The sequence below is a fragment of the Stenotrophomonas maltophilia genome (genome assembly GCF_013464485.1).
Lineage (GTDB): Bacteria > Pseudomonadota > Gammaproteobacteria > Xanthomonadales > Xanthomonadaceae > Stenotrophomonas > Stenotrophomonas maltophilia_AW.
The window spans coordinates 1-114,261 of the sequence record NZ_RAUX01000028.1 but is presented as its reverse complement, the minus strand read 5'-3'; the positions used below and the strand labels follow the sequence as shown (position 1 = coordinate 114,261).

The window sequence follows — 114,261 nt, the reverse complement described above, 5'->3', positions numbered from 1 at the left end:
TGGGTTGGCGCGCAAGCAGTTGCGCGTGTTCCCCGACCTCGCCGCGCCGATCCGCGCGCGGATGATGACCAACCAGCTCAGCGAACGCTGTGCACGGCTGCTGGTCGAGCGCGGCGTGGAGCCGGTCGAGGGCGGCTACCGCTGGTGCAGCGATCCGCGTCTGATGCTGCCCACGGCGATCCGCCTCAGCGAAGGCCAGATCGACAACCTGCTGCAGGCCATCGCCTGCCCGACGCAGGTGATCTATGCCACGCCGGCACAGTCGTATTATCCCGAGCCGATGCGCAGCGATCGCCTGCAGCACCTGCACGATGGCCGTCTGGCGGTGTTTCCCGGCAACCATCACCTTCACATGGAAGATCCGGCGCAGATCGCCGAAGTGATCCTGCGCTTCTTCAGCAGCGACAACGGCGGCTGAGTCGGGGCGTCCGCGCACTTCACTCTGCGCAGTTGCGGCCGATACATCAGTTGCGGGCCACTGCGCCCGCAGCACGCAGGTCCGGTCGGGCCTGCGGCGTGTGTCTGGTTCTGCAAGGAAGTCCGCATGCCCGCTCTGCTGCACCGTCACCCACAGGATGTGGCCACGGTGTCCCGTCTCCGCGTCGCTGATCGCGTCGCATTCCCCGTATTCCCGGCCCGCGCCCTGGTCACGCACTCCTGCGTGCGCCGCGGCGTGGCCGTTGTCGTTTGCTGATCCAGGAGTCGCCGATGTCCGTTGCATCCTCCCGCCCCCCCGATAATGTCCGCCTGCCGCATCTGCAGCAGATTGCCCGCTGCGCCGATCGTCGCCTGCTGATCGGCAGTGCGGCATTGGCCGTCGCCGGCATGGTGCTGGCCCTGCGTGGTCCGCAGGTACAGACCGCCGTGCTGGCTGCCGCTGCAGTGCTGCCTGCCGCGTGGCTGGGTGGATCCCAGGCTGGCCGTGGTATCGCCCGCAATGGCCTGGCGTTGCTGCTGTCGCTGCAACTGGCCTTGCTGTGCGCGATCGTCGGCCTGTCACCTGCACTGCCGGTTGCCCTGTTGCTGGGCGTGCTGCTGGGGCACCGCGATCGCCTGCCGGTGTGGCTGGCCGGTGGGGTCGGCACGCTCGCACTGCTGGCCCCGTTGCTGAGCGGTGCCACAGTGTGGCCGACGCTGCTGCAGGCCGGCATGTTCGCGGGCCTGACCTTGTTCCTCGGCCAGATCGCACTGCGCCTTCGGCAGCAGACCGAAGCCCTTGGGCACGGCCCGCGTCGGCTTGCCGCGCTGGCACGCGATATCGCCACCGGTGCCGATCTTGGCGCGCATGCCGATACACGCGCCTATGCGCCGGGCTCACTTGCCCACGCCCTGGCCGACACTGCGCGCCACGTGCAGGCCCAGCGTGGGCGCGAGGCCGCGTCGCATGCCGAGAACGCGCAGATCCGCCAGGCACTGGATGCCTCGCGCACCGCGATGATGATCGCCGACAACGACCATGTGATCCGCTATGTAAACCGCTCGGTGGTGGCGCTGCTGCGCAATCAGCAGGCGACGTTGCGACAGGCCTTCCCCGATTTCGACGCCGAGCGCCTGGTGGGCAGCAGCATCCATCGCTTCCATGCCAACCCGGACCGCATCCGCGCGATACTCAATGGTCTGCAGGTCACGCACAACGGCAAAGTGCAGATCGGCCCGGTGCACTTCGCCCAGGTGGTCACGCCGGTATTCGATTCGCAGGGTGCCCGCCTGGGCTTTGCCGTCGAATGGCATGACCGCACCCATGAGCTCGCGCTGGAGAACGCCGTGGCAGGCATCGTCGCAGCGGCAGCGGCCGGTGACCTGGACCAGCGCCTGCAGGCCACTGAAGGCGCCAGCTTCCTTGATGGCCTGACCGGTGGCATCAATCAGCTGCTCGATACGCTCGGCAGCACCGTCAACGATGTGCGGCAGATGCTTTCGGCACTGGCCAACGGCGATCTGGATCAGCGCATGCGCGGCGAGTATCACGGCGCTTTCGCTGCCATCCAGCGCGACGCCAATGCCACGGCGGGCCAGCTGGCGCGCATGGTGGGCCGCATCCAGCAGTGTGCATCTTCGATCAGTACCGCGGCCAACGAAATTGCTGCCGGCAACGGCGCCCTGTCCGAACGCAGCGAGCGCCAGGCCGCGCACCTCCAGGAAACCGCGGCATCAATGGAGGAGCTGACCGCCACCGTGCGCCAGAACGCCGCACATGCGCGCGAGGCCAGCGAGCTGGCCGCTTCCACGCAGAGCGCCGCCAGTGATGGCAACACGGCCATGCAGCGGGTAGTGGATACCATGCAGGCCATCGAAGGTGCCTCGAAGCGGATCGGCGACATCACCGGCGTCATCGACGGCATTGCCTTCCAGACCAATATCCTGGCGTTGAATGCAGCAGTGGAAGCGGCGCGCGCCGGCGAGCAGGGCCGCGGCTTCGCCGTGGTGGCCAGTGAAGTGCGGGGGCTGGCACAGCGTTCGGCGGCGGCGGCCCAGGAGATCAAGAAGCTGATCGACGAAGCCGGCCGCCAGGTGGGCGAAGGTGCCCAACTGGTGGCGGATGCTGGCCAACGCATGCAGGGGATCGTGGGGGGTGTTGAGAATGTCAGCCACCTCATGCGTGAGATCTCTGCCGCGTCGCAGGAACAGTCGATCGGCATCGAGCAGATCAACCAGACCGTGGTGCAGATGGACCAGGCCACGCAGCAGAATGCTGCGCTGGTGGAGGAAGCGACTGCCGCAGCACGTGAGCTGCAGTCGCAGGCGGGAACGCTTGACGATGCAGTTTCGGTGTTCCGTCGCCAGGAATCACACGGCGTGGCGCTGGTCGCCTGATCCCGGTTCTCAGGTGACCCAGATGAAGACGGCGCCCGCWGGGCGCCGCTTTTCTGCATGTTGTGCGTGATGGGTCACGCCGGTAGCGGCCCATCGTGGTGCGCGCCGTGGTTCCGCGCAGGGGCATCCACGCATGGCGTGGATCTACTGGTAGTGCCGGCCGCTGGCCGGCAAACGATTGCGGTGTGGGCCTACTGTCGGTAGTCGCCAACCTTGGTTGGCGCCCTGCTTCCTCGCAGCGAAGCACACCCACGTATCGCGTGAATTTACCGGGGTTGCCGGCCAGCGGCCGGCACTACCGTGCACGACGCCCCCAACCATCGGCCGTTGCCCCATCCGCCCCCAGCGGCTATGGTCCCGGGCTGTTCTGTCGTACCGGATTGCCTCATGTCACCACGCAAAGCCCTTCCCACTGCCCTGGCCCTGGGCCTGACCCTCGCCGCCGGCGCCCACGCCGATGAAGGCATGTGGATGCCGACCCAGCTGCCGGAGCTGGCCAAGCCGCTGCAGGCCGCAGGCTTCAAGGGCAATCCGGCCGACCTGGCCAATGTCACCGCACCGCCGCTGAGCGCGGTGGTGCGTGCCGGTGGCGGCACCGGCTCGTTCGTATCGTCGGACGGCCTGCTGCTGACCAACCACCACGTGGCGATGGGCGTGATCCAGTACAACAGCTCGCCCGAGCACGACCTGATCAATGGTGGCTTCATCGCCAGGGACCGCGCCGACGAGCGCCCGGCCAACCCGGACTTCCGCGTGCTGGTCACCGTCGGCTTCGACAAGGTGACCGACCAGGTGCTGGCGCAGGCGCGTGGCAAGACCGGCCGTGCCTACTTCGATGCGGTGGATGCGGCCAGCAAGCAGATCGTGGCCGAGTGCGAGAAGGACGGCAGCGTGCGCTGCTCGGTGGCCAACATGTACTACGGCACCGATTTCTACCGCATTGCCCAGCTGGAGCTGAGCGACGTGCGATTGGTCTACGCGCCGCCGCGTGCGATCGGCAACTACGGCGATGAGATCGATAACTTCATGTGGCCGCGCCACACCGGCGACTTCACCCTGCTGCGCGCCTATGTCGGCAAGGACGGCAAGCCGGCCGCGTACAGCAAGGACAACGTGCCCTACCAGGCGCCGGCGCACCTGCAGATGTCGGTGGAAGGTCCGAAGGAAGGTGACTACGCGATGCTGGCCGGTTACCCGGGCATCACCTATCGCCACCGTACCGCGGCCGAATTCGCTGGCCAGATCGATACTGTGCTGCCGCGCCGCGTATCGGTGTTCCAGCAGATGATCGACACCATCGAGGCCGCCAGCGCCAAGGACGCGCAGGCGCGCACCCGCTACGCCTCACAGCTGCAGTCGCTGAAGAACAACCGCAAGCGCGCCGCCGGTGAGCTGGAAGGCCTGTTGCGCAGCGACGCCAAGGCCCAGCGTGCCGCCGACGAGACGGCGATGCTGGCTGCCACCGATCGCAAGTATCAGGGCGACATCAACGCGCTGCTGACCAACCTGTCGCAGGGCGCGGCGGTGGGCGAGCGTGACCTGCTGCTGGACCAGATGGCCGCGCAGAGCCAGCTGCTGCGCTCGGCACTGCTGCTGGAGCGTCTGCGTATCGAATCGGCGAAGCCGGACGCGCAGCGCGAGAGCGGCTACCAGCAGCGCGACCAGGCGATGATCGAAGGCGTGCTCAAGCAGGTCCAGCGTCGTTACGCGCCGGAGGTCGAGAAGGCGCTGCTGACCACCCTGCTGACCCGTTACCAGCAGCTGCCGGACGCGCAGCGCGTGGCCGAGTTCGATGCGGCCTTCGGCCGGACCCCGCAGCAGCTGGCCAAGGCGCTGGACACGCTGTACGCCGGCACCCAGCTGGGTGACGAGGCGCAGCGCCTGTCGCGCTTCGCTGCTGCGCGCGGAGGCAAGGCGCTGGCCGCCGATCCGATGATCGCCGTGGCCGGCCCACTGGTGGCCGCGCAGCTGCGCATCGAGAACGAGAGCAAGACCCGCGAAGGCGAGCAGCTGCGCCTGCGCCCGGCCTACATGCAGGCGCTGTTCGCCTGGCGCGCCAAGCAGGGCCGCGCGGTGTACCCGGATGCCAACCGCACGCTGCGCATCAGCTACGGCAAGGTCGAAGCCCTGCACCCGCGCGATGGCGTGACCTACTCGCCGGTGACCACGGTGGCCGGCATCGTCGAGAAGAACACCAACGCCTATCCGTTCGACGCACCCAAGCCGCTGCTGGCGGCGATCGCCAAGGGTGACTTCGGCAGCACCGCCGATCCGGCACTGAAGACCCAGACGGTCAACTTCTTGACCAACCTGGATACCACCGGCGGCAACTCCGGCTCGCCGGTACTCAACGCCAAGGGCGAACTGATCGGCCTGAACTTCGACAGCAACTGGGAATCGGTCAGCGCCAGCTGGTGGTTCGACCCGCGCTACAAGCGTGCGGTGCACGTGGACATGCGCTACCTGCGCTGGCTGCTGGCCAAGGTCTACCCGGCACCGGAGCTGCTGAAGGAAATGGGCGTGCCGGCCCAGTAAGAAGCCGGCCACGACCAACGGTCGTGGCCCGCACCGCGTAGACCCCCACCCGGGTGGGGGTGGTTGCCCCCAACGAGCCCGTACACCCGGCCACGCCTGGCCTACACTGCGGGTTCCTCCGACGGAAACGCACGCGTGGTCTCCAGCTGGATCCTGCTGCTGGTCTCGGTTGCCTATGCCGCGCTGCTGTTCGGCGTGGCGTGGTGGGGTGACCGTCGGCCGATGTATCCCGACCGGCCGTGGCTGCGGCCGGTGGTCTACAGCCTGGCGCTGGCTGTGTATTGCTCGTCGTGGACCTTCTACGGCGCGGTCGGCACCGCCGTGCGCAATGGCGTGGGCTATCTGCCGATCTACATCGGCCCGTTGCTGCTGCTGCTGTTCGGCTGGCGCATCATCGAGCGCCTGGCGCTGATCGCGCGCAGCCAGAACGTGGTTTCCATCGCCGATTTCATCTCCTCGCGCTTCGGTCGTTCGCGACGGTTGGCGGCACTGGTGGCGATCATCGCGCTGATCGGCATCATTCCGTACCTCGCCCTGCAGTACAAAGCGGTGGCGATGAGCCTGCAGGTGCTGACCGGCAACACCGGCCCTACCGGTTTCTTCACCGACCCGGCCCTGTACGTGGCGCTGCTGATGGCGTTGTTCGCCACCCTGTTCGGCACCCGCCAGGTCGATGCCACCGAGCACCACCACGGCATGATGCTGGCGATCGCTTTCGAATCGGTGATCAAGCTGCTGGCGATGGTGGCGGTGGGCGTGTTTGCCTATCTGTGGCTGAGCAACCGCACCGACGCGGTGGTCGAGTCGGTGCATACGCTGTTCACCGGGCTGCCGCCGGTAGGCTTCATCTCGCAGACCCTGCTCAGTTTCCTCGCCATCGTCTGCCTGCCGCGCCAGTTCCACGTGGCCGTGGTCGAGTGCGGTGACGTGCGCGATGTGCGCCGCGCGCGCTGGATGTTCGGCGGCTATCTGGTGCTGATCTCGGGCATGGTGCTGCCGATCGCCACCGCGGGCGTGACCCTGTTCGGTACTGGCGGCAGCGTCGCCGACGATTCGATGGTGCTGGCCCTGCCGCTGGCCGAAGGCCGCAACGCGCTGGCGCTGATCGCCTATGTGGGCGGTTTCTCTGCCGCCACCGGCATGGTCATCGTCTCGTCCATCGCGCTGGCCACCATGGTCAGCAACGACCTGGTGATGCCAGTGCTGCTGCGCCGCAGTGGCGACCACCAGGAGGCGGCCGATGTCGCCTCGCGCGTGCTCTGGATCCGCCGCCTGGCGATCCTGCTGCTGGCGCTGATGGCCTACAGCTACTACCGCACCAGCAGCAACGACAGCACGCTGGCCTCGTACGGCCTGATGGCGTTCGCGGCGGTGGCGCAGTTCGCGCCGGGCCTGATCGGCGGCCTGTACTGGCGCGGTGCCAGCCGTCGCGGCGTCGAGACCGGCATGCTGCTCGGCTTCGCCACTTGGTTGTACACGCTGCTGCTGCCGGCGATGACCATGGCCGGCTGGGTCGATGCGGCCTGGGTGCAGCACGGCCCGTTCGGCATCGAGTGGCTGCGCCCGCAGCAGCTGTTCGGCATGACCGGCTGGGATCCGCTGACCCACGGCACCTTCTGGTCGCTGCTGGTGAATGCGGCAACGATGATGCTGGTGTCCGCGCGCTGGCGCCCCGGCGTTGACGAGCGCTTGCGTGCCGCGCCGTTCCTCGACCCCTATGCCGAGCGCCCGTCGGTGGCCGGTGGCTGGCCCGGGCATGTGCATGTGGGCGATCTGCTGGCACTGGCCTCGCGCGTGGTCGGCGAGCGCCATGCGCGGCGTTCGTTCTTCGAGCAGGCGCAGTCACTGGGCCGTGAACTGCAATCCTCGGCGCCTGCCGACCGCCCGTGGGTGCAGTTCACCGAGCGCCTGCTGGCCGCGTCGATTGGCGCGGCCTCGGCGCGCCTGCTGCTGACCAGCCTGCTGCGTGGCTCGGGCATGGACCTGGGCGAAGTGGTGGCGGTGCTGGATGAAGCCGGGCAGGAACTGCGCTTCAACCGCGAGATCCTGTCGACCACACTGGAGAACATCAGCGCCGGCGTCAGCGTGGTTGATCCGGACATGCGCCTGACCGCCTGGAACCGCCGCTACCAGGACATGTTCGGTTACCCCGACGGCATGCTCTACGTGGGCCGCCCCGTGGCCGACCTGATCCGCTACAACGCCGAGCGCGGCGAGCTGGGCGAAGGCGATATCGAGGTGCAGATCAACCGCCGCATCGGCTACATGCGTGCCGGTTCACCGCACGTGTTCGAGCGCACCCGCAGCGACGGCAAGGTGATCGAGATGCGCGGCCAGGCGCTACCTGGTGGCGGCTATGTGACCAGCTACAACGACATCACCGACTACAAGCATGCGGAAAAGGCGCTGCTGGAAGCCAACGAGACGCTGGAGCAGCGCGTGGCGGAGCGATCGCATGAGGCCGAGGTGGCGCAGCAGTCGAAGACGCGTTTCCTGGCGGCGATCAGCCACGACGTGCTGCAGCCGTTGAACGCGGCGCGCTTGTTTGCTTCCGCGCTGCGCGACAGTGATCACGTGAGCGACGAGCAGAAGCACCTGGCCGAACGCGTGGATGCTTCATTGCGTGCAGCCGAGGAACTGCTTGATGGCCTGCTCGACGTGTCGCGGCTGGATGCCGGTGGCCTGCACCCGGTGATCGGCGAGTTCGACGTGAGTGCGTTGATGCGCGAACTGGCAGCGCAGTACACGCCGGTGGCCGCAGGTCGCGGCCTGCGCCTGGACCTGTTCGCGCGCCCGGCCTGGGTACGCAGCGATCGCCGCCTGTTGCGTCGCGTGCTGCAGAACTTCCTGGCCAACGCGCTGCGCTACACACGGCAGGGGCGCATCGTGCTGGCGGTACGCCATCGCGGTGATGAAGTAGAACTGCAGGTGTGGGATACCGGTCCCGGCATTCCCGAGCACCACATGCGGCAGATCTTCGACGAGTTCCATCGCTACCAGCAGCCGTTCGACTGGGGTGAACAGGGATTGGGCCTGGGCCTGTCGATCTGCCAGCGTATCTCGCGCCTGCTCGAGCATCGCCTCAATGCACGCAGCCGGGTGGGCAGTGGCTCGATGTTCTCCATCATCCTGCCGCGGGTGGCGCCGCTGCCTGGCTACACCGAGCTGGCCACGCCGGCGTTGGCCGTGGCCGCCCCGGTGCGCAGCGATTCGCTGGCCGGCCTGCGCGTGCTGTGCGTGGACAACGACGAGGAGATCCTCGACGGCATGCGTGCATTGCTTGGCCGTTGGCAGGTGCAGGTGATCACTGCCGCCACCGTCGACCAGGCGCTGGAGAAGATCGCCGAGCGCCCGCAGGTGATGCTGGTGGACTACCACCTGCACGATCGCATGGACGGCCTGGATGCGCTGGTGGCACTGCGCGAGGCGGCCGGTTACCCGCTGCCGGGCGCACTGCTGACCGCTGATGGTCGCGATGAGCTGAAGCGGATGGCACGCGAACGCGGCTACCGCGTGCTGACCAAGCCGATCAAGCCGGCCTCGCTGCGCGCCTTCCTGGGCGCGCTGCGCGATGCGCAGTAGTGCCTGCCGCCCGGCGGTAGATCCACGCCATGCGTGGATGTGATGCACTGGTAGTGCCGGCCGCTGGCCGGCAACCACGTAATCGTGGGTGCGTTACCCCAGGCCGTGCAGGTGTTCGTACAGGATCGTCGCGCCGATGATCACCAGGATCACGCCGCCGATGATCTCGGCACGCTTGCCGACCATGCTGCCCAGCACGCGGCCGAGCATGATGCCGACAGTGACCATGGTCAGCGTGCACAGGCCGATGACCACTGCCATCACGCCGATATGCACGTCCATGAAAGCCAGGCCGATACCCACCGCCATCGCGTCGATGCTGGTGGCGAAACCGGTCAGCGCCAGCTTCCAGAAGCCGTGGTGCTGCGAGGGGTCTTCGTCCTCGTCGGCACTGTCCGGGCGCAGGCCGTTGTAGATCATGTGGATGCCCAGTGCGCCGAGCAGGCCGAAGGCGATCCAGTGGTCGAAGGCTTCGACGTACTGCAGGGCGGCGCGGCCGAGCAGCCAACCGATGATGGGCGTGATCGCCTCGATGACGCCGAAGATGATGCCGGCACGCAATGCGTCGCGGAACACCGGCTTGCGCATGGCCGCACCCTTGCCGATCGCCGCGGCGAAGGCATCGGTGGACATGGCAAAGCCGATCAGGAGGATCGAAATGGGGGACATGGGCGGCGGCTGAGGTCGGGCTAGGACGGACGCACGGCCTGCGCTCGCGCCCAACCTGACGTTGCGCGCGCGGGCCGCTGGTCTCGCCAACCATCATGGTTGTCCACGCCACGGCGCACTGGCCGAGTATGTTGACGTGGACGATTCCTGCGTAGGAATCCGGCTACTCCCCAAGGGGACGCGCAGCTTAGCATCGCGATTCACGCGCGGCGCATTTCCAGCGAAACGCGCAGGCAGGGCTGGTTTGTATAGCGATGGCTATATCGAGAGCGCAGCCGTGCCTGGTAGTGCCGGCCGCTGGCCGGCAGGTGCACCATCAAAAGCGTGCCAAGCAAGCTTGGCACCTACCGGAGCAGTGCCTGATGGTGCTGTGCCATGCCTGGAGGCCTGGGACCATCCGGACAGCCTTCGCGAACGAAAGCGATCAACGTGCGGATACTTTCGATTCTGTTGAGGGCAGGGTGAGAGGTTGCTCATCGGCTGGGCGGGTCATTGAACTGATCTGGAACTGACACCAGTCACGCATGATCTGCAGATTCGAGACCCGCTGCGGATCGTCCTCCCCGCTGGGCCCCACTGCACGAATGCGCAATGCAGCGATGCTTCTCTCGAGATCGTCGACATGGGTGAACAACTGCTCATTGGCTGCATATTCAAGATCGGCGAAGAGCCGCTGGTACCTTGGATAGCCGAGATCAGGCATGAACCTGCCACTCACGCGCCAGGATTCATATCGGAAGCACTGGACTACACCAATCTTCAAGCCGTCGGTATCGATCAGTGTCCAGGTGTCCATCGTTCCGGGCGGGAAGTTGGAACTTCCAGCTTGAGACCGAATCCATCATCCCGCCAGAGCTGATTGCGTCATCGGCGGGGCTGGGCAAAAGTGCCAAGCAAGCTTGGCACCTACCGAAGCAATTTCAGGCGGCTTCAGGCCAATGCCGGCCAGCGGCCGGCACTACCTTCAGTCTTCTTCTGGCGGCAGCACGATGGCGTCGTCGTCGATCGCCAGCTTGCCGGCCATCAGCACGGCCTGGGTGCGGTTGGTGACGCCCAGCTTGCGCAGGATGGCGGTGACGTGGGCCTTGATCGTCGCTTCGGAGACGTTGAGGTCGTAGGCGATCTGCTTGTTCAAGCGACCGGCGCCCAGCATCTGCAGCACGCGGAACTGCTGCGGGGTCAGCTCGCGCAGGCGCTGGCCGACTTCGCGTTCCTCGCGCTCGGTCGGCGGCACGTTGTGCGCTTCCGGCGGCGCCCAGGTCTCGCCATCGAGGATGGTGCCCAGCGCGTGGCCGATGGTGTCCGAGTCGGCTGACTTCGGAATGAAGCCCAACGCGCCATGATCGAGTGCACGCCGCATCACCGTGGCTTCCTCGCGCGCGGACACCACCACCACCGGCAGGTGCGGGTGCAGCGAGCGCATGTGCACCAGTGCGTTGAAACCCTGCGCACCGGGCATGTTGAGGTCCATCAGGACCAGGTCGGCGTCGTTGTGCTGGTCGGCCAGTGCATACAGCGCTTCCACGCTGTCGGCCTCGAACAGCTGCACGCCGGGGATGACCCGCTGCACGGCGCCGCGCAGGGCTTCGCGGAACAGCGGGTGGTCATCGGCAATCAGGAGGGTGGTCATGGGTCGAGCTTATCGATCAGGAAAAAGAGCGACGTGATGGCAGGTGCAGGACGGGTCGGACATGGCCGGGTCCCTCCTCCCGGCCAGGTCCCTGGCGCGTCCTGCGCCTGCAGTCACGCCATCAGCGCACCTTGCGCTCGTCCACCAGCGACGCCACCACCGACGGGTCGGCCAGGGTCGAGGTGTCGCCAAGCTGGTCCGGCGCGTTCTCGGCGATCTTGCGCAGGATGCGGCGCATGATCTTGCCCGAGCGGGTCTTCGGCAGGCCCGGCGCCCACTGCAGGTGGTCCGGCGTGGCGATCGGGCCGATTTCCTTGCGCACCCAGGCGACCAGCTCCTTCTGCAGCTCGTCGCTCGGGGCCTCTTCGGCCACCAGGGTGACGTAGGCGTAGATGCCCTGGCCCTTCACGTCGTGCGGGAAACCGACCACGGCCGCTTCGGCCACCTTCGGGTGCGAGACCAGCGCGCTTTCCACTTCGGCGGTGCCGATGCGGTGGCCGGACACATTGATCACGTCGTCGACGCGGCCGGTGATCCAGTAATAGCCGTCCTCGTCGCGGCGGCAACCATCGCCGGTGAAGTAGCTGCCCGGGTAGGTGCGGAAATAGGTGTCGATGAAGCGCTGATGGTCGCCGTACACCGTGCGCATCTGGCCCGGCCAGGAATCACGGATGATCAGGTTGCCCTCGGTCGGGCCGTCCTGGATCTCGCCATCAGCATTGACCAGCGCCGGCTGCACGCCGAAGAAGGGCAGGGTAGCCGAACCTGGCTTCAGATCCATCGCGCCGGCCAGCGGCGAGATCAGGATGCCGCCGGTTTCGGTCTGCCACCAGGTATCCACGATCGGGCAACGGCTGTCGCCGACCACCTCGTAGTACCAGCGCCAGGCTTCCGGATTGATCGGCTCGCCGACGCTGCCGAGCAGGCGCAGCGAGGCGCGTGAGGTCTTCTTCACCGGCTCCTCGCCCTCGCGCATCAGCGCACGGATGGCGGTGGGCGCGGTGTAGAAGATGCTGACCTTGTGCTTGTCGATGACGTTCCAGAAGCGCGAGGTGTCCGGGTAGTTCGGCACGCCCTCGAACATCAGCGAGGTCGCGCCATTGGCCAGCGGGCCGTACACGATATAGCTGTGGCCGGTGACCCAGCCGACGTCGGCGGTGCACCAGTAGATGTCGTCCTCGCGCAGGTCGAACACCGCTTCATGGGTGTACGCCGCGTACAGCAGGTAACCGCCGGTGGTGTGCAGCACGCCCTTCGGCTTGCCGGTGGAACCGGAGGTATAGAGGATGAACAGCGGGTCTTCGGCGTTCATCCGCTCCGGTTCGCAGCTGGCCGGCTGGCTGTCCACCACATCATGGAACCAGCGGTCGCGCGGCGCCTGCATGTCCACCGCGCCGCCGGTGTGGCGCACCACCAGCACGGTTTCAACCGTATTGGTGCCGGGCAGCTTCAGCGCGGCATCGACGTTGGCCTTCAGCGGAATCCTGCGGCCACCGCGCAGGCCTTCGTCGGCGGTGATGATCAACTTGCTCTGGCAGTCGCTGACGCGGTCGGCGATCGAGTTCGGTGCGAAGCCACCGAACACCACCGAGTGGATCGCACCGATGCGCGCGCAGGCCAGCATGGCCACCGCAGCATCGACGATCATCGGCAGGTAGATGGTGACCCGGTCGCCCTTCTTGACCCCGAGGTTGCGCAGCGCGTTGCCGAGGCGGCAGGTGCGCTCGTACAGCTCGCGATAGGTCACGTGCTGGGCCGGCGCATCCGGGCCGTCCGGTTCGAACAGCAGCGCTGTCTTGTCGCCGCGCTTCTCGAGCTGGCGATCCAGGCAGTTCACGCTGGCGTTGAGCTCGCCATCTTCGAACCACTTGATGTGGAAGTCGGACAGGTCGTAGCTGACGTTCCTGATCTTGGTCGGCTTGCGCATCCATTCCAGTCGTTCGGCGGCCTTGCCCCAGAAACCATCCGGATCGGTCAGCGAAGCCTGGTACTGCTGTTGGTAGGACGTCTTGTCGATGCGTGCCTTGGCGGCGAACTGCGGATCGACGGGGTAGATATCAGCCATGGCACCCTCACTTGCACGTTGACTTTGTGTGTGCGGTCGCAGCATTGCGGCGACCGATCCCCCTCAGTTTGCCCCATCCACCCCCGGTCGCGTCACCACCCTGGTTAGACCATGGTCGAAAGTGAGCGCCCAGCAGGGCCGGGTTCGACCAATGGCGAATAGCCGCTATACATAATCGCCCCGCAGTCTCGGCTCGACCGTGCCCCACGCGCGGCATCACCTTGCCACTTGGGAGAGAGGGCAACATGAGCCACCGTACGTTGAAAGCCGTGCGCACACCTTTGGCGGCCTGCCTGTTGGTCGCCCTGGTCGCACCGGGCATGGCGTTCGCAGAGACCGCCAAAGAGAAGGCGCTGGAAGCACGCGTTGCCGAACTGGAACGCCAGGTCCAGCTGCTGCTGTCTTCGCAGCAACAACAACAGACCCAGATCAGCCAGACCCAGCAGGCCGTAACCGAAGTCCGCACGGTACAGGCCGAGCAGAAGCCGGTCGCACAGGTGCCGGCCGGCAAGCAGCCGATCCAGGTCACCACCATCACCCCGGGCGCGGCGCCGGGCACCACGGTCAAGATCGGCGGCTTCATCAAGGCCGACTTTCTGGCCACCCAGACCAGCGATGGCCAGCTGGCCGACGACGCCACCGGCCGCTCGCTGTACCTGCCGGGCCAGACCCCGGTGGAAGGCGCCGGCGGCAGCGGCAAGCGTTCCGGCACCGACTTCAACGCCCACGCCAAGTTCTCGCGCTTCAACCTGGGCATCGACAACGTGAGCGAATCGGGCAACAAGGCCGGTGCGTTCTTCGAGATGGATTTCTTCGGCAATTCGCTGGGCAACCAGACCGCCACCAATACCTACGGTGTGACCCTGCGCCACGCCTACATGTACTGGAACAACTGGATGGCCGGCCAGACCTGGTCCAACTTCATGGACGCGGCCGCACTGCCGGAAGCGGTCGACTTCGTCGGCCCCACCGATGGCGTGATCTTCGTGCGCCAGGCCCAGGTGCGTTACACCCAGGGCGGCTTCAGCGTCGCGCTGGAAAACCCGGAAACCACCACCCTCACCGGTACCCGCAACCCGGTCACCGGGGCCTGGACCAACGCCAGCGCCAACTCCGATCGCGGCAGCCTGCCCGACCTGACGATGCGTTATGGCTGGAAGGGCGACTGGGGCACCTTCGGCGTCGGCGGCATCGTCCGCCAGCTGAAGGTCGACAACCAGGCCACCGGCGCCAAGGCCGACAAGGTGGCCGGCGGCCTGACCCTGGGCGGCAAATGGGTGATGGGTGACAGCGACTCGCTGCACTACCAGCTGACCGGCGGCGAAGGCATCGCCCGCTACATCGGCCTGGGCATCACCGCCGACAGCGCCTACGACGTGGCCCGCGACGAGCTCAACCCGACCGGCGTGCTTGCCGGCTACGTGGGCTGGCGGCATGCGTTCTCGCCGAAGCTGCGCACCAACCTGATCTACGCGCGCAGCGACTACGACAACGACAGCATCCTCGGCCCGCTGGTGACCAAGAGCGTGCAGAGCATCCGCGGCAACATCTTCTATTCGCCGCTGCCCAAGGTCGATATCGGTGCGGAGCTGATGTACGGCCGTCGCGAAGTGGAGAACGGCAACAAGGGTGACATCACCCGGTTGCAGTTCACCACGAAGTACAGCTTCTGATCGAGTGCCGACCAACGGTCGGCACCTACTGAATTGAGTGCCGACCAAGGTCGGCACCCACCTAGATTGAATGCCGGCCAAGGCCGGCATCTACAGAGGGAAAACGTCCCATGTCCAGCACTGCATCAAGCCCGCACAATCCAGCGGGCACCCTGACCAAGGGCCACAAGAAGGTCATCTTCGCCTCGAGCCTCGGTACGGTCTTCGAGTGGTATGACTTCTTCCTGTACGGCTCGCTCGCCGCCATCATCGCCAAGCAGTTCTTCAGTGGTGTCAATGAAACCACGGGCATGATCTTCGCCCTGCTGGCGTTCGCTGCCGGCTTCTTCGTGCGTCCGTTCGGCGCAGCCTTCTTCGGCAGCCTCGGCGACCGCATCGGCCGCAAGTACACCTTCCTGGTCACCATCCTGATCATGGGCATCTCGACCTTCCTGGTCGGTGTGTTGCCCAACTACGCCTCGATCGGTTTCGCCGCACCGGTGATCCTGATCATCCTGCGCCTGGCCCAGGGCCTGGCGATGGGCGGCGAGTACGGCGGTGCCGCCACCTACGTGGCCGAGCACGCGCCGGACGACAAGCGTGGCCTGTACACCAGTTTCATCCAGTGCACCGCCACGCTCGGCCTGTTCATGTCGCTGCTGATCATCCTGGCCTGCCGCTACTTCCTGGGCAATGAAGCCTTTGAAGCCTGGGGCTGGCGCATCCCGTTCCTGGTCTCGATCCTGCTGCTGGGCATCTCGGTGTGGATCCGCCTGCAGCTGAGCGAATCGCCGCTGTTCCAGCAGATGAAGTCCGAGGGCAAGGGTTCCAAGACGCCGTTCCGTGACAGCCTGAAGGGCGGCAACCTGAAGCTGATGCTGCTGGTCCTGCTCGGCGCTGCGGCCGGTCAGGCCGTGGTCTGGTACGGCGGCCAGTTCTACGCGCTGTTCTTCCTCAGCAGCATGCTGAAGGTCGATGCCACCACCTCCTACCTGCTGATCGCCGCCGCGCTGGCGCTGGGCGTGCCGTTCTTCATCTTCTTCGGCTGGCTGTCCGACCGTATCGGCCGCAAGAAGATCATCCTGGCCGGCTGCCTGCTGGCGGCTGTTACCTACATCCCGATCTTCAAGGGCCTGACCCACTTCGCCAACCCGGCCATCGAAGAGGCCCGCAGCAGCTCCCCGGCCCTGGTCGTGGCCGATCCGAACACCTGCTCGTTCCAGTTCGATCCGGTCGGCCTGCGCAAGTTCACCAGCTCCTGCGACGTGGCCACCGCCGCGCTGACCAAGGCCGGTGTGCCGTATGACGTGCAGCCCGCCGCCGCCGGTTCGCTGGCGATGGTGAACGTGGGCAGCGCCAGCGTCACCTCGTATGAAGCCGCTGGCCTGACCAAGGAAGAAGGCAAGGCCAAGGCCGACGCGTTCGGTGCGGAACTGAAGACCGCGCTGACCACCGCCGGCTACCCGGCCAAGGCCGATGGCGCACGCATCAACATCGCCGGCACCATCTTCATGCTGTGGCTGCTGGTGCTGTACGTGACCATGGTCTACGGCCCGATCGCCGCCTACCTGGTCGAACTGTTCCCGACCCGCATCCGCTACACCTCGATGTCGCTGCCGTACCACATCGGCAACGGCTGGTTCGGTGGCTTCCTGCCGGCGATCTCGTTCGCGCTGGTGGCCGGTACCGGCAACCTGTACTACGGCCTGTGGTACCCGATCATCATCGCGTTGATGTCCGTGGTGATCGGCGGCCTGTTCCTGCGCGAGACCAAGGACGTGGATATCACCAAGTAAGCATGATGTTCATCGGATGAAGGAGAGGCCGTGGTGCAGACCACGGCCWTTCTGCTTGTGGAAATRGGGGAATTGAGGCGGGGTAGAGTCGACTGTTAGTCGACTATCGCGCGCAGCGCGGGGTTTCCAGATGTCCCGCCAAGGGCAGTCGACTAACAGTCGACTCTACCGTTACATGGCGCGGCACGCCGTATAGTCGGCCCATGACCACCACCGCCCCAGCCGACCTCCCCGCCATCCTGCACACCCTGCGCAGCGCCTGGCAGTCGCAGCGCCCGTCGCTGGACCAGCGCGAGAATGACCTGCGCCGCCTGCGCGAGGCGTTGAAGCCGCGTCTGGACGAAATGGCTGCGGCCATCGCCGAAGACTTCGGCCACCGCGCCCACACCGAATCGAAGCTGGCCGACGGCATGAGCGTGCTGTCGGCCATCGACCACCTGCGTCGCCACCTGCGGCGCTGGTCGAAACCGCAGCGGGTGGGCGCCGGTTGGCGGCTGTGGCCGGCGCGTGCGCAGCTGCGGCCGACACCGCTGGGCGTGGTCGGGGTGATCTCACCGTGGAACTACCCGGTCACGCTGGCGCTGGTGCCACTGGCCACCGCGATTGCCGCTGGTAACCATGTTTTGCTGAAGCCGTCCGAACACACGCCGCGCACCAGTGCGTTCCTGGCCGATCTGCTGGCCAGTGTGTTCCCGCCCGATCGTGTGGCGGTGGTGCAGGGCGGGGCGGACGTGGCTGCAGCGGTGTCGTCGCTGCCGCTGGACCATCTGCTGTTCACCGGCTCCACCGCGGTGGGTCGCAAGGTGATGGCCGCCGCCGCCGAGCATCTGGTGCCGGTCACGCTGGAACTGGGCGGCAAGTCGCCGGCGATCGTCTGCCGCGATTTCCCGCTGGAGAAGGCCGCCGCGCGGCTGGCCACCGGCAAATGGTTCAACGCCGGCCAGACCTGCATCGCGCCGGATTACGTGCTGATCGACACCGCGCGCCAGCGCGAGTTCGTGCAGGCGCTGCAGCAGCAGGTGCGCGAACGCTACGGCGATTTCAGCGATGCCGGCGACTACACCCGCATCATCAACGACGGCCAGTACCGGCGCCTGCAGGGCTATCTGGCGCAGGCGCGCGAACGCGGCGTGCCGGTCATTCCGCTGGCGCAGGTGGATGAGGCACGTGCCGACCGCGAGCGCCTGCTGGTGCCGACCGTGGTGCTGGACCCGCCGGACGACCTGGAGCTGATGCGCGAGGAGATCTTCGGCCCGATCCTGCCGGTGCGCGCCTATCCGGACCTGGAGGCGGCGCTGGCCGACGTGCTGTCCCGCGACCGGCCGCTGGCGCTGTATCCCTTCAGCCATGACACGGCGACGGTGGAGCGCATCCTCGGCCAGGTGGTGGCGGGTGGGGTGACGGTGAATGACACGCTGCTGCACTTCGCCGCCGATGGCCTGCCGTTTGGCGGGGTGGGGGCCAGCGGCATGGGTGCCTACCACGGCCGCGCCGGGTTCGATGCGATGAGCAAGCGGCTGCCGGTGCTGTGGCAGTCGCGCTGGGCGGCCAGCGACCGGCTGCGGCCGCCGTATTCGAAGATTGCGGGGTTGTTGCGGTTCCTGCTGCGGTAACGCCGGCGGGGATCATCGGGTTGCCGGCCWGCGGCCGGCACTACCGGTAGGTGCCAACCTTGGTTGGCACGCGGGGCATCCATGCGCCAACCAAGGTTGGCGTCTACCAAAGCAGGGCCGGGTAGAATGCCCCCATGAAGATCGCCTCGTGGAACGTCAATTCGCTCAATGTCCGCCTGCCGCACCTGGAGCAGTGGCTCAAGGAGTTCGGCCCGGACATCGTCGGTATCCAGGAAACCAAGCTGGAGGACCACAAGTTCCCCGATGCGGCGCTGATCGCCGCGGGTTACCGCAGCGTGTTCGCCGGCCAGAAGACCTACAACGGCGTGGCGCTGCTGTCGCGTGAGCCGGCGCAGGACGTGCAGATCGGCATCCCCGGCTTCGAGGACGAGCAGAAGCGCGTCATCGCCGGTACCTTCGGCGACCTGCGGGTGATCAACCTGTACGTGGTCAACGGCCAGGACATCGGCACCGACAAGTACGACTACAAGCTGCGCTGGCTGGAAGCGGTGCATGCCTGGATCGCCGAAGAACTGCAGCGGCACCCGAAGCTGATCGTGATGGGCGACTTCAACATCGCCCCGGACGCGCGCGACGTGCACGACCCGGAGGTGTGGAACGAAAACCACATCCTGACCTCCACCGCCGAGCGCGGCGCACTCAACAAGCTGCTGCAGCTGGGCCTGCACGATGGCTTCCGCCTGCACAACGACGAAGCCGGGGTGTTCAGCTGGTGGGATTACCGCGCGGCCGGCTTCCGCCGCAACCTGGGCCTGCGCATCGATCTGACCCTGGTCTCCGATGCGCTGAAGGGCAGTGCGGTGGCTGCGGGCATCGATCGCGAGCCGCGCACCTGGGAACGCCCGAGCGACCATGCGCCGGCGTGGGTGCAATTGGAATGAACGAACGGGGCCCGACGATTGCCGGGCCCGTTCTGGAACGCCTGCCGGGCATGGCCCGGCGCGACCCTCAGATCACCGTATGCTCTTTCGGGTGAACAGGTTGACGATCGCCAGAAGGATCACCGCACCGATCAGCGAGAACAGGAAGGTGCGGATGGTGATCGCTTCGTTGATGCCGCCGCCGAACAGCCAGCCGGAAATCAGCGCGCCGACGATGCCGACCACGATGTTGAGGATGATGCCCTGCTGGGCATCGCGCTTCATGATGATGCTGGCCAGCCAGCCTACGATGCCGCCGACGATCAGCCAGATGATGATGCCCATGATCGAACCTCCGGTGGGGAACTGTGACCAGTTGACGCGCAGGGCTGTGAACCCGTCGTGCAATCGTGTGATGGGCGCGTGCGGATGAGCCTGCCAGCCACCCTCGACGGCCCGTGGCGCTTTGGTCCGGTGACGGTCTGGCGGCGCCCGCACGTGCCGGGCCATCGCGGCGAACCGCAGGCACGGCAGGTACTGGCACAGGCACTGGACACCGATCCGGAGACGCTGCCGCTGGTCCGCGACGACAAGGGCCGGCCGGAACTGAGCGGCGCGCTGGCCCACTACGGTACCGGCTGGAGCCACAGCGGCGAGGTGCTGCTGGTGGCGCTGGGCGAGGGCGTGCGGCTGGGCGTCGACCTGGAGCTGCTGCGGCCGCGGGCGCGCCTGCTGGAGATCGTGCAGCGCTTCTTCCACCCCGAGGAAGTGGCCTGGCTGGAAAGCCTGGACGAGGCCGGACGCGAGCACTGGTTCTTCCGCGTGTGGTGTGCAAAGGAAGCGATGCTGAAGGCGCATGGGCAGGGCATCTCGTTCGGCCTGCACCGCCTGCAGCTGGCACCAGGGGCCGATGGCGCCCTGCACCTGCGCTGGTGCGACCCGGAACTGGGCGAGGCCGCGCGCTGGCACCTGCACGAATGGCAGGCCACCGGGCAATTCCGCGCCGCATTGGCCTGGTATCCACACTGAAGCGGGGAATCAGCGTGCAAAACCGGCGATAATGCCGGCATGAGCGAACACCCACTTCCCGCCAGCGTGGCCGCCACGCTGGAACAGGGCCTGGCCAGCATGGGCCTGGACGCCGCGCTGGCGCCGCCGCTTCTGCGCTACCTGGCCCTGCTGCACCGTTGGAACGGCACCTACAACCTCACTGCCATCCGCGATCCGCAGGAGATGGTTACCCGCCACCTGCTCGATTCGCTGGCGATGCAGCCGTTCGTGGCCGATGGCAGCCTGGCCGACCTCGGCACCGGCCCCGGCCTGCCCGGCATCCCGCTGGCGATCGCCTGCCCGGGCCTGCAGGTCACCCTGGTGGAGAGCAACGGCAAGAAAGCGCGCTTCATGCGCGAGGCCGTGCGCCAGCTGGGCCTGGACAACGCCCGCGTGGCCGAATCGCGCGCCGAAGCCCTGGACGAGGCAGGTCGCTACGACCAGCTGACCGCGCGCGCGATGGACACCCTGGCCGGCATCGTCCGCGTCGGCGGCCACCTGCTGCGCCCCGGTGGCGTACTGCTGGCCATGAAGGGCGTCTATCCCCATGAGGAGATCGCGGAGCTGCCGGTTGGCTGGCAGGTGCGCGAGGTGACCCCGCTGGACGTACCCGGCCTGGCCGGCGAACGCCACCTGGTCACCGTTACAGGTCCCTGATTGCCATCGCCAGCCCCTTGTGGAACAAGAGGTTGGCGATTCACGATTTCCGCCCGGGGCCGGTTGTACGCATAATGACCGGTCCCAACCATCCGTCGACGAGGCACACCTGCATGGCCCGCATCATCGCCATCGCCAACCAGAAGGGTGGCGTCGGCAAGACCACGACCGCCGTCAACCTGGCCGCTTCCCTGGCCAACGCCCCCAAGCGCGTGCTGCTGGTCGACCTGGACTCGCAGGGCAACGCGACCATGGGCAGCGGGGTGGACAAGCGCGAGCTGGCCGCCTCCACCTGTGACCTGCTGCTGGGCGAGAACAGCGCCGCCGATGTGCGCGTGCAGACTGCCGAGGGCTACGACCTGCTGCCCGGCAACATCGACCTGACCGCCGCCGAGATCCAGCTGATGGGCCAGAGCGAGCGCGAGCAGCGCCTGAAGCGCGCATTGGCGCCGATCCGCGACGAGTACGACTACATCCTGATCGATTGCCCGCCGGCGTTGTCGCTGCTGACGCTCAACGCGCTGGCCGCCGCCGATTCGGTGATCGTGCCGATGCAGTGCGAGTACTACGCACTGGAAGGCCTCAGCGCGCTTGTGGAAACCATCGAAGCGCTGCGCACCAGCCTGAACCCGGCGCTGGAGATCGAAGGCGTGCTGCGCACCATGTTCGATGTGCGCAACAACCTGGCCAACGCGGTGTCGGCCGAGCTCACCGAGCACTTCGGCGACCGCGTGTTCCGCACCATCGTGCCGCGCAACGTGCGTCTGGCCGAGGCGCCCAGCCATGGCCAGAGCATCGTCGGCTACGACCGCGCCTCGCGCGGTGGCGTGGCCTACCTGGGCCTGGCCGGCGAGATCATCCGCCGCAACAACGAACGCAACAAGGCCGCCAAGGCCGTGGAGACCGTCTGATGACCAGCAGCAAGCCGGCAGCCAAGAAGCGGGGCCTCGGCCGTGGCCTGGATGCGCTGCTGGGCCCGAAAGGCGCGGTCAGCCAGGTGCAGGCCACCACCGCGGTGATCGAGCCGCTGCCGGGTGAAGTGCTGCGCAAGCTGGCCGTGGGACAGCTGCAGCCGGGCAAGTACCAGCCGCGCCGCGAGATGGACGAGGGCAAGCTCTCCGAGCTGGCCGACTCGATCAAGTCGCAGGGCGTGATCCAGCCGATCCTGGTGCGTCAGCTGCCGGCGGGCAACTACGAAATCGTCGCCGGTGAACGCCGCTGGCGCGCTTCGCAGCTGGCCGGCCTGGACGAAGTGCCGGTGGTGGTGCGCGAGCTGGAAGACCGCACCGTCATCGCGATGGCGCTGATCGAGAACATCCAGCGCGAAGACCTCAACCCGCTGGAAGAAGCCGAGGCGCTGCAGCGCCTGATCAGCGAGTTCACCCTGACCCATGCCGAGGCTGCCGAGGCCGTCGGCCGCTCGCGTGCGGCGGTGTCCAACCTGCTGCGCCTGCTGGAGCTGCCGGTGGCAATCCGCCTGCTGCTGGAAACCCGCCGCCTGGAAATGGGCCATGCCCGCGCGCTGCTGACCCTGGCCCCCGAGCTGGCCGGCAAGCTGGCGCAGGAAGCGGCCGATGAAGGCTGGTCGGTGCGCGAGGTCGAGCGCCGTGCGCAGGCCTTCGCCGCCGGCAAGGTGCCCAGCAATCGCCCGGTGGCCGCGCCGAAGGTGCAGCAGGCCGACATCGCCTCGCTGGAAACCGAGCTGTCCGAATCGCTGGGGGCCAAGGTGGCGATCAGCCATGGCCGCGGTGGCAAGGGCAAGCTGATCATCCATTACACCGACCTGGATACCCTGGACGGTGTGCTGGAAAAGCTGCGTACGCGCCAGGGCTGAGCCCGGCGCAAAGACAGGGGGGGCGGCCTGTTCCTGCCGCGTCCTGTAATTGACAGGGAACGCACCGCCGCGCGCGCCGGGGGATGCACTGCTCTCCGGCCCGTGGCCCATCCAGGGAGCAGGACATGAGCAACGAATACGAGTACGAGGACGTCAGCCCGGACGGTACCCAGATACTGAGGCACCGGCGCGAAAAGGACTTTGTGCTCGCCATCGGCGAAGAGCAGCACATCGAAGCGATCAGCGGCCATATCGAGCGCCATCTCGGACCGATCGCCACGGTCCTGCACGAACTCATTTCCGACCTGGTGCACATTGACGTGCACGTGGTGCCGGCCAATGACCACTGCCCGTACCTGCGCCTGGTCACCTCCGGCATGAGCGACCTGCCGATGACCGTGCCCGCCGACGTGGACGCGGATGTGCCGCGCTACATGGAGCTGATGGTGACCCTGCCGGCCGACTGGCCGATGTCCCAGGACGCCTTCGAGGACGAGCGCAATTACTGGCCGGTGCGCCTGCTGAAGGGCATGGCGCGGCTGCCGCACGAGTACGACACGTGGCTGGGCTTCGGCCACACCATTCCCAACGGCCATCCCAGCGAGCCTTATGCGCCCGGAGCAGGCTTCGACGGTGCCATCGTGCTGATGCCGGTGACTGCTCCGGAGGACTTCGCCACGCTGGAGCTGGAGGATGGCAGGACCATCAGCTTCATGAGCCTGGTTCCGCTGTATCCGGAAGAGATGGACCTGAAGCTGAAGAAGGGCGCCGACGCCCTGCTCGACCGCTTCGATGCGAAGCAGATCAACGATGTGATCGAGCCGGGCCGGGTCAACGTCGCCAGGAAGCGTTTCGGTTTGTTCTGAGACCGGTAACATCAGGGGCCTGAATTTCTGCTTCCGGGCCCCTGCCATGACCATCCTGCTTACCGGCGCTGCCGGCTTCATCGGTGCCTACACCGCCCGCGCGCTGCTGGAGGCGGGCCAGCCGGTGGTCGGCCTGGACAACTTCAACGACTACTACGACCCGCAGATCAAGCGCGACCGCGTGGCCTCGCTGTGCCCGACGCTGGACCTGCGCACCCTGGACCTGACCGACCAGCAGGGCCTGGCTGCGCTGTTCGACGAGGTGAAGCCGACCGCGGTGATCCATCTGGCTGCACAGGCGGGCGTGCGCTATTCGCTGGAAAACCCGCAGGCCTACGTCGACAGCAATCTGGTCGGCTTCGTCAACATGCTCGAGCTGTGCCGCCACCGTGGCGTGCAGCATCTGGTGTATGCGTCGAGCAGCTCGGTTTACGGTGATTCGGCCACGCCGCCGTTCTCCGAGGACCAGCGCGTGGACCAGCCGCGCTCGCTGTATGCGGCCACCAAGGCGGCCAACGAGCTGATGGCCTACACCTACGCGCAGCTGTACGGCCTGCATGCCACCGGCCTGCGCTTCTTCACCGTGTATGGCCCGTGGGGCCGGCCGGACATGGCACCGTTGCTGTTCTCGCGCGCGGTGCTGGCCGGGCGGCCGATCGACGTGTTCAACGAAGGCCGCATGCAGCGCGACTTCACACATGTCTCCGACATCGTGTCCGGTATTCTCGGCGCGCTCGCGCATCCGGCCGATGGTCCGGTACCGCACCGGGTGTTCAACCTCGGCAACCATACGCCGGTCGAGCTGGAGCGCTTCATCAGCGTGATCGAGCAGGCCGCCGGTCGCCCCGCGCAGAAGGTCTACAAGCCGATGCAGCCGGGCGACATGGTGCGCACGATGGCCAATACCCGGCGCGCCCATGACGCATTCGGCTTCGACGCGGTGACCCCGATCGAAGCAGGGTTGCCCCCCGTCGTGCAGTGGTGCCGCGAGTATTTTGGCGACCGCGCCTGAGGAGGGATCCTCACACAGCCGGATTCATCTTCGGATAACCTCGGCTTCGGAGAATGCGCGGTCTTTGTCCCCCTTTGGCCGAGTGCCTTATGAGTCAACCCGAGCTTTCCGTTGTCGTCCCGGTGTTCAACGAACGCGACAATGTCGCCCCGCTGGTTGCCGAAATCACCGCCGCACTGCGTGGACGGCTTCCGTTCGAGATCGTCTACATCGACGACCACTCGCGCGATGACACCCTGGCGGTGCTGCAGGGCCTGAAGGCGACCACCCCGGAACTGCGGGTGCTGCACCATGTGAACCAGAGCGGGCAGAGCACCGCCGTGCGCACCGGCGTCAAGCACGCACGTGCGCCGTGGATCGCGACCCTGGATGGTGACGGGCAGAACGATCCGGCCGACATTCCCAAGCTGCTGGCGGCGCGCGATGCGGCCGAGGCGCAGGTGAAGCTGTTTGCCGGCTGGCGGGTCAACCGCCAGGACAGCGGCAGCAAGCGCTGGGCCAGCAAGTGGGCCAATGCCATCCGTGCACGCATGCTGCGCGACGATACGCCCGATACCGGCTGCGGCATCAAGCTGTTCGAGCGCAGCGCGTTCCTCGACCTGCCGTATTTCGACCACATGCACCGCTACCTGCCGGCGCTGATGCAGCGCGCCGGCTGGAAGACCACCAGCGTGCCGGTCAACCACCGCCACCGTACCGCCGGTGTCTCCAAGTACAACAACCTCGGCCGCGCCCTGGTTGGCATCCGTGACCTGCGTGGCGTGGCCTGGCTGATCACCCGCAGCAAGCGCACCGCGGTGGAGGAGCGTTGATGGATCTGGAGCTGCACTGGCTCGACCAGCCGCTGACCTGGTTGTACTGGACCGGCCTGCATGTGACCGGCTGGAAGCTGATCGGCTATACCGGCGCGCTGATGTTCGGGGGCCGCTGGCTGGTCCAGTTCATCGCCTCCAAGCGTGCGGGCAAGCCGGTGATCCCACGTCTGTTCTGGTACATGAGCGTGGTCGGCAGCCTGATGACACTGAGCTATTTCCTTTTTTCGGCCAAGCAGGACTCGGTGGGCGTGCTGCAGAACCTGTTCCCGGCGTTCACCGCGCTGTACAGCCTGCACCTGGATATCAAGCACCGCGGCTGGAAGCGCGACAGGGCCAGCCACTGAGCGCTGGCGGGGGCTCGGTCTGCTGAGGGTAGAGTCGACTGTCAGTCGACTTTCGCGCGAGGCGCGGGCTTTGCCACATTGGGCTGGAGAGCAGCCGACTAACAGTCGGCTCCACCACGACCACGACCACGTGCCTGTGGCCTATGCCCGGTCCTGCCTGCCGTGGGTAGAGTCGACTGTCAGTCGACTTTCGCGCGAAGCGCGGGCTTTGCCACATTGGGCCGGAGAGCAGCCGACTAACAGTCGGCTCCACCACGACCACGACCACGTGCCTGTGGCCTATGCCCGGTCCTGCCTGCCGTGGGTAGAGTCGGCTGTCAGTCGACTTTCGCGCGAAGCGCGGGCTTTGCCACATTGGGCCGGAGAGCAGCCGACTAACAGTCGGCTCTACCCCGTCGGCTCTACCACGCGCCTGCGGCGTTGGGGCCTGTGGCCGGTTACCGGTCCTGCCTGCGACGCAGGCAGGACCTTCGTCCCATGCCACGGGCGGTGAGCGGTGCCATGATCGGGGTCTGCCTTCCCGGGAACCTGTGCTCGTGAAAACCCGTCTTGCCGTTGCCCTGCTGATCGCCCTGTCCGCCCCTGCCGTAGCCCTGGCCGCGCCGCCCGCCGCCGCCGCACCGGCCAGCGTGGCCACCGAATCGCCCGCCGATGCCGCCTTCCGCGCGCTGTACGAGAAGGAATGGAAGTGGCGCCAGGAGGGCGGCGGCGAGGCCAGCGAGGACGAGGACGCGCCAGCCAACGCCACCCGCATGCCCGACGTCGGCCCGGCCGCGCAGCAGGCGCGCCTGAAGGTGTGGGACGAGACCCTGGCTGCACTGAAGAAGATCGACCCGAAGACGCTCTCGCCCGACAACCAGGTCAACTACGCGATCTACCGCGATCAGGTGTTCAACCTGGCCGAAGAAGTGCGCCTGCGTGGCTACGAGATGCCGTTCAACGCCGACTCCTCGTTCTGGTCCAACCTGTCCTTCATGGCCCGGCGCGAGATGAAGACCGTGCAGGACTACCAGAACTACATCGCACGCCTGAACGATGTACCGCGTTACTTCGGCCAGCAGACCGAAAACATGCGCGCCGGCCTGAAGCGAGGTTTCAGCGTGCCGCGCGCGGTGCTCGATGGCCGCGAAGTGTCCATCGCCACCGTCGCCGAGCTGATGGATCCCACCGAGTCGCCGCTGTACGCGCCGTTCAAGAAGCTGCCCAACAGCATCCCGGCCGCAGAGCAGGCCAGGCTGCAGGCGCAGGCGCGCGAAGCAATCAGTGGCAAGGTGGTGCCGGCGTTCCAGCAGCTGCGCACCTTCTTCGTCAGCGAGTACGTGCCGCAGGCGCGTACCACGCTGGCCGCCGAAGCGATGCCGGACGGCAAGGCGTACTACAAGCAGCAGATCCACGAATACACTACGCTGGACCTGTCGCCGGACGAGATCCATCGCATCGGTCTGGATGAAGTCGCACGCATCCAGAAGGAAATGAACGACATCATCAAGCAGGTGAAGTTCAAGGGCAGCTTCGCCGAGTTCCTGACCTTCCTGCGCACCGATCCGCAGTTCTATGCGAAGACGCCGGAAGAGCTGCTGTCGCGCGCCGCATGGATCTCCAAGCGGGCCGACGGTCAGCTCGGCAAGTACATGACGTTGCCGCGCGCGCGCTTCACCATCGTGCCGGTGCCGCCGGACATTGCACCGTTCTGGACCGCCGGCCGCGGTGGCATGGGCACCTACTGGCTCAACACCTACAACCTGCCGTCGCGCCCGCTGTACAACCTGCCGGCGCTGACCCTGCATGAATCCGATCCGGGCCACGCGCTGCAGGGTGCCATCGCCGCCGAGCAGAAGAACCTGCCCGAGTTCCGCCGCAACGCCTACATCTCCGCCTACGGCGAAGGCTGGGCGCTGTACTGCGAGAAGCTGGGCGTGGAGATGGGTATCTACGAAACCCCGTACGAGGATTTCGGCCGCTTGACCTACGAAATGTGGCGCGCCACGCGTCTGGTGATCGATACCGGCGTGCACAGCAAGGGCTGGACTCGCGAGCAGGCCTTGGCCTACCTGCGTGACCACACCGCGCTGAGCGAGCATGAAGTGACCACCGAAGTGGACCGCTACATTTCCTGGCCGGGCCAGGCGCTGAGCTACAAGCTGGGCGAGATCGCCATCGTGCGCCTGCGCGCGCAGGCCGAGAAGGAGCTGGGCGACAAGTTCGACATCAAGGGCTTCCACGACACCCTGCTCAAGCAGGGCTCGGTGCCCCTGCCGGTGCTGGAACAGCAGATCCAAGCCTACATCGCCGAACGCAAGAAGGCCTGATTGTCCCTTTACTGAAAAATGGATAAAAAATGGACAAGCAACTTCTCGTTCCGGTCTATCTCAATCAAAGACTGGTTTTCGATTTACTTGCAATGCTACAAGGTGGGCTTAGCACTGTGAGGGCCGTTTCTCAAACAAGCAGCAAATCTCATGATGTTAAAAGAGAGATCGGTGCGTCATTTGCACTGAGCGAAGCACTTGCCAGCCTTCTCAAGGTGGATCTCTCCGGGAAAAGGAGTAGTTCGGGGTCGCGAGCGGTGGAAGAAGAAATATCGGAAGAAAGGGTGCACACTCCCGCCTCGCTTCTTTACCAGCTAAGAAACAGCCTGAATGAAAGAGGTGCCATCTCAAGTCTGGAGGATGGTTGCGAACCGAGGTCAGGAGAATTCATTGAGTTTGAGGCCTCTCTTCTGAAGAATCCCGTTCTCGAGGCTATTGATGGGATGTCTAGGATCATGGACATTGCAGTCCTATTTGATGACTCCCCTAAGCAGAGTCCGAAAGGAAAGGGCGGTAGTTCGATCAATGAGAACAAGAGGTTAAAAGTTCAAATTGATGGTTTTTCGGAGAGCCTGAAGTCAGGAAATACAATTGACTTGATCACTAGCAAATCCAGCGCTGGAGTCACGGCTGTCGTCACACTTGAAAAGTCATCGCTGAATGATCCGATGATGTCCGACTTGGTCGATGGCAGATTTAAGGTCCTTGGCAAGGTAATACGCAGTGTTTCAGATCCAAGTGATTCAATAAGTCTCATCAGAAACAATGTGCTATCAAACCTTCCTCGGCACCTCCGTGAAAGCCTCAGCGACATGTTTAGAGGGCTCGGAAGCGAACATGGGTTCTCGATGCCGGAAGTGCGCTGGCAGATTGAAGGCCCTGCGATACAGGTGCTGCCAATCGCGATCTATGCTTGACGGCCAAGCTGCCGGCTTTACTGTCGAGAGTCCGTAAGTAGGTATGCGGCAAGCGCACGTCTTACCGCATACCAATTCCGGTACCAAACCTAGTGGCGCTAGGCCCGCGGCTTGGCCACGCGTGCTGCAAAGGTCGGCAGCACCAGCAGGGTCAGCACGGTGGCGGTGATCAGGCCACCGATCACCACCGTCGCCAGCGGCTTCTGCACCTCCGCACCGGAACCGCTGGCGATCGCCATCGGAATGAAGCCGACGATCGCCACCAGTGCCGTGGTCAGCACCGCACGGATACGGCTCGATGCACCGTTGATCGCCGCCTGCAGCGGCAGGTCACCGGCATCCAGGCGCTCGCGGATCGCCTGCATCAGCACCAGGCCGTTCAAGGTGGCCACGCCGGACACGGCGATGAAACCAACCGCCGCCGACACCGAAAACGGCATGCCACGCAGCAACAGCGCGAGAATGCCGCCGACCAGCGCCAACGGCACGCAGCTGAACACCAGAATGGCTTCCTTGCCGCTGCGCAGCGCCATGAACAGCAGGCTGCCGATCAGCAGGAATACCACCGGTACCACCGTCGCCAGCCGCTTTTCCGCGCGCTGCAGGTTCTCGAACTGGCCACCCCAGGTCAGGTAGGCACCCGGCGGCAGTGCCACGTCGGCCACCGCTGCCTGCGCTTCGCCGACGAAGCCGCCCAGGTCGCGGCCGCGCACGTTTGCCTGCACCACCACGCGGCGGCTGCCGTTGTTGCGGCTGATCTGGTTTGGCCCTTCGCTGACCGTGATGCGCGCGACCGACGACAGCGGAATCACCAGCCCCGATGGCGTAGCAATCGGCAACGACGCCAACTGGTCCGGATCGTTGCGCGAGGCATCGTCCAGGCGCACCACCACGTTGAAGCGGCGATCACCTTCGAAGATCTTGCCGGCCGCCGTGCCACCAATGCCGGTGGACAGCGCATCACTCACGTCCGCGGCAGTCAGGCCGTACTGCGCCGCCGCCACGTGGTCGATGGCCACATTGAGCGTGGGCAGGCCGGAGATCTGTTCCACCCGCACGTCGGCCGCACCGTTCACCGCACGCAGCTTCAACGCCACCTGGTCGGCCACTTTCTGCAGCTGGCTGAAGTCATCGCCGAAGATCATCACCGCCAGGTCGGTACGCACGCCGGAAATCAGCTCGTTGAAGCGCAGCTCGATCGGCTGGCTGAACTCGAAACTGTTGCCCAGCTGCTGCCCGGCCAGCTTCTCGAAGCGTGCCACCAGTGCATCCTTGCCCAGCTTCGGATCCGGCCAGTCCTTGCGTGGCTTGAGCACGATCACGCTGTCGGAGATGTTGGTCGGCATCGGGTCGATCGCCGCCTCGGCGGTACCGGTGCGCGAGAACACGGTTTCCACTTCCGGCTGTTTGGCAATCGCCTTTTCCAGTGCCAGCTGCATTGCCAGCGACTGCTCCAGTGAGGTCGACGGCACGCGCAGGGCCTGCATCGCCACGTTGCCTTCGTCCAGCGTCGGCATGAACTCGCGGCCCAGCAGCGAGAACGCGCCGATGCCCACCACCACCATCATCACCGCACCGGCCAGCACCGTGCGCGGATGCGCCACGGCTTTGCGCACCACTGGTTCGATGCGCGCACGCAGCACGCGGATCAGCTTGGTCTCGTGCTCGCCATCGTCAGCATGTGCATCGCCGTCCTTCAACTTGGGCTCGCGCACCAGCAGTGCGGTCATCGCCGGCACGAAGGTGAAGGAGAAGATGAAGGCACCGACCAGGGCCAGCATGAACGTGGCCGCCATCGGGTGGAACGTCTTGCCCTCCACGCCTTCCAGGGTAAGGATCGGCGCGAACACCAGCAGGATGATCAGCTGGCCAAAGGCCGCCGGGCGCGCCATCTTCATGGCCGAATCGGCGGCCACGCGCAGGCGTTCCATCGCGGTCAACGCACGGCCCAGTTCGGCACGACGCTGGCCCAGCATCAGCAGCGTCGACTCGACCACGATCACCGCACCGTCCACCAGGATGCCGAAGTCCAGCGCACCCAGGCTCATCAGGTTGCCGCTGATGCCGAAGCGGTTCATGCCGATGACTGCGAACAGGAACGACAGCGGAATGACCAGCGCGGTGATCGTTGCCGCACGCAGGTTGCCCAGCAGCAGGAACAGCACCACCACCACCAGCAGTGCGCCCTCGGTGAGGTTCCTGGCCACGGTCTTGATGGTGGAATTGACCAGCACGCTGCGGTCCAGCACCGGTGCCGCCACGATGTCGGCCGGCAGCGATTTGTTCACCTGTTCCAGGCGCGCCGCAGCTGCCTGCGCCACGGTGCGGCTGTTGCCGCCGGCGATCATCAGCGCGGTGCCGAGCACAGCTTCGTGGCCGTTGCGGCTGGCCGCACCCAGGCGTGGCGCGCGGCTCAGCTCGACCTCGGCCACATCGGCCACGCGCACCACCACGCCATTGCGGGTGGCCACCGGGGCCTGTGCCAGGTCGTCGGTGGTCAGCGCCAGGCCGTCAGCACGTACCACCAGGCCCTCGCCGGCACGCTGCACGAAACCGGCACCGGCCTGCACGTTGGAACGCTGCAGGGCAGTGACCAGGTCGGCCAGGCCGAGGCCGTGCGCGGCCAGCTTGGCACTGTCCGGATGCACGCCGTATTCCTTGACGTAGCCGCCGACCGTATCGACGCCGGCCAGCCCCGGGCTGGAACGCATCTGCGGCGCGATGATCCAGTCCTGCACGGTGCGCAGGTAGGTGGCACGTTCTTCCGGCGTGCGAAGCAGGTTGCCTTCCGGCGTGCGGTAGACCTCGCCGGCCTGCCAACCCGCTTCACCGGGCTTGGCCAGCCTGGCCGGATCGAACGCCGTGAAGTCCACCGTCCACATCAGCACTTCGCCGAGGCCTGTGGTGACCGGCGACAGCATCGGCGACGCGCCATCGGGCAGGTCTTCCGATGCCTCGCGCATGCGTTCGGCCACCTGCTGACGCGCGAAGTAGATGTCGGTCGCATCGGTGAAGATCGCGGTGACCTGCGAGAAGCCATTGCGCGACAGCGAACGCGTGGTGGTCAGGCCGGGAATGCCGGCCAGCGCGGTTTCCAGCGGATAGGTCACCTGCCGCTCGATCTGTTCCGGGGTCAGTGCAGGTGCCACCGTGTTGATCTGCACCTGGCGGTTGGTGATGTCCGGCACCGCGTCGATCGGCAGCTTGCCCAGCTGGAACAGGCCCACGGCAGCGATCAGCGCCGCCATGAACACCACCAGCCAGCGGTGGCGCACCGCTGTTTCAATGATCAGCTTGAACATGGTCGCCTCCTCAGTGGCCGTGCTCGGCTTCGCCCTTGGCCAGTTCGGCCTTGAGCAGGAAGGCGTTGGCACCGACGATGCGCTCGTTGCCGGTCAGCCCACCGAGGATCTCGATGCGGTCGCCGGCACGGCGCCCGGCCAGCACCGACTGCGCCTTGAAGCCGCCGTCGACGGCAACGAACACCGCGCTGCCGCCATCGACGTTCTGCACCGCATCGGCGGGCACGCTGAGCGAACCGTCCTGGCCTTCGGTGACCACCACCGCCGATACCGGCGAACCGGCCGGCGGCAGCGAAGCGTCCACCGGCGTGGCGCGGATCACCGCGACGCCGCCCTGCTGGCGCACATCAGCGGCCGAACCGGTAACGGTGGCGGTGAAGCTGCCACCCGGCACGCTCACTTCCAGCTTCATGCCGGGCGTGACCTGTGCGGCCAGCGCGGGCGGCGCGGTGAACACCAGTTCGTTCATCGCCGGATCGGCGACATCGGCCACCGCGCTGCCGGCAGCGACCACGCCGCCCGGGGTGACCTGCACGTTGCCGACGATGCCGGCTACCGGGCTGGTGATGCGCACGCGACCGCTGCTGTCCGGCGAACCGTTGGCGGCGGCTTGGGCCTGCGCGGCGGCGGCCTGGGCCTGTGCCGCCAGCGAACGTGCGCGCGAGGTTTCCATTTCCTGGCGAGCGACCACGCCCTGGTCGACCAGCGCCTTGTCGCGGCCATAGGCCAGGCGCGCAGCCTCGGCTTCGGCGGATGCGGCCAGCGCATTGGCGCGGAATACCGCCGCCTCGCCACTGACCACGATAGCCAGTGCCTGGTTCTGCTTCACCGCCGTGCCCGGCGCGACCAGCACGCGCTCGACGCGGCCGGTCACGGTGGAGGCCACCGATGCACGCGCACCGACCGAGGGCTCGACCCGGCCGGCGAGGCGGGTTGAACCGCCGCCGCCACGACCGACGGCGACCACTTCGATACCAGACGCCTTGATCTGTTCCGGGGTCAGCGGCACCACGCCTTCATCGGCGTCCGCCGGCGCCTTCGCGGTTTCTGCCTTGGCTTCCTTGCTATCCGCGGCATGGCCATGGCCGTCGTCGGTGCCGGCCTTGGCCGCAGCCGGGTCTTCATTGGCAGGCGTCTGTGCGTTGCCTGCGCAGCCGGCCAGGAGCACGGTCAGCAGGAGGCCGCCGATCAGGGGGAAGGAACGGGAGAGAGTCATGGGGCCTCCACAAAAGGTGCGCGCCCTTCCAGGCGGGCAAGATCGATTTCCGCGCCGACGCGCGACAGGCGCGCATCCACGGCGGTGCCGCGGGCGGCGATGAGGGCGCTGCGCGTGCTGCGCAGTTCCAGCTGCGAGATGCGTCCGGCGTCGAAGCCGATGCGTGCAAGGCGATACGCCTCTTCGGCGGCGACCACGCTTTCATCGGCGGCGCGGGTACGGCTGCCAGCGGCCTTCAGCCCGGCCACGGCGGACAGGCGCTCGGCTTCGCTGTCGCGGCGCTGCTGGTCCAGGCGCGCTTCTGCCGCGCGCTGGTCGGCGTTGGCGGCGCGGATGCCACCGCGGTTGCGGTCGAACAGCGGGATGCTGAGGCTGAGCCCGAGGTTGTAGGCGCGCTCGCCGCCTTCGCGGAAGCGGGTCTGCGCGGCGGTGACGCTGAGGTCGGGCAGGGCGCGTTTGCGCTCCACGTCCACCAGCTTGCCCGCCGCATCGGCTTCGGCTTCGGCGATGCGCACTGCCAGTGCGGTATCGGTGGCACCGCGCGGCAGCGGCGGTGCGCGGTCGAGCAGGCTGTTGTCGATCGACTGCACCGGCGCATCCAGCAGGGCGGTGCCGGCCAAGCGGGCCAGCGCGGCATCGCGGAACGCCTGAGCCTCATCCAGCGACGCCGCGGCATTGGCCACTTCGCTCTGAGCCTGCACGGCGCGCAGCTGCGGTTCGCGGCCCTGCTTGACCATCGCATTGACGGCAGCCGCGTCGTCGCGGGTCAGGGTCAGCGCTTCGCCGGCGAGAGCGTAACGACGCAATGCGCTTTCCGCCTGTGCGTAGACCGCCGCCAGTTGGCTGGCGACATCACTGCGGCTCTGCGAACCACGCAGGGCAGCGGCTTGTGCCTCGGCCCGGGCGGCACGAACGCGCGCGCCACGCTGGCCCCAGACCTCCAACGGCTGGGACAGGGTGAGTACGGTGTCGGCCTTGCCCATGCCACGGTAGGTGCCGGATCCCCAGGCGTTTTCGGCCGAGTAAGAAAGGGAGGGATTGGGCAGCGCACGGGCCTGGTCGGCACGCGCATCGGCGGCCTCGGCCAGTGCCGTACCCACACGGGTACCGGGCAGCTGGTCCAGGCGTTCAAGCAGGGTGTCGTAGGAGGGGGCGGCTTGCGCCATCACCGATGCCGCCGGGGCCAGGCCCAGCAACACGGCGACGACCAGCCCGGCCGCGCGCGGCGACCGAGGTGTCAGGATCGACATAGGGGGATTCCGGTTGTGAGTGAAACGGGAGCCCGCGATTGCGGGACGCGCTCAACTCACGCCCGGGGGGGACGCGTCAATTCATCCTGGGCGACCGCATAGGTCGCAACGTCGCCGACATTCATCCAGCGCGCCGGCAGCGTCGTACCGAAGGCGGCGAAATCGTTCGCCGGCAGGCTCAGCGTGGAGTGGTGGCAGTGGTTATGCGTGCAGGCACCCGTGTGCTTGCTGTCGCTGTCACCGCCTGCATCGTCCGCGAGGGATTCGACATGGGCGCTGCTGGCATGCGGTTCCACCGCACACACCAGTGCGTCGGCCACCGGCACGACCACGAATGCCGCCATCAGCAGCATCATCAGGTACGTACGCAGTTGGCGGGTGATCCGGCGCATGGAGGGGAGGCTAGCAAGCGGTTTTCGCCGGATACAATATCAATGGCCACCTCGGGAATTCGTCGGAACCTCCCGTTCAGGTGGGCCGGGCACGCCAGCTCTGGCAGGTGCCGACCTCCTGCCCTGGTGGGTGTCGACCTTGGTCGACACGCTTTTCGGCCCCCGACACGTTGCCGGCCAGCGGCCGGCACTACCCGTATCACGGCAGCTCCGCTATCACCCTGATCTCGAACTGGAACCCGTACAGCCAGGTCACGCCGACTGCCCTGGTAGGTGTCGACCTTGGTCGACACGCTTTTCGACCTCCGACACWTTGCCGGCCWGCGGCCGGCACTACCCGTATCACGGCAGCTTCGCGACCACCTTGATCTCGAACTGGAACCCATACAGCCAGGTCACGCCGATACCGGTCAGGGTTGGGTGCGGTGCTTCGCCCCAGTACTCGGGCACGATCGCCCACGCCTTCTCGAAGTTCTTCTCGGGGTCGACCAGGAACACGGTCACGTCGACCACGTCATCGAAGCTGCAGCCGGCGGCAGCCAGTACCGCATTGAGATTTTCGAAGGCGCGGCGCACCTGCGCTTCGAAGTCCGGCTCAGGCGAACCATCCTCGCGGCTGCCGACCTGGCCGGAAACGAACAGGAAGCCGTTGGATCGGATCGCTGGCGAGTAGCGGTTGCGCTCGTACAGGGTCTGGCGGCTGGCGGGGAAAACGACATCACGCTGTGACATGGGAAGATCCCGTGGGAGAGAACGCCCATCCTCCGCGCCAGCGCTGTCTGGATAAATCGCGATGATCGGCCTAGATTGATTGCCAATTCCAAACAATCATGGCCAGCCATGGACCGTTTCGAGGCGATGCGGGCCTTTGCCCGGGTAGTGGAGACCGGCAGCTTTACCCGCGCTGCGCACACCCTGCAGGTCAGCCGCACCACGGTCACCCAGCTGGTGCAGCAGCTGGAGGCGCACCTGCGGCTGCGGTTGCTCAACCGCACCACGCGCCGGGTCAGCGTCACCGCCGATGGCGCGGCCTATTACCCGCGCATCGCCCGCCTGCTGGCCGAGCTGGAAGAGGTGGAGGGCGGGCTGGGCGACGCGGCCACCCAACCGCGCGGACGCCTGCGCGTGGATGTGCCCGGGCCGTACGCGCGCTTGCGGCTGGTACCAGCGCTGCCGGATTTCCAGGCGCGCTACCCGGAGATCCAGCTGGACATCGGCGTGAGTGACCGCGAGGTGGACGTCATCGCCGACAACGTCGATTGCGTGATCCGTGGTGGCACTCCAGCCGACCCGGCGCTGGTGGCGCGGCCGCTTGCTGCGCTGCCGATCGGCTTCCACGCCAGCCCGGGCTATGTGCAGCGCTTCGGCGTGCCGACCGACCCGCGCGCGCTGGAAGGGCCCGATCACCACATGGTCGGTTTCCTCAGCCCGCGCAGTGGCCGCGCCCGCGTGTTCACTGCACAGCGTGGCGATGAGCGCGTCGAGGTGCAGGGCCGCTATACGGTGGGCTTCGATGACGGCAATGCGTATCTGGCGGCTGCGTTGGCGGGGCTCGGCGTGGTCGCGTTACCCAGCTACATGACCGATCCGCACGTGGCGCGTGGCGAGCTGCTGCCGGTGCTGCAGGAATGGCAGCTGCCGCCAATGCCGATGCACGTGATGTTCCCGCCCAACCGGCACATGAGCCAGCGGCTGCGGGTGTTCATTGATTGGGTGGTGGAAGCGTTGGGGTGAGTGCATCGGTCGCGTGCGAAAATCCGGCTGCACGTACTGGAGAACGCATACCCTGATGAGCCGCATCGTCGCACTGGATACCGAAACCACCGGCATCTCCCACCGCCTGGGGCACCGGGTGATCGAAATCGGTGCCGTCGAACTGATCGATGGCCAGCTCACCGGCCGCCAGTTCCATACCTACCTGCAGCCGCAGCGCAAGGTGGACTGGGGCGCGCAGCGCGTGCACGGCATCAGCGACGCGATGCTGGTGGGCAAGCCACTGTTCTCCAGCAAGGCCGCCGAGCTGCTCGACTTCCTGCGCGGCAGCGAGATGGTCGCGCACAACGCCACCTTCGACGTGGGTTTCCTGGACAACGAGCTGCGCCTGGCTGGCATCCCCGGCACGCTGGCCCAGCATTGCCGCATCACCTGCAGCCTGAAGCTGGCGCGCGGGCGCTGGCCAGGCCAGGGCAATAAACTGGACGATGTGTTGCAGCGCCTGCGCATTCCCAGCCAGCGCGGCCTGCACGGCGCGTTGAAGGATGCCCATCTACTGGCCCAGGTGATTCCGCATCTGCGCTGAGGCCTGGTCGCCGTTACATCGGCCGCAACCAGCGCTCGATCATTGCCACGCCACATGCCACCCCGTCCTCACTGCTCATCGCCACGCCCAAGGCCGCCGCGCGTGCGCGTGTTGCTTCGGTTGCAGCGAAGGTGATGGCCGCTGCCAGCGTCGCTGCATCCAGTCGCTTCGCTGACAGCGGCGCCGGTGCCACCCGCAACCGATACAGGCGATCGGCCCAGAAGAACTGATCTGCGGCGAACGGCATCACCAGCGAGGGAATGCCGGCGCGGCAGGCCGAATGCGTGGTGCCGCTGCCACCGTGATGGATGGCGAATGCGCAACGCGGGAACAGCGCTTCGTGTGGAGTCGGCCCCAGTACGAAGACCGAATCGGGCAAGCGCATCGCAGGCAGTCCCACCCAGCCAGGAAACAGCAGCACCCGGCGTGGCGCCAGCGCCTGCAGCAGGGCCGGCAACACGCGCTCGCGATCAAAGCCGGTCATGCTGCCGAAGCCCAGATACACCGGCGCCGGGCCGGCATCGAGGAAGGCCTGCAGATCGGCCGGGGGTATCCAGGGCGCATCAGGAAGGCGCCATTGGCCACAGACGATGTGGTCGGCCGGCCAATCCGCCGGTGGCGGCAGCAGCTGCGGCGAGATGCCATAGAGCATCGGCAGGCCGGGCCACAGCGAGCGGCGCGGCGATTGCCCCAGCTGCTTGCGGGCTGCGTTGATCGGCCGACGGAACTGGCGCCAGATCAGGCCGTTGACCAGCCCATAGCTGGCGCGGTTCAACCAGCCCGGCGAGCGTCCCGGTGGCAGGAACGGAGAGCGGAAGGCCCGCGTCGGGGTCAGCGGGATCATGCCGGTGCCGATGACCGGCATTCCGCGGCGTTCGCCCACGCTCATGCCGACAAAGGCCGCCAGGCCACCGGTCAGAATCGCATCGCAGCCTTCGGCAGCGGCATCGGCCTGACGCATCCAGCCGCTGACATGCTGCAGCGCCATCCGTGCCAGCCCGCTACTGGCGGCGGCAACACCGTTGCCACGCGAGACCAGCGCGACCACTTCGTCATGGATGTCACCTTCAAGAGCCGCATGGGGCACATCCAGTGCCTGCGCGCTGCCCAGGGTGCCGCCATCGGCAAGCAGTGTCACCTCGTGGCCTGCGCCGATCAGCCCATGGCAGAGCATGGCCAGGGGACGCGTATCGCCTTCGGTTCCGTAGGTCAGGGCCAGCAGCCGCATGGAAAGCTCCGCAGTGAACCGGAGCAGTATGCCGGTTGGCGAGCTCCCGGCCCTGCCGGTTCAGCCGCAGCCTGTGGGTAACTTGCGCAAGTGCTTGAACCCGTGCATAATGCGCGGCTCGCTGTGTCCGGTTTTCTACCGGGCGGCGCCCCCGGGAGCACGTCCCCGGCCGCCCAACGCCAGCGTAACCCTTTGATTCTCTTGACGTGTGGTGGGCAACCATCGAGGCCGCCGTCTCCCGGGCTACGGGCTGACAACTACTACTATCGAGGTGCGCAATGTCCCGCGTATGCCAGGTTTCCGGCAAGCGAGTGCAGACGGGTAACAACGTCTCGCACGCCAACAACAAGACCCGTCGTCGTTTCCTGCCGAATCTGCACGAGCGCCGTTTCTGGGTGGCCAGCGAGAACCGCTGGGTCAAGCTTCGTGTTTCCGCGCATGCACTGCGCACCATCGACAAGAACGGCATTGATTCCGTTCTGGCTGAGCTGCGTGCGCGCGGCGAAAAGGTCTGAGGAGTAAAGCATCATGGCAGGCAAGCGCGATAAGGTCCGTATGATTTCCTCGGCCGGTACCGGCCACTTCTACACGACCGACAAGAACAAGAAGAACACCCCGGGGAAGATGGAATTCCTGAAGTACGATCCGGTCGTGCGCAAGCACGTCCTGTACAAGGAAGGCAAGATCAAGTAATCCGCAAGGATTGCTGATCCCCGCGAAGAAACCCGCCCTTGTGGCGGGTTTTTTCATGCCTGGCATCCAGATGGTGGGTGCCGACCGTTGGTCGGCACGCTGTCCGCCCGGTAGGTGCCAACCTTGGTTGGCACGCTGCTTCAACGCAGTCGAGCGCGGCTCGACTCTACAAAGGCCGGTGGGCAGAATGGCCCATCACCTCCCGACGGGCGACACGATGCTGTTCGAGTGGTTGCTGGGTTCCTACCTGCTGCTGATCGACTGGCTGATCCGGCTGGTCGCGCTGTGCTGGATTCCCACCCGCACCACGCCTGGCGCGGCGCGCAGCTGGCTGCTGCTGGTCGGCTTCGTACCGCTGCTGGGCCTGCCGCTGTACCTGCTCTTCGGCCACCCGTGGCTGTCGCGCGAGCGCATCCGCCGCCAGGCCGAGGCCTCGCAGGTCATCCGCGAGGAACAGGCACTGCAGCATCGCCTGCGCTGGACCCCACAGCCCGACACCGCCAGCGCCGAGATCGTGCCGCTGGTGCAGCGCCAGGGCGATTTCATGCCGGTGCACGGCAACGCCGTCGATCTGCTGACCGACTACGACGAGTCGCTGCACACGCTGATCGCCGACATCGACCAGGCCGAAGACCGGGTGCACCTGCTGTACTACCTGATGTTCGACGACGCGGTGGGCGAGGCTATCGTCGAGGCACTGCAGCGTGCGGCTGCACGGGGCGTGCAGTGCCGTGTGCTGCTCGACGCGGTGGGTGCCAAGCGTGGCCTGCGTGCCTATCGCAAGCGCCTGCAGGCGCGCGACATCGAAGTGCGCGCGATGCTGCCCGGTGGCCTGCGCTGGCGACGCAGCGGGCGCATGGACCTGCGCAACCACCGCAAGATCGCGGTGATCGACAACGAAGTTGCCTATGTCGGCTCGCAGAACCTGGCGGGGCCCGGGTTCGTGCCCGGCCACCCGAACCGCGAGCTGGTGGCGCGTGTGCGCGGGCCGGCGGTGGCGCATCTGGAAGCGGTGTTCGCCAGCGACTGGTACATGGAAACCGGCCAGCGCCTGGATGTGATCACCGATGTGCCCGAATGCGGCGACGACATCGCTACCCAGCTGCTGCCCAGCGGCCCGGCCTACCCGTACAGCAACGCACGCGATGCGGTGGCGGCGCTGATCCACCTGGCGCGGCGCCGGCTGGTGATGGTCACGCCGTACTTCGTGCCCGACGAAGCCACGCTCAGCGCGCTGCGCATTGCCGCGTTGTCCGGTGTGCAGGTGCAGCTGATCCTGTCGGCCAGCAACAACCAGCGACTGACCTCGTGGGCACAGGAGGCCTACTACGACGAGCTGCTGCGCTGTGGCGTGCGCATCGCGCTGTACGAGCCGCAGTTCCTGCACGCCAAGCACATGAGCGTGGACGAGGACATCGCCGTGCTCGGCTCGATCAACATGGATATCCGCTCGTTCGCGCTGAATGCCGAAATCGGCCTGATCTGTTACGACCACGCGCTGGTGCGGCAGCTGTGCGCGATCGAGGACGGCTACCTGCGGGAATCGCGCCAGCTGGATCTGCAGCAGTGGCGCAAACGGCCTGCCTGGCGGCGTAGCCGCGAGGGCATCGCACGGCTGGCCGATGCGTTGATGTGAGTGGCGCGCGCAACCGACGGGGTGGACGCCGCCGGCAGGGTGGATGCAACCGGCGGGGTGGATGCAACCGATGGGGTGGATGCAACCGGCGGTGTGGATGCAACCGGCGGTGTGGACGCAACCGGCGGGGTAGAGTCGACTGTTAGTCGACTATCGCGCGCAGCGCGGGATTTTTATCGCAAGAGCAGTCGACTAACAGTCGACTCTACCCTGTCGTTTCCGACGTTTCCGTCGTTCCCGCCCATTTCGGCAACCCGGCCCGTCATCGCCGATGGCCTACAATCGGCGCATGACTGATTCACCGCGTAATGGCGAACTGGACCTGGCGATCATCGGTGGTGGTGCGGCCGGGGTGCTGGTGGCAATCCAGGTGTTGCGCCAGGCGAAGGCGCCGCTGGCGCTGGCCATTTTCGAACCGGCCTCGCAGCTGGCCCAGGGCATCGCCTACGCCACGCCGTGGCCGGAGCACCTGTTGAACGTGCCGGCGGCGAAGATGAGCGCGTTTGCCGACCAGCCCGGCGATTTCCTCGATTACCTGATGGCTGCCAACGCCTACCCGGGCGAGGCGCGCGAGCTGCTGGGCGAGCGCTACGTGTGCCGCCACTTCTTTGCCGCCTACCTGCAGCAGCGCCTGCAGGATGCCGTGGCCGACAGCCCGGCGCAGCTGCAGGTGATCGCGCAGCCGGTGCTGGGCCTGCAACCGGATGACCACGGCTACCAGCTGACACTCGGCGATGGCGGTACGCTGCACGCCGCTCAGGCGGTGCTGGCCACCGGCAACAGCATGCGCCCGCTGCCGGTGCCCGGCGCCGACGCGCTGCCCGCCGATGACGTGATCGAGGCCTGGGACTACGACGGTGTGCGTACCCTGGCCGGCGAACAGACCGTGGCCATCGTCGGCTCCGGCCTGAGCATGGCCGACACGGTGCTGGCGCTGGTCGCCGCCGGTCATACCGGGCCGCTGCATGTGATCTCGCGTCATGGCCTGCTGCCGCTGCCGCACGCGCACGGTGGCCTGCCCAGCTTCGATCCGGCCACGCTGCTGCCGATGAACCTGCGCCAGCGCCTGCACGCGCTGCGTGGCTTCGCCCGCCAGGCGCAGGCTGACGGCCTGCCGTGGCAGGGCGTGATGGACCGCATCCGTCCGCACGGGCAGGCGCTGTGGTGCAGCCTCGACGCGGCCGACCAGCGCCGCTTCCTGCGCCACGTGGTTCGCTACTGGGATGTGCATCGTCATCGCATTGCTGAAGAAGTGGACGCACAGCTACAGGCGCTGATCAAGACCGGCCAGCTGTGCGTCCACCGTGCCCGCCTGCAACGCGTCTGGCGCGATGGTGGTGGCCTCCAACTGTCCGGCCGCGATGCCTCGGGCAATGAACAGCAGTGGACGATCGGCGGCGTGATCAACGCCACCGGCGTGGAAACCCGCGCCCGCGCGTTGCGCAACCCGTTGCTGCAGCAGCTGCTGGTCGATGGGCTTGCCCGCCCCGGCCCGCATGGGCTGGGCCTGGACAGCACGGTGCCGGGAGACCGCCTGTGCGCCGCCGGTGGCCAGCCGCAGGCGCGGCTGGGCGTGCTCGGCAGCCTGCGCATCGGCAGCCTGTGGGAAAGCCTGGCGGTGCCTGAACTGCGTCAGCAGGCGCAGGCGCTCGCCACCGAAGTGATCGCAGGAGCCGCGACGGCGATGCCGTAAAATGGGGGCATGGATGTCTCCCACCTGCTTGATGGCCTGAACCCGGCCCAGCGCGAAGCCGTCTCCGCTCCCCCCGGCCACCACCTGGTGCTGGCCGGTGCCGGTTCCGGCAAGACCCGCGTACTCACCCATCGCATCGCCTGGCTGCATGAAGTCGACGGCGTGCCGACCCACGGCATTTTCGCGGTGACCTTCACCAACAAGGCGGCCGGCGAAATGCGCCACCGCATCGACGCCCAGCTGCCCAACGGCAGTCGCGGCATGTGGATCGGCACCTTCCACGGCCTGGCCAACCGCCTGCTGCGCCTGCATTGGCAGGACGCCAAGCTGCCCGAAGGCTTCCAGGTGATGGATTCAGATGACCAGCTGCGGCTGGTCAAGCGCGTGGTGCAGGCACTGGAACTGGACGACGGCAAGTACCCGGCCAAGCAGATCGCGTGGTGGATCAACGCACAGAAGGACGAGGGCCGCCGCCCGCAGCACATCCAGCCCGAGCCACACGATGCGTGGCTGGAAACCATGCGCCAGGCCTACATCGAATACCAGGCGCGTTGCGACCGCGCCGGGCTGGTCGACTTCGCCGAGCTGCTGCTGCGCGCGCATGAACTGCTGCGTGACAACCCGGCGCTGCTGTCGCATTACCGCGCTCGCTTCCGCGAAATCCTGGTGGACGAGTTCCAGGACACCAACGCCATCCAGTACGCCTTCGTGCGCGTGCTGGCCGGTGATTCCGGCCACGTGTTCGTGGTCGGCGACGATGACCAGGCCATCTACGGCTGGCGTGGCGCCAAGGTCGAGAACGTGCAGGGCTTCCTGCGCGACTTCCCGGGTGCGCAGACCATCCGCTTGGAACAGAACTACCGCTCCACCGCCAACATCCTCGGTGCCGCCAACGCGGTGATCGCGCACAATCCGGATCGCATCGGCAAGCAGCTGTGGACCGACAGCGGCGACGGCGAGCCGATCGACCTGTACGCCGCGTACAACGAGATGGACGAGGCGCGCTACATCGTCGAGCGTGCGCGCCAGTGGGTGCGCGATGGTGGCAGCTACACCGAAGTGGCCGTGCTCTACCGCAGCAACGCGCAGTCGCGTGCGCTGGAAGAGGCATTGCTGAGCGAACAGGTACCGTACCGCGTGTACGGCGGCATGCGCTTCTTCGAGCGTGCCGAAATCAAGGACGCGCTGGCCTACCTGCGCCTGCTGTCCAACCGCAACGATGACGCGGCGTTCGAGCGCGCGGTCAACACACCTACCCGTGGCATCGGCGACCGCACGCTGGACGAAGTGCGCCGCGAGGCACGCGCGCAGGGCATCTCTCTGTGGGAAGCGACCATGCTGGTCACCCAGGGCAGTGCACTGGCCGCACGCGCGCGCAATGCACTGGCCGGTTTCCTGGTACTGGTCAACGAGCTGCAGGCGCAGACCCTGCACATGACCCTGGCCGAGCGCGTCGACCACGTGCTGGCCCGCTCGCAGCTGCGCGAGCACTGGAGCAAGGAAAGCCGCAACGCGCTGGATTCGGAATCGCGTACCGACAACCTCGACGAACTGGTCTCGGTGGCCTCGCGCTTCGTGCGTCGCGCCGACGACATCGAGGAAGTGGGCGAGGACATGGACGAGCTGGTCGCGTTCCTGGCCTATGCCGCGCTGGAGGCCGGTGAAGGCCAGGCGCAGGCCGGTGAGGAAGGTGTGCAGCTGATGACCCTGCACTCGGCCAAGGGCCTGGAATTCCCGCTGGTGTTCCTGGCCGGCCTGGAAGAAGGCCTGTTCCCCAGCGCACGTTCGCTGGAGGAAAGCGGGCGCCTGGAAGAAGAGCGCCGGCTGGCCTACGTCGGCATCACCCGCGCGCGCCAGAAGCTGGTGCTGAGCTACGCCGAGTCGCGTCGGATCCACGGCCAGGACAACTACAGCCTGCCGTCGCGCTTCCTGCGCGAGATCCCGCGCGAGCTGCTGCATGAAGTGCGCCCGAAGGTGCAGGTCTCGCGGCCGGCCTCGATGGGTGCCAGCCGGGTCATGGGCCATGCCTCGATCGAGGCACCGCCGGTCAAGCTCGGTGCGCTGGTCACCCATCCCAAGTTCGGCGAAGGCATGGTGACCGACTACGAAGGCAGCGGCGCGCACGCCCGCGTGCAGGTCGAGTTTGCAGACGCCGGCAGCAAGTGGCTGGTGATGGCCTACGCCAACCTGACGGTGATCTGATCACCGCCTTGCTTCATCTGTAGAGCCGAGCCCACGCTCGGCTGCTTCTGGTTTGAAAAGGCAGCCGAGCATGGCTCTACAAGACAGATAGAGCCTCAGTCCTGTGCTTTGGAGGTAGCCGCGGCATCCTGGGCAGACATGTTCTGCTTGAAATTGGCCGTGAAATCAGTGACTGCGCGTTCCAGCGCCTTCTCCCAGTTCTCGGGTGAAACCACCTGGAACACATTGGTGCCGTGGCCCTTGGCGGTGAAGGCACGTGTCCTGTCCCCCTCGCGTGTGGTCACCTCGACGGACACATCGGCGACCATCTGCTGCGCCCACCCAGCGGCACGCCAGAAATTGAAAGGGGCCCTGACCGCGAACTGGTTCATCGACGCCTCCAGCTGCAGGCATTGTGCGGCGCACTGGTCGGTGGTGCGGTAGCCCATGTTGCGTAGTGCCTGGATGATGATCTCGCGGGTCTTCTCGGCCGCCGTGGCCGACTCCAGCACGAGATTGAAGCCGTTGCCCTGACGAATCTCGCCACCGACATTCCTGGCCCTGTCCGAGGCGGGAACAAGGGAGAGGAAGTCAGACTGGCGATTGTCGCGCACCGGAGCGACCACGATGGTGGTGCCCTGTTCGGGATTGACCCGGATGTCGGGCACGTTCACCCGTATCACTTCGGTGCGGACGCCGCAGCCGGTGAGGAGCAGCAGCAATGAAAAGGCAAAGATCGACTTCATGTATTCCCCCTGTTGGAGTGGTGTCGGTGCGACGCGCACTATCGCTGGGTCGGCAGGCCGGGGAAGGAGAATTGGCAATGGCAGGGCAGCCGAGCATGGCTATGCCGGTCGTCCTGACAGGCACCCTTCGGGCCGTCGCAAGCGATGCTGGCAGCGGCTTCTGCCGCAGCCTTCGGCTCTACAATAGCGGCTACATCTTCCAGGAACGCCCCCGATGACCGAATCCCCCCTGCACGTCACCGTGACGTTGAACGCCAAGCTGCAGCCCGCGCATCGCCATGAGCTGTTCGAAGACCCGCTCGACGCATTGATGCAGGCCGCGGAGATCGGCGAGATCGTCGGCGGTGGCACCGCGACCTCCGACGAGGGCGAGGTCCTGTACGGCGATATCGAGGTTGCGTTGGTGGATGTGGCCGGCGTGCCCAAGCTGATCGACCTGCTGGAACAGCTGGGCGCGCCGAAGGGTTCGCAGCTGCAGGGTGCGGGCGAGGCCGACCGCAGCTTCGGCGTGACCGAAGGCCTGGGCATCTACCTGGATGGCCTGAACCTGCCGGACGAAGTCTACGAACAGTGCGATTCCAACCACGTGTTCGAACAGCTGTCCGAGCGCATCGAAGGCCTGGGTGAGATCTGCAGCTGGTGGCAGGGCCCGACCGAGACCGCGCTGTACATGTATGGCGAGTCGTTCGAAGCGATGCGTGACGCGATCGCAGAATTCGTGGCCAGCTACCCGCTCTGCCAGAACGCACGCGTGGTGCAGATCGCCTGAGCACGGGCCTGATGTAGAGCCGAGCCCATGCTCGGCTCCTCCATCCGCAGCCGAGCATGGCTCGGCTCTACAGAAGCAACTTACTTGCCTGCTGCTTGGCGGGCGTTGTCACGCAGCGCCATGTCCTTGCCCAGATGATAGCCGCCGTAGAACAGCACGAAGGCGGCGATGAGGCTCAAAAGGATGATCCTGAGGGGGCTTCGTGGTGTCGGCTTGCTGTCCCGCATGTGCGTTTCTCCCGGGGCGGCGCGGTGCCGCTGGTCCAGCATGCGCCGCGGCAAGGGGGCGGGCAAGCCGGCGATGCGCACACGCCGTTGCGCGGCGCCGGATTGATCCTGCTCAAGGCGCGGCCTGCACATCCGGTGTGCAATGGTGTCGTTCCCATCTGGCAGATCGCTACGGAGCCCCACCATGTACAAGCGCATCCTGATTGCCACCGACGGGTCCGAGCTGGCCGACAAGGGCCTGGCAAAGGGCCTGGAGCTGGCCAAGGACCTCAATGCCGAGGTCGATATCGTGACCGTTTCCGAGCCGTGGGCAGTCGGCATGTACGACGCCATGGGCTGGAGCGTGGGCTACATGAACAGCCCCGAGTACAAGGCTGACCGCGAGGAAGGCGCGCAGAAGGTGCTGCAGCCGGCGCTGGCCAAGGCGGCCGAGCAGGGCATCACCGCCAACCCGGTGCATGTGCTGGACCGTTATGCGGCCGACGGCATCATCGAGACGGCAGGCGAGCGCAACAGCGACCTGATCGTGATGACCTCGCACGGCCGCCGTGGCGTGACCCGCGTGCTGCTGGGCAGCCAGACCGCCGAAGTGCTGGCACGCAGCACCCTGCCGGTGCTGGTCATCCGCTGATTCAAGCGTTCCCGGGGAGGGGACCCGACGCCGGTGCGCAGGATGCGCGCCGGCGTTGTCTTTTGTGGGGTCGGGCTCGCTGGGGTCAGAGCCCTTTCCTGCGGAAAGGGATTCGACCCCGGTCACCTCACCAGCTGTACAGCTTCCAGTACACCGGCGACACGCCGTCCTTGTCGTTGTCGAAACGGCCATCACCGTTCTTGTCGTACATGTAGAACGGGGCGCCGCGCGACGGGGTCACCTTGACCATGCGCAGCTGGCCGGACACGCGGTATTCCTCGATGACATCGCCGTTGTCCATGGTGCGGCTGGACACATCGGCGCCCTTGACGTCCACCGGGGGAGCGCCTGCACCGCCCATGCTGGCGCAGCCAGCCAGCAGGAGCAGGGGAGCCAGCATCAGGGTCTTCATCGGCGGGGCCTTTACCTGGATCGGGCCTTGATTATGCCCCATCGCTACGTCGGCGCCGTGTCGCCTCGGTGCAGGCACGGGCGCGTAGAATCGACCCATGAGCAGATTAGTCCTGATCGACGGGTCCAGTTACCTGTACCGCGCGTTCCACGCGCTGCCGCCCCTGTCCAATGCACAGGGTGAACCCACCGGCGCGCTGTTCGGCGTGGTCAACATGCTGCGTTCGACGCTGAAGGAACGCCCGGCCTACGTCGCGTTCGTGGTCGATGCGCCCGGCAAGACCTTCCGCGACGACCTGTACGACCAGTACAAGGCCAACCGCCCGCCGATGCCCGATGAACTGCGCAGCCAGGTCGAGCCGATGTGCCGCATCGTCGAAGCGCTGGGCATCAGCATCCTGCGCATTCCCGGCGTGGAAGCCGACGATGTGATCGGTACGCTGGCACTGCAGGGCCTGGCGCAGGACCTGAAGGTGACCATCTCCACCGGCGACAAGGACTTCGCCCAGCTGGTGCGCCCGGGCATCGAACTGGTCAACACCATGACCGGCAGCCGCATGGATTCGGACGCGGCGGTGATGGACAAGTTCGGCGTGCGCGCCGATCAGATCATCGACCTGCTGGCACTGATGGGCGACACCGTCGACAACGTGCCGGGCGTGGAGAAGTGCGGGCCGAAGACCGCGGCCAAGTGGCTGGCCGAGTACCAGCACCTGGACGGCGTGATGGCCGCCGCGCCGACCATGAAGGGCAAGATCGGCGAGAACCTGCGCGCCGCGCTGGAACGCCTGCCGCTGAACCGCGATCTGGTGACCATCCGCACCGACGTGGAGCTGGACGCCAGCCCGACCACGCTGGCCCTGCGCGAGCAGGACGTGCCGGAGTTGACCGAGCTGTATACGCGTTACGGCTTCACCCAGGCGCTGAAGGAACTGGGTGCGCCGCTGCCGGCGCCCACCGCTGCCAGTGAGGCCACTCCGAGCCTGCGCGGCACCGCCGCCGGCTTCGCGCGTGGCAGCGCCGAGGCGCCAGACGCTGGCACGCTGGATCCGGCGCTGTCCGCGCCGGGTGAATACGAGACCGTGATGACCAGCGAGCAGCTGCAGGCCTGGGTCGAGCGCCTGCAGCAGGCCGACCTGATCAGCTTCGATACCGAAACCGATGCGCTGGACGCGATGCGCGCGCGCCTGGTGGGCATCAGCCTGGCGGTCGAGCCGGGCAAGGCCGCCTACATTCCGGTCGGCCACGATTACCCGGGGGCGCCGGCCCAGCTGCCGCTTCAGCAGGTGCTGGACGCACTGCGCCCGGTGCTGCAGGACCCGGCGAAGAAGAAGCTGGGCCAGCACGGCAAGTACGACCTGCACGTGCTGCGCCGCCACGGCGTGGAGGTGCAGGGCTACCACGACGACACCATGCTCGAGAGCTTCGTGCTCAACTCCACCGCCACCCGCCACGACATGGATTCGCTGGCGCTGCGCTACCTGGGCTACAGCACCATCAAGTTCGAGGACGTGGCCGGCAAGGGCGCCAAGCAGATCCCGTTCTCGCAGGTGGGCATCGACGAAGCCAGCCGCTACGCCGCCGAGGACGCCGACATCACCCTGCGCCTGCACCGCGCGCTGCAGCCGCAGCTGCTGGCCGAACCGGCGCTGGACAGCGTGTACCGCGATATCGAGATGCCGCTGGTGCCGGTGCTGACCACGATCGAAGCCAACGGCGTGCGGATCGACACCGACGAACTGCGCCGGCAGAGCCAGGACCTGTCCTCGCGTATGCTGGCCGCGCAGCAGAAGGCCACCGAGCTGGCCGGCCGTAGCTTCAACCTGGATTCGCCCAAGCAGCTGCAGGCGGTGCTGTTCGATGAGCTGAAGCTGCCGGCGGTGGTGAAGACCCCGAAGGGCCAGCCCAGCACCAATGAAGAGGCGCTGGAGGCGATCGCCGACCAGCACGAGCTGCCGCGAGTGATCCTGGACTACCGGGGCCTGGCCAAGCTGCGCAGCACCTACACCGACAAGCTGCCGGAGATGGTCAACCCGGACACCGGCCGCGTGCACACCAGCTACCACCAGTCCGGCGCCGCCACCGGCCGCCTGTCCTCGTCAGACCCGAACCTGCAGAACATCCCGATCCGCACCGAGGATGGCCGCCGTATCCGCCGCGCATTCATCGCGCCGGAGGGCTTCCAGCTGCTGGCGGCCGACTATTCGCAGATCGAGCTGCGGATCATGGCCCACCTGTCCGAGGACCCGGGCCTGGTGCGTGCCTTCGAGCAGGGCGCCGACGTCCACCGCGCCACCGCCGCCGAGGTGTTCGGGCGCACGCTGGAGGAAGTGACCCCGAACGAACGCCGCGCGGCCAAGGCGATCAACTTCGGCCTGATGTACGGCATGAGCGCCTTCGGCCTGGCCCGCAACCTGGGCATCGACCGTGGCCAGGCGCAGGACTACGTGGCGCTGTACTTCAGCCGCTACCCGGGCGTGCGAGATTTCATGGAGCGGATGCGCCAGCAGGCCCGCGACCAGGGCTATGTGGAAACCCTGTTCGGCCGCCGCCTGTACCTGAACGACATTCATGCACGTAACCAGGGCCTGCGCGCCGGTGCCGAGCGCGCCGCGATCAACGCGCCGATGCAGGGCACCGCCGCCGACATCATCAAGCGCGCGATGGTGGACGTGGACCAGTGGCTGCGGGACAGCGGCGCACCGGCACGGATGATCCTGCAGGTGCACGATGAACTGGTGTTCGAAACCGAAAGCAGTTTCGTCGAAGAGTTGCGTTTGCAGGTGGTCGAGCGCATGTCGCAAGCGGCCAAACTGCGGGTGCCGCTGGTGGTCGATACCGGCATCGGCAACAACTGGGACGAAGCACACTGAGGGTGTTTCAGGCCGAAAACGACGTGAATTCGTTCATTCGTCAGAGGTTTCTGACTCGATCATGAATGTTGCCCTGATGGAGGTTCATTAAATTGGGCCCCTTCACGAACCGTTAGTGTTCGGAGTGCTTCTATAACTCTCGACAGGCGCAACGCCTGTTGTGGATCTCTCCCATCCCCTGGAGCAGATCTCGGAACGGGGACTCCTCCCCAAGTGCCCGTTCCCCGGCCCCGTTGACCTCCCCCTGGTCAGCGGGGCTTTTTATTTGTGCCGTTGCCAGATGCCGTGGCCTGCGCCACGCTGGGCCACCGCTCCGCAGGGGAAGACAATGCCCGACCTGTTCGCACTGGCGATGCCGTGGTGGGAGTTCATCCTGCGCGCGGTGGTGGTCTATGTCGTGGTGCTGGGCATGGTCCGGCTCAGCGGCAAGCGCCCGCTGGGGCAGATCACCCCGTTCGACGTACTGCTGGTGGTGCTGCTGGGCAACGCGGTGCAGAACGCGCTGCTGGGTACCGATACCTCGCTGGGCGGCGGCCTGCTGCTGGCGGCCACCCTGATCCTGCTCAACTACGGGGTGGGCTGGGTGAGCACCCGCAGCCGGCGCATCGAGCGCCTGGTGGAAGGAGAACCGGTAGTGATCGCGCGTGATGGGCGCCTGTTCGACGCCGTTCTGCGCCGTGAGCAGGTCACCCGTGCCGATTTCGAGGCCGCCATGCGCCAGCAGGGCTGCCTGGGCGTGGAGGATGTCGAGCTGGCCCTGCTGGAGATCAACGGGCACATCACCATCATCCCCAGGAGGAGCACCTGACGTGTAGCGTCGAGCTTGCTCGACTGTTTMCATCCACWGCCAGCAGAAGTCGAGCAAGCTCGACGCTACGGGTACCCCTTCCCGCGCCCTCAGAGCGCGGCTTCGGCCTTCAGTGCCGGCCAGTTGCGGGTGGCGTCCACATCACAGGCCACATGCGTGCCCTTGCCATCCTTCGCGCAGAGCGTCGCCATGGCCTGCGGGATCTTCGGGTCGGCGGTATGCGAATACACCGCTGCCAATGCCAGGCACCCTTCGCGGACACCGGCGCCGCACAGCGTCTCGAAGTAGGGCAGCGACGCGGCCCATTTCTCGGCCTCGAACAGCGCTTCGCCGGCAACCTTGCAGCCCAGCAGCTTGCCCTCGGTGCAGCAGGCCTTGGCGCCGTCCTTGCGTGCCAGGGTGGGGCAATCCAGTGGCAGCGGGATCTCCACGAACGCCACCGGCGGCGTGCAGCTGGCATTGCCTGCGGCGGGCTTGCGCTCGTAGTAGGCGAAGCGGTTGCCGTCGTCGACGCTGGCGAGGTTTCCGTTCTTCAGCGGTTGCAGCACGAAGTCGCTGCCGACATCGGGACGGATGAGGATGCGGCCGTCCTGCAGGCGCGCGCGCAGGCGCTGGTCGCGGCCCTCGGCCTCAACCAGGCCGCCATCGAGGAAGCGCAGCTGCGAGAGCACACCGTACTCGGCTTCATAGCTCCCACACGGCAGCGCAGTGGCCGGCACCGGAGCCAGTGAAGCGACCGGCGCAGCGGCCAGGCTGGCAAGCGCCTTGGCGCGGCCGCAGGCCACGCCGTCGGCGCGCTGCGCGCATGACAGCTGCAGCGCTTCGTGGGCCTGCAACAGGCGCCCGCCACTCCACAGCACCTCGGCAACGTCGGCGCAGAAGGTCTCGCCGTGCTGCTGCCGGCACAATGTGGCCAGCTCATCGAGCTGCGCGGACGGCAACACGGGATCAACCGAATGCTGCAGCCCGAGCAGGGACTTGCCGATCATCTCCAGCCCGACCACCTCGGCGATCGCTCTGCAACCCTCGGCGTTGAAGGACGCGGAATCCTCCTTGCAGATCTCCGGCTTCGGCGGCTCGGCCCGTGCAGGCGCCGGGGCAGCGCCCTTGGCCTGCTGCTGGTAGGTCTCCAACAGCTGGGAGCAGGCCGCGCCCACGCCCTCGGCACACCAGGCGTGCAGCTTCACCGGTGCGGCCTCGGGCAGCGCCTCCAGGCACTCGGAGGTGTTCATCACGCAACCATCTTCGATGGGCTCGGGCATCGTCTTGCAGGCGGCGGCGTGCTCACGGGTGAACTCGCGATAGGGCGTGTTGATCGTGCGGTCGTTGTCCGAGAAGAACCAGTTTTCCAGGCGTCCCGTGGACAGGTTGCCGGTGCCGAGCACGTCTTCCTGGCGGGCGATGCGCAGCTCCTAGGTGGCCTGGTAGGGGCCGGACAGGAAGGCGTGGCCTTCGCTCTCGATGGTCAGCGTGATAGTGCCGCCGCTGTCCTTGTAGGTGCCGCAGGCCATCGACTGCGCGGCAGCCGGCAGACTGGCCGAGGCCAGTGCGAGCAACAGCAGGGAGCGCCAGCCCGCAGCGCGGGGGCGGAGGGAAACAGCAGCAGGCATGGGGTCATCCTTGAAGGAGGCAAAGCAGGACCTGTCCGGTGCAGGGCGCACCACAGGCAGGAGAAGACGCCACGCGTCAGGCGTGGCGCCGGAAGGTCAGAGCCAGTCGCGCGGCACCAGGTAATCGGCCAGGCGTGCCTCGGCGCTACCCGCTTCCGGGGTGAAGCCGTACTCCCAGCGCACCCGCGGCGGCAGGCTCATCAGGATGCTTTCGCTGCGGCCACCACTCTGCAGGCCAAACAGCGTGCCGCGGTCGTATACCAGGTTGAATTCCACATAGCGGCCGCGTCGGTACAGCTGGAACTCTCGCTCGCGCTCGCCGTAGGCGGTGTCCTTGCGCTGCTGCACGATCGGCAGGTAGGCATCCAGGAAGCCATCGCCGACCGCACGCAGATAGTCGAAATCGCGCTCGAAGTCGCCGTGCAGGTCGTCGAAGAACAGGCCGCCGACGCCGCGCGTTTCATTGCGGTGGCGCAGGAAGAAGTACTCGTCGCACCAGCGCTTGTGCGCAGCGTAGCGCTCATCGCCGAACGGTACGCACAGGTCGCGCGCGACCCGGTGCCAGTGCTGTACGTCCTCGTCGAACGGATAGAACGGGGTCAGGTCGAAGCCACCGCCGAACCAGCTGGCCACCACTTCGCCGTCGCGCTGCGCCTGGAAGAAGCGCACGTTGGCATGGGTGGTCGGCACGTAGGGGTTGAGCGGGTGGAACACCAGCGACACGCCAGTGGCACGCCAGGAGGCGCCAGCCAGTTCCGGACGGTTGGCCGAGGCTGATGGCGGCAGGCGGCTGCCGGCCACGTCGGAGAAGCCGATGCCGGCCTGCTCGAACACCGCACCGTCGCGCAGCACGCGGGTACGCCCGCCACCGCCCTCGGCACGCTGCCACAGGTCTTCCTGGAAGCGGGCCTGGCCATCGACGGCCTCGATCGCCGCACAGATGCGGTCCTGCAGGTCGGTGAGGTAGGCGCGCACGCGCTCGAATTCGTTCATGGCGCGTACTTTACCGCAGGGCCCGCCCGAAGCTGCGGGCAGGCCCTGGCCGGCTCAGCGCTTGCGGTTGGAGTTGCGCGGCGCCGGAGCGTCGTCCTCGGCTGCCTCGTCAACCGCCTTCTGCAGAGCACCACCCAGCGTGATCAGCTCCCAGTTCTGGGTGCCGAGCACGTCGCAGGCCACATGCAGGCCACTACGGTCGGCCTTGCACAGCTGCTCCAGTGTTGCCCGTGCGTCCAGTTCCGCGCCGTTGCCCTGTGCGGTCACCAGGTTCTCGCACCCTTCGCGCACGCCGGCGCGGCAGACCGTGGTGTAGTGCCCGGCGGCCTGCAGCCAGTCGCCGGACAGCGCAAGGCGGTTGCCGAGAATGTTGCAGCCCTGCAGCTTGCCCTGCGCGCAGCAGGCTTCGGCGCCGCCCTCGTTGGCCAGTGCCAGCGGGCAATCCTGTGGCAGTGGCAGCACCTTGAACTGCTTCGGTGCACTGCACCGGGTCGGGCCCTCGCCGGTGGGGACGAACACCTGGAAGCGGGTCCAGTTATCCAGGCCCAGCAACTGGCCGCCGGGCAGCGGGCGCAGCACGAAGTCGCCGTCCCGGTCGTGGTGGATGCGGATGTCGCCCGCTTCGACGCGTGCGCGAAGATGGCTGCTCCAGCCAACGCCAACCAGGCCGGCGTCACCGAAATCCAGCGTGTCCATCAGGCCGCCGTCGGACCGGTAGTTGCCGCAGGGCAATGCAGTTGCGGGCTGCGGTCGCAGCGATGCGCCCACCGCCTGCAACGCCGGCAGGCGCTCGCAGGTGGCGGTGTCATTGCCGGGGGGGCAGGCCGCAGCCAGGGCCTGCACCGCCTGCTGGGGATCTCCCGCGTCCCAGGACAGCTCAGCCACGCGGGTGCAGAAGCCGCCGTGCGGTACCTCGCGGCATAGCTGCAACAACTGTTGCCGCCGCTCAGCCGGAATGATCACCGGCACGGTCGGCGCCGTCATCGTCACCATGGCTTCGTTCATGGCGGCCGTCATCGCGGCCTTGACCAGCTGCTCCTGCACTGCCGGGTTGGCCTCGAGTGCGGCGGCACACGCCGGGGTTCCCTGTTCGAAGCCACCGTTGTCACAGGCAGCGGGGAGTTTGATGCCAGACAAGGCGGCGTCGAGCGCTGCCTTTGCCAGGGCGGGATCGGCCTCGACCGAGGGTTTGGCCTCCTCGTGCCAACGATCAGCCAGTTGCAGGCACATGCCGGGCACGCCTTCCCGACACCCCGCTTCCAGGGCGGCCGGGGTCGCTTCGCGACGGTTGTCCAGGCACGCCGCCGCATCAGCCAGGCAGCTGCCTGCAGCCGGCGTGGCGGTTGCGGCGCACTGTGCGGGCGCCTGCAGGAGGTAGACCGTGCCATCCACCTCGACCGTGCGGCCACGATCGCGCACTTGCAGCGCGCTGGGCAGGCCGTACTCCAGGTTCACCAGTTGCAGCTTTCCGTCGATCTGCTGGAACGCGACCGGAGACGGCGCACTGCCGAAGTGCTTCTGCTCGCCGCGGTTCGGTGAGCTGATGCGCAGCGTGCCGCTGCCTTCGTCGGCCTTGAACAGGCCGCATTGTGGCGACTGTGCGGCGGCCATCGGCGCGGCCAGCAGCAGGGCCCAGGCCAGCCAGCGGCGGCGCGGTGCGGGTGAATGCATGTCGTCTCCTTGACGATCGAACGGGAAGCTCCTGGCGCTACGGCGAACCCTGGCCCTCGCGCGGGGGCGTGCATTGTGCCGTGCCGGGCAATGGCCGGTAACGCTGGTAGCCGGTCTGGGTATCCATGCCGAGCAGGTCGCCATTGCCGAGCTGGCGCAGCACAAGGGTTTCGCCGTTCTGCTGCAGCTGGACGGCGCCTTCGTGCAGGCGGGCACGCGCGCCATCACCGAAGTCGAGCATGTCGATCACGCCACCGTCGGCCTGGTAACGGCCGCACGGCACCTGCTGCAGCGGAACCAGGCGCAGGTCGGTGCCGAGGCCACGCAGTGGCGCGATACGCTCACAGGCACTGACGCGGCCCGCATCGCAGACCATCTGCAGGGCCTGCACTGCCAACGCAGGTTCCAGCGCGTTCAATTGCTGCGCGGCCACTTCCACGCAGAAGCGGCCACTGCGGTGCTGCAGGCACAGCTGCTGCAGCTGATCGCGTGCAGCGGCCGGAAGCGGCGAATCCAGTGTGTCTTCGTCTTCCTGCTGCAGGCGTTGATTCACCCGCTGCATGGCGGCAGCCAATGCATCATTGGTCAGCGCCTCGCAGGCCTGCGGGTCATGCCCGGGCGTGTGTTCGCGGCAGGCAGGCGGGCGATCAAAGCCCGTGGCACCGACGTCGTCGGTGGCCTTCGCTGGGCTGTCATCCCGCAGTTGTCGCAGCAGCGCCGAGCAGCCCGCGCCAACGCCTTCGCTGCACGCGCGCTGGGCCTGGCTGGGCGAAGCCGCGGGCAGCTGCGCAATGCAGTGGCTGCCGGCGGCGCGGCAGCTGCCGGCAATCGCACTGGGTTCGACGGCGCAGTCCCGGGACTGGCGCAGCGTGTAGACCACCACGTCGTCTTCGATGCGCTGCCCATCGGCGCTGATCCGGACCGGCAGTGCCACGCCATCGTCGAGCATGACCAGGCGGGCCTGCGCCGCACTGCGATCGACCCACAGCGGCTCCGGCTCGCTGCCGTCGTCGCGGCGGTAGCCGCTGCTGGGTGATGTGAATATCAGCGCCATGCCACCGTCGGTGCTGCGGTATTCGCCACAGCGCAGCGCATCGGCGGCGGCAGGCAGCGCGGCGAACAGCAGCAGCGCGGGGAGAAGGGTCAGCAAGCGCATGCGACGGTCCTTGTCGTGCGGAAAAGGGGTGTGGCTCAGTGGAAGCGCGAGCGGATGTCTGGTCGCAGCAGGCGCCAGGCCAGCCAACCCTGCAGGCCGAGGAGTACGAACGACATGGCCACCATGGTCAGCGTGATCAACCAGCGTTTCAGATGGAGTTCCTGTTGCAGGACGGCGTCGTCGGAGAGAAACGGGATGACGTCGCGCATGAACACGTCCAGCCACCCGGCGATCGCAAAGTTGGTCAATGCACTCATCAGCAGGATCGCCACAAAGCTCCACAGGCCCCAGCTGCGCTCGCGCAGCAGTCCCCAGCTGGCCAGCGTCGAGGCAAGGCACAGCAGTGCGACGATCATCGACGCGGCCACCGGATGCGCCAGAAGCCAGATCAGGCTGTGCAGGTGCTGGAGTTGTACTTCCCTCTCAACCAGGTGCCAGATCGGAAGGTTGTGCAGCGGCCACAGCAGCAGTCCCTGCATCACGAAGTAGACCGTGAGCAGCAGTGACAGCCAGAACGAGGCGTGTGCGATCGGGCGCACCCAGGCGTGATAGGTCGGTTGGACCAGCGAAGGAATCGGCGGGATCGACATTGACATCCGGTGTCCTTGCAATCGGTGCCCGCGCGGTCAGCGGGCCGTCACCCGGGTGGCGACGGCCGGCAGGATATGGTGTTCGCTCAACGGTGCCAAGGGCAGGCCATGCGGCGGCTGCAGCGGTACCCAGGCCAGTTCGGCGATTTCGGTACGTGCCTGTGGCGTGCCGTCCACCCGCACCCACCAGGCCTGTGCCTGCACGCGATGGCCGGGCTCGTTCACCGCCCAGTCCTCGAACGTGCCCATCGCGATGGCGGTTTCGGCGCACAGCTGCACACCGAGTTCTTCATCCAGTTCGCGGGCCAGTGCCTGCAGCGGTGCTTCGCCGGCTTCGGGCTTGCCGCCCGGCTGGATGAAGCGGCTGGCGCCGTGCTTGCGCACCACCAGCGCCCGGCCGCGGTCATCCAGGATGACCGCGGCCACGATACGGATCGTGGCCGCGGCGTTGCTCACTTCAGGTTCTGCTCGAACAGCTTGAGGATGCGCTTGTACTGGTCCAGCCAGGAATCGGCGCGGACGTAGCCGTGTCGTTCCAGCGGGTACGGTGCGATCGACCAGTTGTCCTTGTGCAGTTCGATCAGGCGCTGGGTCAGGTTCACCGAGTCCTGGAAGAACACGTTGTCATCCATCATGCCGTGGGCGATCAGCAGGTTGTCCTGCAGGTTCTGCGCGTACTCGATCGGCGAGGACACGCGGTACGCCTCCGGATCGATGTCCGGGGTGTTGAGGATGTTGCTGGTGTAGCCGTGGTTGTACTGGTGCCAGTCCACCACCGGGCGCAGCGCGGCACCGGCCTTGAAGGTGCCCGGCGAGCGGAACAGCGCCATGAAGGTCATGAAGCCGCCGTAGGAACCGCCGTAGATGCCGGCGTGGTCGCGGTCACCCTGTTGGGTGTCGACCAGCCAGTCCAGGCCGTCCTTGTAGTCTTCCAGTTCCGGGTGGCCCATGTTGCGGTAGATCGCGGTGCGCCAGTCGCGGCCGTAGCCCTCGCTGCCGCGGTAATCCATGTCCAGCACGATGTAGCCCTTCTGCACCAGCAGGTTGTGGAACATCTGCTCGCGGAAGTAAGCCGGGTAGCGCTGGTGCACGTTCTGCAGGTAGCCGGCGCCGTGCACGAACATCACGATCGGGTACTTCTTCCCCGGTTCCTTGTTTTCCGGCTCGTAGTACTTGGCCCAGACCACGCCGGCACCGTGCTTGGACGGCACTGCCACCAGCTTCGGCTGGATCCACTGGCGCGCCTTGTAGTCGGCAGTGCGGGTGTCGGTCAGCACGCGTGCCTGGCCACCGGCACTGGGCAGCACGGCCAGCTGCGGCGGCAGGTAGGCGCCGGAGTAGCGCACCAGCAGCTGCTGGCCGTCCGGAGACAGCGAGAAGTCTTCCACGCCGTTGAGACTGGTCAACTCGCGCACCTGGCGGCTGCCGGTATCGACAGCGCAGACTTCGTAGTCATGCGGGGCCTGCTGGTTGCACAGGAAGTAGAAGCCCTTGCCATCGGCCGACGGCACCGGCGCCGAGGTTTCCCACCTGCCGCTGGTCAACGCCTGTGGCTTGGCAGTACCGGCCTGGGTGTACAGGTGCGAGAAGCCCGATTCCTCGGACAGCAGCCACAGCGTGCGGCCATCGGCCATCCAGCCGAAATCGTTGAAGCCCCAGTTGATCCAGCCGTTGTCGGTGAGGCGGTGGCGGTTCTGCACGCGGCCGTCGGCAGCGTTGACGCTGATGATCCAGCGGTCCTTGTTGTCGTTGGCACGCAGCATCACTGCGGCCTGCTGGCCGTCGGCGCTCCAGCGGATGCCGCCGCCCATGAAGTCGCTCATCACCTGCACGCTGCGTTCGCCCTTCAGCGCGTCCTTGCCGGCCTTGCGGCGCAGTTCGGCCAGCGGATCGGTGCTGATGCCCGGCAGGCCAGCCAGCGAGACCTTCTCGGCCTTGCCGGTGCGCACGTCCACGTACCACAGCGTGTGCGGCTCGAAGCCGTTGCGGCCGACGCGGGTGCGGGTGTCCTCGGTTTCCTCGTAACCTGACTCGGTCACGTACAGCGGCATCTTGCCGCCACGGCCGTCGTCGAAGTCCTTCGGCTTGGTCACCACGATCAGGTGAGTCAGGTCCGGCGACAGCACGCTGTCGGCGATCTCCACGTCGGTGCCCAGGTACACCGGGCCCGGCGCGCGGGTCGGGTCGGCCTGGCGCCAGCGCTGGTCCTGGTCCTTCAGTGCTTCGCGCTGGTCGCGGTCGCGGCGCAGGGTTTCCAGCGTGCGCAGCTGCTGGTCGCGCAGTACGTCGGCCTTCGGTGCCGTACGCGGATCCTTCTCGGCCTTCAGGCTGGCCACCTGCTGCACGCCGCTGGCGGCGGTCCAGTGGAACCAATTCTGGCCGACGCGCCAGATCACGCCGTTGTCGGCGGCGAAGTTCACGTTGCCTGCGCGCTCGTTGCTGCGGGTCAGCTGGGTCAGCGCACCGCTGCGCAGGTCGCGCACGAACACATCGCCATTGCGCACGAAGGCGCTGCGGCTGCGGCTGCGGTCGTAGACAGGCTCGGCCACGTCCAGGGTGCCGCGCTGGTCATCGGCCACCTGCGCGGCCACGCCACCGGCCACCGGCTGGCGGAAGGTATCGCGCACCGGGCTGCCGTTGCGCTTGAGCTGGTACTCCACCTGCTGGCTGTTCCACGACCACCAGGCTTTCTCGACCGGCGGACCGATCCAGTCCGGATCGGCCATGGCCTGCTCGATGGTGATCGGCGTGGGCGCAGCATGCGCGGCCGGTGCGGCCAGCACGGCCGACAGCAGGAGGGACAGGGGCAGCACTCGGGACATGGGCGGACGGCACCGGAAAAGGAAACCGGCCAAGCGTAGCAGTCGCCCAGCCCTGGGGCAGGGGCCACAGGTCATGGCAGCGGAATCGGCAAAATGCTGCAACCGGTTGCCGGGGTTGCGCATCCATTCTCCTGAACCCGCATCATCCACCGAACAGGAGCCCGACCATGCAGGAACTGATCCCGATCACCCTCTTCATCTGCATCGCCTACGCGATCCATGCCATCGCCGATGCACGGGCGCGCAGCAAGCTGGTGGCGCCCCATGTACCCGAGGAAGTCATCCGCTCGCTGGCCGTATTGGAAGAAGAGCGTCGCCGCCAGGGCGCGCTGCGCTGGGGCATCAGCCTGGTCAGTCTGGCTGTGGCAATGGGCCTGCTGGAGGCGATCGGTGCACGTGAGCTGACCTTCGGCGCTGCCGCTGCGATGGTCGGCAGTGCCGGCCTCGGCCAGCTGCTGGCCTGGCACTTCACCCGTCCTGCCGCACGCAAGGGCTGAGCCAGGACATGCCACGGGCACAGGGGGCGCCCCGCGCATGAGCCTGCTCGGCGAAGTGCTGTCGGCATTGCGGGGGCGCCGCCGCGGCGTCCCTGCGGAGAGTGCACCGGGCGCGGATGACGACCGCGCCCTGGTCAGCGCCATCATCGATGGCTCGCAACCGGCCTTCGCGCAGCTGGTGCAGGCCCATCAACGTACCTGCGCGCATGTGATCGGACGCATGGTTGGCGACCGCGATCAGGTGGCCGATCTGCTGCAGGAAACCTTCCTGGCGGTGTTCCGCCAGCTGCACCGTTTCCGCTTCGAATCATCGCTGCGCACTTGGGTTTCGCGGGTGGCCTATACCACCGCGCTGCAGTACCTGCGGCGGCGACGGTTGGAAGCGCAATGGATGGTGGCAGTGGAGGTGCCCGAGGAACTGGGCGTCGGTGATGAAGGCCCTGGGCCGGCGGAACTGAGCGAGGCGTTGCAGGCCGGGCGTCAGCTGGGCGCGGCACTGGAACGGCTGAATGCACCGCAGCGGCTGATTGTCGGCCTGCACTACCTGGAGGATTTCGATCTGGCCGAGATCGAGCAGGTGACAGGGCTGGCGCGCGGTACCATCAAGAGCCACCTGCACCGCGCGCGCCAGGTCCTGAAGCAGGAACTGACGCGGCACGCCACCGCTGGAGAACTGTTGTGAACCCACCGACCGACTCCCGCGATGCGGACGAGCGCGCGCTGGCCCAGGCGTTGCATGAGCAGGCGCGGCAGGAAGAAACGCCTGATGTGAGCGAGGCGCTGCAGAAGCGCATTATCGCTGAGTCGCGCGACAGCGGTGTGGGCTATGTGGTGGTGCAGGTGGTGTTGTTGGGTGCGTTGGTGGCGGCAGCTGTCTGGTACTTCTGGAACTGAGGCGCCCTCCGGGCGGTGGGCTGCTCTAGTCGCTGTTGGTAGATGCCGACCTTGGTCGGCGTTTGGGCGTGTGTGCCAACCAAGGTTGGCAGCTACCAAAGTGGTTAATTCGTAGTGCTGGGCCATGCCTGGCAGGCCTTCTCGCCTGCGACAAAGTGAAGCAGCGCGTCACCCGGTCGCATCCCGGCTTAACGAAATACTCCTAAAGTGGTCCGGTATCCCACCGGTCGCAGGCAGGAGGCGTCCCTTGGACGCGTTGTTGTTGTCCCGGATCCAGTTCGGATTCGTCATCAGTTTCCACGTGCTGTTCCCCGCCTTCACCATCGGCACGGCCAGCTGGCTGGCCTTCATCGAATGGCGCTGGCTGCGCACGAAGTTGCCCGTGTGGCGCGAACTGTATTTCTTCTGGCAGAAGATCTTCGCGGTGTCGTTCGGCATGGGCGTGGTCAGCGGCATCGTCATGGCCTTCCAGTTCGGTACCAACTGGCCGCGGCTGAGCGAAGTGGCCGGCACGGTCATCGGCCCGCTGCTGACCTACGAAGTGCTGACCGCGTTCTTCCTGGAAGCCAGCTTCCTTGGTGTGATGATGTTCGGTTGGGGGCGGGTCTCGCCGCGCCTGCATTTCCTGTCCACCTGCATGGTGGCGCTGGGCACGCTGTTCTCCACGTTCTGGATCCTGTCGTCCAACAGCTGGCTGCACACGCCGGCCGGCTACGAGATGGTCAACGGCATCGTGCATCCGGTGGACTGGTGGCAGGTGGTGTTCAACCCCTCGTTCCCGTACCGGCTGGCGCACATGGCGCTGGGCTCGTTCATCACCACCTGTTTCGTGATCGGTGGCGTAGGTGCGTGGTACCTGCGCAAGGGAACGCATGTGGAAGCGGGCCGACGCATGCTGATCGCGGCGGTGGCGTTCGCCGCACTGACCGTGCCGGTACAGATCTTCGTCGGCGACATGCATGGCCTGAACACGCTCAAGCATCAGCCGATGAAGATCGCGGCGATGGAGGCGCATTGGCATGAAACCAAGGAAGGCGAGGGCGTACCGCTGGTGGTGTTCGCGCTGCCGAACGAGAAGGAAGAGCGCAACGATTTCGAAGTGGCCATCCCGAAGCTGGGCAGCGTGATCCTCACCCATTCGCTGGACGGCACCTTCGATCCGCTTACCTCGGTTCCGGCCAGCGAGCGGCCGCCGGTGACGCCGGTGTTCTTCGCCTTCCGCATCATGGTCGGGCTGGGCACGCTGATGCTGCTGCTGGCCTGGGTGTCGGCTTTCCAGCTGTGGCGGAAGAAGCTGCTGGATTCACCGTGGCTGCTGCGCGGTTGGAACTGGATGCTGCCCAGCGGCTTCATCGCGCTGCTGTCGGGTTGGTTTGTCACCGAGATGGGCCGCCAGCCGTGGGTGGTACATGGCGTGCTGCGCACCGCTGATGCGGTCGGCCCGCAGAGTGCATGGATGACCGCGCTGTCGCTGGGTGTCTACGTGGTCGGCTACGCGTTCGTGTTCGGCTGGGGCATCTGGTACCTGGTGAAGATCCTGCGCCATGGACCGCAGCCGTATGCAGAAGGACCATCGCTGGACCACGGCAGCCACACCCCCGCGCGCCCGCTGTCGGCGGCCGACGAACCGCTGGAGGAGCGCTGACATGGACCTGATGACCTGGCTGCCGGTGGCATGGTTCGCGGTGATCGGCTTCGGCGTGCTGATGTACGTGGTGCTGGACGGCTTCGTGCTCGGCATCGGCATCCTCGCCCCGTTCGCCGAGGACGAGGACCAGCTGGACCTGATGATGAACACCGCCGCGCCGATCTGGGACGGCAACGAGACCTGGCTGGTGCTGGGCGGCGCCGGCCTGCTGGCGGCGTTCCCGAAGGCGTATGCGGTGCTGCTGTCTGCGCTGTACCTGCCGGTGCTGCTGCTGGTGGTGGCGCTGGTGTTCCGCGGCGTGGCGTTCGAGTTTCGCTTCAAGGCGCATCGTTCGCGAGGGCTGTGGAGCGTGGCGTTCGGCCTCGGTTCGCTGCTGGCGACCTTCGCCCAGGGCGTGATCCTCGGCACCCTGGTGCAAGGCATCCCGCTGGTGGACGGTGTCTATCAGGGCGGGCCGTTCGCCTGGTTCAGCCCGTTCGCGATGCTGACCGGCGCCGCGCTGGTGGCCGGCTACGCGCTGCTGGGCAGCACCTGGCTGATCCTGAAGACCGAAGGGCGCGTGCAGGCGCTGGCGCGGCAGATGACCCGGCCGCTGGTGGTGGCGGTGATCGCGGCGATGGGCCTGGTCAGCAGCTGGCTGCCGTTCCTCGATTCGCGGTTGATGGATCGCTGGTTCAGCGACGGCAACTTCTGGTGGCTGTCGCCGGTGCCGCTGCTGACCCTGGCGGTAGCCGCCGCGCTGTGGCGTAGTGCCACCCACCCGCGCCGTGACCTGCCGCCGTTCCTGCTCAGCCTGGCCCTGTTCGTGCTCGGCTTCCTCGGCCTGGTGCTGGGCATGTGGCCTTATCTGCTGCCACCGTCGATGACCCTGTGGCAGGCGGCGGCGCCGGCGTCTTCGCTGGGCTTCACGCTGGTCGGGCTGGTCATTCTGTTGCCGGTCATCCTCGGCTATACAGCCTGGTCCTACCGGGTATTCCGCGGCAAGGTGCACGCCGACACCGGTTACCACTGATCGATTGACATCGGGGCCGGCTGTTGCCGGGGCCCGCGTTGGGGAATGTGAAACCTGCACACCCTGCGCGGGACGTGCTAGCGTGCGCTCCTTTCCGGCGGCCAGGGGGGCAGCCGGCGACGTCCTGGACGGACGCACGGCTGCAGGAATGGGGGGCCGCCGCGCGTCGCCGTAATGGCTCGTGCCTATCGGTCTCCCATTGAAACACCAACGCTAAATGATCGAATTCTCCATCGTCGACTGGGCCGCGTGGGCGCCCGGCCTGAGCGAGCGCAGCCAGTGGCTGGGCTGGGCCGATGCGCCCTACCTGCCGCATGGCGGGGATACGCCGGCACTGGCGGAGGTTCCGGCAATGCAACGCCGTCGCATCGAGCGCTTGGGCCGCATGGCGATCCAGGCCGCGTGCTGGAGCGAGGACGGGCAGGGCGCCGACAGCGACGTGCCGCTGGTGTTCGCCAGCCGCCATGGTGACGTCGCCCGCTCGATGGACCTGCTGGGCGCGCTGGTGGCCGATCAGCCGTTGTCGCCGACCGGATTTGGCCTGTCGGTGCATAACGCGATCGCCGCGCTGTACTCCATCGCCCGCGGCCATCGCGGTAATTACCTGGCGTTGGCTGCCGGCCAAGCCACGGTCGAAGCTGCGTGCCTGGAGGCCGTCGGCCTGCTGGCCGATGGCGCCCGCGAGGTGCGGGTGGTGGTCTACGAATCCCCGCTTCCTGAGATTTACACGACGTTCGCAGACGAACCCGACCCGTTCTTTGCGTGGTGCTGGCGGCTGGCCGCGCCCGCCGCAGGCCACCCGACTCTTTCTCTGCAGTGGCAGCCGGCCGAAGAACAGGCTGCTTCTGCGCCGGGCCTGCTGCCCCATGCGCTGAACCTGCACCGCTTCCTGTTGTCCGGCGCGCCGGCGCTGGAGCACGTGGCCCACGGCCAGCGCTGGCGCTGGGGCCGCCGTGAGTGAGTTGCTGCGCCGCCTCGATCACGCCTGGCGGGTGTTCGGCACCGGCCTGAGCTTTGCTGCGTTTGGCCTCGGCGGGTTGCTGCTCGGCGTCCTGGTGATGCCGGTACTGCTGCTGATGCAGGACCCGGTGGCCCGTCGCCGGCGCGCCCGGCGCGTGGTCCAGGCCGCTTTTGCCAGCCATGTCCGGCTGATGTGCCGGCTCGGAGTGATGACCCTGCAGATCGAAGGCCGGGAACGCCTGCAGCGCGACGGTTTGCTGGTTCTGGCCAATCACCCGACCCTGATCGACGTGGTCTGCCTGATTTCGTTGCTGCCCAACGCCGATTGTGTGGTCAAGCGGGCCGTGGCCTGCAACCCGTTCATGCGTGGTCCGGTACGGGCGGCCGGCTACATCTCCAACGATGATGGCGCTGGTCTGGTGGACGACTGCGTAGCCGCGGTACAGGCCGGCGGCACCCTGGTGATCTTCCCGGAAGGCACCCGCAGCGTGCCCGGACAGCCGCCGCGGCTGCAGCGCGGGGCCGCCAACATTGCCGTCCGGGGCTGCCTTGACATCACTCCGGTGCGGATCACCTGCACCCCGCCAACGTTGACCAAGGGGCAGAAGTGGTATCGTGTCCCGTCACGTCGCTTTCACGTTCGGCTGCAGATCGGCGAAGATATCCCGATCGCGCCCTTCCTGGCCGATGACGACTCGCCCAGGGGGGATGCCTTGGCGGCACGTCGCGTCACCGAGCACCTTTCTCGTTATTTCGACCTGTCTGGAGATCCGAACCGTGCAAGCACTTGAGCACGAGATCAAGGAATTGATCATTTCCTCCCTTTCGCTGGAGGACATCACGCCGGAGGACATCGATCCGACCGCGCCGCTGTTCGTCGAGGGCCTTGGCCTGGATTCGATCGACGCGCTGGAGCTGGGACTGGCGCTCCAGAAGAAGTACGGTGTCAGCCTCTCGGCCGATTCGGAAGAAACCCGTCGCCATTTCTCCAGCGTGCGTGCGCTCGGCGAGTTCGTCGCCGCCCGCCAGTCGTAACGGTGCCCGGAATTGCCATGACCAAGAATGAACTGTTCGAACGCATCGTCAGCATCCTGACCGACAGCTTCGAGATCGAAACCGCCCGCATCACACCTGAGGCGCGCCTGTATGACGACCTGGACATCGACAGCATCGATGCGGTGGACCTGATCGTCCAGCTCAAGCCGCTGCTTGGCCGCAACCTGCAGCCGGAGGCCTTCAAGGCCGTGCGCACCGTGCAGGACATCGTCGATGTCGTGCACAGGCTGCTGCCGGATCAGGCAGCCGCCTGACCGCAGCGCTGGCGGCTCCACCATGGCACGCGCACGCACGGTCGTGGTGGCTGCGATTTCGCTGGCCTACCCGGTGCTGGTGTACCTGGCCATGGGCCGCTTCGAGCCACGCTGGCTGTCGCTGCTGCTGTTCACCCTGGCCCTGCTGCGCGCGCTGAGTACGCGTCAGCCGCTGTGGTGGGCCGCGGCCGCGGGCACCGGCCTGCTGGCGGTGCTGGCCACCGTGCTCAACCAGGCCCTGCCGCTGAAGCTGTACCCGGCGTTGGTCAACGCGGTGATGCTGGCGGTGTTCGGCACCAGCCTGCGTTTCGGCCCGCCGCTGGTGGAACGCCTGGCACGGCTGCAGGAACCGGACCTGCCCCCGTTCGCGGTGGCCTATACCCGCCGCGTCACCCAGGTGTGGTGCGGCTTCTTCGTTCTCAACGGCAGCCTGGCCCTGCTGACCGCGCTGTACGCGTCGGACCGGGTCTGGATGCTCTACAACGGATTGTTGGCGTACGTGATGATGGGCGTGTTGTTCGCAGGTGAGTGGCTGGTGCGGCGGCGGGTGAAGGCGGCGCACGCGCATGGCTGAGTGGATTGCCCTGGACCGGCTGCTGGTGGAGGCGCGGCCGCAGCGCAGCGTTGGCGTCTGCGATGGCGAGGTGATCGACCACGCCCGCTTCCGCCAGCGCGTGCTGGCCTGGCGCGCCGCATTTGGGGCCGCCGAAGGCCGTGACTGGGCCCTGTACTTCGAAGATGCCGTGGCCTTTGCCGCTGCGTTGTTCGGTGCCTGGCATGCCGGCAAGCGGGTGTTCCTGGCCGCCGACAACCTGCCGGCCACGCTGCAGGCGCTGCAGCCACAGGTGAGCGGTTTCGCCGGCGATGTTTCCGCCGACCACCGGCCGCTGGTGGCGCTGGACGCTGCACCGGACTACGAACTGCAGGTGCTGGACGAGCGCGCCTGCGAGCTGTGCGTGTTCACCTCCGGCAGTACCGGCCAGCCGAGCGCGATCAGCAAACGCATGGACCAGCTGGCGCGCGAGGTGGATGCGCTGCAGGCCGCGTTCGGCGCGCAGCTGGAAGGCGTGCAGGTGCACGGCACGGTGTCCCACCAGCACATCTACGGCCTGCTGTTCCGCGTGCTGTGGCCGCTGGCCGCCGGCCGCCTGATCCATCCGCGCCGGTTCTTCCACGAAGACCTGGTGGGCGCGCTGGCCGCCACCGATACGGTGCTGGTGGCGACCCCGGCCCACCTCAAGCGCCTGCCCGAACAGCTCGACTGGGCCAGCCTGCATGGCCGCCTGCGCGCGGTGTTCTCCTCCGGTGGCCCACTGCCGGAAGAAGCGGCGCGGCAGGTGCGGCAGTGGCTGGGCGTGGCACCGACCGAGGTTTACGGCAGCAGCGAGACCGGTGGTATCGCCTGGCGCCGCTGGGACACCGATCTGCCGCCGTGGCAGCCGCTGCCGGGCGTGCAGTGGCGCATCGAGGACGGCTGCCTGGCCGTCGCCTCGGCGCATCTCGAAACCCTCGACTGGTGGCGCACCCAGGATCGCGTGGAAGCGCTGGCCGATGGCCGCTTCCGCCTGCTGGGCCGTGCCGACCGCATCGTCAAGATCGAAGAGCGCCGCGTTTCGCTGGATGCGCTGGAACGCGCGCTGCGCGAAGACGCCGAGGTGGATGACGTGCGCGTGCTGGTGCTGCAGGGCCAGCGCGAGCAGCTGGCGGCGGTGGTGGTGCCGGCCGACCGCGCGCTGCTGGACGGTGGCGATGCGGCGCGCCGCGCGCTCGGCCAGCGCCTGGGCGCGCGCCTGGCCTCTGCCCACGACGCGGTTACCCGGCCGCGCCGCTGGCGCCTGGTTCAGGCCTTGCCGATCAACGCGCAGGGCAAGGTGACCCAGGCCGCCCTGGCAGCGCTGTTCCAGCCATTGATGCCCGAACCGGTGTGGGACCAGCGCAGCGCGGACAGCGCCACGCTGCGCATGACCCTGGACCCGGCGCTGCGGCCGTTCCAGGGCCACTTCCCGCAGGCGGCGATCCTGCCCGGCGTGGCGCAGCTGGACTGGGCCGTGCGTTTTGGCCGCCAGGTGTTCAGGATGCCGGCCGGATTCCTGCGCATGGATGCGGTGAAGTTCCAGCATGTGGCCCGCCCGGGCGATGAGCTGACCCTGCAGTTGGACTGGGATGCCACACGCAATGTGCTGGCCTTCCGCTACACCTCCAGCCACGGTGTGCATGCCAGCGGCAAGGTGGTCTTCGCCGATGCGGACTGACTCGGCCGTTGCCGGTGCCGCGTTCGCGCCACTGGTGGTGATTCCCGTCTACGACCACGAGCACGCCATCGCGGCGGTGATCGACGGCGTGCAGGCCGCTGGCCTGCCGTGCCTGCTGGTCGACGATGGCTCGCATGAGGCGTGCGCGACTGCACTGCGTTCAATGGCACAACGACAGGGCGTCGATCTGCTGCGCCTGGACATCAACCAGGGCAAGGGCGGGGCGATGCTGGCCGGTTTTGCCGAAGCCGCTGCGGGTGGCTACAGCCACGTGCTGCAGATCGATGCCGACGGCCAGCACGATACCGCCGACCTGCCACGCTTCATCGAGGCGGCGCGTGCGCAGCCCGAGGCGGTGATCTGCGGCATTCCGGCCTACGACGCCAGCGTTCCGAAGGCGCGCCTGTACGGTCGTTACGCCACCCACATCTGGGTTTGGATCAACACGCTGTCGCTGCATCTGCGCGATACCATGTGCGGCTTCCGCGTGTATCCGCTGCCACCGGTGCTGCGCCTGATCGGCGAAGAGACCATTGGCCGGCGCATGGATTTCGACACCGAGATCATGGTGCGCCTGTACTGGCGGCAGCTGCCGGTCGAACACCTGGCCACGCGCGTGACCTATCCGTCCGATGGGGTGTCGCACTTCGATGTGTGGCGCGACAACGTGCGCATCAGCCGCATGCACACCCGCCTGTTCTTCGGCATGCTCTGGCGCGCGCCGCGCCTGCTGTGGCGCCGCCTGCGCGGGCAGGGTTGAGATGGCGACCGCGCACGACGCCCCGCACTGGGCCGACATCGGCGAGTCCACCTCGGTGGCCGGCGTGCTGTTCCTGTGCTGGGTGCACCGCTGGTTCGGGCGCTGGCCGTTCCGCCTGTGCGTGTGGCCGGTGGTGACCTGCCACTGGCTGGGCAACCGTGTCGGCCGCCAGGCCTCGATGCAGTACCTGCAGCGCCTGCAGGCGCACAGCGGCGTGCTCGGCCGCGCACCCACGCGGCGCGACAGCCTGCGCCACTTCTTCGCCTTCGCCGACACGATGCTGGACAAGATCCTCGGCCTGGGCGGGCGCTACCCGCCCGAACGCATCCACCTGCACCGCGACCTGGTGCTGGACAAGATCGCGCGCCGCGAAGGCGGTCTGATCCTCACCGCACACATCGGCTGCCTGGAACTGTGCCAGGTGCTGGCCGAGCAGGTGCCGGGGTTCCGCATCACCGTGCTGGTGCACACCGCGCATGCGCAGCGCTTCAACCGCCTGCTGCAGAGGCTGGACCCGCTGGCAGCGGTGGAGCTGGTGCAGGTCACCGAAATGGGACCGGCCACCGCGGTGATGCTGGCCGAGCGCGTGGCGGCCGGTGGCTTCGTCGCCATCGTCGGCGACCGCACGCCGGTGCAGGGCGGCCGCAGTGTCACCGCCGATTTCCTCGGCCATCGCGCGCCGTTCCCGATCGGCGCCTATGTGCTGGCCGCCGCGCTGGGCTGCCCGGTCTACACCATGGCCTGCCTGCACCAGGGCGAAGGCTATCGCGTGGCGTTTGAACAGTTCGCCGAGCGCATCGTGCTGCCGCGTGGCTCACGCGATGCGGCACTGGCCGAACAGGCACAGCGCTTCGCGCGCTGGCTGGAACTCCAGGTCATCCAGTCCCCGTTGGACTGGTTCAATTTCTTCCCCTTCTGGGATCAGGCTCCGCATGACGACTGACGCCGTACCCGCGTGCCGCTTTGGCGATGCACCGTTGACCATCGAAGACGTGGTTGCCCTGGCCCAGCGCCAGTGCGAGGCCGCACTGAGCGAGGCGCCGACGTTCCGCGCGCATATCCAGCGCGGCGCCGATTTCCTCGACCGACTGCTGCGCGAGGACGGCGTGATCTACGGTGTGACCACCGGCTACGGCGACTCGTGCACGGTGAACATCCCGCCGGCGCTGGTGGCCGAGCTGCCACACCATCTGTACACCTACCACGGCTGCGGCCTGGGTCGTTACCTGGACCCGGTCGAGACCCGCGCGGTGCTGGCGGCGCGCCTGGCGTCGCTGGTGCGCGGCATGTCCGGTGTCAGTGTGCCCCTGCTGGAAGGCCTGGCCACGCTGCTGCAGCACGACGTGCTGCCGATGATTCCGGCCGAGGGCTCGGTCGGTGCCAGTGGCGACCTGACCCCGCTGTCCTACGTGGCCGCCGTGCTGTGCGGTGAGCGCGAGGTACTGTTCGATGGCCAGGTGCAGCCGGCCGGCCCGGTGCTGGCGAAGATCGGCATGACGCCGCTGAAGCTGCGGCCGAAGGAAGGCCTGGCGATCATGAACGGCACCGCGGTGATGACCGGCCTGGCCTGCCTGGCCTGGCGGCGCGCCGACTACCTGGCGCGCATGGCCACGCGCCTGACCGCGTTCAACGTGCTGGCCAGCGACGGCAACGCGCACCACTTCGACCAGACCCTGTTCGCGGCCAAGCCGCACCCGGGCCAGGGCCGCATCGCCGCGCGCCTGCGCAGCGACCTGCACAGCGAGCGCCCGCCGCGCAATGAACAGCGCCTGCAGGACCGCTATTCGCTGCGCTGCGCGCCGCATGTGATCGGCGTGCTGGAGGACTGCCTGCCGTTCCTGCGCCAGCTGATCGAGACCGAGCTGAACAGCGCCAACGACAATCCGCTGATCGACGCCGACGGCGAGCGCATCCTGCATGGGGGCCACTTCTACGGCGGCCACATCGCGCTGGCGATGGACACCCTGAAGAACACCGTGGCCAATGTTGCCGATCTGCTCGACCGGCAGCTGGCACTGGTGGTCGATGCCCGCTACAACCACGGCCTGCCGGCCAACCTGTCGGCGGCCACCGGCCCGCGCGCGGCCATCAACCATGGCCTGAAGGCGCTGCAGATCAGCGTGTCGGCGTGGACAGCCGAAGCGCTGAAGCAGACCATGCCGGCCTCGGTGTTCTCGCGTTCCACCGAGTGCCACAACCAGGACAAGGTCAGCATGGGCACCATCGCCGCGCGCGACTGCCTGCGCGTGATCGAGCTGACCGAGCAGGTGGTGGCGGCGATGCTGATTGCCGCGCGCCAGGGCCTGGCCCTGCGCGAGCGGGTTGGCCTGAATGCGCAGCTGCATGGCAGTCTGGCCGACATGTACGCCGACCTGGGGCAGCGCATCGCCCTGGTCGAGGAAGACCGCGCGCTGGATCGCGAACTGCGGGAACTGCTGGTGGAGATCCGCGCGCAACGTTGGGAGCTGTATGCCGGTGAATGAGGCTATTGAACGGGTTGGCGAGATTGCGTTGACACCCGCCTTCCATGACTGCGACCCGATGAACGTGGTCTGGCATGGCCACTACTTCAAGTACTTCGAGATTGCGCGCTGCGCGCTGCTCGGCCGCTACGACTATGACTACCCGCAGATGCTCGAATCGGGCTACCTGTGGCCGGTGGTCGACGCGCGCGTGAAGTACGTGCGCCCGCTGTTGTTCAACCAGGCCCTGCGCGTGGTCGCGCGCATTGTGGAATGGGAGAACCGGCTGAAGATCGAGTACGAAATCCTCGATGCGGAAAGCGGCCAGGTGCTGACCCGTGCGATGACCATCCAGGTTGCGGTGGACGCGGCCAGCAAGGAAATGCAGTACCAGTGCCCGCCGGTACTGTGGGAACGCCTGGGAGTGCCTGCGCCGTGACGATGCTTGCCCGTGTTTCGAGCGTGCTGCTGTGTGTGTTGCTGCTGCTGGCCGTTCCGCGTGTACAGGCGGCCGACCCCGCCATCGACGCGATCACCCAGACGGTGGCGCGGCCGGACGTGCTGCGCGGCCAGTTCAGTCAGGAAAAACAGGTCAGCGGCTTCAAGAACCCGCTGCGCTCGCAGGGCCGGTTCGTGGTCGCGCGCCAGCACGGCGTGATCTGGACCACGCTCAAGCCCTTCCCTTCTGAAGTGGTGGTCACTGCCGACCGCATCCTCAGCCGCCAGCGCGATGGCAGCACCCGCGTCGAGCTCGACGCGCGGCAGCAGCCGGCGATGCGTTCGGTCAACGCGATCATGTTCGCGCTGATGAGCGGCGACGTGCAGGCGCTGTCCAGCCAGTTCAACGTTGCCGCCAGCCGCGAAGGGCAGGCCTGGCGCCTGCGCCTGACACCGAAGTCGGCAATGCTGGCCAAGGCCTTCGAATCGCTGACCCTGCAGGGCGACCGCTATGTGCGCCAGGTGGAGATCGTCGAGGCCAACAAGGACCGCACGCAGATCCAGTTCAGTGCATTGAGCACCGCGCCGGCGACGCTGGATGCCGACGAGGCGCGCCGCCTTGAGTGACGCGCTGGCGGTGAACGCACCCGACCGGCTGCGGCGCTGGTGGCATTGGCTGGGAATGGCCTGGCTGGTGCTGCTGCTGGCGCTGGGCGCGCAGCAGTGGCACCTGTGGAGCCAGCAGTCGCGGATCGACACCGACATCCTCGCGTTGCTGCCGCAGGATGCGCATGACCGCCTGTTGAGCGACGTGACCCGGCGCATCGCCGACGGTAGTTCGCGGCAGGTGGTGGTGCTGCTTGGCAGCAAGGACAGCGCGGCCGCCAAGCGCGCGCAGGCGGCCTTTGCAGCGGCCATGGCCAAGGACGCCGACCACGCCTTGTTGGTACCCAGTGGTTCGATCGAAGGCTGGTTCGATGAGGCACGTGCGTTTTACGCGCCGTACCGCGACCGCCTGCTGACACCGGCCCAGCGCGAGCAGCTGCAGCGCAGTGAACCGGGCGCGTTGGCCGAGCAGGCGCTGGCCGCGCTGTATGGGCTGATGGGCGCGCCGCGCCTGACCGACTGGCGACAGGACCCGCTGTCGCTGTGGCCGCAGTGGTGGCAGCAGCAGGCGCAGGGTTCGGGCCTGCGGTTGGGCGATGACGGCCTGCTGGAAGCAGAAGGCAAGCATTGGGCGGCATTGCAGTTCGATACGCCGGGCTCGGCGTTCCAGCTCGATGGCGAGCGCCATCTTGATGGCCTGCTGGAACGTGCCGGAAAGGCCGCCAAAGCGGCCGCGCCGGAGCTGGAAATCCTGCATGCCGGTGTGCCGCTGCACGCCGAAGCCGCTGCCGTACAGGCCAACCGGGAGATCAACACCATCGGCTGGGGCTCGCTGGCGGCGGTGCTGCTGCTGGTGTGGCTGGCCTTCCGCTCGCTGCGCCCGATCCTGCTGGTGGCCGCCTCGCTGCTGATCGGCTGCGGCGTGGCACTGGCGGTGACCGTGCTGGTGTTTGGCAAGGTGCACGTGCTGACCCTGGTGTTCGGTGCATCGCTGGTTGGCGTGGCCGAGGACTATGGCATCCACTGGTTTGCGTCGCGCCAGGCCGAACCGGCCGATCGCCGCTGGAAACTGCTGCGGCATCTGCTGCCCGGCCTGTGGCTGGCCCTGCTGACCAGCGCGCTGGCCTACCTCGCGTTGGGCCTGGCCCCGTTCCCAGGCCTTCGCCAGATGGCGCTGTTCTCGGTGGTGGGCCTGGCCGCGGCTTTCCTCACGGTGATCTTCTGGTTCCCGTGGCTGGATGGCGGCGAGATCCGCCAGACCCGTTTCTCGCAGTGGCTGGGCAACACGCTGGAGCGCTTCCCGCGCCTGCACGGCCGCCGCCCGGTGGCGATCTTCGTGGTGGCCGCGCTGGCGTTGTCCGCGGTGGGCATCGCGCGCCTGCAGAGCAACGACGACCTGCGCAGCCTGCAGTCGTCGCCGCCGGCGCTGATGGCCCAGCAGATCCGCCTGAGCCAGCTGCTGGGCATGCCCAGCCCGGCGCAGTTCTACCTGGTGCAGGGCAGTGACGCCGCACAGCTGCTGCAGCGCGAGGAAGCACTGACCGAACGCCTGCGTGTACTGGCCAACGACAAGCGCATTGGTGGCTATCGCGCGATCAGCGATTGGCTGCCGTCGCCGGCGCGCCAGCAGTCCGATGCCGCGCTGACCGCGAAGGTGGAACCCGGCGTGCTGTCGGCCGTGTCCGAAGCCGTGGGCGAGCCGCTGCAGCGACCGCAGTTCGCCGCCGCGCCGCTCACCGCCGAAGCCTTCCTGGCCTCGCCGGCGTCGCAGCCGTTCCGTCACCTGTGGGTGGGTGAGGTCGGCGGGCTGATGATCAGCGTGGTGATGGTCGATGACCTGTCGCGCGCCGACGCGCTGGCCACGCTGGAAGGTGCCGCCGAAGGCCTGCCCGGCGTGCGCTGGGTCGACCGCACGTCCGATTTCTCCAAGCTGCTGGGCCACTACCGCAAGCTGATGGGCGGGCTGCTGCTGGTCGGTATCGCGCTGGTGTTCGGCGCGCTGTGGCTGCGCTACCGCCGCCAGGCCTGGCGCGTGTTCGCGCCGACCCTGATTGCCGGTGCATTGACCCTGGGCCTGCTGGGCCTGTTCGGCCAGCCGCTGCAGCTGTTCAACGTGCTTGCGCTGATGCTGCTGCTGGGCATGGGTATCGACTACGGCATCTTCCTGATCGAGCACCGTGGCGATGCCAGCGCATGGCTGGCGGTGTGCGTGGGTGCGGCCAGTACCTGGCTGTCGTTCGGCCTGCTGGGCCTGTCGCAGACCCCGGCGCTGCGCGCGTTCGGCCTGACTCTGCTGTTCGGCATCGGCCTGGTCTGGCTGATCTCGCCGCTGTTCCGGCCGCCGCCACACGATCTGCCGCCAGCCTGAGCCCGCCTTCCACTTTTCTTCTTTCCCTCTGATCGAGCAACAAGGACGCCCCGATGAGTACTGCTGTGGATGCTGTCGAACGCACTGAAATCCTGATCATCGGCGCAGGCCCGGCCGGCTCGGTGGCCGCGGCGATGCTGCGCCAGCAGGGCCGCCAGGTGCTGATGCTGGAGCGCCAGCAGTTCCCGCGTTTCTCCATCGGCGAAAGCCTGCTGCCGCAGAGCATGGAGTACATCGAGGCAGCCGGGCTGCTGCAGGATGTGGTCGAGGCCGGCTTCCAGTACAAGAACGGAGCGGCCTTCGTGCACGGCGAAGCGCGTACCGCCTTCGACTTCCGGAAGAAGTTCTCGCCGGGCTGGGGCACCACCTACCAGGTGCAGCGCGCCGACTTCGACAACGTGCTGGCACGCGGCGCCGAGCGCATGGGAACCACGCTGCGTTTCGGTGATGAAGTGCTGTCGGTCGAGCCCGGTGAACAGCCGGCGGTGAACGTGCGCCGCCCGGATGGCAGCGAATACCGCATCGAAGCCGACTTCATCCTCGATGCCTCCGGCTTCGCGCGCCTGCTGCCGCGCCTGCTGCAGCTGGAGTCGCCGTCCAACTTCCCGGTGCGCGGCGCGATCTTCTGCCACGTGCGCGACAACATTCCGGCCGAAGCGGACTTCGACCGCAACAAGATCCTGATCACCACCCACCCCGAGCACATCGACGTCTGGTACTGGACGATCCCGTTCTCCAACGGCTGCTGCTCGCTGGGCGTGGTTGCCGAGCCGTCGTTCTTCGAGCGCTACGAAGGCGACGACCTGCAGAAGCTGCAGGCCATCGTCGGCGAGGACCCCAACCTGACCGGGCTGCTGGCCAACGCCGAGTGGGCAGTGCTGCCGGTGCGCCGCATCACCGGCTACTCGGCCAATGTCAGCTCGCTGTGGGGCCCCGGCTACGCATTGCTGGGCAACGCCGGCGAGTTCCTCGACCCGGTGTTCTCGTCCGGTGTGACCATTGCCTTCAAGTCCGCGCAGCTGGCCAGCGAGTGCCTCAAGCGGCGTTATGCCGGTGAAACCGTGGACTGGGAGGCGGAGTTCTCCAGGCCGCTGCGCGCAGGCGTGAAGACTTTCCGCCGCTTCGTGGAAAGCTGGTACCAGGGCGGCTTCCAGAAGATCATCTACCACCCGCAGCAGCAGCCGGAAGTACGCAACATGATCAGTTCCATCCTGGCCGGATACGCCTGGGACACCAACAACCCGTATGTGGCCGACGAGAGTGGCCGCCGCATGCGTGTGCTGGAGGAACTGTGCAGCGCCTGATCGTCCGCTCCGCGGCACTGCTGCTGTGCCTGCTGCTGGCCGCCTGTGCCGGTCGCATGCCCAAGCCACAGGTGGAACTGCCGCCGCTTCGCCTGCCGCCGGCCAGCCTGCCGGCGCCGCTGGCGCTGCAGCAGCAGCTGCATTTCCGCTTCGGCAGCCATGAGCGCGATCTCGACGCCTTGCTGGAGGCCGACATGCAGCAGGTGCAGCTGGCCGTGCAGGCGATGGGCCAGACCGGTGTGCGCCTGCAATGGGACGGCCGACAGCTGACCCAGCAGCGTGCGCCGTGGTTGCCGCCGCAGGTGCGTGCCGAGCGTGTGCTGGATGACCTGCAGTTCGCGCTGTGGCCGACCGAGGCCATCGCTGCGGCGCTGCCGGCCGGTTGGCAGGTCAGCGACGACGGCCAGCAGCGCAGCCTGTCGCGCGATGGCGTGGTGTGGCTGCAGCTGCAGCGCCTGGACGACGGCAGCGTGCAGCTGGACAACCGTGCCGAAGGCTATGCGCTGCGCATCGAATCGATCGACATGGCCGGGCAGGACCGATGAGTGCACCGATCTACCTGAACGACCTGGGCGTGGTCTGCGCGCTTGGCGAGGGCCGTGCCGCAGTGGCGTCGGCGCTGTTTGCCGATGCACCGGGCGGGCTCAGCGACAACGACAGCCTGCTGCCGGGGCGCACCCTGGCGCTGGGAGAGGTGCGCACGCCGCTGCCGGCGCTGGAGGACCTGCCGGTGGCCCTGCGCGGGCGCAACAACGCCCTGCTGGACGTGGCACTGGCGCAGATCGCACCAGCGGTGGCCGCCGCGATCGCCCGCCATGGTGCCGAGCGTGTGGCGGTGGTGCTGGGCACCAGCACCTCGGGCATTGGTGAATCCGAGCAGGCCCTGCGCACCCACGCCGAACAGGGCCAGTGGCCGCAGGGCTTCGATTACGCCCAGCAGGAAATGGGCACCGCCGCGCAGTTCGTGCGCCAGCGCAGTGGTGCACAGGGGCCGGCATGGACCCTGTCCACCGCCTGCTCGTCCAGCGCCAAGGCGCTGATGTCGGCCGCGCGCATGCTGCGCGCCGGCATCGTCGATGCAGTGATTGCCGGCGGTGCCGATTCGCTGTGCCGCTTCACCGTGGCCGGCTTCAGCGCGTTGGAATCGGTGTCGGCACTGCGCTGCAATCCGTTCTCGCAGCACCGCTCCGGCATCAACATCGGCGAGGGCGCCGCGCTGTTCCTGCTTACCCGCGAGCCGGGTCCGGTGTGCCTGGCCGGGTGGGGCGAATCGGCAGATGCCCATCACATGTCCGCGCCCGACCCGCAGGGGATGGGGGCCATCGACGCCCTGCAGCAGGCGCTGCTGCGCGCCGGCTGGGGCGCCGACGAAGTGGATTACGTGAACCTGCATGGCACCGCCACCGGGCACAACGATGCGATGGAAAGCCTGGCGGTCTCGCAGGTGCTGGGCAATGGCGTGCCGGCCAGTTCGACCAAGCCGCTGACCGGCCATACGCTGGGTGCCTCGGGCGCGATCGAGGCGGCGCTGTGCTGGATCCTGCTGGCCGAGAACCCGCAGCAGCTGCCACCGCACTGGTGGGACGGCGTGCCCGACCCCGCACTGCCGGTGCTGCCGCTGGTCGCGCCGGGCTCCTGCCTGGCGCAGGCGCCGCGGCGGGTGCTGAGCAATTCGTTCGCCTTCGGCGGCAGCAATGCCGTGCTGGCACTGGAGCGTCGATGAATACGCTGTACGCGATCGAGGACGTGGTGCCGCACCGCCAGGACATGTGCCTGCTGGAGCGCATCACGCAGTGGGACCAGGACACCCTCGAGGCTGAACTGGTGGTGCCCGAATCCGGCCTGTTCGTGGAGAACGGCGAAGTGCCGGCGTGGGTCGGCATCGAATACATGGCGCAGGCCATCGCGGCCTGGGCCGGCTGCCGCGCGCGTGCGGCCGGCAAGCCGCCGCAGCTGGGCTTCCTGCTCGGCAGCCGCCGCTACAGCAGTGCGCGCAGCAGCTTCCCCAGCGGTTCGCGGCTGCGCGTACAGGCGCGCTGCGAGCTGTTGGGTGACAATGGATTGGGGATGTTCGCCTGCCGCATCCTGGCGGGCGAGGACGAATGGGCGACAGCCAACGTGTCGGTGTTCGAACCGGCCGACGCGATGGCCTATCTGGAGAGTGGACAGGCATGACAGGGAATCGAAGCGTGCTGGTGACCGGCGCCAGCCGGGGCATCGGCCGGGCCATCGCGCTGCGCATCGCGCGCGATGGCTTCGACGTGGTGGTGCATTGCCGCAGCCGCCTGGAAGAGGCACAGGCCGTGGTGGCCGAGATCCAGGCCATGGGCCAGCAGGCCCGCGTGCTGGCGTTCGACGTAGCCGACCGCGAGGCCGCACGCGCCGCGCTGGAGGCTGATGTCGAAGCGCACGGCGCGTACTACGGCGTGGTCTGCAATGCCGGCATCGCCCGTGATGGCGCCTTCCCGGCGCTGTCGGCGGAGGATTGGGACCAGGTCATCCACACCAACCTGGATGGCTTCTACAACGTGCTGCATCCGCTGATCATGCCGATGGTGCGGCGGCGCAAGCCGGGCCGCATCGTCACCCTGTCGTCGGTGTCCGGGCTGGCCGGCAACCGCGGCCAGGTCAACTACAGTGCCGCCAAGGCCGGCATCATCGGTGCCACCAAGGCGCTGGCACTGGAACTGGCCAGCCGCCAGATCACCGTCAACTGCGTGGCCCCGGGCCTGATCGAGACCGAAATGCTCAACGATGAAGTGATCGAACACGCGCTCAAGCTGATTCCCGCCGGCCGCGTCGGTCGTCCCGACGAAGTGGCGGCCACGGTGGCGTTCCTGCTGTCCGAACCGGCCGGCTACATCACCCGCCAGGTGATCTCGGTGAACGGAGGCATGCTCTGATGGCTGCCGATCGTCGCGTGGTGGTCACCGGTGCGGCCGCCATCAGTCCGCTCGGCCACGACTGGCCCACCATCGAAACGCACCTGCGCAGCTGCCGCAATGCCGTGCGCACGATGCCCGAATGGGATGTCTATGCCGGCCTGAACACCAAGCTGGCCGCGCCGGCGCAGGACTTCGAGCTGCCGCCGAACTACAACCGCAAGACCACCCGCTCGATGGGCAAGGTCGCGATCATGTCGGTGCGCGCCACCGAGGTGGCACTGCGCGAGGCTGGCCTGCACGAGCACCCGGTGCTGCGCAGTGGCCGTACCGGCGTGGCCTACGGCTCGTCCTCGGGCAGCCACGAGGCCACCGGTGAATTCGGCCGCATGCTCAACGAGTTCACCACCGACGGCATCAGTGCCACCACCTACCTGAAGATGATGAGCCACACCGCGCCGGTCAACATCGGTGTGTTCTTTGGTTTGTCCGGGCGCGTCTACACCACCTCCAGTGCCTGCACCTCGGGCAGCCAGGGCGTGGGCGCGGCCTACGAAGCGATCCGCAGCGGCAAGCAGACGGTGATGGTGGCTGGCGGTGCCGAGCAGCTCGATGCCACTGCCGCGGCAGTGTTCGACACCCTGTTCGCCACCAGCGTGCGCAATGATGCGCCGCAGACCACGCCGCGCCCGTTCGATGCCGGCCGTGATGGCCTGGTGCTGGGCGAGGGTGCCTGCACGCTGATCCTGGAAGACCTGGAGCACGCGCAGGCACGTGGCGCCACCATCCTTGCCGAGGTGGTCGGCTACGGCACCAACAGCGATGGCCAGCACGTCACCCAGCCCAGTGCCGACACCATGGCCCAGGCCATGCGCCTGGCGCTGGAGGATGCCGGGCTGGACGCGGCGCAGATCGACTACGTCAACGCCCACGGCACCGCCACCGACCACGGTGACATCGCCGAGACCCAGGCCACCGCGCAGGTGTTCGGCAGCCGCATGCCGATCAGCTCGCTGAAGAGCTACGTCGGCCACATGCTGGGCGCCTGTGGTGCGTTCGAGGCCTGGATGAGCATCGAGATGATGCGCGCCGGCTGGTTCGCGCCCACCCTGAACCTGGCCGAGGTCGATCCACGCTGCGGCCAGCTCGACTTCATCACCGGGCAGGGCCGTGAACTGCAGGCCGAGTACGTGATGAGCAACAACTTCGCCTTCGGTGGCATCAACACCTCGCTGGTGTTCCGCCGCTGGCGCGAGTGATCCACCGCCCCACCGCCGCTGTTCCCGCAACCTACCCGCACCCTCGACAAGGAGATGTTCCGATGCGCCGCACCCTGATGATCGCCACGGCCACCGCACTGCTGGCCCTGGCCTCCACCGCTTCTGCCCGCGATACCCGCGTGGAGCAGTCCCTGCAGGAACTGATCAGCTCGCAGGCTGCCAAGGACGCCGGCATCGACGGCAGCGTCCGCTTCTACCTGGCCGGCCAGCCGGTCAGCGTGCAGCAGCGCCTGGGCGAAGACGTGACCAACAAGAAGACCAACGCCGCCAACAAGAGCGATGCCGAGGCCTGCCGCTGGGTCGCGCTGTCGGCGCTGCGCGCGCTGCAGGACGGTGCCAAGTCGCGCGGCGCCAACGCCGTGGTCGACATCGTCAGCTATTACAAGAAGAACGAGTTCAAGAGCAGCACCAACTACGAATGCTATGCCGGTGCGATCCTCGCCGGTGTCGCGCTGAAGGGCACCTACGCCAAGGTCAAGTAAGCCGCCGTCATCCCCGCCCGCCGGTCGGGGATGCCGTCCACAGGGGGACACCATGAAATCGATGCTCGTCGCGGCCCTTGCCGCGGCTTTCTGCTGCGTGCCTGCGCCGTCCGCGCACGCCGCCGATGCAACACCCATCCGCATTGCCGCCGAGGTACCGTACCGGGCCGAAGTCGGCGGCGAGCTGATCCGCCAGGAATGCGAATTTGGCCGCGACCTGAGCAGCAGCATCGTGCGCCATGCCGGTGGCCGGGTGGTGGTTGCCGCACCCGGCGAAGACGCTGGACGCCGCCTGGACATCGTCGTGACCAAGGCCCACGCCGCAGGGGGCGGCGCCATTTCAGGACCGAAGTGGGGGCGCATCTATGGCGAACTGAAGGAAGACGGCCGCATGGTCGGCAATTTCAGTTTCAAGCGCACCACCAGCCGGCCCTTCACCTTCCGCGCCTGCACCACCCTGAAGCTGGTGGCCGAGGCACTGGGCGGCGATGTGGCGCGCTGGCTGGAAAACCCCACGCTCGATCCGCTGATGACCGAAGAGATCGCGGCCAACTGAGCGCGTGGCGTTGCCTGAACGCCGCCGCCACATTGCTGAACCCTGCCGGGGAAACACCGTCGATCACGCCGCCATCGTCGGCTGACGGCTTTCCCCGGTGTCGGCTTTCCGACACAATCACGGCTCTTCCCGGGTTATCGTCCCGTGGACATGCACGCCTACGTCTATAAAAGCCAACTCAAGCCGGACACCTACGTCTACGTTCCCCGACGCGATGATTTCAGCGGGCTGCCTGCGCCGCTGCTCCGCTCGCTGGGCACGCTCACCTTCGTCCTGGACGTGGCCCTGGATGCCGGCCGCCGCCTCGCCCAGGCCGACCCGGACAAGGTGCGCAGCGAAATGGGCGAGCGTGGCTTCTATCTGCAGGTGCCGCCGTCGGTGGCCAGCCTGATGCCGCGCCACTATGACTGACCTCTCCCGTCCGCGCGCTCTGTCGATCGCCTTCGCCGTGGGTGCCGCGCTGGCGCTGGGTGCCGCTGTGGGCGGCATTGCCGGGGCGATCCTTGCCGCGTTGGCACAGCCGGCGTTCGCGCTGGGTGTGTCGTGGTGGCGCCGCAGCCGCGCGCTGCAGCCGTTGAAGGTGGTCGCGCGCCAGGACCTGCCGGCGCTGCTGGCGTTGTGGACCGCAGCGCCGCTGTTGCTGGCGCTGCTGTTGGCCTGGCCGCTGGCGGCGCTGCGTGACAGCGGCAGCCTGGCCGCGGTGCTGGGCCTGAGCGTGCTGGTCAGTGCCGGCCTGCTGGCGGCCTGGCGCACCTGGCCGCTTTGGAACGATGTCGAACGCCTGGACGGCAGCCTGGCCCAGCATTGGCAGGCGCTGGCCGGTCGTGACCTGACTGCCTGGCGCGGTCTCGGTGTGGCGGCGCTGGTGATCGCACTGGCGGCGCTGGTGGTGCTGCCGGCATGGCCGGGCCTGCTGCCGGAAGGCGCACGTTGGCCGGCCGCGCTGGCAGTGGTGCTGCTGTCGCCGGTGCTGCACCTGCTGTTGCAGCGGGTGGCGCCAGCGCCGTTGGTCTCGCTGCGTCCGGGGGCGCTGGCCACGCCCAGCAACGAGCACGAACCGCTGTTCTCCGCGGCAGCCGAAACCGCGCCGCTGGAGGCGATGGCACCACAGGAACTGACCCCGGCACTGTATGAAGCCGCCCGCCACGGCCGCGTCGACCGTGGCCTGCAGCTGCTGCAGGCCGGTGCCGATCCCTATGCGCTGCCGGACCCGAACTGGCGCGACCAGCGCAGCCTTGCAGTGCTGGCGGCGGTGCTGCCGGACCTGCGCCTGCTGCGTGAACTGATCGCCCGCGGCGTCGACGTGAACGCGCCGCACCGGGGCATGACGCCGCTGCTGGCCGCCACCCGCGACAGCTGGCACGGCCGCCCCGAAGCGGTGATGACCCTGCTCGCCAACGGTGCCGATTCGCGTGCCACCGATAGCGATGGCAACACCCCGCTGCACCATGCCGCGCGTAGTTCCGACCCGGGCGTGGCCGCGCTGCTGCGCGATGCTGCCGCCGAGGTCGATGCGCTGAACAAAGAAGGCTGGTCGCCGCTGGCCGTGGCCTGCCAGGTCGGCAACTGGCGTCTGGCCCGCTTCCTGCTCGAACGCGGCGCGCGCAGCGAGCCGGCCGAGGGTACGCCAGTGCTGCTGGCCGCGGCCGCCACCGAAGACGACGATCCGGCCGGCGTGCAGCTGCTGCTCAAGCACAAGGCGCGGGCTGACGCGCGTGATCGCCAGCGCCGCAGCGCGCTGCATGAGGCCGCACTGGCTGGCCACGTCGAGATCATCGGCGTGCTGCTGGGTGCCGGTGCCAATCTGGAAGCGCGCGATGCGCTGGGCCGTACGCCGTGGCTGGAAGCCGCCCGTGCCGGTCGCGCTGCCGTGGTCGAGCATCTGCTGCCGCACAAGCCGGATCTGGTTGCGGTGGACGGCGAAGGCCGCAATGCGGTGCAGCTGGCGGCGATGGCCGAGGATGTCTCGCCATTGCTGATCAAGCGCCTGGTCGAGCTGGGCATCGCCGCCGATGCCACCGATCCGGTTGGCCGCCGTGCGGTGGACTACGCCGCCGAAGCCGGTCGCTGGGCGATTGTGGCCCTGCTGGATCCGTCCTATCCATTGCCGGCCGCCGTCAGTGACGGCCTGGCCGAGCGTGGCGAAGCCGCCAGTGCCAGCGGCCTGCTGCCGGACCGCCCGCCGCTGACCCTGCTGCGCGAGGCGCTGGGCTTCGGCAACACCGAAGGCATGGCCGCGCTGGCCAAGCTGTGCCAGCCGGAAGAACTGGGCGGCCTGCTGCTCGACCCCGAGCTGGCGCTGGAGCCGCGCGCGGTGGATTGGCTGCTGGGCCACGGCGCCGATCCCTACGTGCGCGACGCCTGTTCCGATACGCCGATGTTCGCGTTGCTGTCGCGCGGAATCGATGCGGTGCCGGCGTTGCAGGTGATGTTGCAGCGTGGCTTGTCGCCGGCCGGACGCGGTGGCCTGGCGCGTTTCCTGGCGGCCTGTGCGCAGCACGACCAGGCCGCCCGCGGACTGGAACAGCTGGCGCTGGAACTGCTGGAGCGTGGCGCCGATCCGTTCGCGGCTTCGCCGGCAGGCGATCCGCCGCTGTCGTTGGCGGTGCGCCTGGGCTGGCTGCGCCTGCAGCAGGCCCTGCTGAAGACCGGTGTTGATCGCGAAGCGCGCGACAGCCACGGCATGACCGCATTGCATCTGGCAACTGCGCTGGCCCGCGAAGGTGCACTGAAGCTGCTGGTGCAGCACGGTGCCTCGCCGGAAGCACGCGCCGCCGATGGCCAGACGCCGCTGGGCGTGGCGCTGTCGATCGGTCGCCGCGACCTGGCCGACTGGCTGGACTGGCGGGTGTGGCCATTGCCGCGCCGCACCCTGCGCGAGTCCGATCTGCCGGCCGCCGCAATGGCCGGTGACGTCGACGCGGTGCGCCGCCTGATCGATCTGGGCTTCGCCGTCGATGCGGTTGATGCGCAGGGCTGCACCGCGCTGCTGCGCGCCGCCGGCGGTGGCCATCTGGCGGTGACCGACCTGCTGCTGGCGCGTGGCGCTGATCCGCAGCACGCGGCGTCCAGTGGTGCCACGCCGCTGTCGGCGGCGGTCAGCATGCGCCAGGTGGATATCGTCTCGGCCCTGCTCGATGCCGGCGCCAAGCTGGAACATCGCCTGCCGGGCGGGGTGACCGTGCTGATGCTGGCCTCGGCGTTGGGCCTGCCGGACATCGTCGCGCGCCTGCTCACCGCCGGTGCCGATGTGCACGCCGGTGACGCGCAGCAGCTGGGCCCACTGCACTGTGCCGCGCTGTATGGCTTCAGTGCCCGTGACCGCTCACGCCTGCTCGCGCTGCTCGACACCCTGCTGCTGGCCGGTGCCGAACCGGACCAGGCCGCGGCCGGTGCGGTCACGCCGTTGCTGCTGCTGCTGGGCGCACGCGCCGAGCCCGGCACCGCCTGCGACGAGCAGGTGGTGATGGCTGCGGTGGAACGCCTGCTGGACGAAGACGTGAGCCTGGACGTGCGCGACCCGCGCGGCTTCGGTCCACTGCACCTGGCGGCGCTGCATGGCCTGCCGCTGCTGGTGCAGCGCCTGCTGCGCGCTGGCGCCGATCCGGAAGTGCGCGACAGCCTCAACCGCAGCCCGCGCGAGATCGCGGTGATGCGGGGCTTCATCGATGTGGCCGGCGAGTTCGAACCCCGCGTGCCAGGTGTCTCGTCGATGGCGCGGTTCCTGCGCGACAACGGCTGATTCCTGGAAAAGGGTAGTGCCGGCCGCTGGCCGGCAACCTCATGAAGCCTCCGGAATGCTGGGGCTGCCGGCCWGSGGCCGGCACGCCTACTTTTCGTCGCTTTCCGCGTCGGCCTCGAACAGGTGCATCAGGTCGTTGCGTGCATCGCGCGAGGTCTGGATCACGGCGGCCTCGTCGTCGTACACCAGGTACTGGTCACGCAGCAGCTGCTCGTCATGCTCACGGAAGCGCTGCACATGGCGTTCGGCCACGTCCGACGCTACGCCCAGTGCGGTCAGCACGCGCCCGCTCATCTCCAGGCTGGTGCCGAACACTTCGCGGAACGGCTCGGCCGACATGTCCATCAGGCGCCATGCGTGCTGGCGGTTGCGCGCGCGCGCCAGCACCGTCGCGTCCGGATACAGCCGGCGAACCATGCGCACGGCGCGCAGGTTGGTTTCCGGGTCATCCACGGTGATCACGAACACATCGATGTGCTCGCCGCCGGCCGCGCGCAGCATCTCCGGCCGGGTCGGGTCGCCGTAGTACAGCTGGTTGCCGAAGCGACGCAGGTCGGCCACGGTGTCCGGGTTCGCCTCCAGCGCCACGAACGGCACCTTCTGCGCGGTCAGCAGGCGCGCAATCACCTGGCCGAAGCGGCCCATGCCGGCGATCAGCACCTTGGGCCGGTTGTCCGGCGCCACCTTGTCGGCGTCGGCCGGCTCGCGCGGCGCGGCCTTCTCCTGGCCGAGCAGTTTCAGCAGCGCGATCATCAGCAGCGGCGTGATCGCCATCGACAGGCCGACGATCGCCACCAGCCGGTCGTGGTTGGCGCTGCCCAGCAGATGCGCGCGCTGTGCCTCGTTGAACACAACGAAGGCGAACTCGCCGCCCAGCCACAGCACGCTGCCCAGCAGCAGCGATTGCCGCGGGCTGAGCCGGGCGACACGGCCAACCGCGTACAGCAGGCTGAACTTGACCAACAGCAGGATGCCAACGCCACCTGCGATCATCCACGGTTCGGCGGCAATGCGGTCCAGGTCGATGCCCATGCCCACCGCGATGAAGAACAGGCCGAGCAGCAGGCCCTTGAACGGCTCGATCTGCGATTCCAGCTCGTGCCGGAATTCCGAATCGGACAGCAGCACGCCGGCCAGGAAGGCGCCGAGGCTGGGGCTGAGGCCGGCTTCCTGCATGAACCAGGCGGTGCCCAGCACCACCAGCAGTGCGGTCGCGGTGAACACTTCCGGGCTGCGGGTCCGGGCAATGGTGCTGAACACCCGGCGCAGCACCGGCCTCCCGCACAGGATCACCACCGCCAGCGCACCCAGCGCGACGGCCGCATCTTCCCAGCGCAGTGTTTCATTCTTGACCCCGCCCAGCAGCGGAATGGCCGCCAGCAGCGGGATCGCGATCAGGTCCTGGAACAGCAGGATGGCAAAGCCCAACCGGCCGTGGTCGCTGTTGATCGCCTTGTGCTCGGACAGCAGCTGCAGGCCCACCGCAGTGGATGACAGCGCCAGCGCCACGCCCACCACCAGCGCGCTCTTCCACTGGAAGTGGTCGAGCAGCAGCAGGCCGCCCAGCACCAGCCCTGAGAGAGCCACCTGCGCCGCACCGGCACCGAACACCGAGCGCCGCATCACCTTCAGGCGTGCCGGCGACAGCTCCAGGCCGATCACGAACAGCAGCATCACCACGCCGATCTCGGCGGCGCCAAGGATGCGGTCGGCATCCTGCACGAAGCCCAGCCCGTCCGGGCCCAGCACCACGCCGGCCGCCAGATAGCCCAGCACCGCGCCGAAGCCGAATTTCTTGAACACCGGCACGGCGATGACCGCCGCCAGCAGCAGCACCAGGGCCAGTTCCAGACCACCGCTATGCATGGGAATACCTGGTCATCGGGGGAGCCCGCTGTGCGTCCGTTCGGGTGGAGAAAGCGTGGCGAACGCCACCGCGCCATTATGCGCGCCGGTCTGTGTACGCACGAGAACAACCTGCAGGGCAGTGTGCTGCCGTGGCGGGACCGGGTTGACCTGCATGGCCCACGGGTCCAGACTGCCCGCCGCTGGCGGCGCGTCCGCCAGTACACCCATCCCGGAGTCCCCAACCCATGTCCAGCGACAGTAGAAGTCGACCTCGTTCGACGCCAGCGATGGCCACCGCCTGACATAGGGACGGTTTGCCTGCGTTGGCGTTGCGCGAGGTCGCACCCCCACAAGGCAAACCCGATGAACCAGAAGCAATTGCTGCGCCCGGTGGCCGATGCCGCTGCCCTGGCTGCACCGCTGGCGGACTACAACACCGCCGACGCGGTGGAGTTTCTCAATACGCTGGAGCTGACCCGCGCCGCCGACACGCTGGCGGCGCTGCCGTTGCCGCGTGCGGTGAAGATGCTGGAAGCCCCTGAGCTGCAGCGCAGCGGCGAGCTGGTGGCGGTGCTGCCGCCGGCCCGCGCCGCCGCCCTGCTCGGGCTGATGGCCGACGACCGCGCCACCGACATCGTCCACGAGCTGGACGAGGACGAGCGCGCGCGGCTGATCCCGCTGCTCGGCACCGATGCCCGCCAGGCCATCCAGAAGCTGCTCAGCTACCCGCCCAACACCGCCGGTGCGCTGATGACCACCGAGTACGTGGCGGTGCCGGCCAGCTGGACCGTGGCGCAGACTCTGCAGCACATCCGTCAGGTCGAGCGCACCCGCGAAACGGTGTACGCGATCTACGTGCTGGAGCCGGCCAGCCAGCAGCTGCAGCAGGTGGTGACCATGCGCCGGCTGATCACCGGTCTGCCGGAGGAATCGATCCTGGACGTGGCCCAGGTCAATCCGCCGGTGACGGTGGACGCGCTGATGGACCAGGAAGAAGTGGCGCGGCTGATCCGCCGCCACGACCTGCTGGCGATTCCGGTGGTCGATGCGCAGCAGCAGATGCTCGGCATCGTCACCGTCGACGACGTACTGGATGCGCTGATCGAGGAATCCACCGAGGACGCACACAAGTTCGGCGGCATGGAAGCGCTGGACAAGCCCTACATGCAGATCGGCTTCTTCGAGATGCTGCGCAAGCGCGCTGGTTGGCTGAGCGTGCTGTTCCTGGGTGAGATGCTGACCGCCAGCGCGATGCAGCACTACGAGGACGAACTGGCACGTGCGGTGGTGCTGACCCTGTTCATTCCACTGATCATGAGTTCGGGTGGCAACTCCGGTTCACAGGCCACCTCGCTGCTGATCCGCAGCCTGGCGCTGCGCGAACTGCGCCTGCGCGACTGGTGGAAGGTGGCCATCCGCGAGATCCCGACCGGCATGGTGCTGGGCGCCATCCTCGGCTGCCTGGCGATCGTGCGCATCGTGATCTGGCAGCTCGGTGGCCTGCACGACTACGGCGAGCACTGGATCCTGCTGGCGATCACCATTGGCGCGGCACTGGTCGGCATTGTCACCTTCGGCTCGCTGTCCGGTTCGATGCTTCCGTTCATCCTCAAGCGCCTCGGCTTCGACCCGGCCAGCGCCTCGGCCCCGTTCGTGGCTACCCTGGTGGATGTGACCGGCCTGGTGATCTATTTCAGCATCGCTGCGATGATCCTGCACGGCACGCTGCTGTAACTGGAGCGTCATCCACGCATGGCGTGGATCTACTGGTCCCGGCGGTAGATCCACGCCATGCGTGGATGCGGTGTCAGGACCCTGCGCACGATCATGCCGTTGCCGCGCCAGTCCGTGTACCGTAGGCGCATGAGTACCTACCACCTGCAGTCCGTGTTCCGTCCGCAGTCGGTCGCGGTGATCGGCGGCAGCCCGCGCGAGCGTTCGGCTGGCCGCGCAGTGATGCGCAACCTTCGCGGCACCGGCTTCCCCGGCAAGGTGGCGTGGATCAACCCACGGCATGCCGAGATCGATGGCATCCGCACGGTGAAGCGACTGAAGGACCTGGACTGGGTGCCGGACCTGGTGGTGATCACTGCCCCCGCAGCAATCGTGCCGCAGGTGGTGCGCACCGCTGCCGAGCGCGGCGTGCAGGCCGCAATCATCCTCACCGCGCACCTGGGTGAAGGCCCGGGCTCGCTGTCGGCGCAGGTGGAAGCGGTGGCACGCAAGCATGGCCTGCGCATCCTTGGCCCGCATTGCCTGGGCGTGATTGCCCCGCACGCACGGCTCAACGCCAGCATAGCCGCACATTTCCCACAGGCCGGCGATCTTGCGTTGATCTCCGAATCCTCGGCCATTGCCGCTGCGCTGGTGGAGTGGGGCGTGGCCCGTTCGGTGGGTTTCTCCGCCGTGGTGTCGTTGGGCGACACGATGGACGTCGACTTCGGCGACCTGCTCGACTACTTCGCCACCGACTACCGCACCCGCGCCATCCTGCTGTATGTTGAGCAGATCAAGGACGCACGCAAGTTCATGTCGGCCGCGCGCGCCGCCGCACGCGCCAAGCCGGTGGTGGTGGTGAAGTCCGGTCGCGCCGAACGCGTGCAGCCGGGCAGCCGTGATACCCACGTGCAGGCACTGGCGCGCGCCGACGATGTCTACGGTGCGGCGTTCAATCGCGCTGGCCTGCTGCGCGTAGGCGCGCTGGACGAACTGTTTACTGCCGCCGAATCGTTGGGGCGGTTGGGCACGTTCCCTGGTCGTCGGCTGGCAATTCTCAGCAATGGTGGCGGCGTTGGCCGGCTGGCTGTCGATCAGCTGATCGCATTGCGTGGCACGCTGGCCAACCTGTCCGACAGCACCATCGAGAAGCTCGACGCGGTGCTGCCGCAGGGCTGGTCGCGCAGCAATCCGGTGGACATCGTGGTCGACGCCGATGGTGACCGCTATGCCTCGGCCATCGAAGCGCTGCTGGCCGACAACGAGAATGACGCAGTGATGGTGGTCAACGTGCCGACCGCATTCACTTCATCTGCAGACGCCGCACAGGCACTTACCCGTACGCTCGGACTGCGCCCGCGCCATCACCGCGACAAGCCGGTATTCGCGGTGTGGCTGGGCAATGATGATCAGGCCACCGCCACGCTCAACGCGGCGCGGGTGCCGACCTATCCGACCGAGGCCGAGGCGGTGCGCGGCTTCCAGCATCTGGTGCGTTACCGCGAAGCGCAGAACGCGCTGATGGAAACGCCGCCCAGCCTGCCGCAGGACTTCAGTGTCGACACGGCGGCCGCACGCGCGCTGGTCGATGCGGCGCTGGCCAACGGCCAGCAGTGGCTGGACCCGCTGGCCACCCACGAACTGCTCAAGGCCTACGGCATTCCTTCCGCGCCGGTGATGCATGCGCGCGATGCGCATGAGGCGATGGACCTGGCGCAGCCGCTGCTGGAGCGCGGCGCCAGCGTGGCACTGAAGATCCTGTCACCGGACATTCCGCACAAGTCGGAAGTCGATGGCGTGCGCCTGAATTTGACGACGCTGCCAGCGGTACAGAGCGCAGCCAACGCGATCCTGTCGCGCGCACGCCAGCTGCGGCCGGATGCACGCATCGATGGCCTGCTGGTACAACCGACCATCGTCCGTCCGAAGGCGCGCGAACTGATCGTCGGCATTGCCGATGACGCGACTTTCGGCCCGGTCATCGTGGTCGGTCGCGGCGGCACGGCCGTGGAAGTGATCAACGACAAGGCGCTGGCATTGCCACCGCTGGACCTGCGCCTGGCCCATGAGCTGATCGGCCAGACCCGTGCCTCGCGCATCCTCAAGGCCTACGGTGATGTGCCCGCAGCCGACGAACGTGCACTGGCACTGGCGCTGGTGAAGCTGGCACAACTGGCCGCCGACATTCCCGAAGTGCGCACGCTGGACATCAATCCGCTGCTGGTCGACAGCAAGGGCATTCTTGCCCTCGACGCACGCGTGGCGGTGGCACCGTCGCGCATCCTGCACAAGGGTCGTGGCCATCCGCGCTTCTCGGTGTTCCCGTATCCGAAGGAGTGGGAGCGCACCATCGAACTATCCGATGGCGGCCGTGCGTTCGTGCGTCCGGTGCGTCCGGAAGACGATGCACTGTTCCGTGCGTTCTTCGCCCGTGTCAGCGACGAGGACCTGCGGCTGCGCTTCTTCCAGTCGGTGAAGCACTTCAGCCACGAATTCATCGCGCGCCTGACCCAGCTCGATTACGCACGCTCGATCGCGCTGGTGGCGATCGAACCACGCAGTGGCGAAATGCTGGGCGCGGTACGCCTGCACGCCGATGCCGATTATCATCGCGGCGAGTACGGCATCCTGATCCGCTCGGACCTGAAGGGCCACGGCATCGGCTGGCGGTTGATGGCGATCATGATCGAGTACGCCAAGTGGCTGGGCCTGGACGTGGTCGAAGGCCAAGTGCTGCGCGAGAACAGCACCATGCTGGCGATGTGCCAGAGCCTGGGGTTCAAGACCAGACTCGACCCGGACGACCCGACGGTGATGATGGTGACCCTGCCGGTACAGCAGGTCGAAGTGCCCGACGTGCCGCCGGTGGCGTGATCCCCGGTAACTGCCGGGCCATGCCCGGCAGTTACCTCATCGCACCGGCTCTACCACCACTGCCGTTCCGTAACACAGCACTTCAGTCAGCCCGGTCATCACATCAGTAGCGTCGTAGCGCATGCCGATGATCGCGTTGGCGCCCAGCTGCCGCGCGTGCTTGACCATGTCGCGGTAGGTTTCCTCGCGGGCCTGTTCGCACAGCTCGGTGTAGATGGTGATGTTGCCGCCGAACAGGGTCTGGATGCCGCCGAGGAAATTGCCGACGATCGAGCGCGAGCGCACGGTGATACCACGTACCACGCCCAGGTTGCGCACCACGCGATGGCCGGGCAGCTCGAAGGCGGTGGTGACCAGTGCATCGTCGAAACGCAGCGCGGGTGCTGACGTGGGGCTGCTGTTGTAGGGGTCTGCCATGGTCGCGTCCGTATCGCTGCCTTCTGTAGAGTCGAGCCATGCTCGACTGGCTGTGCAGCAGTCGAGCATGGCTCGACTCTACAATGCAACCGCCCGTTGCGGCATGGCTCCGCCACCGTGATGGCGCGACAATACCCCCATGACCGACCGTATCCCCCTGTTGCTGCTGCCCGGCCTGCTCAACGACGCCGAGCTGTGGCGCGCTCAGTTAGCCGACCTGGCCGACATCGCCGATTGCTCCGTGGGCGACCAGACCCGTGGCGAGAGCCTGCAGGCCGTGGCCGAAGATGTGCTGGCCCAAGCGCCGGAGCGCTTCGCCCTGGCCGGTTTCTCGTTGGGTGGCTTCGTCGCCCAGCAGATCCTGCGCATCGCCCCGGAGCGCGTACTGCAGCTGGCGCTGGTTGATACCTCGATCCACGCCGACTCGCCGGAGCGCGCCGAGCAGCGCCGCAGCCAGCGCGCCAGCGTGCGCCTGCCGGGCAGGTTCCATGGCTTCGGCGATGCGCTGATGCGCAGCTACATCGATGCCTCGCGGCTGGACGACTACGTGCTGGTGCAGCGTGTGCGCGACATGACCGCGCGACTGGGAGCGGAAGTGTTCCTGCGCCAGAGCGCGCTGGAACGTCGTGATGGCCATGACGTGCTGCTGGATTACCGTGACCCGCTGTTGATCGTCTGCGGGGCCAACGACCGCATCACGCCGCTGGCAGTGAGCGAGGAAATGCACGCCCTGGTGCCGCATTCGCAGCTGGTGGTGGTACCCGATTGCGGTCACCTGTCCCCGATGGAAAGGCCGGACGAGGTCAGTGCAGCGATGCGTGGGTGGTTGTTGCAGAGCAGGGAGTGAACCCCGCTTCTCCTAGGTGCGATCTTGTTCGGCACGGTGTTTCAACGGTCGATCATGGGTAGGTGCCGACCTTGGTCGGCACGGTGATTCAACGATCGATCAGAGGTCAGTGCCGACCAAGGTCGGTACCCACCGATTCGGTTCGGTAACCGCAGTCGGGATCAATCCCAGGCCGGCGCAATGCCTTCCGGATTGGCCAGGCGGTGCCCACGATCCAGCTTGGCGATCTGCGCCATGTCTTCGTCGGTCAGGCGGATCGCGGCCGCGTCCAGGTTGCTGGCCAGATTCTCGCGCTTGGTCGAGGACGGAATGACCGAGAAGCCCTGCTGCAGTGCCCAGGCCAGCGCGATCTGCGCGGGTGTCGCCTGGTGGCGGCCCGCAATGGCCTGGATCACCGGGTCCTTGATCACCTCGCCATAGGCCAGGCTCATGTAGGCGGTGATGTGGATGCCGTTGTCCTGCAGGAATTTCACCAGCAGGCGGTTCTGCAGGTACGGATGGATCTCGATCTGGTTGGTGGCGATGGCATCGGCGCCGAGGATCTCGATTGCCTTGCGGGTCTGGGCGATGGTGAAGTTGGAGATGCCGATCGCCTTGGTCAGCCCCTGCGCCTTGGCTTCGGCCAGCGCCGGCAGGTACTCCTCCATCGGCACGTCCACCTTGTCGTTCGGCGAGGGCCAATGGATCAGCGCAAGGTCGACGCGGTCGGTGCGCAGCTTTTCCAGGCTGGTACGCAGGCTGGCCAGCAGTGCATCGTGCTGGAACTCGGAGATCCACACCTTGGTGGTGAGGTACAGATCATCACGCGGCACGCCGGACTCGGCGATGGCCTGGCCGACCTCGGCTTCGTTGCCATAGATCTGCGCGGTATCAACGGCGCGGTAGCCGACATCCAGCGCATTGCGCACAGAGTCGATCACGGTCTGGTCCTTCAGGCGGAAGGTGCCGAGACCCAAAGCGGGGACAGTCATGGGGAACTCCAGTGGGGGAAGGAAAGGAGATGAAGGGAAAGGGTAGGGCAGGCGATGTCGGCATGCCGGCAACGGTGCATTGCGCGACCGGCACGGCTGCTGCTCAGTGCGCAGCCACGGCAATGCCGTCGGCGCGTTCATCGATGCCATCGCGGCGGTCCAGGCGGCCGCTGAGGACGGTCAGCGCATAGGCGCCCACCACTACAAGCGCACCCAGCCAGGGCGTGTGCATCAGGCCGATGTGCTCCACCACCAGGCCACCCAGCGAGGCGCCCAGCGCGATGCCGATGTTGAACGCGGCGATGTTCAGGCCCGATGCCACATCGCTGGCCTGCGGCGCGTAGCGCTGTGCCTGCTTGACCACGTAGACCTGCAGGCCGGGTACGTTGCCGAACGCTACGGCACCCAGCGCCAGTACCGTCAGCAGCATCAGCCAGGTGTTGTGGGCAGTGAAGGTGAGCACGAACAGCACCGCGGCCAGCAGCGCGAAGATGCGCTTCAGCGCCGGCACCGGGCCCATGCGGTCGGCCATGCGCCCGCCCCACAGGTTGCCGATCGCGACCGACACGCCGTACACCAGCAGCACCAGGCTGACCGCATTGGCCGAGAAGCCGGTGACGTCCTGCAGGATCGGCGCCAGGTAGGTGAAGGCCAGGAAGGTGCCGCCATAACCCAGCGTGGTCATCGCATAGACCAGCAGCAGGCGCGGCTGGGCCAGCACCGCCATCTGCTGGCGGAAGCTGGACGGGGCGCTCTGCGGCACGCTGCGCGGCACGAACAGCAACGCGCCCAGCAGTGCGATCACACCGAGCCCGGCCACGGCCAGGAAGGTGGCACGCCAGCCCAGGTGCTGGCCGATGAAGGTGCCCAGCGGCACGCCGGTCACCAGCGCCACGGTCAGCCCGGTGAACATGATGGCGATGGCACTGGCCGCCTTCTCCTTCGGTACCACTGCAGTGGCGATGATCGAACCGATCGAGAAGAACACGCCATGCGCGAGGCCGGTAAGGATGCGCGCGGCGATCAGCGAGGTGTAGCCCGGTGCCATGAACGCGATGATATTGCCGACGGTGAACAGCACCATCAGCGCCACCAGCAGCTGCTTGCGCGGTACGCGCCCGGTCAGCGCAGTCAGCACCGGCGCGCCGATGGCTACGCCCAGCGCATACAGCGACACCAGCAGGCCGGCCGAGGGCAGGCTGACCTGCAGGTCGGCGGCGATGGTCGGGATCAGGCCGACGATGACGAACTCGGTGGTGCCGATGGCGAAGGCACCGAGGGTCAGGGCCAGCAGGGCAAGGGGAATGCCACGGATCATGGCAGGCTCCAGAGGGAAGGAAGGCGCGCAGTGTGCGCGGCGCACCTTTGCCTAAAAACCCATCTTCACGCCAATCACTCTTGCTGCGTGGTCAATAATGGCGCCATGAAAACCACCCTCGATGAAATGCAGGCGTTCCTGACGGTGATCGACAGCGGTTCGATCAGCGCCGCGGCCGAGCAGCTGGGGCAGACGCCCTCCGGCGTCAGCCGTGCGCTGGGGCGGCTGGAGGACAAGCTGGGCACCACCCTGCTGACCCGCACCACGCGCCGCCTGCACCTGACCGCCGAGGGCGAGGCTTACCTGCGCCATGCTCGGGCGATCATCGACGCGGTGGAATCGGCAGAGGAACAGATGGCCGCCCGCCGCGAGCGCCCGGCCGGACGCCTGCGCGTGGATGCGGCGATGCCGTTCGTGCTGCATGTGATTGCGCCGCTGGTAGCCGGCTATCGTGCACGCTATCCGGAAGTGCAGCTGGAGCTGAACAGCTCCGAGCGCTACATCGACCTGCTGGAACGGCGCACCGACCTGGCGATCCGGATCGGGCCGCTGGCCGATTCCACCCTGCATGCGCGGCCGTTGGGCCGCTGCCGGCTGCGTCTGGTGGCCAGCCCGGCCTATCTGGCCGCACATGGCCAACCGGCCAGCGTGGCGGCGCTGGGCCAGCACACCCTGCTCAGCTTCAACGAACCGGAATCATTGAATCACTGGCCACTGCCGGGCGACGCCGATGGCCTGCTGCGGGTGCGCCCGGACATCGCGGTGTCCAGCGGCGAGACGCTGCGCCGGCTGGCGGTGGAAGGGGTGGGCATCACCTGCCTGTCCGACTTCGTGACCGACCGCGACCGCGCCGCCGGCACCCTGGTGCCGGTGCTGTCTGCGCAGACGCTGGATGTGTACCAGCCGATCCATGCGGTGTACTACCGCAACACCGCAGTGTCGGCGCGGATCAGTTCGTTCCTGGATTACCTGGGTGATGCGATGGCGCAGAGCGGTTACCTGCGCTGATGTGAGCCGAGCGTAGGCTCGGCTCTACAGAGCCCGGCACGATCGACGGCCCGGTGTAGAGCCGAGCCCATGCTCGACTGCCTGCAAAGGATCACGCCGCGCGCGCCAGCACGTCCTTCGCTGCGGCGGTGGTCGACAGGTCGAACACATCCACGGCATCGATCAATCGGTTCGCCTGCTGTTCCAGGCTGCGTGCGGCGGCACTGGCTTCTTCCACCAGCGCCGCATTCTGCTGGGTGGTGCCATCCATCTGGATCACCGTCTGGCTGACCTGTTCGATGCCCGCGCTCTGCTCCTGCGAGGCCGCCGATATCTCGGCCATGATGTCGGTCACGCGCTGCACCGACGCTACGATCTCGGCCATGGTGTCGCCGGCCTCGCGCACGCGCTGTGCGCCGTGGCCGACCTGTTCCACCGAGGCTTCGATCAGTGCCTTGATTTCCTTGGCGGCACCGGCCGAGCGCTGTGCCAGCGTGCGCACTTCGCTGGCCACCACGGCGAAGCCGCGACCCTGCTCACCGGCGCGTGCCGCTTCAACCGCCGCGTTCAGCGCCAGGATGTTGGTCTGGAACGCGATGCCATCGATCACACTGATGATCTCGGCGATCTGCCGCGACGAGGTCTCGATCGCGCCCATCGTCGCCACCACCTGGCCGACCACGCTGCCGCCCTGCGAGGCGACCGTGTGCGCGCCGATGGCCAGTTGGTTGGCCTGGCGTGCGTGCTCGGCGTTCTGGCGCACGGTGGAGGTCAGTTCCTCCATCGATGCGGCGGTCTCTTCCAGGTTGGCCGCCTGCTGTTCGGTGCGGCGCGACAGGTCGTTGTTGCCGGCGGCAATCTCCGCTGCCGCAGTGTGGATGCTGCCGGAGGCGTGCTTGATGTCGGTGACGATGGTCGCCAGCTGCGCGGCGGTGGTGTTGGCGTCGCCGGCGATGCGTGCGAACACGCCCTGGAAATCGCCGTGCATGCGCGCACCAAGGCGGCCATCGGCAATCGCGCGCAGCACGCCGGAGACCTCCCCCAGGTTCAACTCGGTGGTCTGCATCAGGCGGTTCAGGCCGTCGACCATCGCGCGGAAATCGTGTTCGAAGCGTGCGCTGTCGCCGCGCTGGCTGAAGTCACCGGCGGCAGCGGCTTCGGCCAGGCGGCGGATCTCGCCGTTGATCACGCCGAGATTGGCCTTGGCCGTATCCAATGCGTTGGTGATCACGGCCTTTTCGCCGGGCAGGCGTTCCATGTCCTGGCTGAGGTCACCGACGGCGTAGCGGCCCATGATCGCAATCGCACGCAGCTTTACCTGGATATGGGCATCGACCAATGCATTGCTGTCGGCGACCATTTCGCCGAATGCACCCGGGAACGCACTGGCATCCATGCGATGGCTGATGGTGCCGGCGTCATGCGCCTGCGCCATCGTCGCCTGTGCGTCCAGGACGCCACGCAGCGTGGACTGCACCGCCTGCATTGCCTGCGCGAGGCGACCGATCTCGTCGCGGCTGCGCACCTGCACCACGTGCTGCAGATCACCGGCGGCCACCGCACGCGCGGCGGCTTCCACCGCCAGCACCGGCTGCACTACCGCACGCCGCAACCACCAGGCCAGGCCCATCAACAGCAGCACGGCAGCCAGCACGGTCAGCGCTGCACACAGCAGCAGGGTCTGCCGCGCCTGCTGCGACCGTGCCGTCACCGCCGCTTCGGCCACCTGCGTGGCATGCGTGCTCAATGCATCCAGTGCCGTAGCCACAGGGCGATCCTTGCCGCGCACGAGGTTGTCGCCGGCGGCGGGATCGTAGCCGGCCTCCGCAAACGCCTGCAGGGCGGCGTGGTAGTCCTTCTGCAGTTGCGTGTGCAGGCCGATGAAGGCCTGTGCCAGTTCACGCGTGCGCGCGTCCGGACTGGTTGTGAGGCCCTTGGCCAGCTGCTCGACCAGGCGGCCCTCGCTGTCGAAGGCATCCAGATGGCGCTGGCGCAGCGCATCGTCGTGGCCGCGCAGCAGCACGTTCTTCCATTCCTGCACCTGGCCGCGGAACTCGCGTTGCAGGCGTTCTGCATCGCGGCTGTGCGCGACTTCGGGTGGAACTTCGGTGGACAGCTTCAACCAGGCGGAGGCCAGGCCCGCCAGTGCGCACAGCAGGACCACGGCCAGACCAACGGAAACCGCGCCGAGCAGCTTGGACTGCAGGCGCGGAGCACGGACAGACGCATTCATGGGGAAGCACTCTCGGGAAGGGGCACTGCGGTATCGACCCGCTACGCATGCGCTGAAGTGCGACGCGCATCACATTCGCGTTTCGTTTAGTGATGTGAAGGAGATGTTTCATAGGACAGATGTGTCCATATGGAACGAAAGCAGACCCTCGACAGAGGAACTAAATGTAACTAATGTTGTTACATGAAATCCGCGAACCCACTCTCCGACGCCCTGCACGTGATGGCGCACCTGGTCGGCCATACCGCCCCGCGCACGTCCGAACAGCTGGCGTCCTGCCTGCCGACCCATCCGGTGGTGATCCGTCGTCTGCTGGCACAGCTGCACAAGGCCGGCCTGGTGCGCAGCACCCGTGGTCACGGCGGCGGCAGTCAGCTGGCACGCGATGCCGCGGCGATCACCCTGCATGACATCTATCTGGCGGTGGGAGCATCGCCGCTGGTCCAGGTCGGCGCTCGCGATTCCGGCGGTGGCTGCCCGATCCAGCAGCTGGTCAACAGCGCCCTGCTCGAAGGCGCGCGCGAGGCGCAGCGGCTGCTTGAGCAGCGCCTGCAGGCGACCACGCTGGACCAGCTCGGCGCCGACTTCGCCCGCCATCTTGCCCATCACCGTTCCCTGGAAGGTCACCATGAATCCTGATGTGCTCATCGTCGGCGGCAGCTACGCCGGCATTGCCGCCGGCCTGATCCTGGCCCGTGCCCGTCGCCCGGTCACCGTCATCGATGCCGGTTCACCGCGCAATCGCTTCGCCAGTCATTCGCACGGGGTGCTGGGGCTGGATGGCATCAGTGGCGCCGATCTGCTGAAGACCGCGCGCCAGCAATTGCTGGATTACCCCACGGTGCGTTGGGTGCATGCCGAAGTGGAGCACGCCCGCACCACCGCCGAAGGCGTGGAAGTGCGTACCGCCGATGGTCAGGTGCTGGCCGCGCGCAAGCTGCTGCTGGCCAGCGGCATCGCCGACCAGCTGCCGGAACTGCCCGGACTGGCCGAGCGCTGGGGCAGCACCGTGCTGCACTGCCCCTACTGCCACGGCTATGAAGTCGGTGGTGGTGCCATCGGCCTGCTCGGCGGCCATCCGATGTCCGCCAGCAAGGCGCCGCTGTTCGCCGACTGGGGCAATGTCACGTTCTTCAGCATGGGTCTGGAGATCACCGATGAGGAACGCGCCGCCATGCAGCAGCGTGGCGTGCACATCGAGACGTCACCCGTGCTGGGTGTGCAGGGCGACCAGCCGACCTGGCTGGAAGTGGAGCTGGCCGACGGCCGCCGTATCGCCCAGCGGGCGTTGTTCGTGCCGGCTACCCAGGCGATGGCCACGCCGCTGGTGCAGCAGCTGGGGTGCACATTGGTCGAGAGCCCGCTGGGGGTGCTGATCGAGGTCGACATGATGAAGCAGACCTCGGTGCCGAACGTGTACGCCGCAGGCGATGCGACCACGGTCGGCAATATCACCCTGGCCACCGCCGAGGGCGTGCGTGCGGGGATCGGCGTGCATCATGCGCTGGTGGCCGAGGACAGCGTGCCGCGCTGACCCCCGACGCGACGTGCTGCTCTGGTAGATGCCGACCTTGGTCGGCGCCGTTTCATCGACGCATGGCGTGTTCATCGACGCATGGCGTGGAAGAGCAGTCGAGCAAGCTTGACTCTACGGATCCCGGGCATCCATTCGCCCGTGCCCGTCGAGCAGGTGCCGGCCTTGGCCGGCACCGTTCCATCATCCCTTCACGCACAGCACCTGGCGCAGGGTGTGCACCACGTCGACCAGGTCCAGCTGTGCGGCCATTACATCGTCGATCGACTTGTACGCGGCCGGTGACTCGTCCAGCACGCCGCTGTCCTTGCGGCATTCCACATGCGCGGTGGCCTCGCGGTGCTGGGCCAGCGTGATCTGCTGGCGCGCAGCGCCACGGCTCATTACCCGGCCGGCACCGTGGCTGCAGCTGTGGAAGCTGTCCGCGTTGCCCTTGCCACGCACGATGTAGCTGCGCGTGCCCATGCTGCCGGGAATGATGCCCAGCTCGCCCTCGCGCGCGCTGACCGCGCCCTTGCGCGTCACCAGCAGTTCCTGGCCGTGGTGTGTCTCCTTCTGCACGTAGTTGTGGTGGCAGTTCACCGCCATCGCTGCCAGCTGGAACTTCGGCAGCCGGTGGCGCATCTCGGCCAGCACCCGCGACATCATTGCCTCGCGGTTCTGCCGGGCGTAGTCCTGCGCCCACGACACCGCCTCGACGTAGTCATCGAACAGCGGCTCGCCTTCCATGAAGAACGCCAGGTCCTTGTCCGGCAGGTGGAAGCCGAGCAGGCGCCGGGCCAGTTCCTCGCGCGCCTTCTCGATGAAGTAGGTGCCGATCAGGTTGCCGGTGCCGCGCGATCCGCTGTGCAGCATCACCCACACCGTGTCCGTCTCGTCCAGGCACAGTTCGATGAAGTGGTTGCCTCCGCCCAGCGTACCCAGCTGGCGGTCGAGCTTGTCGGTGCGGATCCTGCGGTGCTTGTCCTTGATGTTCTCCAGGCCGGCGGCCAGCCCGGACTGCACCAGCCGCGTATGGATGCTGTCGGGCATGCGGTGGTGCTCGCCGCCGCGTCCGTTGCCGACCGGGATGCTGCGCTCGATGCTGTTGCGCAGCTGCCGCAGGTCATCGGGCAGGTCGTTGGCACGCAGCGTGGTACGCACCGCCGCCATGCCGCAGCCGATGTCGACGCCGACCGCGGCCGGGATGATCGCACCGCGGGTCGGGATCACCGAGCCCACGGTCGCGCCCTTGCCCAGGTGCACGTCCGGCATCACGGCCACCCACGGCCCGACGAACGGGATCGCGGCGATGTTGCGCAGCTGCTCATGCGCCTGCGCCTCCAGCGGCACACCGTTGACCCAGCCCTTGATCGGCGTGGTGCCCTCGGCGTGCAGCCATTGATAGTTCTGTTGAGTGTCCATGTCTTTGTGTTTGTCCTTGATGGGCCGGCGGCGCGTCCCTGCGCCGCCGCTACCCCCTACCTGATCGTCACCAGCTGCTTCAGCACGCCCTCCAGGCCGCCGAACACGGTGAGCGTGTCGATCTTCTCGGTGACCTTCTCCAGTGCCTCCAGCTCCTTCAAGCGCATCAGCACCGGGTTGTCCTCGATCAGCTTTGCGGTGTTGAGCTGCGAACGCGTGGCGTTGGCCTCCTCGCGACGGCGGATCACGCTGGCCTGGGCCTGCTTCTCGGCCAGCACCACACCGTTGAGGATCTCCTTCATCTCACCCGGCAGGATCACGTCCTTGATGCCCACGCCGAGCAGCCGCACGCCGTGGCCCTCGATCGCCGCCTGCACATGGGCGGCGATCTCGCCGTCCAGTGCGGCCTTGTCGCCCAGCAGCTCGTCCAGGCTGCGCGCGGCAATCGCCTGGCGCAGGCCGAACTGCAGCTGCCGGTAGACGAACTCGTCGGCATTGCTGAGCGTGCGGTGTGCACGCACCGGGTCGACCACCTGCACGGTCGCAGCCAGGTTCACCCGCAGGGTCACCTTGTCGCGGCTGAGCAGTTCCTGGCCGGACACGTCCAGCGAACGGGCACGCAGCTCCACACGCTCCACCGATACGTTGCCGTTGAAGTTCCAGAACGCGTGCAGGCCGGCGTCCAGCGTCTGCCGCAGCGTGCCATCGATGAACAGCAGGCCGACCGACTCGCTCGGCACGGTGCTGATCACCGCCACACGCGGCAGCACGCCCAACTGGCCCAGGCGCTGCTGCACGTCCGCCGGAATGCGCGGCTCGTCACCCAACGCCATTACCTGCACCTGGGTATCGACCGAACCGCGCCAGTACAGACGGCGGCTGCCCGGCGGCAGCACTTCATCGATGCGGCCGTTGCGCAGCAACAGGCCGACCTCGCTGGCGCCGACGTTGGCCAGCACGAAGTGCGTGTCCAGCTGTGCGCCCAGCGCTTCGATCAGGCTGTCCTGGTCGCTGCCGGTGTAGGCCGCGCCCTTGGATGCGGTGTGGATGTCCACGTGCGGTCGGCCGCCGAACGGCGACAGGCGGTGCACGCCCGGCAGCAGGATCTGCTGGAAACGACGGTTGCGATACACCAGGCCGCGCTCGCCGTCGCCGATCACGACCTTGATGGTCCAGAACATGGGAGTCTCTCCTTGTATGGCTCTGGTGGTTCGACCCGTTGCGGATGAATCGCCATGACCCGGGTCGATCCGGTCGTGGCGAGGCTGCCTGCACATCACGTGCAGGCAGCGGAAGAGGGCGGCCATCGGCGGACGGTCCGCGCGCGGAGCCTTCGATGCGCCGGCAGTGCTGCCATCGTCGTTCCCGGCAGGCAGCACCGGTGCGGAACGTGGCTGGCAGTGGCGGCGGGCCGGGGCCCGGCGTGCGGTCCGTTGCCTTCCACGTTCCTGCCCGAAGGCGATGTCGGTGGACGGCGACGATGGCCGCTGGGGCTTGCGCCCCGGGTGTTGCTTCAAGTCATGACGTGAGAGGTCATGTGGTTGGAGTGGGAGTCGAACCCACGACAGACGGAATCAGGATCCGTTGCTCTACCCGACTGAGCTATCCAGTGGTGAACCGCGCGGAATCGAACCGCGTACCGGCGAACCGGTGCCTGCCTCCAGCAGGCGATCCAGGCGATGGCATGTCCGCGACCTCCGGCATACGCCACGGCAATGCCGCGCGCACCAGCCCGTGGTGGAAACGGGACCGTTGGAGAATCGAGGGTGCAGGCCGCCGACATTATCGCGAGCGATAATGTTTGGGTGCGATGCAGATAATGTCCAGGCGCTGCCGATCGCGCGAAGTAAATCCTTCGGCGGGGCGGGAGAAACCTGGGTCAGCGAGCGGCGGGTTGCCGCGCGGGGTGCAGTTCTGGCATCGCGGGTCCTTGTGCCGACGCAAACGAAAACGCCCCCGGGACTTGCGTTCCGAGGGCGTCGTCAAGCCTCGGAGATCGGGGTGGCCGATCTCCGCAGGGCGGGTATCAGGCCGTTGTCAGCTGGACTTCCTTGCCGAACGCGCGCGCCAGCACGTCCATGCGCAGGCATGGCAGCAGTTTGGCGATGGCGACGGAATGCGCGTTCAAGGGAAGTTTCCAGTGGTTGTTGAAACGAGGTGCGCACGATAAACCACGATTTATTCGTGCGCAACCATTTTGTTCAATTATTTTCTTCTTTACCGCGCAATGCCGGCCAGCGGCCGGCACTACCGGACTGTGCAATGCCGGCCAGCGGCCGGCACTACCGGGTCTCAAGCTTCCGCGCTGGCGGCATCCAGCTGTGCGACATCCTGCACGCTCAGCGACACGTTGGCTGCGGCCAGCAGATCGTGCAGCTGCTCGACGCTGGTGGCGCTGACGATCGGCGCGGTGATCGACGGCCGTGCGATCTGCCATGCCAGTGCGATCTGCGCGGCACTGGCGCCGTGCTTGCTGGCCACGTCATCCAGTGCCTGCAGGATGCGCAGGCCACGCGGATTCAGATAGCGCTTCACCACGTTCTCGCCACGCGCCGGGCTCTTGGCCGCATCGGCCGGCGTGCGGTATTTGCCGCTGAGGAAGCCACTGGCCAGCGCGTAGTAGCCGATCACGCCGATCTGTTCACGCTGCACCAGCGGTTCCAGCTCCTTCTCGTAGCCGGCGCGGTCGTACAGGTTGTACTCGGGCTGCAGGGTTTCGTAACGCGGCAGCTTGTAGTCGGTGGATACCTTCAGCGCATCGGCCAGGCGCGTGGCGCTGTAGTTGGAGGCACCGATCGCGCGCACCTTGCCGGCTTCGATCAGCCGGCCGAATGCGGCCAGGGTCGCTTCCAGCGGCGTTGACTCGTCATCCTCGTGGGCCTGGTACAGATCGATCACGTCGGTCTGCAGGCGGCGCAGCGAATCTTCCACCGCGGCGTTGATGTTGTCCGGGGTCAGGCCGGGGCGTTCGGCCCACTTGGCCACCTTGGTTGCCAGCACCACCTTGTCGCGCTTGCCGCTGCGGGCGAACCACTTGCCGATCAGCGTTTCCGATTCGCCACCGGCATTGCCCGGCACCCAGGCCGAATACACATCGGCGGTGTCGACCAGGTTGAAGCCGGCGTCGACGAAGGCATCGAGCAGGGCGAAGCTGGCCTTCTCATCGGCGCTCCAGCCGAACACGTTGCCACCGAAGGCGAGCGGACGTACATGCAGGCCGGAACGGCCCAGTTCGCGGGTTGCCGTCATGGGCACGGACTCCTTGGGGGAAGTGCTCCAGAATAAAACGCGTTGTGTGACCGTGCTGCGGCGGTGACCACAAAACAGTGTTCCGCGATACGCACGCAGCTAACGTTTTGTGAACACCTGGGACGCCGCGGCTGCTAGTCTCGCCGCATCTTCCGCTGGAGTCGCTCCGATGATGCCTGCTTCGTCCCTGCTTGGTTGCCGCCTGCTGCTTGCTTCGGCCCTGCTTGCCGCTGTTCCCGCGTTCGCCGCACCGGCCACGGTGGCACCGGCGAAGATCCAGGTCTCACCGGCCATCGATGCGGCGGTGAAAGCGTCGACCCGTGATGCCAACAACGTCAAGCGCGATGGCTTCCGTCATCCGGCGCAGACGCTGTCGTTCTTCAAGGTGACGCCGGAAAAGACCGTCATCGAGATCACCCCCGGCAACGGCTGGTACTCGGAGATCCTGGCGCCGCTGCTGCATGACAAGGGCCATTACATTGCTGCCGTGGTCGATCCGATGGCGGTTGCCGAAGGGCGCGGCCGTGACTACCAGCAGCGCAGCCGCGACAGCCTGGAAAAGAAGTACGCCGGTGCGCCGGCACAGTTCGGCAAGACCGCCGTGGTGGCCTACGATCCGGCCAAGCCGGTGTTCGGCCCGGCCAGTTCAGCCGACGTGGTGCTGACCTTCCGCAACGTGCACAACTGGCGCAAGGCCGGCCAGGCACAGGGCATGTTCCAGGGCTTCTTCAACGTGCTCAAGCCGGGCGGCGTGCTGGGCGTGGTCGAGCACCGCGCCAAGGCCGACGTGGCCGACGACGATAACACCGGCTATGTCGGTCAGCAGCAGGTGATTGCGATGGCCGAGGCCGCCGGCTTCAAGCTGGACGCGCGCAGCGAGGTCAACGCCAACCCGCGCGACACCAAGGACCACCCGAACGGCGTGTGGACGCTGCCGCCGACCAATCAGCACGACAAGGCCGATGATGCGAAGTACCAGGGGATCGGCGAAAGCGACCGCATGACCCTGCGCTTCATCAAGCCGTAAAGGGGGGCGCCGGGCCGTGCCTGGTGAGCGCGCAGCGCGGTGTCGGGCGGAATGGGTAGCGGCCGGGCAATGCCCGGCGCTGCCACCAATGGAGTGTGCTGTTGAAGAAAGTGCTGTACTTCGCCTTCGCATTGATGGCGCTGCCGCGGTTGTACGACTTCGTGTTCCATGCGGGTCACGTGCATGATCTCGTGGCAGCGGCAGGTTTTGCGGTGCTGCTCGTGGGTTGCCTGTGGGACGAACGTGCGCGCAGGGCCTGCCCGCCGGTAGCGCGGCTACGGTATCGCGCCAACGCTGCCGCCACGTGCGGCGCCGTGGTGGTGCTCGTTGCGCTGTTGATGGAAAGGAAGGTCTTCGGCTGAGTGGTGATCGCGGCGGCGATGCGGGAATGGGACAATGCCCCACCCGCCGACTGCCGTGCCCGCAATGCTGATCGCCTTCAACAAGCCCTTCAACGTGCTCTGCCAGTTCACCGACCGCAGCGTACCGCCGCGGCCGACGCTGGCCGGGTTCGGCCTGCCGCCGCGCGTGTATGCCGCCGGTCGCCTGGACCATGACAGCGAGGGCCTGCTGCTGCTGACGGATAACGGCACGCTGGCGCACAAGCTGACCGACCCGAAGCACAAGGCCGGCAAGACCTACTGGGTGCAGGTGGAAGGCATGCCCAGCGACGAACAGCTGCAGCAGCTGCGCGAAGGCGTGGTGCTCAATGACGGGCCGACCCTGCCGGCGAAGATCGAGCGCCTCGATCCGGCGCCGTCGCTGTGGACACGCGATCCGCCGGTGCGCTTCCGCAAGACCGTGCCCGATGCCTGGTTGGCGATCACGATCCGGGAAGGCCGCAACCGGCAGGTGCGGCGGATGACCGCGGCGGTGAACCTGCCGACGCTGCGGCTGGTCCGCGTGTCGATGGGGCCTTACCGGCTGGACGACCTGCAGCCGGGGCAGTGGCGGCAGATCGGTTGATGCAGAAAGGGCCGGATACCTTCCGGTGTCCGGCCCTCATGTAGTGCCTTGGGGTCAGAGTCCTTCCTGTGGAAAGGATCCGACCCCGGCAGGCTCAGGCGTCGCTGCCGATATCGCTGTGCTCGTCCACCACGGTGTCGTTGCGGCGGTCACGTGCGTTGATCCGCTGCGCCTGCCCATTCACCACGTGGCCATTGGCGGCCTTCTTCTTCTGCTGCTTGCGGTACAGCGCGTAGCCGAGCAGGCCTACACCGACCGCAGCGGCGGCCACGGCCACTGCCGGATTGCGGCGCACGAACTTGGTTGCGGCCTTGCCGCCGGTCTTCACTGCGCCGATGGCGGCGCCGGTCTTGATCCAGTCCGCATTGCGCAGGCTGCCACCGGCGCTCTTCAGGCCATCGCCGGCGGTGTGGGCCAGCTCCAGGGCGCGCTCCAGAGCGCGGTCGGTGATTACGGTCAGCTTGCTCATGCGGGGGTCCTTTGCCTCGGGTCGAAGTCCAGTGTCGCGTGTTGCCCGTAAACGGTATGTCAGTCGAGGTCACACGTGGCGTGACTTTACCGCAGCCATTCAGGATCAGGCAGGGTCCGCAGCCGGCCCCACCGGTCAGGTCCCGCGCGGCTTGGCCCGATGGGTGGCAGTCGCCGTCCACGGGTCATCCGGCCACGGATGGCGCGGGTAGCGGCCCTTCATTTCCTTTTTCACTTCCGCGTAGGTGTTTTCCCAGAAATTGCGCAGGTCCTGGGTGACCTGCAGTGGGCGGCCACCGGGCGAGAGCAGGTGCAGGGTAAGCGGCACGCGGCCGTCGGCGATGCGCGGGGTGTCAGCCAGGCCGAACAGTTCCTGCAGCTTCACCGCCAGCACCGGCGGCAGCGGTTCGCCGCTCTCGCTGTCCAATGCGTAGGTGATCGGCCGTTCCAAGCCTGAAGGCACGGTGATGCGGGTCGGCGCATGGCGCTCGACCAGCTGCCGTTGTGACCATTCCAGCGGCGACTTCAGTGCCTCGCCGAAACTGGCCTCATCCAGCGCATCCAGGCGGCTCTTGCCGGCGAATGCCGGTTGCAGCCACTGCGCACGGTTGGCCAGCAGGGCCGCGTCGCTGCAGTCGGGCAGATCCAGCTCCGGCATCCAGCGGCGCAGCGATTCCACCCGTGCCTGCCACTGGCGCAGGCCTTCGGTCCATGGCAGTGCCTGCAGGCCGAGCTCGGCCACCGCGTCGGTCAGCGCCTGCGCGGCGTGCTGCGGATCGACCCGGCCGGCCGAGCGGCTGTCCAGCACGATGCGGTCGAAACGGGTCTCGCGCAGGGCCACCAGGGCGCGGCGTTCACTGTCCCAACGCACCACATCGTCGGTGACGAAGCGCTCCGGCCACGCTTTGCGCAAGGCACCTTCGTCCACCGGTGCAGCGCGCAGCAGCAATGCATCGCGTGCTTCGAAGCGCAGTTCACTGGCGACCAGCCACGGCTCGCCGCGCAGGTCGCTCAGTTCGTGCAGGCGTGCGCTGCGGCCATTGGCCAGCAGGTAGCGCAATGGATCGTTGGGGTGCTGGGAGCCGATGCGATCAGGGAAGGCATGTGCGAGCAGGTCACCGAGCTCATGGGCCTCGACGCTGGCCGGCGGTGCGGTTTCGCAGCGCAGGCGTCGGCGCCACTGCTTGGCGGCTGCATCGATGGCGGCCAGTCCGCTGCGATTGGCGTCGCCCGGTACACGCCCATTGCGGAACGCCGCCAGTGCACGCCATCGCGCAGCCAGCGCGTCGCCGCCCTGGCGCAACGGATCGCGCGCTTCAAGGAGCGCGGCCAGATCCGCCGCCAGTGCCTGCGCGCGTGCATCGGGCGCTGCCAGCAGCATCGCCGCCATGCGCGGGTGTGTACCCAGCGCCAGCACGCGGCGGCCGAGCGCGGTGATCGCACCGCTGCTGGACAGGGCGCCGAGCCGTTGCAGCAGTTCGCGTGCCGCGCCCATCGGGCCGGCCGGCGGCGGGTCGAGGAAGCGCAGGTCGCTGCTGCCCCAGGCCGCCAGTTCCAGTGCCAGTCCGGCCAGTTCCACCTGGTCGATCTCGGCGCGGCGCTGCGGTTCCAACCGCTGCGACTGCGGCCACAGCCGCCAGGCCATGCCCTCGGCCACGCGTCCGGCACGGCCGGCACGCTGGTCGGCCGAGGCCTGCGCGATCGCCACCACGTCCAGCCGGGTGAAGCCGCTGTTGGGGTCGTAGCGCGGTTCGCGCGCCTGGCCGCTGTCGATCACCACACGCACGCCGGGCAGGGTCACCGAGGATTCGGCCACGTTGGTGGCCAACACTACGCGGCGGCGACCGTCGCTGGCGGCCTGCAATACGCGCGCCTGCTGTTCCACCGGTAGTTCACCGTGCAGGGCCAGCACTTCGATTCCGGCGTCCAGCGATTCCTGCAGTCCAGCTTGCACGCGCGCGATTTCGCGCTGGCCGGGCAGGAACACCAGCAGGTCGCCGGGGTGTTCGGCCAGCGCCTGCTGCACCGCGCGGCGCACCTGCAGCTCCAGCGCTTCATCGCGGCGCGCCGGGAAATGGCTGATCGCCACCGGGTAGCTGCGGCCCTCGCTGCTCAGTCGCGGCGCATCGAGGAAGCGTGCCAGGCGCTCGCCATCCAGCGTGGCCGACATCACCACCAGGCGCAGGTCATCGCGTAGCTGTGCCTGGACGTCCAGCGCCAGTGCCAGGCCCAGATCGCCGCTGAGATGGCGCTCGTGGAATTCGTCGAACAGGATCGCACCGACGGCTTCCAGCATCGGGTCGTCCTGCAGCATGCGGGTGAGGATGCCTTCGGTGACGACTTCAATGCGGGTGCGTGCCGAAACCTTGTTCTCGAAGCGGATGCGGTAGCCGACGGTGCCGCCCACCTCTTCGCCCAGCTGCCGCGCCATGAACAGCGCGGCGCTGCGTGCGGCGACCCGGCGCGGTTCCAGCAGGATGATCTTCCGCCCCTGCAGCCACGGTGCATCGAGCAGCGCCAGCGGCACCTGGGTGGTCTTGCCGGCGCCGGGCGGTGCCTCCAGCACCAGCCGCGGCTGCGCGGCGAGGTGCTGCTGGATCTGCGGCAGCAGCGGGGAAATAGGGAAGAGCGGGGCGTTCATGTGTAAAGGATAAGGGGCCACGGCGGGCGCAGGTACAATGCGCGGGCACTTTTCCCCCGCGATGACCATGCACCTGATCGATATCGGCGCCAACCTGACCCACGACTCCTTCGACCGCGACCGCGATGCCGTGCTGGACCGCGCGCGCCAGGCCGGCGTGGTGCAGATGGTCATCACCGGTGCCAGCCGCGAGCACTCACCGCTGGCCCTGCAGCTGGCACAGCAGCACCCGGGCTTCCTGTATGCCACCGCCGGCGTGCACCCGCATCACGCGGTGGAGTACACCGAGGAATGTGATGCCGAGATGCGCGCGCTGCATGCGCACCCGGAAGTGGTGGCCGTGGGCGAATGCGGCCTGGACTACTTCCGTGATTTCTCGCCGCGCCCTGCGCAGCACCGCGCGTTCGAGCGCCAGCTGCAGCTGGCCGCTGAGAATGGGAAGCCGCTATTCCTGCACCAGCGCGATGCGCACGCCGACTTCATGGCACAGATGAAGAACTTCGAGGGCCGCGTCGGCCCGGCGGTGGTGCACTGCTTCACCGGCGAGCGCGACGAGCTGTTCGACTACCTGGACCAGGACTGGTACATCGGCATCACCGGCTGGCTGTGCGACGAGCGCCGTGGCGCGCACCTGCGCGAGCTGGTGAAAAACATCCCGGCCAACCGCCTGATGATCGAGACCGACGCACCGTACCTGCTGCCGCGCACGCTGAAGCCGATGCCGAAGGACCGCCGCAACGAACCGATGTTCCTCTCGCACATCGTCGAGGAGCTGGCGCGCGACCGTGGCGAGGACGTGGCGGTGACGGCGGCCAATGCCACGGCGGCCACGCGCACTTTCTTCCGGCTGCCCGACGCCGGTTGATGGTAGTGCCGGCCGCTGGCCGGCAACAGCATGAATGCCGCAATCATCGTGCGATTGCCGGCCAGCGGCGGGCACTACCGGAGTAGGTCGCGCAGGCCTTCACGGTAGCTGGGGAACCGCGGCGCCCACCCCAGCGCCGCACGCGTGCCGCGGCTGTCGATGCGCTTGTTGCTCTCGTAGAAGCGTCGCAGTGTCAGGCTCAGTGCCGGGTCATCCCAGGCCACGGCCGGCGGCAGCGCAAACCCACCCAGCTGTGCAGCGAAGGCCAGCACGTCCTGCGGCGCTGCCGGCTCGTCATCACTGGGCAGGTACAAACCTTGTGCGGTGGGCCGCTGCATCGCGGCGATGATCACCGCGACAAGATCCTCCACATGCAGGCGGTTGAACACCAACCCGGGCCGCACCACGTGGCGTGCACGCCCCTGCGCCAACTGCATCAGCGCATTGCGACCCGGCCCGTACAGCCCGGGCAGACGGAACACCGCCGAAGCGATGCCGCGTTCTTCCGCCAACAGACGCCACTGGTTTTCCGCGAGGCGGCGCTGCACGCCGACCGCATCAGCGGCATCGGCCGCGCTGCACTCGTCGATCCAACCGCCGGCGCGGTCGGCATACACCGAGGTCGACGACAGATAGCCGACCCAGCGCAATGCCGGGCTGGCCTGCAGCGTGGGCAACAACAGGCGCAGTGCCGGGTCACCCTCGGCATCGGGCGGCACGCTGCACAGCACGGCCTCGGCATGCGCGATCTCATCGAGCAGGGCGGGCGACGGTGGCATGTCAGCTCGCAGCTGATGGCGCGGCAGGCCATCGTGCGGTGCCGACGCCGGGTCGCGCACCGTGCCGGCCACGTGTACGCCCAACGCCCGCAGATGCGTAGCCAGCACGCACCCGCTCCAGCCCATGCCGAGGATCAGCACCCGCGCCGGCAGCACGTTGGTCTGCAACGCGGCGCTCACGCGCTGCGCAGCGCCTGGTAGGCCTGCAGGCTGCTGTAGGCGACCTGCAGCAGCAGAGCTTCCTGGTCGGCCTTGCGCGCGCGCGCCAGCATGTCGCCGACGATCTGTTCTGCCTCCACCTGCTGGCCGGCTTCCAGATCGCGCAGCATCGAAGCCTTCAACGCAGAGCCGGCCTGGGTCAGGGTGCCGCGTGCGGTGTCCTGCGCAGCATCGGGAATCGGCTCACCGGCAGCTTCGGCCACGGCCAGGCATTCGTCGTACAGGCCACGCACGATCGCCTCGCCATCATCGGTGGCGACGATGCTGCCGATATCCGCGCGCAGCAGGCAGGTCGAGGCGGCCAGCGCGGTCAGGAAGGTGTACTTGATCCACTGTTCCTGGCCAATGTGCTCGCTGGCCAGATGATCGAGGTTGGCCTGCACGCAGGCGGCGGCGAAGGCACGCACGCGTTCGGAGATGGCACCGCTGTCGCGCTCGCCGAAGGTGAGCTTGGCCGGCTTGCCCAAGTGCAGCACGGCGCCGTTGGGGGCCTTGGTGGCGCTGATGAAGCACAGGCCGCCGAGCACAGCGTCGCGGCCGAAGCGCAGCTCCAGCGCGTTGTAGTGATGCAGACCGTTGAGGATCGGCAGCACGGTGGTGTTCGCGCCCACGGCCGGAGCGATGGCATCGATCGAGCTGTCCAAGTCGTAGGCCTTGCAGCTGAGGATGACCAGGTCGAACGGCTTCTGTGCGGCAAGCGCGGGAAGGGCGTCGGCGGTGACGTGCTGCACCGGGAAGCTGGCGTCGCCGAGCGGGCTGCGGATGACCAGGCCATCGCGGTCCAGCTGGGCGGCGCGTGCGGGGCGCACCAGGAAGGTCACATCTACGCCGGCCTGGGCCAGGCGACCGCCGAAGTAACCGCCGGTACCGCCGGCGCCGAGGATCAGGATGCGCATTGCACGTTCACCGTTTTCTGGGGAATCAGGAGTGCGATTGTGCCGGAGATTGCGGCCAACGGCGGAGCCCCTCGTGGTGGTTCGTGCAGTTGGTTTCATGAGCTGGGCCGTGTGCGCTGGGTTCGCGGGGGACGCCGTGAACCCGTCCATGGGGGCTTAGCCGCGCCATCCATGGCGCGGATACCCCCGCGAATCCAGCGCACACGGCCCCTGACAGTTTCCGGGCGCGGCCACCACGGAAAGCAGATCAGAAGCGAAGGCGGAAGCGGGTCGCTCGCTGCGCGAGCTCGTGTAGAGCGGTGCTCAGGGTAGTTGTTCGCTGAAGTCTTCGGTGTAGCCCAATAGCAGTGTGGTGCGGGTGGCCAGCGTTGCAGCCAGTTGTGACCACGTGTCGTGCGTTCCGGCCGCGTAGACGCGCTGCAGGTCCGCGACCAACGCGCCCGCCTCTGCAGGCGACGGTGCGCGGTCGCGCTGGAAACCGAGCCACGATGCGCCGAGTCCGAACAGGCGGTAGTCGTAGCGCTCCTGCAGATGCCGGATCAGGGTGTGGTTCTGGAAGATGTCCCAGTCCGCGCTGAAGTAGCCGTTGGGCAGGGCGGCAATCAGCAGGTCGTCACTGGCTACGGGTACCTGCTGCACGCAGATCACGTCATCGATGATGAGATCAGGTGTCGCATTGGCAGCGACCAGCGCCTCGATGTCCTCGTCGCTGCACATCAACGTACCCGCCAGCGCTGTCCACTGCAGCCGATGCGTGGAATGCTCAAGCTGCGCGACGACGTGCGCCAGCAACCGCTCGCGTGCCGCCAACGCATCTTCCGGCGTCGCCGGGTCTTCGTCCTCGTACAGCGCGATGCGCTCGTCGTCCGACGCGTGCATGCTGGTGTAGCGGCACTGGCCGACTTCGTCGAGCGTGCACAGATAACGATGAAGGGGATCAGCCGCCTGCAGCGAGGCCAGGCAATCCAGCACCTCATCCAGCATGGGCGAATCGCTCAGCAGGACATGGCTGAACGCATCGATCGGACCATCCGACACGGCCTTGTCCAACGGAATGGGAGTGATCTTCATCGCCACAGCCTAGCCGTAATCCGAAACGAAAAGAGCCAAGCATCAGCTTGGCTCTACAGGAACGCTTCATCCACGCATGGCGTGGATCTACCGTGTCGACCAAGGTCGACACCTACCAACAGCAGCGGAGAACATCGTCCCGACAGATCGCCGGAAACTGTCGAAGGCGGGGTGGGTCCGGTTGCGGGGGCGTGAGCCGCATGGATGCGGCGACCGAGCTTACATGGACGTACTTGCAGC

General features: G+C 67.3%; 101 protein-coding genes, 1 tRNA gene and 1 riboswitch (1 of these 103 only partly in view). Of the genes, 66 read left to right on the top strand and 36 right to left on the bottom strand.

The annotated features are described in order from the left end of the window. The 4 genes from D7Y61_RS12690 to D7Y61_RS12675 all read left to right on the top strand — a co-directional run. Positions 1-418: the 3' end of an alpha/beta fold hydrolase gene (locus D7Y61_RS12690; protein WP_180866526.1), read on the top strand. Its footprint begins 437 nt before the window's first position; 418 of the gene's 855 nt are visible here — the last part of the coding sequence; the start codon falls outside the window, past its left edge; its stop codon occupies positions 416-418. Between the two features lie 290 nt (positions 419-708). Further along, the gene (locus tag D7Y61_RS12685; protein ID WP_180866525.1) at positions 709-2,814 is read left to right on the top strand and encodes a methyl-accepting chemotaxis protein; all 2,106 of its coding nucleotides are present in this window, start codon (positions 709-711) and stop codon (positions 2,812-2,814) included. 387 nt (positions 2,815-3,201) lie between these two features. Continuing rightward, positions 3,202-5,349 (top strand): S46 family peptidase, encoded by a 2,148-nt coding sequence (locus D7Y61_RS12680; RefSeq protein ID WP_180866524.1) that lies wholly within the window; start codon positions 3,202-3,204, stop codon positions 5,347-5,349. Between the two features lie 135 nt (positions 5,350-5,484). Further along, positions 5,485-8,931, top strand: a complete 3,447-nt coding sequence (locus tag D7Y61_RS12675; RefSeq protein WP_180866523.1) for a NahK/ErcS family hybrid sensor histidine kinase/response regulator — start codon at positions 5,485-5,487, stop codon at positions 8,929-8,931. A 93-nt stretch (positions 8,932-9,024) separates the two neighbouring features. Here the strand turns inward: D7Y61_RS12675 and mntP are convergent, their stop codons facing one another. The 4 genes from mntP to acs form a co-directional block, all read right to left on the bottom strand. After that, the gene (gene mntP / locus D7Y61_RS12670; protein WP_049462252.1) at positions 9,025-9,600 is read right to left on the bottom strand and encodes a manganese efflux pump MntP; all 576 of its coding nucleotides are present in this window, start codon (positions 9,598-9,600) and stop codon (positions 9,025-9,027) included. A gap of 88 nt (positions 9,601-9,688) precedes the next feature. Next, a riboswitch (yybP-ykoY riboswitch) is annotated at positions 9,689-9,778 on the bottom strand. Between the two features lie 246 nt (positions 9,779-10,024). Next, positions 10,025-10,396, bottom strand: a complete 372-nt coding sequence (locus D7Y61_RS12665) for a hypothetical protein (protein ID WP_180866522.1) — start codon at positions 10,394-10,396, stop codon at positions 10,025-10,027. Between the two features lie 168 nt (positions 10,397-10,564). Next, positions 10,565-11,230 (bottom strand): response regulator transcription factor, encoded by a 666-nt coding sequence (locus D7Y61_RS12660; RefSeq protein WP_005411662.1) that lies wholly within the window; start codon positions 11,228-11,230, stop codon positions 10,565-10,567. 121 nt (positions 11,231-11,351) lie between these two features. Then, a complete protein-coding gene (gene acs, locus D7Y61_RS12655; RefSeq protein WP_180866521.1) occupies positions 11,352-13,295 on the bottom strand; it encodes an acetate--CoA ligase in 1,944 nt (647 codons plus the stop codon). A gap of 245 nt (positions 13,296-13,540) precedes the next feature. Here acs and D7Y61_RS12650 point away from each other — a divergent pair, with 245 nt between their 5' ends. The 4 genes from D7Y61_RS12650 to xth all read left to right on the top strand — a co-directional run bounded on the left by D7Y61_RS12650 (position 13,541) and on the right by xth (position 19,258). Beyond that, positions 13,541-14,968 (top strand): DcaP family trimeric outer membrane transporter, encoded by a 1,428-nt coding sequence (locus tag D7Y61_RS12650; protein WP_019337935.1) that lies wholly within the window; start codon positions 13,541-13,543, stop codon positions 14,966-14,968. A gap of 110 nt (positions 14,969-15,078) precedes the next feature. Next, the gene (locus tag D7Y61_RS12645; RefSeq protein WP_180866520.1) at positions 15,079-16,743 is read left to right on the top strand and encodes an MFS transporter; all 1,665 of its coding nucleotides are present in this window, start codon (positions 15,079-15,081) and stop codon (positions 16,741-16,743) included. A gap of 203 nt (positions 16,744-16,946) precedes the next feature. Beyond that, complete coding sequence (locus tag D7Y61_RS12640) at positions 16,947-18,356, top strand: coniferyl aldehyde dehydrogenase (RefSeq protein WP_180866519.1); 1,410 nt, start codon at positions 16,947-16,949, stop codon at positions 18,354-18,356. A 134-nt stretch (positions 18,357-18,490) separates the two neighbouring features. Further along, a complete protein-coding gene (gene xth, locus D7Y61_RS12635) occupies positions 18,491-19,258 on the top strand; it encodes an exodeoxyribonuclease III (protein WP_180866518.1) in 768 nt (255 codons plus the stop codon). A 72-nt stretch (positions 19,259-19,330) separates the two neighbouring features. On the opposite strand, the gene D7Y61_RS12630 is transcribed toward xth, so the two are convergent. Then, the gene (locus tag D7Y61_RS12630; RefSeq protein ID WP_005411656.1) at positions 19,331-19,582 is read right to left on the bottom strand and encodes a GlsB/YeaQ/YmgE family stress response membrane protein; all 252 of its coding nucleotides are present in this window, start codon (positions 19,580-19,582) and stop codon (positions 19,331-19,333) included. A gap of 84 nt (positions 19,583-19,666) precedes the next feature. Here D7Y61_RS12630 and D7Y61_RS12625 point away from each other — a divergent pair, with 84 nt between their 5' ends. The 10 genes from D7Y61_RS12625 to D7Y61_RS12580 all read left to right on the top strand — a co-directional run bounded on the left by D7Y61_RS12625 (position 19,667) and on the right by D7Y61_RS12580 (position 29,041). Continuing rightward, positions 19,667-20,266, top strand: a complete 600-nt coding sequence (locus D7Y61_RS12625; protein ID WP_180866517.1) for a 4'-phosphopantetheinyl transferase family protein — start codon at positions 19,667-19,669, stop codon at positions 20,264-20,266. Between the two features lie 39 nt (positions 20,267-20,305). Then, complete coding sequence (gene rsmG, locus D7Y61_RS12620) at positions 20,306-20,944, top strand: 16S rRNA (guanine(527)-N(7))-methyltransferase RsmG (protein WP_180866516.1); 639 nt, start codon at positions 20,306-20,308, stop codon at positions 20,942-20,944. A gap of 113 nt (positions 20,945-21,057) precedes the next feature. Next, entirely contained in the window at positions 21,058-21,855 is a 798-nt protein-coding gene (locus D7Y61_RS12615) for a ParA family protein (protein ID WP_005411653.1), read from the top strand. Next, on the top strand, positions 21,855-22,778 hold the full coding sequence (locus D7Y61_RS12610; RefSeq protein WP_032128473.1) for a ParB/RepB/Spo0J family partition protein: 924 nt from the start codon (positions 21,855-21,857) through the stop codon (positions 22,776-22,778). The genes D7Y61_RS12615 and D7Y61_RS12610 overlap by 1 nt, the downstream gene beginning before the upstream one ends. A gap of 125 nt (positions 22,779-22,903) precedes the next feature. Continuing rightward, positions 22,904-23,644, top strand: coding sequence for a suppressor of fused domain protein (locus tag D7Y61_RS12605; RefSeq protein ID WP_032128474.1), 741 nt, complete (start codon positions 22,904-22,906; stop codon positions 23,642-23,644). 46 nt (positions 23,645-23,690) lie between these two features. Continuing rightward, a complete protein-coding gene (locus D7Y61_RS12600; protein WP_180866515.1) occupies positions 23,691-24,656 on the top strand; it encodes an NAD-dependent epimerase/dehydratase family protein in 966 nt (321 codons plus the stop codon). Positions 24,657-24,745: 89 nt separating this feature from the next. Then, the gene (locus tag D7Y61_RS12595) at positions 24,746-25,468 is read left to right on the top strand and encodes a glycosyltransferase family 2 protein (RefSeq protein WP_005420380.1); all 723 of its coding nucleotides are present in this window, start codon (positions 24,746-24,748) and stop codon (positions 25,466-25,468) included. Further along, the gene (locus D7Y61_RS12590) at positions 25,468-25,815 is read left to right on the top strand and encodes a lipid-A-disaccharide synthase N-terminal domain-containing protein (RefSeq protein ID WP_162292089.1); all 348 of its coding nucleotides are present in this window, start codon (positions 25,468-25,470) and stop codon (positions 25,813-25,815) included. The genes D7Y61_RS12595 and D7Y61_RS12590 overlap by 1 nt, the downstream gene beginning before the upstream one ends. A 536-nt stretch (positions 25,816-26,351) precedes the next feature. After that, on the top strand, positions 26,352-28,124 hold the full coding sequence (locus D7Y61_RS12585; RefSeq protein ID WP_180866514.1) for a DUF885 family protein: 1,773 nt from the start codon (positions 26,352-26,354) through the stop codon (positions 28,122-28,124). A gap of 29 nt (positions 28,125-28,153) precedes the next feature. Then, a complete protein-coding gene (locus tag D7Y61_RS12580; RefSeq protein WP_180866513.1) occupies positions 28,154-29,041 on the top strand; it encodes a DUF6414 family protein in 888 nt (295 codons plus the stop codon). Positions 29,042-29,139: 98 nt separating this feature from the next. On the opposite strand, the gene D7Y61_RS12575 is transcribed toward D7Y61_RS12580, so the two are convergent. The 5 genes from D7Y61_RS12575 to D7Y61_RS12555 all read right to left on the bottom strand — a co-directional run bounded on the left by D7Y61_RS12575 (position 29,140) and on the right by D7Y61_RS12555 (position 35,933). Further along, complete coding sequence (locus D7Y61_RS12575) at positions 29,140-32,343, bottom strand: efflux RND transporter permease subunit (protein WP_180866512.1); 3,204 nt, start codon at positions 32,341-32,343, stop codon at positions 29,140-29,142. Positions 32,344-32,353: 10 nt separating this feature from the next. Further along, on the bottom strand, positions 32,354-33,559 hold the full coding sequence (locus tag D7Y61_RS12570) for an efflux RND transporter periplasmic adaptor subunit (RefSeq protein WP_180866511.1): 1,206 nt from the start codon (positions 33,557-33,559) through the stop codon (positions 32,354-32,356). Continuing rightward, a complete protein-coding gene (locus D7Y61_RS12565; RefSeq protein WP_180866510.1) occupies positions 33,556-34,809 on the bottom strand; it encodes a TolC family protein in 1,254 nt (417 codons plus the stop codon). Before D7Y61_RS12565 ends, D7Y61_RS12570 begins: the two co-directional genes overlap by 4 nt. Positions 34,810-34,865: 56 nt before the next feature. Then, entirely contained in the window at positions 34,866-35,201 is a 336-nt protein-coding gene (locus D7Y61_RS12560) for a hypothetical protein (RefSeq protein ID WP_180866509.1), read from the bottom strand. A 342-nt stretch (positions 35,202-35,543) separates the two neighbouring features. Further along, positions 35,544-35,933: a RidA family protein gene (locus D7Y61_RS12555; protein WP_180866508.1), complete on the bottom strand. Its 390-nt coding sequence runs from the start codon at positions 35,931-35,933 to the stop codon at positions 35,544-35,546. A gap of 108 nt (positions 35,934-36,041) precedes the next feature. On the opposite strand from D7Y61_RS12555, the gene D7Y61_RS12550 reads away from it, so the two are divergent. Continuing rightward, a complete protein-coding gene (locus tag D7Y61_RS12550) occupies positions 36,042-36,935 on the top strand; it encodes a LysR family transcriptional regulator (protein WP_180866507.1) in 894 nt (297 codons plus the stop codon). A gap of 55 nt (positions 36,936-36,990) precedes the next feature. Beyond that, positions 36,991-37,500: a DNA polymerase III subunit epsilon gene (gene dnaQ / locus D7Y61_RS12545; protein WP_065198402.1), complete on the top strand. Its 510-nt coding sequence runs from the start codon at positions 36,991-36,993 to the stop codon at positions 37,498-37,500. A 13-nt stretch (positions 37,501-37,513) separates the two neighbouring features. Here dnaQ and D7Y61_RS12540 read toward each other — a convergent pair whose 3' ends face one another. After that, positions 37,514-38,728 (bottom strand): nucleotide disphospho-sugar-binding domain-containing protein, encoded by a 1,215-nt coding sequence (locus D7Y61_RS12540; RefSeq protein WP_180866506.1) that lies wholly within the window; start codon positions 38,726-38,728, stop codon positions 37,514-37,516. Between the two features lie 278 nt (positions 38,729-39,006). Here D7Y61_RS12540 and rpmB point away from each other — a divergent pair, with 278 nt between their 5' ends. The 5 genes from rpmB to uvrD all read left to right on the top strand — a co-directional run bounded on the left by rpmB (position 39,007) and on the right by uvrD (position 44,952). Then, positions 39,007-39,243, top strand: a complete 237-nt coding sequence (gene rpmB / locus D7Y61_RS12535) for a 50S ribosomal protein L28 (protein WP_005411638.1) — start codon at positions 39,007-39,009, stop codon at positions 39,241-39,243. Between the two features lie 10 nt (positions 39,244-39,253). Further along, positions 39,254-39,421, top strand: coding sequence for a 50S ribosomal protein L33 (gene rpmG, locus D7Y61_RS12530; RefSeq protein ID WP_169411268.1), 168 nt, complete (start codon positions 39,254-39,256; stop codon positions 39,419-39,421). A gap of 217 nt (positions 39,422-39,638) precedes the next feature. Further along, complete coding sequence (gene cls / locus D7Y61_RS12525; protein WP_180866540.1) at positions 39,639-41,057, top strand: cardiolipin synthase; 1,419 nt, start codon at positions 39,639-39,641, stop codon at positions 41,055-41,057. 271 nt (positions 41,058-41,328) lie between these two features. Next, complete coding sequence (locus D7Y61_RS12520; RefSeq protein WP_180866505.1) at positions 41,329-42,750, top strand: FAD/NAD(P)-binding protein; 1,422 nt, start codon at positions 41,329-41,331, stop codon at positions 42,748-42,750. A 9-nt stretch (positions 42,751-42,759) separates the two neighbouring features. Then, on the top strand, positions 42,760-44,952 hold the full coding sequence (uvrD, locus tag D7Y61_RS12515) for a DNA helicase II (protein ID WP_111204302.1): 2,193 nt from the start codon (positions 42,760-42,762) through the stop codon (positions 44,950-44,952). Positions 44,953-45,047: 95 nt separating this feature from the next. Here uvrD and D7Y61_RS12510 read toward each other — a convergent pair whose 3' ends face one another. Continuing rightward, positions 45,048-45,677: a hypothetical protein gene (locus D7Y61_RS12510; RefSeq protein ID WP_180866504.1), complete on the bottom strand. Its 630-nt coding sequence runs from the start codon at positions 45,675-45,677 to the stop codon at positions 45,048-45,050. Between the two features lie 214 nt (positions 45,678-45,891). On the opposite strand from D7Y61_RS12510, the gene D7Y61_RS12505 reads away from it, so the two are divergent. Further along, positions 45,892-46,446 (top strand): hypothetical protein, encoded by a 555-nt coding sequence (locus tag D7Y61_RS12505; protein ID WP_180866503.1) that lies wholly within the window; start codon positions 45,892-45,894, stop codon positions 46,444-46,446. 80 nt (positions 46,447-46,526) lie between these two features. Here D7Y61_RS12505 and D7Y61_RS12500 read toward each other — a convergent pair whose 3' ends face one another. Further along, entirely contained in the window at positions 46,527-46,859 is a 333-nt protein-coding gene (locus D7Y61_RS12500; protein ID WP_180866543.1) for a hypothetical protein, read from the bottom strand. Here D7Y61_RS12500 and D7Y61_RS12495 point away from each other — a divergent pair. Then, positions 46,858-47,304: a universal stress protein gene (locus tag D7Y61_RS12495; RefSeq protein ID WP_005411629.1), complete on the top strand. Its 447-nt coding sequence runs from the start codon at positions 46,858-46,860 to the stop codon at positions 47,302-47,304. The two genes, D7Y61_RS12500 and D7Y61_RS12495, sit on opposite strands and share 2 nt — an antisense overlap. A 127-nt stretch (positions 47,305-47,431) precedes the next feature. Here D7Y61_RS12495 and D7Y61_RS12490 read toward each other — a convergent pair whose 3' ends face one another. Continuing rightward, complete coding sequence (locus D7Y61_RS12490; protein WP_180866502.1) at positions 47,432-47,716, bottom strand: DUF2782 domain-containing protein; 285 nt, start codon at positions 47,714-47,716, stop codon at positions 47,432-47,434. Positions 47,717-47,813: 97 nt separating this feature from the next. Here D7Y61_RS12490 and polA point away from each other — a divergent pair, with 97 nt between their 5' ends. Together polA and D7Y61_RS12480 are read left to right on the top strand one after the other, a co-directional pair. After that, positions 47,814-50,588: a DNA polymerase I gene (polA, locus tag D7Y61_RS12485; RefSeq protein ID WP_180866501.1), complete on the top strand. Its 2,775-nt coding sequence runs from the start codon at positions 47,814-47,816 to the stop codon at positions 50,586-50,588. Positions 50,589-50,916: 328 nt separating this feature from the next. Next, complete coding sequence (locus D7Y61_RS12480; RefSeq protein WP_180866500.1) at positions 50,917-51,396, top strand: DUF421 domain-containing protein; 480 nt, start codon at positions 50,917-50,919, stop codon at positions 51,394-51,396. Between the two features lie 89 nt (positions 51,397-51,485). On the opposite strand, the gene D7Y61_RS12475 is transcribed toward D7Y61_RS12480, so the two are convergent. From D7Y61_RS12475 to D7Y61_RS12445, 8 genes are all read right to left on the bottom strand, one after another. Beyond that, entirely contained in the window at positions 51,486-52,781 is a 1,296-nt protein-coding gene (locus D7Y61_RS12475; RefSeq protein ID WP_345776232.1) for a hypothetical protein, read from the bottom strand. A gap of 27 nt (positions 52,782-52,808) precedes the next feature. Further along, positions 52,809-53,006: a hypothetical protein gene (locus D7Y61_RS22635; protein WP_258010349.1), complete on the bottom strand. Its 198-nt coding sequence runs from the start codon at positions 53,004-53,006 to the stop codon at positions 52,809-52,811. 96 nt (positions 53,007-53,102) lie between these two features. Next, the gene (hemF, locus tag D7Y61_RS12470; RefSeq protein ID WP_180866499.1) at positions 53,103-53,999 is read right to left on the bottom strand and encodes an oxygen-dependent coproporphyrinogen oxidase; all 897 of its coding nucleotides are present in this window, start codon (positions 53,997-53,999) and stop codon (positions 53,103-53,105) included. A 54-nt stretch (positions 54,000-54,053) separates the two neighbouring features. Beyond that, complete coding sequence (locus tag D7Y61_RS12465) at positions 54,054-55,670, bottom strand: hypothetical protein (protein WP_180866498.1); 1,617 nt, start codon at positions 55,668-55,670, stop codon at positions 54,054-54,056. 37 nt (positions 55,671-55,707) lie between these two features. Further along, the gene (locus D7Y61_RS12460) at positions 55,708-56,826 is read right to left on the bottom strand and encodes a hypothetical protein (protein WP_180866497.1); all 1,119 of its coding nucleotides are present in this window, start codon (positions 56,824-56,826) and stop codon (positions 55,708-55,710) included. 35 nt (positions 56,827-56,861) lie between these two features. Next, positions 56,862-57,422, bottom strand: a complete 561-nt coding sequence (locus tag D7Y61_RS12455; RefSeq protein ID WP_049398641.1) for a hypothetical protein — start codon at positions 57,420-57,422, stop codon at positions 56,862-56,864. Positions 57,423-57,452: 30 nt separating this feature from the next. Then, positions 57,453-57,872 (bottom strand): NUDIX domain-containing protein, encoded by a 420-nt coding sequence (locus D7Y61_RS12450; protein WP_180866496.1) that lies wholly within the window; start codon positions 57,870-57,872, stop codon positions 57,453-57,455. Next, positions 57,869-60,238 (bottom strand): S9 family peptidase, encoded by a 2,370-nt coding sequence (locus D7Y61_RS12445; protein ID WP_180866495.1) that lies wholly within the window; start codon positions 60,236-60,238, stop codon positions 57,869-57,871. The genes D7Y61_RS12450 and D7Y61_RS12445 overlap by 4 nt, the downstream gene beginning before the upstream one ends. 167 nt (positions 60,239-60,405) lie before the next feature. Here D7Y61_RS12445 and D7Y61_RS12440 point away from each other — a divergent pair, with 167 nt between their 5' ends. The 27 genes from D7Y61_RS12440 to D7Y61_RS12310 all read left to right on the top strand — a co-directional run bounded on the left by D7Y61_RS12440 (position 60,406) and on the right by D7Y61_RS12310 (position 85,691). Then, entirely contained in the window at positions 60,406-60,735 is a 330-nt protein-coding gene (locus D7Y61_RS12440) for a hypothetical protein (RefSeq protein WP_010482336.1), read from the top strand. Between the two features lie 37 nt (positions 60,736-60,772). Next, positions 60,773-61,417 carry an RNA polymerase sigma factor gene (locus D7Y61_RS12435; protein ID WP_180866494.1) on the top strand — a complete coding sequence of 215 codons (645 nt, stop codon included), beginning with the start codon at positions 60,773-60,775 and terminating at the stop codon, positions 61,415-61,417. Further along, the gene (locus tag D7Y61_RS12430; RefSeq protein WP_180866493.1) at positions 61,414-61,629 is read left to right on the top strand and encodes a hypothetical protein; all 216 of its coding nucleotides are present in this window, start codon (positions 61,414-61,416) and stop codon (positions 61,627-61,629) included. Before D7Y61_RS12435 ends, D7Y61_RS12430 begins: the two co-directional genes overlap by 4 nt. A gap of 247 nt (positions 61,630-61,876) precedes the next feature. After that, the gene (locus D7Y61_RS12425) at positions 61,877-63,274 is read left to right on the top strand and encodes a cytochrome ubiquinol oxidase subunit I (protein WP_180866492.1); all 1,398 of its coding nucleotides are present in this window, start codon (positions 61,877-61,879) and stop codon (positions 63,272-63,274) included. A 1-nt stretch (position 63,275) separates the two neighbouring features. Next, positions 63,276-64,289, top strand: a complete 1,014-nt coding sequence (gene cydB, locus D7Y61_RS12420; protein ID WP_180866491.1) for a cytochrome d ubiquinol oxidase subunit II — start codon at positions 63,276-63,278, stop codon at positions 64,287-64,289. Positions 64,290-64,506: 217 nt separating this feature from the next. After that, complete coding sequence (locus D7Y61_RS12415; RefSeq protein ID WP_180866490.1) at positions 64,507-65,250, top strand: beta-ketoacyl synthase chain length factor; 744 nt, start codon at positions 64,507-64,509, stop codon at positions 65,248-65,250. After that, a complete protein-coding gene (locus tag D7Y61_RS12410) occupies positions 65,243-66,040 on the top strand; it encodes a 1-acyl-sn-glycerol-3-phosphate acyltransferase (protein WP_180866489.1) in 798 nt (265 codons plus the stop codon). The genes D7Y61_RS12415 and D7Y61_RS12410 overlap by 8 nt, the downstream gene beginning before the upstream one ends. After that, positions 66,027-66,284: a phosphopantetheine-binding protein gene (locus D7Y61_RS12405; protein WP_005411610.1), complete on the top strand. Its 258-nt coding sequence runs from the start codon at positions 66,027-66,029 to the stop codon at positions 66,282-66,284. Before D7Y61_RS12410 ends, D7Y61_RS12405 begins: the two co-directional genes overlap by 14 nt. 17 nt (positions 66,285-66,301) lie before the next feature. Beyond that, complete coding sequence (locus D7Y61_RS12400) at positions 66,302-66,559, top strand: acyl carrier protein (RefSeq protein WP_006402206.1); 258 nt, start codon at positions 66,302-66,304, stop codon at positions 66,557-66,559. Positions 66,560-66,581: 22 nt separating this feature from the next. Beyond that, a complete protein-coding gene (locus D7Y61_RS12395) occupies positions 66,582-67,133 on the top strand; it encodes a membrane protein (protein WP_012512473.1) in 552 nt (183 codons plus the stop codon). After that, positions 67,126-68,811, top strand: a complete 1,686-nt coding sequence (locus tag D7Y61_RS12390) for an AMP-binding protein (RefSeq protein ID WP_180866488.1) — start codon at positions 67,126-67,128, stop codon at positions 68,809-68,811. The genes D7Y61_RS12395 and D7Y61_RS12390 overlap by 8 nt, the downstream gene beginning before the upstream one ends. Next, complete coding sequence (locus D7Y61_RS12385) at positions 68,801-69,571, top strand: glycosyltransferase family 2 protein (protein ID WP_180866487.1); 771 nt, start codon at positions 68,801-68,803, stop codon at positions 69,569-69,571. Before D7Y61_RS12390 ends, D7Y61_RS12385 begins: the two co-directional genes overlap by 11 nt. Before the next feature lies 1 nt (position 69,572). Next, a complete protein-coding gene (locus D7Y61_RS12380; protein WP_107232614.1) occupies positions 69,573-70,514 on the top strand; it encodes an acyltransferase in 942 nt (313 codons plus the stop codon). Next, the gene (locus D7Y61_RS12375; protein ID WP_180866486.1) at positions 70,504-72,054 is read left to right on the top strand and encodes an HAL/PAL/TAL family ammonia-lyase; all 1,551 of its coding nucleotides are present in this window, start codon (positions 70,504-70,506) and stop codon (positions 72,052-72,054) included. The genes D7Y61_RS12380 and D7Y61_RS12375 overlap by 11 nt, the downstream gene beginning before the upstream one ends. Beyond that, positions 72,041-72,472: an acyl-CoA thioesterase gene (locus D7Y61_RS12370; RefSeq protein ID WP_180866485.1), complete on the top strand. Its 432-nt coding sequence runs from the start codon at positions 72,041-72,043 to the stop codon at positions 72,470-72,472. The genes D7Y61_RS12375 and D7Y61_RS12370 overlap by 14 nt, the downstream gene beginning before the upstream one ends. 2 nt (positions 72,473-72,474) lie before the next feature. Beyond that, positions 72,475-73,098 (top strand): outer membrane lipoprotein carrier protein LolA, encoded by a 624-nt coding sequence (locus D7Y61_RS12365; RefSeq protein ID WP_180866539.1) that lies wholly within the window; start codon positions 72,475-72,477, stop codon positions 73,096-73,098. Beyond that, positions 73,070-75,445: an MMPL family transporter gene (locus tag D7Y61_RS12360; protein WP_180866484.1), complete on the top strand. Its 2,376-nt coding sequence runs from the start codon at positions 73,070-73,072 to the stop codon at positions 75,443-75,445. Before D7Y61_RS12365 ends, D7Y61_RS12360 begins: the two co-directional genes overlap by 29 nt. A gap of 53 nt (positions 75,446-75,498) precedes the next feature. Continuing rightward, positions 75,499-76,749 (top strand): NAD(P)/FAD-dependent oxidoreductase, encoded by a 1,251-nt coding sequence (locus tag D7Y61_RS12355; RefSeq protein WP_106549972.1) that lies wholly within the window; start codon positions 75,499-75,501, stop codon positions 76,747-76,749. Then, on the top strand, positions 76,737-77,294 hold the full coding sequence (locus D7Y61_RS12350; protein ID WP_180866483.1) for a DUF3261 domain-containing protein: 558 nt from the start codon (positions 76,737-76,739) through the stop codon (positions 77,292-77,294). The genes D7Y61_RS12355 and D7Y61_RS12350 overlap by 13 nt, the downstream gene beginning before the upstream one ends. Continuing rightward, positions 77,291-78,472, top strand: coding sequence for a beta-ketoacyl-ACP synthase (locus tag D7Y61_RS12345; protein ID WP_180866482.1), 1,182 nt, complete (start codon positions 77,291-77,293; stop codon positions 78,470-78,472). Before D7Y61_RS12350 ends, D7Y61_RS12345 begins: the two co-directional genes overlap by 4 nt. Continuing rightward, a complete protein-coding gene (locus tag D7Y61_RS12340; RefSeq protein WP_032129169.1) occupies positions 78,469-78,924 on the top strand; it encodes a dehydratase in 456 nt (151 codons plus the stop codon). Before D7Y61_RS12345 ends, D7Y61_RS12340 begins: the two co-directional genes overlap by 4 nt. After that, on the top strand, positions 78,921-79,652 hold the full coding sequence (locus tag D7Y61_RS12335; protein ID WP_012512461.1) for a 3-ketoacyl-ACP reductase FabG2: 732 nt from the start codon (positions 78,921-78,923) through the stop codon (positions 79,650-79,652). Before D7Y61_RS12340 ends, D7Y61_RS12335 begins: the two co-directional genes overlap by 4 nt. Continuing rightward, a complete protein-coding gene (locus D7Y61_RS12330; RefSeq protein WP_180866481.1) occupies positions 79,652-80,890 on the top strand; it encodes a beta-ketoacyl-ACP synthase in 1,239 nt (412 codons plus the stop codon). The genes D7Y61_RS12335 and D7Y61_RS12330 overlap by 1 nt, the downstream gene beginning before the upstream one ends. A 62-nt stretch (positions 80,891-80,952) precedes the next feature. Further along, complete coding sequence (locus D7Y61_RS12325) at positions 80,953-81,393, top strand: hypothetical protein (RefSeq protein ID WP_049398675.1); 441 nt, start codon at positions 80,953-80,955, stop codon at positions 81,391-81,393. Positions 81,394-81,445: 52 nt separating this feature from the next. Next, positions 81,446-81,949 carry a hypothetical protein gene (locus tag D7Y61_RS12320; protein ID WP_180866480.1) on the top strand — a complete coding sequence of 168 codons (504 nt, stop codon included), beginning with the start codon at positions 81,446-81,448 and terminating at the stop codon, positions 81,947-81,949. 150 nt (positions 81,950-82,099) lie between these two features. Continuing rightward, positions 82,100-82,360, top strand: a complete 261-nt coding sequence (locus D7Y61_RS12315; protein ID WP_180866538.1) for a YcgL domain-containing protein — start codon at positions 82,100-82,102, stop codon at positions 82,358-82,360. Continuing rightward, positions 82,353-85,691 (top strand): ankyrin repeat domain-containing protein, encoded by a 3,339-nt coding sequence (locus D7Y61_RS12310; RefSeq protein WP_180866479.1) that lies wholly within the window; start codon positions 82,353-82,355, stop codon positions 85,689-85,691. Before D7Y61_RS12315 ends, D7Y61_RS12310 begins: the two co-directional genes overlap by 8 nt. 87 nt (positions 85,692-85,778) lie before the next feature. On the opposite strand, the gene D7Y61_RS12305 is transcribed toward D7Y61_RS12310, so the two are convergent. Then, positions 85,779-87,557 carry a monovalent cation:proton antiporter-2 (CPA2) family protein gene (locus tag D7Y61_RS12305; RefSeq protein ID WP_180866478.1) on the bottom strand — a complete coding sequence of 593 codons (1,779 nt, stop codon included), beginning with the start codon at positions 87,555-87,557 and terminating at the stop codon, positions 85,779-85,781. Between the two features lie 345 nt (positions 87,558-87,902). On the opposite strand from D7Y61_RS12305, the gene mgtE reads away from it, so the two are divergent. Then, positions 87,903-89,273 (top strand): magnesium transporter, encoded by a 1,371-nt coding sequence (mgtE, locus tag D7Y61_RS12300; RefSeq protein WP_180866477.1) that lies wholly within the window; start codon positions 87,903-87,905, stop codon positions 89,271-89,273. Between the two features lie 129 nt (positions 89,274-89,402). Continuing rightward, a complete protein-coding gene (locus D7Y61_RS12295) occupies positions 89,403-92,129 on the top strand; it encodes a bifunctional acetate--CoA ligase family protein/GNAT family N-acetyltransferase (RefSeq protein WP_180866476.1) in 2,727 nt (908 codons plus the stop codon). A 36-nt stretch (positions 92,130-92,165) separates the two neighbouring features. Here the strand turns inward: D7Y61_RS12295 and D7Y61_RS12290 are convergent, their stop codons facing one another. After that, on the bottom strand, positions 92,166-92,546 hold the full coding sequence (locus tag D7Y61_RS12290; RefSeq protein WP_180866475.1) for a YbjQ family protein: 381 nt from the start codon (positions 92,544-92,546) through the stop codon (positions 92,166-92,168). Between the two features lie 139 nt (positions 92,547-92,685). Here D7Y61_RS12290 and D7Y61_RS12285 point away from each other — a divergent pair, with 139 nt between their 5' ends. Beyond that, positions 92,686-93,393: an alpha/beta fold hydrolase gene (locus D7Y61_RS12285; protein ID WP_180866474.1), complete on the top strand. Its 708-nt coding sequence runs from the start codon at positions 92,686-92,688 to the stop codon at positions 93,391-93,393. Between the two features lie 161 nt (positions 93,394-93,554). On the opposite strand, the gene dkgB is transcribed toward D7Y61_RS12285, so the two are convergent. Together dkgB and D7Y61_RS12275 are read right to left on the bottom strand one after the other, a co-directional pair. Further along, the gene (dkgB, locus tag D7Y61_RS12280; RefSeq protein ID WP_180866473.1) at positions 93,555-94,364 is read right to left on the bottom strand and encodes a 2,5-didehydrogluconate reductase DkgB; all 810 of its coding nucleotides are present in this window, start codon (positions 94,362-94,364) and stop codon (positions 93,555-93,557) included. A 103-nt stretch (positions 94,365-94,467) separates the two neighbouring features. Next, the gene (locus tag D7Y61_RS12275; protein WP_180866472.1) at positions 94,468-95,682 is read right to left on the bottom strand and encodes an MFS transporter; all 1,215 of its coding nucleotides are present in this window, start codon (positions 95,680-95,682) and stop codon (positions 94,468-94,470) included. A gap of 105 nt (positions 95,683-95,787) precedes the next feature. Here D7Y61_RS12275 and D7Y61_RS12270 point away from each other — a divergent pair, with 105 nt between their 5' ends. Further along, positions 95,788-96,690: a LysR family transcriptional regulator gene (locus tag D7Y61_RS12270; RefSeq protein ID WP_180866471.1), complete on the top strand. Its 903-nt coding sequence runs from the start codon at positions 95,788-95,790 to the stop codon at positions 96,688-96,690. A 91-nt stretch (positions 96,691-96,781) separates the two neighbouring features. On the opposite strand, the gene D7Y61_RS12265 is transcribed toward D7Y61_RS12270, so the two are convergent. Continuing rightward, positions 96,782-98,902 (bottom strand): methyl-accepting chemotaxis protein, encoded by a 2,121-nt coding sequence (locus tag D7Y61_RS12265; protein ID WP_180866470.1) that lies wholly within the window; start codon positions 98,900-98,902, stop codon positions 96,782-96,784. Positions 98,903-99,085: 183 nt separating this feature from the next. Here D7Y61_RS12265 and D7Y61_RS12260 point away from each other — a divergent pair, with 183 nt between their 5' ends. Next, a complete protein-coding gene (locus D7Y61_RS12260) occupies positions 99,086-99,541 on the top strand; it encodes an Rrf2 family transcriptional regulator (protein ID WP_180866469.1) in 456 nt (151 codons plus the stop codon). Then, a complete protein-coding gene (locus D7Y61_RS12255; RefSeq protein ID WP_180866468.1) occupies positions 99,531-100,436 on the top strand; it encodes an NAD(P)/FAD-dependent oxidoreductase in 906 nt (301 codons plus the stop codon). The genes D7Y61_RS12260 and D7Y61_RS12255 overlap by 11 nt, the downstream gene beginning before the upstream one ends. Before the next feature lie 183 nt (positions 100,437-100,619). On the opposite strand, the gene D7Y61_RS12250 is transcribed toward D7Y61_RS12255, so the two are convergent. From D7Y61_RS12250 to D7Y61_RS12235, 4 genes are all read right to left on the bottom strand, one after another. Then, positions 100,620-101,840: an RtcB family protein gene (locus D7Y61_RS12250; protein WP_180866467.1), complete on the bottom strand. Its 1,221-nt coding sequence runs from the start codon at positions 101,838-101,840 to the stop codon at positions 100,620-100,622. A 56-nt stretch (positions 101,841-101,896) separates the two neighbouring features. Next, positions 101,897-103,021: a slipin family protein gene (locus D7Y61_RS12245; RefSeq protein ID WP_180866466.1), complete on the bottom strand. Its 1,125-nt coding sequence runs from the start codon at positions 103,019-103,021 to the stop codon at positions 101,897-101,899. 357 nt (positions 103,022-103,378) lie between these two features. Further along, positions 103,379-103,449 (bottom strand) — tRNA-Gln (locus D7Y61_RS12240). Positions 103,450-104,132: 683 nt separating this feature from the next. After that, entirely contained in the window at positions 104,133-105,089 is a 957-nt protein-coding gene (locus D7Y61_RS12235) for an aldo/keto reductase (protein WP_180866465.1), read from the bottom strand. Between the two features lie 169 nt (positions 105,090-105,258). Here D7Y61_RS12235 and D7Y61_RS12230 point away from each other — a divergent pair, with 169 nt between their 5' ends. From D7Y61_RS12230 to D7Y61_RS12220, 3 genes are all read left to right on the top strand, one after another. Continuing rightward, positions 105,259-106,116, top strand: a complete 858-nt coding sequence (locus tag D7Y61_RS12230) for a class I SAM-dependent methyltransferase (RefSeq protein ID WP_180866464.1) — start codon at positions 105,259-105,261, stop codon at positions 106,114-106,116. Positions 106,117-106,211: 95 nt separating this feature from the next. Then, complete coding sequence (locus D7Y61_RS12225) at positions 106,212-106,478, top strand: hypothetical protein (RefSeq protein ID WP_012481577.1); 267 nt, start codon at positions 106,212-106,214, stop codon at positions 106,476-106,478. Between the two features lie 64 nt (positions 106,479-106,542). Further along, entirely contained in the window at positions 106,543-107,082 is a 540-nt protein-coding gene (locus D7Y61_RS12220) for a pseudouridine synthase (RefSeq protein ID WP_180866537.1), read from the top strand. Positions 107,083-107,176: 94 nt separating this feature from the next. On the opposite strand, the gene D7Y61_RS12215 is transcribed toward D7Y61_RS12220, so the two are convergent. Together D7Y61_RS12215 and hrpB are read right to left on the bottom strand one after the other, a co-directional pair. Further along, a complete protein-coding gene (locus D7Y61_RS12215; protein ID WP_019336760.1) occupies positions 107,177-107,551 on the bottom strand; it encodes a hypothetical protein in 375 nt (124 codons plus the stop codon). A 135-nt stretch (positions 107,552-107,686) separates the two neighbouring features. Then, the gene (hrpB, locus tag D7Y61_RS12210; protein WP_180866463.1) at positions 107,687-110,191 is read right to left on the bottom strand and encodes an ATP-dependent helicase HrpB; all 2,505 of its coding nucleotides are present in this window, start codon (positions 110,189-110,191) and stop codon (positions 107,687-107,689) included. 67 nt (positions 110,192-110,258) lie between these two features. Here hrpB and D7Y61_RS12205 point away from each other — a divergent pair, with 67 nt between their 5' ends. Continuing rightward, complete coding sequence (locus tag D7Y61_RS12205) at positions 110,259-111,056, top strand: TatD family hydrolase (protein WP_180866462.1); 798 nt, start codon at positions 110,259-110,261, stop codon at positions 111,054-111,056. Between the two features lie 74 nt (positions 111,057-111,130). Here the strand turns inward: D7Y61_RS12205 and D7Y61_RS12200 are convergent, their stop codons facing one another. The 3 genes from D7Y61_RS12200 to D7Y61_RS12190 form a co-directional block, all read right to left on the bottom strand. Continuing rightward, positions 111,131-111,961 carry an epimerase gene (locus D7Y61_RS12200; protein WP_180866536.1) on the bottom strand — a complete coding sequence of 277 codons (831 nt, stop codon included), beginning with the start codon at positions 111,959-111,961 and terminating at the stop codon, positions 111,131-111,133. 50 nt (positions 111,962-112,011) lie between these two features. Beyond that, positions 112,012-112,950 (bottom strand): 2-dehydropantoate 2-reductase, encoded by a 939-nt coding sequence (gene panE, locus D7Y61_RS12195; protein ID WP_180866461.1) that lies wholly within the window; start codon positions 112,948-112,950, stop codon positions 112,012-112,014. A gap of 303 nt (positions 112,951-113,253) precedes the next feature. Then, complete coding sequence (locus D7Y61_RS12190) at positions 113,254-114,021, bottom strand: hypothetical protein (RefSeq protein ID WP_180866460.1); 768 nt, start codon at positions 114,019-114,021, stop codon at positions 113,254-113,256. Positions 114,022-114,261 lie beyond the last annotated feature (240 nt).

Bases quoted from the DNA above. Each gene is read 5' to 3' on its own strand.
- D7Y61_RS12570 (WP_180866511.1), bottom strand. From the start codon at position 33,559: ATGACTCTCTCCCGTTCCTTCCCCCTGATCGGCGGCCTCCTGCTGACC.
- D7Y61_RS12265 (WP_180866470.1), bottom strand. From the start codon at position 98,902: ATGAATGCGTCTGTCCGTGCTCCGCGCCTGCAGTCCAAGCTGCTCGGC.
- cls (WP_180866540.1), top strand. From the start codon at position 39,639: ATGCTGTTCGAGTGGTTGCTGGGTTCCTACCTGCTGCTGATCGACTGG.
- D7Y61_RS12315 (WP_180866538.1), top strand. From the start codon at position 82,100: ATGCACGCCTACGTCTATAAAAGCCAACTCAAGCCGGACACCTACGTC.
- D7Y61_RS12305 (WP_180866478.1), bottom strand. From the start codon at position 87,557: ATGCATAGCGGTGGTCTGGAACTGGCCCTGGTGCTGCTGCTGGCGGCG.
- D7Y61_RS12230 (WP_180866464.1), top strand. From the start codon at position 105,259: ATGATGCCTGCTTCGTCCCTGCTTGGTTGCCGCCTGCTGCTTGCTTCG.
- D7Y61_RS22635 (WP_258010349.1), bottom strand. From the start codon at position 53,006: ATGCCTGCTGCTGTTTCCCTCCGCCCCCGCGCTGCGGGCTGGCGCTCC.
- D7Y61_RS12290 (WP_180866475.1), bottom strand. From the start codon at position 92,546: ATGGCAGACCCCTACAACAGCAGCCCCACGTCAGCACCCGCGCTGCGT.
- mgtE (WP_180866477.1), top strand. From the start codon at position 87,903: ATGAACCAGAAGCAATTGCTGCGCCCGGTGGCCGATGCCGCTGCCCTG.
- D7Y61_RS12640 (WP_180866519.1), top strand. From the start codon at position 16,947: ATGACCACCACCGCCCCAGCCGACCTCCCCGCCATCCTGCACACCCTG.
- D7Y61_RS12385 (WP_180866487.1), top strand. From the start codon at position 68,801: ATGCGGACTGACTCGGCCGTTGCCGGTGCCGCGTTCGCGCCACTGGTG.
- xth (WP_180866518.1), top strand. From the start codon at position 18,491: ATGAAGATCGCCTCGTGGAACGTCAATTCGCTCAATGTCCGCCTGCCG.
- D7Y61_RS12355 (WP_106549972.1), top strand. From the start codon at position 75,499: ATGAGTACTGCTGTGGATGCTGTCGAACGCACTGAAATCCTGATCATC.
- D7Y61_RS12540 (WP_180866506.1), bottom strand. From the start codon at position 38,728: ATGCGGCTGCTGGCCCTGACCTACGGAACCGAAGGCGATACGCGTCCC.
- rsmG (WP_180866516.1), top strand. From the start codon at position 20,306: ATGAGCGAACACCCACTTCCCGCCAGCGTGGCCGCCACGCTGGAACAG.
- D7Y61_RS12650 (WP_019337935.1), top strand. From the start codon at position 13,541: ATGAGCCACCGTACGTTGAAAGCCGTGCGCACACCTTTGGCGGCCTGC.
- D7Y61_RS12330 (WP_180866481.1), top strand. From the start codon at position 79,652: ATGGCTGCCGATCGTCGCGTGGTGGTCACCGGTGCGGCCGCCATCAGT.
- D7Y61_RS12275 (WP_180866472.1), bottom strand. From the start codon at position 95,682: ATGATCCGTGGCATTCCCCTTGCCCTGCTGGCCCTGACCCTCGGTGCC.
- D7Y61_RS12285 (WP_180866474.1), top strand. From the start codon at position 92,686: ATGACCGACCGTATCCCCCTGTTGCTGCTGCCCGGCCTGCTCAACGAC.
- D7Y61_RS12250 (WP_180866467.1), bottom strand. From the start codon at position 101,840: ATGGACACTCAACAGAACTATCAATGGCTGCACGCCGAGGGCACCACG.
- polA (WP_180866501.1), top strand. From the start codon at position 47,814: ATGAGCAGATTAGTCCTGATCGACGGGTCCAGTTACCTGTACCGCGCG.
- D7Y61_RS12455 (WP_049398641.1), bottom strand. From the start codon at position 57,422: ATGTCAATGTCGATCCCGCCGATTCCTTCGCTGGTCCAACCGACCTAT.
- D7Y61_RS12505 (WP_180866503.1), top strand. From the start codon at position 45,892: ATGACCGAATCCCCCCTGCACGTCACCGTGACGTTGAACGCCAAGCTG.
- uvrD (WP_111204302.1), top strand. From the start codon at position 42,760: ATGGATGTCTCCCACCTGCTTGATGGCCTGAACCCGGCCCAGCGCGAA.
- D7Y61_RS12445 (WP_180866495.1), bottom strand. From the start codon at position 60,238: ATGTCCCGAGTGCTGCCCCTGTCCCTCCTGCTGTCGGCCGTGCTGGCC.
- D7Y61_RS12590 (WP_162292089.1), top strand. From the start codon at position 25,468: ATGGATCTGGAGCTGCACTGGCTCGACCAGCCGCTGACCTGGTTGTAC.
- D7Y61_RS12460 (WP_180866497.1), bottom strand. From the start codon at position 56,826: ATGCGCTTGCTGACCCTTCTCCCCGCGCTGCTGCTGTTCGCCGCGCTG.
- D7Y61_RS12395 (WP_012512473.1), top strand. From the start codon at position 66,582: ATGGCACGCGCACGCACGGTCGTGGTGGCTGCGATTTCGCTGGCCTAC.
- D7Y61_RS12510 (WP_180866504.1), bottom strand. From the start codon at position 45,677: ATGAAGTCGATCTTTGCCTTTTCATTGCTGCTGCTCCTCACCGGCTGC.
- D7Y61_RS12270 (WP_180866471.1), top strand. From the start codon at position 95,788: ATGAAAACCACCCTCGATGAAATGCAGGCGTTCCTGACGGTGATCGAC.
- D7Y61_RS12190 (WP_180866460.1), bottom strand. From the start codon at position 114,021: ATGAAGATCACTCCCATTCCGTTGGACAAGGCCGTGTCGGATGGTCCG.
- D7Y61_RS12630 (WP_005411656.1), bottom strand. From the start codon at position 19,582: ATGGGCATCATCATCTGGCTGATCGTCGGCGGCATCGTAGGCTGGCTG.
- D7Y61_RS12550 (WP_180866507.1), top strand. From the start codon at position 36,042: ATGGACCGTTTCGAGGCGATGCGGGCCTTTGCCCGGGTAGTGGAGACC.
- D7Y61_RS12645 (WP_180866520.1), top strand. From the start codon at position 15,079: ATGTCCAGCACTGCATCAAGCCCGCACAATCCAGCGGGCACCCTGACC.
- D7Y61_RS12495 (WP_005411629.1), top strand. From the start codon at position 46,858: ATGTACAAGCGCATCCTGATTGCCACCGACGGGTCCGAGCTGGCCGAC.
- D7Y61_RS12520 (WP_180866505.1), top strand. From the start codon at position 41,329: ATGGCCTACAATCGGCGCATGACTGATTCACCGCGTAATGGCGAACTG.
- D7Y61_RS12600 (WP_180866515.1), top strand. From the start codon at position 23,691: ATGACCATCCTGCTTACCGGCGCTGCCGGCTTCATCGGTGCCTACACC.
- mntP (WP_049462252.1), bottom strand. From the start codon at position 9,600: ATGTCCCCCATTTCGATCCTCCTGATCGGCTTTGCCATGTCCACCGAT.
- D7Y61_RS12415 (WP_180866490.1), top strand. From the start codon at position 64,507: ATGATCGAATTCTCCATCGTCGACTGGGCCGCGTGGGCGCCCGGCCTG.
- D7Y61_RS12400 (WP_006402206.1), top strand. From the start codon at position 66,302: ATGACCAAGAATGAACTGTTCGAACGCATCGTCAGCATCCTGACCGAC.
- D7Y61_RS12625 (WP_180866517.1), top strand. From the start codon at position 19,667: ATGAGCCTGCCAGCCACCCTCGACGGCCCGTGGCGCTTTGGTCCGGTG.
- D7Y61_RS12245 (WP_180866466.1), bottom strand. From the start codon at position 103,021: ATGTTCTGGACCATCAAGGTCGTGATCGGCGACGGCGAGCGCGGCCTG.
- D7Y61_RS12580 (WP_180866513.1), top strand. From the start codon at position 28,154: ATGGACAAGCAACTTCTCGTTCCGGTCTATCTCAATCAAAGACTGGTT.
- D7Y61_RS12340 (WP_032129169.1), top strand. From the start codon at position 78,469: ATGAATACGCTGTACGCGATCGAGGACGTGGTGCCGCACCGCCAGGAC.
- D7Y61_RS12595 (WP_005420380.1), top strand. From the start codon at position 24,746: ATGAGTCAACCCGAGCTTTCCGTTGTCGTCCCGGTGTTCAACGAACGC.
- D7Y61_RS12615 (WP_005411653.1), top strand. From the start codon at position 21,058: ATGGCCCGCATCATCGCCATCGCCAACCAGAAGGGTGGCGTCGGCAAG.
- acs (WP_180866521.1), bottom strand. From the start codon at position 13,295: ATGGCTGATATCTACCCCGTCGATCCGCAGTTCGCCGCCAAGGCACGC.
- D7Y61_RS12370 (WP_180866485.1), top strand. From the start codon at position 72,041: ATGCCGGTGAATGAGGCTATTGAACGGGTTGGCGAGATTGCGTTGACA.
- cydB (WP_180866491.1), top strand. From the start codon at position 63,276: ATGGACCTGATGACCTGGCTGCCGGTGGCATGGTTCGCGGTGATCGGC.
- D7Y61_RS12335 (WP_012512461.1), top strand. From the start codon at position 78,921: ATGACAGGGAATCGAAGCGTGCTGGTGACCGGCGCCAGCCGGGGCATC.
- D7Y61_RS12360 (WP_180866484.1), top strand. From the start codon at position 73,070: ATGCCGACGAGGCGCGCCGCCTTGAGTGACGCGCTGGCGGTGAACGCA.
- D7Y61_RS12685 (WP_180866525.1), top strand. From the start codon at position 709: ATGTCCGTTGCATCCTCCCGCCCCCCCGATAATGTCCGCCTGCCGCAT.
- D7Y61_RS12260 (WP_180866469.1), top strand. From the start codon at position 99,086: ATGAAATCCGCGAACCCACTCTCCGACGCCCTGCACGTGATGGCGCAC.
- D7Y61_RS12380 (WP_107232614.1), top strand. From the start codon at position 69,573: ATGGCGACCGCGCACGACGCCCCGCACTGGGCCGACATCGGCGAGTCC.
- D7Y61_RS12605 (WP_032128474.1), top strand. From the start codon at position 22,904: ATGAGCAACGAATACGAGTACGAGGACGTCAGCCCGGACGGTACCCAG.
- D7Y61_RS12215 (WP_019336760.1), bottom strand. From the start codon at position 107,551: ATGAGCAAGCTGACCGTAATCACCGACCGCGCTCTGGAGCGCGCCCTG.
- D7Y61_RS12440 (WP_010482336.1), top strand. From the start codon at position 60,406: ATGCAGGAACTGATCCCGATCACCCTCTTCATCTGCATCGCCTACGCG.
- rpmB (WP_005411638.1), top strand. From the start codon at position 39,007: ATGTCCCGCGTATGCCAGGTTTCCGGCAAGCGAGTGCAGACGGGTAAC.
- D7Y61_RS12295 (WP_180866476.1), top strand. From the start codon at position 89,403: ATGAGTACCTACCACCTGCAGTCCGTGTTCCGTCCGCAGTCGGTCGCG.
- D7Y61_RS12560 (WP_180866509.1), bottom strand. From the start codon at position 35,201: ATGCGCCGGATCACCCGCCAACTGCGTACGTACCTGATGATGCTGCTG.
- D7Y61_RS12320 (WP_180866480.1), top strand. From the start codon at position 81,446: ATGAAATCGATGCTCGTCGCGGCCCTTGCCGCGGCTTTCTGCTGCGTG.
- dnaQ (WP_065198402.1), top strand. From the start codon at position 36,991: ATGAGCCGCATCGTCGCACTGGATACCGAAACCACCGGCATCTCCCAC.
- D7Y61_RS12200 (WP_180866536.1), bottom strand. From the start codon at position 111,961: ATGGGCTGGAGCGGGTGCGTGCTGGCTACGCATCTGCGGGCGTTGGGC.
- D7Y61_RS12375 (WP_180866486.1), top strand. From the start codon at position 70,504: ATGACGACTGACGCCGTACCCGCGTGCCGCTTTGGCGATGCACCGTTG.
- D7Y61_RS12490 (WP_180866502.1), bottom strand. From the start codon at position 47,716: ATGAAGACCCTGATGCTGGCTCCCCTGCTCCTGCTGGCTGGCTGCGCC.
- D7Y61_RS12660 (WP_005411662.1), bottom strand. From the start codon at position 11,230: ATGACCACCCTCCTGATTGCCGATGACCACCCGCTGTTCCGCGAAGCC.
- D7Y61_RS12345 (WP_180866482.1), top strand. From the start codon at position 77,291: ATGAGTGCACCGATCTACCTGAACGACCTGGGCGTGGTCTGCGCGCTT.
- D7Y61_RS12310 (WP_180866479.1), top strand. From the start codon at position 82,353: ATGACTGACCTCTCCCGTCCGCGCGCTCTGTCGATCGCCTTCGCCGTG.
- D7Y61_RS12205 (WP_180866462.1), top strand. From the start codon at position 110,259: ATGCACCTGATCGATATCGGCGCCAACCTGACCCACGACTCCTTCGAC.
- D7Y61_RS12235 (WP_180866465.1), bottom strand. From the start codon at position 105,089: ATGACGGCAACCCGCGAACTGGGCCGTTCCGGCCTGCATGTACGTCCG.
- D7Y61_RS12255 (WP_180866468.1), top strand. From the start codon at position 99,531: ATGAATCCTGATGTGCTCATCGTCGGCGGCAGCTACGCCGGCATTGCC.
- D7Y61_RS12435 (WP_180866494.1), top strand. From the start codon at position 60,773: ATGAGCCTGCTCGGCGAAGTGCTGTCGGCATTGCGGGGGCGCCGCCGC.
- hrpB (WP_180866463.1), bottom strand. From the start codon at position 110,191: ATGAACGCCCCGCTCTTCCCTATTTCCCCGCTGCTGCCGCAGATCCAG.
- panE (WP_180866461.1), bottom strand. From the start codon at position 112,950: ATGCGCATCCTGATCCTCGGCGCCGGCGGTACCGGCGGTTACTTCGGC.
- D7Y61_RS12325 (WP_049398675.1), top strand. From the start codon at position 80,953: ATGCGCCGCACCCTGATGATCGCCACGGCCACCGCACTGCTGGCCCTG.
- D7Y61_RS12390 (WP_180866488.1), top strand. From the start codon at position 67,126: ATGGCTGAGTGGATTGCCCTGGACCGGCTGCTGGTGGAGGCGCGGCCG.
- D7Y61_RS12480 (WP_180866500.1), top strand. From the start codon at position 50,917: ATGCCCGACCTGTTCGCACTGGCGATGCCGTGGTGGGAGTTCATCCTG.
- D7Y61_RS12610 (WP_032128473.1), top strand. From the start codon at position 21,855: ATGACCAGCAGCAAGCCGGCAGCCAAGAAGCGGGGCCTCGGCCGTGGC.
- D7Y61_RS12665 (WP_180866522.1), bottom strand. From the start codon at position 10,396: ATGGACACCTGGACACTGATCGATACCGACGGCTTGAAGATTGGTGTA.
- D7Y61_RS12500 (WP_180866543.1), bottom strand. From the start codon at position 46,859: ATGGTGGGGCTCCGTAGCGATCTGCCAGATGGGAACGACACCATTGCA.
- D7Y61_RS12575 (WP_180866512.1), bottom strand. From the start codon at position 32,343: ATGTTCAAGCTGATCATTGAAACAGCGGTGCGCCACCGCTGGCTGGTG.
- D7Y61_RS12465 (WP_180866498.1), bottom strand. From the start codon at position 55,670: ATGCATTCACCCGCACCGCGCCGCCGCTGGCTGGCCTGGGCCCTGCTG.
- dkgB (WP_180866473.1), bottom strand. From the start codon at position 94,364: ATGACTGTCCCCGCTTTGGGTCTCGGCACCTTCCGCCTGAAGGACCAG.
- D7Y61_RS12565 (WP_180866510.1), bottom strand. From the start codon at position 34,809: ATGTCGATCCTGACACCTCGGTCGCCGCGCGCGGCCGGGCTGGTCGTC.
- D7Y61_RS12365 (WP_180866539.1), top strand. From the start codon at position 72,475: ATGCTTGCCCGTGTTTCGAGCGTGCTGCTGTGTGTGTTGCTGCTGCTG.
- D7Y61_RS12680 (WP_180866524.1), top strand. From the start codon at position 3,202: ATGTCACCACGCAAAGCCCTTCCCACTGCCCTGGCCCTGGGCCTGACC.
- D7Y61_RS12220 (WP_180866537.1), top strand. From the start codon at position 106,543: ATGCTGATCGCCTTCAACAAGCCCTTCAACGTGCTCTGCCAGTTCACC.
- hemF (WP_180866499.1), bottom strand. From the start codon at position 53,999: ATGAACGAATTCGAGCGCGTGCGCGCCTACCTCACCGACCTGCAGGAC.
- D7Y61_RS12555 (WP_180866508.1), bottom strand. From the start codon at position 35,933: ATGTCACAGCGTGATGTCGTTTTCCCCGCCAGCCGCCAGACCCTGTAC.